Here is a 114,102-nt window from a genome sequence, read left to right as displayed (position 1 = left end):
GCTCGCGTTCATCGTTGCGCGCGCAATCGTCACCAGCAAGCTCGGGCGCGTGGTCACCGCGGTGCGCGACGGCGAGACGCGGCTGATGTTCCTCGGCTACAGCCCACTCGCGTACAAGCTGTTCGTGTGGACGCTGTCGGCCGTGCTGTGCGGGATCGCGGGCGCGTTGTACGTGCCGCAGGTCGGCATCATCAACCCCGGCGAGATGTCGCCCGGCAACTCGATCGAAATGGCGATCTGGGTCGCGGTGGGCGGGCGCGGCACGCTGATCGGGCCGATCGTCGGCGCATTCGCGGTGAACGGCGCGAAGAGCCTCTTTACCGCGTACTTCGCCGAATACTGGCTGTTCTTTCTCGGCCTGATCTTCGTGCTCGTGCCGCTCCTGCTGCCGCGCGGCATCATGGGCCTCGTCGACACGCTGCTCGCAAAGGGGAAACGCGGATGAACGGCACCGCCCTCTACCAGTTCACGCCACCGCCCGAGGACGAGCTGCTGGCCGTCAGCGGCAGCGCATCGATGGGCCGCGTGGCGCCGCCCGGCATCGACACGTCGCATGGCACGATCCTCTACCTCGAGGATATCGAGGTGAGCTTCGACGGCTTTCGCGCGCTGAACAAGCTGTCGCTCGCGATCGACGCGGGCGAGCTGCGCTGCGTGATCGGCCCGAACGGCGCGGGCAAGACCACGATGATGGACGTGATCACCGGCAAGACGCGGCCCGATGCGGGCAAGGTGTTTCTCGGCCAGACCATCGACCTCGCGCGAATGAACGAACCCGCGATCGCGCGCGCGGGGATCGGCCGCAAGTTCCAGAAGCCGACCGTGTTCGAACAGCATCCGGTGTGGGAAAACCTCGAACTGGCGATGCAGACCGACAAGGGCTGGCTCGCGTCGCTGCGCGCGCGGCTCGACCGCGCGGCGCAGGCGAAGATCGAGGAGACGCTCGCGTTGATCGGCCTCGAAAGCGACGCGTATCGCGCGGCCGGCGAGTTGTCGCACGGGCAGAAGCAACGGCTCGAGATCGGCATGCTGCTGATGCAGCGCCCCGCCCTGCTGCTGCTCGACGAGCCGGCGGCCGGGATGACCGACCACGAGACGATGGAACTCGCGAAGCTGCTGAACACGCTGCGCGGCACCTGCTCGATGATGGTCGTCGAGCACGACATGGAGTTCGTCGCGGCGCTCGCGGGCGACACGGGCCGCGTGACGGTGATGGCCGAAGGCGCGGTGCTCGCGCAAGGCACGCTCGACCAGGTCAAGCGCGACGACGCGGTGATCGAGTCTTACCTCGGACGGTGACGCAATGCTGAAGATCGATGCACTGAACCAGTACTACGGCGGCAGCCACATCCTGCGCAACGTGACGCTGGCCGCCGACGACGGCAAGCTCACCGTGCTGCTCGGCCGCAACGGCGTCGGCAAGAGCACGCTGCTGCGCTGCCTGATGGGCGTCGTCGCCGCGAAGAGCGGCAGCGTGTCGTGGCGCGGCACCGCGCTCGGCGCACTGCCGCCGTATGCGCGCGTCGCGGCCGGTCTCGCGTACGTGCCGCAGGGCCGCGACATCTTTCCGCGGCTCACCGTCGAGGAGAACCTGCTCGTCGGCGCGGCAAGCCGCAAGGCGCCATCGAAAGTGCCCGACCGCATCTACGACCTGTTCCCGGTGCTGAAGGACATGCGCGCCCGGCGCGGCGGCGACCTGTCGGGCGGCCAGCAGCAGCAGCTCGCGATCGGCCGCGCGCTGATGAGCGAGCCGCAGTTGCTGATCCTCGACGAGCCGACCGAGGGCATCCAGCCGTCGATCATCCAGGACATCGGCCGCACGCTGCGCCAGCTCGTCGACGAATCGAAGATGACCGTGCTGCTCGTCGAGCAGTATTACGACTTCGCGCGCTCGATCGCAGACCATTACTGGGTGATGAGCCGCGGCGAGGTCATCGCCGGCGGCGATGCGCGGGACATGGAAACGAACGGCGTGCGCGAGCTGATCGCGGTGTAGCGCGCCACGCAGCGCATGATTGCGCCGACGCGTGGCGCCGACGGTCGACGCATGTCACGCGATGGCCGGCGCCGTCGCCGCTCCCCTTCGCCACGTTCGGCAACCCGAACACCCAAGCGTATAGTGTTGCGGTAGCATCCTCGATCACCGCGCCCGTTCCCTGCTTCCCGCCGATGTCCGCCCTCGATTCCCACGCCCCGCTGTCCCGCCCCGCCGTCGCCAAGTCGTGGCGCGGCCGTCTCGAACTCGGCTTCGAACGGCACGGCGCGCGCACGACGCTCGTCCATCGGCTGCACGACGGCCCGCTGCGCGTGCAGCGGCCGCTGTATCCGGAAGGCGACGCGATCTGCCACGCGGTCATCGTCCACCCGCCGGGCGGCGTCGCGGGCGGCGACCGGCTCGACATCGACATCGCGCTCGGCGACGGTACGCACGCGGTGCTGACGACGCCCGGCGCGACCAAGTGGTACAAGTCGAACGGCCTCGACGCGACGCAACGCATCGGCATCACGGTCGGCGCGCACGCGAAGCTCGACTGGCTGCCGCAGAACAACCTGTTCTTCGACGCGGCCCACGCCGCGCTGGACTTCACGGTGACGCTCGGCGCGGGCGCGAGCGCGATCGGCTGGGACGCGACGCAGCTCGGCCGGCAGGCGGCCGGCGAAACGTGGTCGGCGGGCCGCATCGTGTCGGGTTCGGCACTCGTCGATGCCGACGGCCGGCCGCTGTGGACCGAGCGCGCGCTGCTCGACGCACACGATCCGCTGCGCGGCTCGCTGCAGGGCCTCGCCGGCTTTCCCGTGTACGGCACGCTGTGGGCGGCCGGCGCCGCGTGCGATGCCGCGCTCGCCGAAACGCTTGCCGCGCGGATGCCGTTCGACGACACGCTGCGCGCGGGCGCGACCTGCGTGACGCCGGGCGTCGTGCTGGTGCGCGCGGTGTCGACGTCGATGGAAGCGCTGCAGCGTCACTTCACCGACTGCTGGCTCCACCTGCGCCCGCTCGTGCACGGTGTCGACGCGCGACCGCTGCGCCTCTGGCAGACCTGAGCACGCGGCCCGGCACGCACCGTTTCGGCGCAGCAGCGACGCCCGCGTTGCCCACGATCCATGCATCGCGCACCACGATCGCGCATCGCCGCACGCCGCACCGACATGGCACGCACCTTGCTGCTTACATATCGGATACACGACGCAGGAACAACGGCGCGGTGCTACGATGAACCGCGCCCCGCCGGCATCCCGCGCACCGATAAAAATTACGTTTTCCTGAACGACTGCCTTCATGAAACTGACTCCCCGAGAAAAGGACAAGCTGCTGATCTTCACGGCAGCGCTGCTGGCCGAGCGCCGCCGCGCGCGCGGGCTGAAGCTCAACTATCCGGAAGCGGTCGCGTTCATCACCGCCGCGCTGATGGAAGCCGCGCGCGACGGCAAGACCGTCGCCGAGGTGATGCACTACGGCACGACGCTGCTCACGCGCGACGACGTGATGGACGGCGTGCCGGAGATGATCCCCGACATCCAGGTCGAGGCGACCTTCCCGGACGGCACCAAACTCGTCACCGTCCACCACCCGATTCCGTGACCGAGGTAGCACGCATGATCCCCGGCGAAATCCTCACCGACGACGGCGAGCACGAACTGAACGCGGGCCGCGCGACGATCTCGCTCGTCGTCGCGAACACCGGCGACCGCCCGGTGCAGGTCGGCTCGCACTACCACTTCTTCGAAGTCAACGACGCGCTGTCGTTCGATCGCGCGGCCGCGCGCGGCTTCCGGCTCAACATCGCGGCCGGCACGGCCGTGCGCTTCGAGCCGGGCCAGACGCGCACCGTCGAGCTCGTCGAGCTGGCCGGCGAACGCGCCGTCTATGGTTTTCAGGGCAAGGTGATGGGGCCGCTGTAAGCCGCGCCCCGCTCTTCAGGAACAGCACATGACACTACGCTTGAGCCGCCGCGCGTACGCGGAAATGTTCGGGCCGACGACGGGCGACCGCGTGCGGCTCGCCGATACCGAACTGCTGATCGAGATCGAACGCGACTTCACGACCTACGGCGAGGAGGTGAAATTCGGCGGCGGGAAGGTGATCCGCGACGGGATGGGCCAGTCGCAGCGCGTGGCCGCCGACGTGCCCGACACGATCATCACGAACGCGGTGATCCTCGATCACTGGGGCATCGTGAAGGCCGACATCGCGATCAAGCACGGCCGGATCGCCGCGATCGGCAAGGCCGGCAATCCCGACATCCAGCCCGGCGTGACGATCGCGATCGGCGCGGCGACCGAAGTGATCGCCGGCGAAGGGCTGATCGTGACGGCCGGCGGCATCGATACGCACATCCACTTCATCAGCCCGCAGCAGATCGACGAAGCGCTCGCGTCGGGCGTCACGACGATGCTCGGCGGCGGCACGGGGCCCGCCACCGGCACCAACGCAACGACCTGCACGCCGGGCCCGTGGCACATGGAGCGGATGCTGCAGGCGGCCGACGGCTGGCCGATCAACCTCGGCTTCCTCGGCAAGGGCAACGCGAGCCTGCCGCAGCCGCTCGTCGAGCAGATCGCGGCCGGCGCGATCGGCCTGAAGCTGCATGAAGACTGGGGCACGACGCCCGCCGCGATCGACAACTGCCTGTCGGTCGCCGACGATACCGACACGCAGGTCGCGATCCACACCGACACGCTGAACGAAGGCGGCTTCGTCGAATCGACCGTCGCCGCGTTCAAGGGCCGCACGATCCACACGTACCACACCGAAGGCGCGGGCGGCGGCCATGCGCCGGACATCCTGAAGGTGTGCGGCGAAGCGAACGTGCTGCCGTCGTCGACCAACCCGACGCGCCCGTACACGATCAACACGCTCGACGAGCATCTCGACATGCTGATGGTGTGTCACCACCTCGATCCGTCGATCGCCGAGGATCTCGCGTTCGCCGAATCGCGGATCCGCCGCGAGACGATCGCGGCCGAAGATATCCTGCACGATCTCGGCGCGCTGTCGATGCTGTCGTCCGACTCGCAGGCGATGGGCCGCGTCGGCGAAGTGATCATCCGCACCTGGCAGACCGCGCACAAGATGAAGGTGCAGCGCGGCGCGCTGCCCGAGGACGGCGCGCGCAACGACAACTTCCGCGCGAAACGCTACGTCGCGAAGTACACGATCAACCCGGCGATCACGCACGGCATCGCGCACGAAGTCGGTTCGATCGAACCCGGCAAGTGGGCCGACCTCGTGCTGTGGGAGCCCGCATTCTTCGGGATCAAGCCGTCGATGATCCTGAAGGGCGGGATGATCGCGATGGCGCAGATGGGCGACCCGAACGCGTCGATCCCGACGCCGCAGCCGGTCCACTACCGCGAGATGTTCGCCACGCGCGGCGGTGCGCTCGCGCGCACGTCGCTGACCTTCGTGTCGCAGATGGCGGCCGACGCGGGCATCGCCGAACGCTACGGGCTCGCGAAGCGCGTCGTGCCCGTGCGCAACTGCCGCAACGTGACGAAGGCCGACATGATCCACAACGCATGGCGCCCGTCGATCAGCGTCGATCCCGAAACCTACGACGTGATCGCCGACGGCCAGCTGCTCACCTGCGAGCCGGCGACGGTGCTGCCGATGGCGCAGCGCTATTTCCTGTTCTGATTTCCGGTTTTCCGTTCCATGCGCACCCTCGACAAACGCATTGCCCCGAACGTGAAGCTCGCCGCGTCGCTCGTCGCGCGCGCGCCGACGCTCACGCTCGCCTATGACGCCCGCTGCAAGAGCCGCCTCGCGGCCACGCTCGACACCGGCGAGGACGTCGCGGTCCTGCTGCCGCGCGGCACCGTGCTGCGCGACGGCGACGTGCTCGTCGCCGACGACGGCGCGCTCGTGCGCGTCGCCGCTGCCTCCGAGACCGTGCTGCTGGTGCGCGCGGCCGACCCGCTCACGCTGATGCGCGCCGCGTATCATCTCGGCAACCGTCACACGCCGGTCGAGATCGGCGACGGTTACCTGAAGCTCGAAGCCGATCCGGTGCTCGCTGACATGCTGCGCCGGCTCGGCACGCAGGTCGAAGAAACGAGCGCACCGTTCCAGCCGGAAGCCGGCGCATATGGTGGCGGCCACAAGCACGGGCACGATGCGACGTTCGCCGAGGACTACGCGCTCGCGCAGCAGGTCTTCGGCGAACACCACGGCCACTCGCACTCGCACTCGCACTCGCACTCGCACTCGCACTCGCACTCGCACTCGCACGATCACGATCACGATCACGATCACGATCACGATCATCAGCATGGTCCCGGCTGCTCGCACGGCCACCACGGTCATGACCACCACTGAGCTTGTCGCGCTGCTGCATCTCGCGTCGCCCGCATTGCCGATCGGCGCGTTCAGCTATTCGCAGGGACTCGAAGCCGCGCTCGACGCGAACCTGATCCGCGACGCCGACACCGCGCGCGACTGGATCGCGAGCGGGCTGACCGACGTGCTTGCACACGGCGAGCTGCCGTTCCTCGCGCACCAGCTCGCGCGCTGGCACGCGCACGACGCCGACGCGCTGGCGCGCGAGAACGCATGGTTCGTCGCGAGCCGCGAATCGGCGGAGCTGCGCCGCGAGACCGAGCAGATGGGCTGGTCGCTCGCGCAACTGTGCGCGTCGCTCGAATGGGGCGATGCCGCGCGCCGCGCGACGCTCGCATCGCTCACGCCGATCGCGCTGCCGACCGCATTCGCATACGCGGCCGCCGCACACGGTGCCGGCGCCGACGCCACGCTCGCCGCATACGCGTTCGGCTGGGTCGAGAACCAGACATCGGCCGCGCTGAAAGCGGTGCCGCTCGGCCAGCTCGCCGGCCAGCGCATCATCGTCGCGCTGCGCGGCGCGATCGACGCGGCCGTGCGCCGCGCGCTCGCGACGCCGCCCGACGCCATCAACACGTTCGCGCCGCAGCTCGGCATCCTGTCCGCGCGGCACGAAACCCAGTATTCGCGGTTGTTCCGCTCCTGAACCCGATCCACGCCATGAACGCACCCGCAACCTCCTCCGCCCGCCGCACCAAGAAACTGCCGCCGCTGCGCGTCGGCATCGGCGGCCCGGTCGGCTCCGGCAAGACCACGCTGCTCGAAATGCTGTGCAAGGCGATGCGCGAGCGCTACGACCTCGTCGCGATCACGAACGACATCTATACGAAGGAAGACCAGCGCCTGCTGACGGTCGCGGGCGCGCTGCCCGAGGAACGCATCATGGGCGTCGAGACGGGCGGCTGCCCGCACACGGCGATCCGCGAGGATGCGTCGATCAACCTCGAGGCTGTCGACCGCATGCTGTCGCGCTTCCCCGACGCCGACATCGTGTTCATCGAATCGGGCGGCGACAATCTCGCGGCGACCTTCAGCCCCGAGCTGTCGGACCTGACGATCTACGTGATCGACGTGGCCGGCGGCGAGAAGATTCCGCGCAAGGGCGGGCCCGGTATCACGAAGTCCGACCTGCTCGTGATCAACAAGACGGATCTCGCGCCGCTCGTCGGCGCGAACCTCGACGTGATGGCGTCCGACACGAAGAAGATGCGCGGCGAGCGGCCTTACGTGATGACGAACCTGAAGGCGCTCGAGGGCGTCGCCGATGTCGTCGCGTTCATCGAAAGGAAAGGCTTGCTGACGGTGTGAGCGACGCGGCGGCGACATGCCGCCGCCACGTCGGCCCGGGGGACGGCCTTGCGCCGCCCGCTCAGTCGTCGGATGCGTCGGCCGCGCCGTGCATCGCACGCCCGCCGCGCTCGACGGGCGGCAGCAGCGCCGCGAGCACGTCGACCGAGCGCGCGGTCGCGCCGCGATGGCGCGACGCGAACGCGGCGCCGGCCGCGCCCATCGCGACGCGCCGCGCGTGGTCGGCGAACAGCGCATCGAGCACGTGCGCGAGATCGAGCGGATCCGCGACCTGCATCGCCGCGCCGGCCGCGACCGCATCGGCGGTCGCCTGCGTGAAGTTGAACACGTGCGGGCCGATCAGCACCGGCACGCCGACCGCACACGCCTCGATCAGGTTCTGCCCGCCGAGCGGCAGCAGGCTGCCGCCGATGAACGCGACGTCGGCGGCCGCATAGTACGCGCCGAGTTCCCCCATTGAATCGCCGAGCAGCACCGTCACGTCGGCCGGCAAGGGTTCGGCGGCCGGTCGGCCGGCCGCGAGCGCCGCGGCGTCGGCGCTCCACACCGAACGCCGCACGCACTTGAACCCATTGCGCGCGACCAGCGCTTCCACTTCGGCGAAGCGCTGCGGATGACGCGGCACGAGAATCAGCAGCGCACCGGCCGTCTTCATCGCGGCGAACGCCTGCAGCACCAGCGCCTCCTCGTTCTCGCGCGTGCTGGCCGCGACCCACACCGGCCGCGTGCCGATCGCGTCGCGCCATGCGTGGCCGCGCGCCGCCAGTTCCGGCGGCGTCGTCATGTCGAACTTCAGGTTGCCCAGCACCGCCACGTTGCGTGCACCGAGCGACGTCAGCCGCTCCGCGTCGGCCGGGCTCTGCGCGAGCACGCGCGAGAATCCGCCGAACACGTCGCGCGTCGCCGCGCCGAACTTCGCCGCGCGCCGATGCGAGCGCGCGGACATCCGCGCGTTGGTCAGCACGAGCGGCACGTCCGCGCGGCGGCACTCGTCGACCAGCGTCGGCCACACCTCGGTTTCCATCACGAGGCCGAGCGTCGGCCGCCAGGCGCGCAGGAAGCGCCGCACCGCGCCCGGCATGTCGTACGGCAGGTAGCAGCGCAGCACGCGCTCGCCGAAGATCTGCTCGCCGGTCGCGCGGCCGCTCGGCGTCATGTGCGTGAGCAGGATGCGTGCGTCGGGCCGCGCGCGCATCAGCGCGTCGATCAGCGGCTGCGCGGCGCGCGTCTCGCCGACCGACACCGCATGCACCCAGATCAGCGGCGCGCGATCGTCCGGCGAACGGCCGGCGACGTGGCCGAAGCGCTCGCCGATGTGCTCGCGATAGCCGCGCTCCTTGCGCGAGCGCACGAGGAGCCGGATCACCGCGATCGGCGCGACGAGCCACCACAGCGCGCGATAGATCGCCCTCAGCATGCAGCAGCCCTCGTATTGCGTCGGTGAAAAGGCGCGCTCAAACCAGCGCCCTGCCCTGCAGGCGCTCGAGAATCCCGAGCGGCGCGCATTCGCGACGCACCATCGCGTCGACCGGCAGGAAGAAGGTCTGCTCGAGCATGAACTGGCCGGACATCACAGCGTGCGAAGTCTGATCGGAGAAACATATCCACACGCTGCCCGGCGGAAACGGCATCGTCTGCTGTGGACAAGTCTTCTGGTAGTCGAGATCGGCTTTCATCCCGTCGTGCAGGTTCAGCATCAGGTGGTCGTACGCGCTGCGCGGCGACTTCGTCACGTGCAGCAGGTTCAACAGCCACGCCGAGCCCGGCAACTGCGGCCGGATCTTCGGCAGGAAGCGCTTCGCGACGTCCTCGAACGGCTCGCCGACGCGCCACACGCGCGGCTGGCCGGCCGGGTTCACGTTCGTGAACACGCGCAGGATCCGCTCGCCGTAGTTCGGCCGCGACGGGAACGCGTCGACGTGCAGCCGGCTGTCGTCCTTGCGCCAGGATGTCTGGCGCGTCTCGACCTGCATCAGCCGCAGGCTCGTCGGCGCGACGCGCAGCTTGCCGCGGTATTCGGGAAACAGGCCGTCGACGAGCGTGCCGGCCTGCTGCTGGAAGCGCGCGACCAGTGCGCGCACGGCCGATTGCGTGACGCTGTCGCCGAGCACGCCGACGAGCGCGCCGCCGTTCGGCGCGAGGCTGATGTTCTTGCGTTTCGGGTCGGCGAGCGCCGGATCGAGCAACGCTTCCTCGCCGCCTTCGATCGCGAAGCGCAGGTGCGGGAAATACAGCACCTTGCCTTCCTCGACCGCGGCGAGCAGCTGCTCGCGCGGCGTCGACAGGTTGTGTCCGCTCCAGTCGGCGGACGGGACTTCGATGATCTGGGATTCGCTCATGATCGGTTCGCGTGCGTGACAGGCAAGGCAGGCAGGACAGGCATGACGGGCATCACAGCAGGCCGAAGCCCGCGAGTGCCGCCTTCACCTGCGCGATCGACGGCGGCTGCCCCGCCGTGCCGAGATTGACGACGTTCGGCGACCAGTATCCGCCGGTGCGCCAGGCCGTCGCGAAATTGTACAGTTCGACCGTCGGACGCTTCAGCGCGGCCGCGATGTGAACCAGACCTGTATCAACCCCGACCGTCGCGGCCGCGCCGTCGATCAGGCCGACGACGGCCGGCAGCGACAGCTTCGGCGGCACGATCGCCGCCGCGCCGAACGACTGAGCGAGCCGCTCGCTGGTCGCGCGCTCCGCGTCGTTGCCCCACGGCAGCACGAGCGACGCGCCGCGCCGCACGAGCGCCTGGCCGAGCTCGATCCAAGCGGCATCCGGCCACTGCTTGTCGGCGCGCGACGTCGCATGCACGAACACCACGTACGGCACCGGCAGGTTCAGGCCGAGCGTCGCGACCGCGCGCGCCGCCGCGCGCGTATCGAGGCCGAAGTCGACCGGATCGGCCGGCGTCGGCGCCGGGTCGCCCAGCGCGGCCGCGACCAGCTGGCGCGAACGCTCGACCACGTGCGTGCGCGGCGCGATCGGCACGCGCTTGCGATAGAAGAAGCGCACCGGCCATTCGTAGCCGGCGCCGTCGGTGCGATTGCCGAGGCCGGCGAGCGGGCCGCGCGCCCAGCTCGCGACCCAGGCCGTCTTGATGAGCCCCTGGCAGTCGATCACGAGGTCGTACTGCTCGGCCGCGAGGCGCTTGCGGAACGCGCGGATCTCGCGCCACGTCGCGCCCGAGAACGGCTTCTTGCGCCAGCGGCGCAACGAGAACGGCAGCACGTCGCGCACGCCGTCGACGAGCCGCACGAGGTCGACGAAGCTCTCCTCGACGAGCCAGTCGATCTGCGCGTCGGGATGGCGACGCCGGATATCGGCGATCACCGGCATGTTGTGCACGACGTCGCCCAGCGACGACACGCGCACGATCAGGATCTTTTGCACGCTGAAAAAACGCCGGCGGACAGCCGGCGACAGGCATAAAGACGCGATTTTATCGCGCCCGGGGAGGCACACAGGCAAAAAGCGGCCGCACGCCGTCAGCGTGCGCCGCTTTTCGGGAATGGCGCGACGATCCTTCTACCGTCGTCGCACCGGCGGCGGCCCGCAGGCCGCCGGGGTTCAGAACGGCAGCTCGACGTCCGGCTTCGCGGCCGTCAGCACGCGGCGGAAGTCCGCCTGGATGCGCTCGAGCCCTTCCTTGGTCTCCGCTTCAAAGCGCAGCACGATCACCGGCGTCGTGTTCGACGAACGCGCGAGGCCGAAGCCGTCCGGGTACTCGACGCGCAGGCCGTCGATCGTCACGACTTCGTCGGCGCCGTCGAACTTCGCTTCCTGCTGCAGCTTCTCGATCAGGCGGAAGTTCTCGCCCTCCTCGAGCTTGAGCTGCAGTTCCGGCGTGCTCATCGCGTCCGGCAGCGCATTGAGCAGTGCGCTCGGATCGGCCGTCTTCGCGAGGATCTCGAGCAGGCGCGCGCCCGTGTAGAGACCGTCGTCGAAGCCGTACCAGCGGTCCTTGAAGAACACGTGGCCGCTCATCTCGCCCGCGAGCGGCGCACCCGTCTCGCGCAGCTTCGCCTTGACCAGCGAATGGCCCGTCTTCCACATCAGCGGCTCGCCGCCCTTCGCCTTCACCCACTGCGCGAGATGGCGCGTGCACTTCACGTCGTAGATGATCTGCGCGCCCGGGTTGCGCGACAGCACTTCCTCCGCGAACAGCATCAGCTGGCGGTCCGGGAAGATGATCTGGCCGTCCTTCGTGACGACGCCCAGGCGGTCGCCGTCGCCGTCGAACGCGAAGCCGAGTTCGGCGTCGGTATCCTTCAGCGCCTGGATCACGTCCTGCAGGTTTTCCGGGTGCGCGGGATCGGGATGGTGGTTCGGGAACGTGCCGTCGATGTCGGTGAAGCGCTCGACGAGTTCGCAGCCGAGCGCCTTGAACAGGCGCGTCGCGAGCGGACCCGCGACGCCGTTGCCGGCGTCGACGACGAGCTTCAGCGGGCGCGCGAGCTTGATGTCGCCCACGATTCGCGCGATGTACTGATCGGCGACATCGAACTGCTCGAACGCGCCGCTGCCCGTTTCATAGCGCTCGTCGACGATGCGGCGGTACAGCGCCTGGATCTGCTCGCCGTAGATCGCCGCGCCGCGCAGCACCATCTTGAAGCCGTTGTAGTCGGGCGGGTTGTGGCTGCCGGTGACGACGATGCACGAATCGACGCGGCGCTCGCCGCCCTTCAGCGCAAGCGGCACGCTCGCCGCGAAATAGCCGACCGGCGTGGGCACCATGCCGACGTCGACGACGTCGACGCCCGCCGCACGCAGGCCATCGGCGAGCGCGCCGACGAGCTCGGGCCCCGACAGGCGGCCGTCGCGCGCGACGACGACCGCATCGCCGCCCTGGGCGCGCACTTCGCTGCCGAAGGCCCGGCCGATCGCGCGCGCCGTGTCGGCGTCGAGCGTCTTGCCGACCACACCGCGAATGTCATATGCCTTGAAGATGGATTGGGAGATCATCGATTCTCTCTGGGTTGCGTGCATGGAAAATAATCTGGCCGCCTTTCGCGCATGCCGGCCATCGTACATGCGGGCCTTGCGGAACAAGGAACGGGACGGCTGGAGCGGCCCCGATCCCACTTATAATCGCGGGTTTTGATGACGCGTATTTTGTCCATTTTAATGCCTAGCCGCTCCGCCGCCGCCAACCCGCCGCCTTCGGGCGCCCTGCCGGCCGCCTTCCGCTCGCGCGGCTGCTCCGCATGCTGAAGCGATTCGGCAACCCGGACGTCGCGAAGGCCGTCGCGAATCTCGTCTGGCTGGGGCTCGAACGGCTCACGCAGATCGGCGTCGCGATCGCGATCAGCGGTCTTCTGGCCCGTTATTTCGGGCCGGACGTGTTCGGCAAATGGCAGTATGCGAATACGCTTCTCCTCGTACTGGCGCCGCTCACCTGGGTGTGCGGCGCCGAAATCCTGGTTCCGACCATCGTCCAGCGCCCGCCCGCGCAACTCGGCGCGGTGCTCGGCAGCGCCTTCGTGCTGCGCATCGGCGTGTCCGCCGTCGCGCTCGTCGCGACCTGGATCGCGATCGGCGCCGGCGCGTTCGACCCGCTGGTCGGCGCGATGCTCGCGGGCCTCGCGGTCACGATGGTGTTCCGCGAGCCGTTCGTCGGCGTGATCAACGCGTGGCTGCAGAGCCTGACCTACAGCAAGCCGCAGCTCGTGACCAGCATGCTCACCGCGCTGGCGAAGGCGCTGCTCGTCTGGCTGCTAGTCCGCGCGGCCGCCGGCCCTGCCCGCTTCGCGTGGCTGTGGGCGCTGGAGGCCGCCGTGATCGGCTTCGCGCTGCTGCTCTACTTCCGCCATCGTAACGGCGGCGCGCTCGGCTGGACGTTCGACAAACCGCTGTTCAGGCACTTTGCCACCGCCGGCACCGTGTTCTGGCTAGGCCTGATCTGCATGTACCTGTTCCTGAAGCTCGACCGCCTGATGCTCGAGCGTCACGTGTCGTTCGCCGATCTCGGCCGCTACTCGGCGGCCCAGCAGCTCAACGAGAACTGGATCACGCTCGCGCTGATGCTCGCGCAGACCATCGCGCCCGCATTCGTGTACCGCGTGCAGGACGTCGCGCGGCTGCGCCGCAACATCGTCCGGCTGATCGCGATGACCGCCGGCCTGATGATGGCCGGCGCGCTGGTGCTGGACGCGGCCGCGCCGCTCATCGTCGGCAAGGTGTTCGGCCGCGGTTACGAGGCGTCGGTCGACATCTTCCGCTGGGCGGTCTGGCTGTCCGTGCCGGCCGGCATCGAGGCGATAGGCAATCTTATCGTTCTCAAATATCAAGCAAAATTCGTGTTGCTGGCGAAATGGGTGCTCGCGCTCGCGATCGCCGCGCTCGTCAACGTGTTCTCCATCCCCCGGCTCGGCCTGTACGGCGCGCTCGTCGGGCTGGCGGCCGGCTATCTCGCCGCCGCCGCCGTTAATTTTTATTACATTCGTTTCAAGCTGCGCCCATGACGTCTCCCGATTGCCCGCCCCCGCTCGACGACGTGGCCGTGCTGATGCCGGCCTACAACGGCCACGACGACGTCGTGCGCACCCTCGCGTCGTTTCGCGAGGACGCGCCGGTGCACGTGCTGATCGTCGATGACGGCAGCACGCCGCCGATCGTGGCGCCCGACCTGCCCGGCCTTGCGGTCGAGGTGCTGCGCATGCCGCGCAACGGCGGCATCGAGCGCGCGCTCGAGGCCGGCATCGACGCGCTCGCGGCGCGCGGCTTCCGCTTCGCGGCCCGCATCGACGCCGGCGACCTCGCCGCGCCGCGGCGCCTCGCGAAGCAGCGCGCGTATCTCGATGCGCACCCGCGCGTGGCCTGCGTCGGCATGTGGACCCAGGTCGTGTCACGTGCCGGCGAGCCGCGCTTCATGCTGACGCCGCCCGCCGACCCGCGCACGCTGCGCCGCACGCGCTTCCTGCGCTCGCCGCTCGTGCATCCGTCGGTCATGCTGCGCATCGACGCCGTGCGCGAAGTCGGCAATTACCGCGCGAAGTATCGCGCGGCCGAGGATCTCGATCTTTTTTTACGGTTAATGCAACGCTACGATTGCGCGAACCTGCCCGAGCTCGGCCTCTACTACGAGCTCAACGAGGGCGGGATCAGCGCGACCAAGCGCCGCCGCCAGCTGATATCGACGCTATCGCTGCTGCTGCGGCACTTCAACGTGCTGAACCCGTACGACTGGGCCGGCCTCGCCAAGAACCTGCTGCATTTCGTGACGCCGTACCGTACGCTGCAGCGGATCAAGCAGACGCTGTTCGCGGCGCGGCCGTCCGCGTAGCCCGCCTCCGGCATTTTCGACGCTTTATTTTTTGCTTTTTTTCATGTCCGCTACCTCCTCGCTGCGCATCGCGCTCGTCTGCAACACGGCCTGGGCGATCTACACGTACCGCCACGGGCTGATCCGTGCGCTCGTCGCCCGCGGCGCCGAGGTCATCGTGATCGCGCCGCACGACCGCACGGTGCCGCTGCTCGAGCAGATGGGCTGCCGCTACGTCGCGCTCGCCGTCGCGTCGAAAGGCACGAGCCCGCGCGAGGATCTCGGCACGCTTGCCGCGCTGGTGCGCCATTACCGCGCGCTCGAGCCCGATCTCGTGTTCCATTACACGATCAAGCCGAACATCTACGGGTCGATCGCCGCGTGGCTCGCGCGCGTGCCGTCGATCGCGGTCACGACCGGCCTCGGCTATGTGTTCATCCAGAAAAGCCGTGCGGCGAGCGTCGCGAAGCGCCTGTACCGGTTCGCGTTCCGCTTTCCGCGTGAAGTCTGGTTCCTGAACCGCGACGATCTCGCGACCTTCACCGACGAGCAGCTGCTCGCGCACCCCGAGCGCGCGCGGCTGCTGCACGGCGAAGGCGTCGATCTCGACCAGTTCGCGCCGGTGCCGCTGCCCGCCGGCCGTGGCCCCGTGTTCATCCTGATCGGCCGGCTGCTGTGGGACAAGGGCGTGCGCGAATACGTCGAGGCCGCGCGCGTCGTGCGGGATCGCTACCCGGACGCGCGCTTCCAGCTGCTCGGGCCGCTCGGCGTCGACAATCCGAGCGCGATCGGCCGCGCGGACGTCGACGCGTGGGTCGGCGAAGGCGTCGTCGAGTATCTTGGCGAGGCGCACGACGTGCGCCCGCACATCGCGGCGGCCGACTGCGTCGTGCTGCCGTCGTACCGCGAGGGCGTGCCGCGCACGCTGATGGAAGCGTCCGCGATGGGCCGCCCGATCGTCGCGACCGACGTGCCGGGTTGCCGCGACGTCGTCGCCGACGGCGAAACCGGCTTCCTGTGCCGCGTGCGCGACAGTGCGAGCCTCGCGGAGCAGCTGATCCGCATGATCGAACTCGGGACCGCCGGACGCGACGCGATGGGCGCGTGCGGCCGCCGCAAGGTGAGCGCGGAATTCGACGAGCAGCAAGTCGTCGAACGCTACCGGCAGACCATTCATACATTGACCGGCATCACACTCTGAAGGAGCGCATCAGCATGACCGCTAAAGGCACCATCCTCGTTACCGGCGGTGCGGGCTATATCGGCTCGCATACGGCCGTCGAGCTGCTCGACAACGGCTACGATGTCGTGATCGTCGACAACCTCGTCAACAGCAAGGCCGAGTCCGTCCGGCGCATCGAGCGGATCACCGGCAGGACGCCCGCGTTCCACCAGGTCGACGTGTGCGACGAAGCCGCGCTCGCGAAGGTGTTCGACGCGCATCCGATCACGGGCACGATCCATTTCGCGGCGCTCAAGGCGGTCGGCGAATCGGTCGCGAAGCCGCTCGAGTATTACCAGAACAACCTTGGCGGGTTGCTCTCGGTGCTCAAGATCATGCGCGAGCGCAACGTCCGGCAGTTCGTGTTCAGCTCGTCGGCGACCGTGTACGGCGTGCCGGAGCGCTCGCCGATCGACGAATCGTTCCCGTTGTCGGCCACCAACCCGTACGGCCAGTCGAAGCTGATCGCCGAGCAGGTCCTGCGCGATCTCGAGGTATCGGACCCGTCGTGGCGCATCGCGACGCTGCGCTACTTCAACCCGGTCGGCGCGCATGCGAGCGGGCTGATCGGCGAGGATCCGGCCGGCATCCCGAACAACCTGATGCCGTACGTCGCGCAGGTCGCGGTCGGCAAGCTCGAGAAGCTGCGCGTGTTCGGCTCCGACTACCCGACGCCGGACGGCACCGGCGTGCGCGACTACATCCACGTCGTCGATCTCGCGAAGGGGCACATCGCCGCGCTCGACGCGCTCGCGAAGCGCGATGCGAGCTTCGTCGTGAACCTCGGCACCGGCCAGGGCTACAGCGTGCTGGAAGTCGTGCGCGCGTTCGAGAAGGCGTCGGGCCGCCCGGTGCCGTACGAACTCGTCGCGCGCCGCCCGGGCGACATCGCCGAGTGCTACGCGAATCCGCAGGCCGCGGCCGACCTCATCGGCTGGCGCGCGACGCTCGGGATCGACGAGATGTGCGCCGACCACTGGAAATGGCAGGAGGGGAACCCCCGCGGTTTTGTATAATCCGCTGTCCATTTTTCGAGCGATCCCATGCTCAGCTTCGCGTCCGGCTTCATCGTCTCCCTGCTCGTCACGTTGTTCATCGTGCGCTATGCGCATCTGCACGAGAAATTCTCGGTCGACAGCGACCTGGCCGGCGTGCAGAAATTCCACGTGCGGCCGGTGCCGCGCGTCGGGGGCATCGGGATCCTCGCCGGGGTCGTCATTGCCGCGCTACTCGTGTCGCGGCGCTATCCGACGATCGCCGGCAGCATTCTCGGAATCGTCGCGTGCGGGATGCCGGCGTTCCTGTCGGGCCTCGTCGAGGACCTGACCAAGCGCGTGTCGCCGCGCGCGCGGCTGCTCTGCACGATGGGCGCGGCCGCGCTGGCGTTCTGGCTGCTGGGCATCGCGGTCAAGCGGATCAGCGTGCCGCCGCTCGACTTCCTGCTCGGCTACGTGGCCATCTCGGCGTTCATCACGGTGCTCGCGGTCGCGGCCCTGGCCAACGCGATCAACATCATCGACGGCTTCAACGGCCTCGCGTCGATGGTCAGCTTCATGATGTTCGCGTCGCTTGCGTATGTCGCATTCCACGTCAACGACCCGGTCGTGATGTCGGCGTCGATCATCATGATGGGCGCCGTGCTCGGCTTCTTCCTGTGGAATTTCCCTGCGGGGCTGATCTTCCTCGGCGACGGCGGCGCGTATTTCATCGGCTTCATGCTCGCCGAACTCGCGATCATGCTCGTGATGCGCAATCGCGAAGTGTCGGCGTGGTATCCGGTGCTGCTGTTCATGTATCCGATCTTCGAGACGTGTTTCTCGATCTACCGGAAGAAGTTCATCCGCGGGATGTCGCCGGGGATTCCCGACGGCGTGCATCTTCATATGCTCGTGTACAAGCGGCTGATGCGCTGGGCCGTCGGGACGAAGCATGCGCACGACCTCACGCGGCGCAATTCGCTGACGTCGCCTTATCTTTGGCTGCTGTGCCTCGTTGCGGTGATTCCGGCGACGCTGTTCTGGCGGCACACGGTGCACCTGTTCGTTTTTGTCGTGCTGTTCGCGCTGACGTATGTGTGGCTTTATCTCAGCATCGTCAGGTTCAAGGTGCCGCGGTGGATGGTGGTGAGAAAGGAAAGACGCGGGCAGTGAGTCCAGCACCCAAAACGAAAAAAGCGCCTCGCGGGGCGCTTTTTTCATGCTCGGGGCCAACGTGGGCGGCGTCCGCGAGCGCTCATTCGTTCGATACGGCTCGCGCCATCGGCACGCTCTGCAGCACCGGGGCGACGGTCGTCTGATATTCCGGCACCCAGCGCCGCAGATCCCGCCGCACCTCGTCGTCGCTCAGCACGCGGTGCTGCATCAGCCACGGCAACAACTCGTCGAGCAGATGGTCCGGCACTTCCCGCGCACGTGCAATCCGCAGCTTCGGATGCGGCGTGCGCGTGGTCGTCTCGTCGTCCGCGAGCAGTTCCTCGTAGAGTTTCTCGCCCGGACGCAGCCCCGTGAATTCGATCCGGATCTGCCCTTCCGAGAAGCCGTAGAGACGGATCAGATCGCGCGCGAGATCCACGATCTTGACCGGCTCGCCCATGTCGAGAATGAAGATCTCGCCGCCGTGCCCCATGCTCGACGCCTGCAGCACGAGTTGCGACGCTTCCGGAATCGTCATGAAGAAGCGCGTGATCTCGGGATGCGTGACCGTCACCGGGCCGCCCTTCGCGATCTGCTGCTGGAACTTCGGGATCACGCTGCCGGCGCTGCCGAGCACGTTGCCGAAACGCACCGTCTCGAACTGCGTGCCTTCGCTCGTCTGCTGCAACGCCTGGCACGCCATCTCCGCGAGCCGCTTGCTCGCGCCCATCACATTGGTCGGATTGACGGCCTTGTCGGTCGAAATCAGCACGAAATGGCGCACGTTGTGGCGGATCGCCGAGCGGGCGACGCGATAGGTGCCCAGCACGTTGTTGCGCAGCGCCTGCCACGCGTTGTGCTCCTCCATCAGCGGCACGTGCTTGTACGCGGCCGCGTGGAAAACGATATGCGGCGCATAGCGCGACATCACCTGGTCGAGCAGCAGCGAATCCTTCGCGTCGCCGATGATCGGTACGACAGGCTGGTCGGGGAAGCGCTCGCGCAGTTCCTCGGCGAGCCGGTACATCGCATATTCGGAGAGATCGAACGCGACCAGTTGCGCCGGCTTGAAACGTAGGATCTGCCGGCACAGCTCGGAACCGATCGAACCGCCCGCGCCGGTTACCATCACGACGCGGCCGCGCAGCAGCGCCTCGACGTGCGGCGTGTCGATCGTGACGGCATCGCGTCCGAGCAAGTCCTCGAGATCGATATTGCGCACCTGCGACAGGAACCCCTGCCCCGGCATCAGCGCGGTCAGCGACGGCAGCACCATCGCCTTCACGCCGGCGCGCACGCACAATGTCGCAACGCGGCGCTGTGTTTCAACGGATGCCGACGGAATCGCGATGATCGCGTATTCGACCTTCATCGCATCGGTCCAGTGCTTCAGGTCGTTGAACGAGCCGAGCACCTTGTAGCCGTAGATCTCGCGCCCCTGCTTGGTCGGATCGTCGTCGAGGAGGCCCACCAGACGCCATTCCCCCGACCGCGACAGTTCGCGCGCGAGGCTCGCGCCGGCCGTGCCGGCGCCGAGCACGAGCACCGGCTTGCCCTGCCCGACCAGCCCGCCGTACAGGTAGAACTCCTTCGTTGCGCGGTACAGCGCACGGGCGCCGCCCATCGCGAGGAACAGCATCAGCGGCGACACGAGCAACACCGAACGCGGGATGATCGGCGACGGCTGGAACATCACGGCGCCGATCATCACGATCACGCCGCCGCCAATCACCGCCTTCGAAATCCGAACCAGGTCCGGAAGGCTCGCGAACACCCACAGGCCGCGATACAGGCCGAACACGTGGAACATCAGCGCGTAGACCGGCAGCACCCAGACGAGCGCCGTCAGCGCGCCGCCCATGAAATCGGACGGAACGCTGCCGTTGAATCGGACGAGATAGGCGAACAACCACGCGGCGGTGACCGCCGTCAGGTCAAACAGGAAAGCGCTCAGCGAAAGCCATGATGCTTTGGATCGCAACATCGGCAGGAAACCTCAAGAGTTATTTTCGGCGGCCGACTGAAACCGGCGCCAGCGCATGTCGATTACCAGTCCGATACATGCCAGGACGCCGTACCACGCGAAGAACGACAGCCACTGCTGCAGTTCCGGGCGGCCCTTTGCCCACACGGCGACGATTATGCCCGCGAGCATGATGAGGTACCAATAAAGAGCGGTCCGACGGTGACCTACGCCCGCCCGGACCATCCTTTGATAATAATGCTCCCGGTGCGCTTGCCAGAACTTTTCGCCACGTAACAGACGTCTCAAAAGTGTTACAGATGCGTCGGCAATAAAGGGCGCGAACACCAGCGCCGGGAACCAGATCGGCCAGACGCCGGCCCGCCAGCCCCAATAGCCGAGCGCACCAGCCAGGAATCCGAGCGGAATCGAACCCGCATCGCCGAGAAACAGCCGGGCCGGATGGAAGTTCAGCAGCAGAAAGCCGAGCGCGGCGCCGGCGACAGCCGAGCCGGCCACGGCCAGATCCGGTGACGGCATCGGGCCGGTCAGCGCCGCGACCGCATATGCGCCGAAGCCGAACAGCGCCATGCCGCCCGCGAGGCCGTCGGCGCCGTCCATGAAGTTGTACAGGTTCGTCAGCCACACCATCGCGAAGCCGATGCCGACCAGCAGCCACCACGGTGCGTCGGCCGGGAACACGGCGATCAGCGCGACGACCGCCGCGAGGTGCGCCGAGAACCGCACGCGGGCGGGCAGCCCGCGCCGGTCGTCGATCTGCGACATCGCGGCGAGTCCGCCGGCGGCGACGGCGATCAGCCACAAGTGCGGCGCCAGCGCGAGCAGCGCAACGACGCAGACCGGTACGATGCCCCATCCGCCGACGCGCGGCGTCGGCAGCGTATGGAGCGAACGGTCGTTCGGAATGTCGGTGGCAAGGCGCCACGCGAGGCCGGTCGCGAGCAGCATGCGCAGGATGGCCGTGGACGCAAGTACGGCGGCGAACGTCACCGCAGCTGCGGTGATCCATGAGGGAGTTGCGAGAAGCATGTGTTTATATTTGGGTACCGCGCGAACGATACCATGTAGCGGTCGCTTCGAGTCCCTGCTGCGTCGTGAACGGAGGTTGCCAGTCCAACGTGCGTTTCACGTGGGCGGTATCGAGCCGCAAGCTACCCGTTAGACGGTCGACAGCAGCATGTCGACCAGTCAGTTTGCCAAGTGCATGCAACGCCGCAACCGGCACTGGAAACAGCCTCGTCGGCCTGCCGAGCACATCGCCGAGCGCGCGCAATAGCTCCACGATGGAAAGAGCGTCGTCATCGGCGATATGAAAGCACTCACCGGCAGCGCGTGGATCGCTTGCGCATCGAAGCAGGCTGTCGGCCAGATTTTCGACATACACGAGACTGCGGCGAGCGGTGACGCTCGCCAGCGGAAGCGGAATCGCCATGTCGACCGCTTTCATCAGCCCCAGAAAATTGGCGCCGACGCCTGGGCCATAGACGAGGGGCGGTCGCACAACGACGACTTCAAGACCTTGCGTTTGCCCGAATTCCCGGATCGCCAGTTCAGCCTCGAGTTTTGACATGCCATACGGATCTGTCGGCATCGCCTCGTCGTCCTCGCGCCACGGCCGTCCCGGCTCCCCCTCTCCCAGCGCCTTGATACTGCTTACCAATACCAAGCGGCGAGCACCAGCTCGCAATGCCGCCCTTGCGACGTTCAAGGACCCTTCGACATTTACCGCCCTGAAGGCAGCAAGCGGGTTCGCAACTCGATCCCGCATAACATGGACGCGGGCGGCTAGGTGAATAACGGCATCGCAACGGTCGAGCCCAGGGAAACCATTCGCAACACCGGCAAAGTTGTCGTCGCCAATCACACACTCATGAACGTAGGACTCGCACACACCGGGCCGACGCACCAGCCCGATCACGTGATTGCCTTGTGCGTTGGCACGTAAACTGACGGCGCGACCCACGAATCCGTTTGCACCGCTGATCGCAATTCGCATCACGCATACCTTCCAATGAACGGCACGACTGCATGTCGCGCTGTTGCAGTATTCACGCCGCCACCGAACGGTACACGTCGCACGTTTTCTCGACCGTTGCGGACCACGTAAAGTCGGCTGCCCGGCGCAAGCCTTTCGCAACCAGTTCGCCACGCAGTGACTCATTGTCCAGCGTGCGTTCAAGGCCATCCGCGATCGCGTCAACAGCATACGGATCGACCTCCCATGCCGCTCCTCCAGCCACCTCGGGTAACGAGGTGACGTTCGAGGTCAGCACGGGCACGCCGCTCGCCATCGCTTCCGCCACCGGCAGACCAAATCCCTCGTAAAGCGAAGGGTACGCAAATACCGCCGCGGATGCGAACAACTGCACGAGATCGTTGCGGGACACATATCCGGGTGCGATCAATTGACCGCGCATGGCCAACGGTTCGATTTCCCGCATCAGCTCCGAATTCATCCAACCCTCGGCGCCGATCAACACGAGGGGAAACGCCTGGCGGACCGCAACCGGCAAGCGCGAGAACGCCTCCACGAGACGGCGCAGGTTCTTCCGGGGCTGAAGTGTGCATACCGATAGTACGAAGCCCTGGTAGCGCAATCCAGAACGCGATAGCACCGACTCGCATTCTTCCTCGCCCCGAGGCCTAAAACAGGGCTCCACGCCAAGATGGATCGCGATCACCTTGTCGTCCGGCAGACCGTAGATCTCATGAATGGCCTGCTTCGTGTAGTGGCTCACTGCAATCACGGCCCGCGCCTGCTCCAGAGTCCGAGGTAGTCCATCGTCTACGTATTTAACGGCGGCTTTGGGATGAAATTCCGGATGGCGACGATGCGATAGATCATGAATCGTAACGACGGTCGGTCCGCGATAGCGGGACGCGATGAAATTTGTCTCATGATAGATATAACCGCGAGCTGCAAACTCATCGCGCGGCCGCGCCGAAGCAAACCCTCTGAGCAATGTGCGGGCCTCATAGACTCCTGGAACATTCCGCGCCGCACGAACTGCTGACGCTACCGGCCCGCGGGTCAGCCGAGCCGCCTTTTTCAGCGCGGATTGATCGCACATCAATTCGCTAAGGCTGTCGTCCTCGTATACTTTCGGACCGATCCATCCTGCTAGAGCTTCGATATCCCGTTGCGTTCGCAGTCCTTCCAGCAAATGCTGGGTGTAGTAACCGACACCGCTTCTCGGAGGTCGCAGCGAATTCAGATCAAAAACGAGCTTCATGCGGTCCACTAACGACTGATTGGAGACTGTTTGAGGTTTGCCAGAGGCGGCAGTTAAACATCGATCGCTGCGCGCTTTTGCTTCGATTGCGAGATCCTCGTCGTGCCGCACCCGCAACGAATTGTGCCGAGTGGGAACGAAACCCACGGAATACGGACGTCATGTGAAGCAATAGCAGCCACGGACGGGGGCAATAGCTTAACACTCCGCCTGTCATGAAAGCGTGCCCGACAATCACCTTGCGCACCTCACCACTGCGACGTACTGCACGACGCCGCCCCAGTTCCTCCGACACGGACAGCGCGCTTACGTGCGGCGCGCGTTCAGGCTCGAAAAGGGCGCGATTATGTCGCCAAATGTAGTCAATGATGGTGCGAGCCCGTGCATCCCGGATCGATGCCAACCCAGAAGCCGCCGAAGCAGTCCGGTGCAGCCCCGGTGGGGCTGGTACAGGACTCGCCCCCGTCGGCGAACCACAAAAAGTTTGTAACCTAATGCGTCGGATGGGGCGGGAGCTAGCGGAATCTCGGCTACAATCGTCCATTGCACCATAGATTCCTGCCGCTTAAGTTCACATGAGCATTGTTCCCATCATCATCTGCGGTGGCGCGGGCACCCGCCTTTGGCCGGTATCGCGCGAAGCGTTTCCGAAACCCCTGCTCAAGCTGGCGGACGGTCAATCATTACTGCAAAAGACTTACCTTCGCGCGTGCGGCATTCCAGGCGTCGAGGAAATCGTCTTCGTCACGAATCGCGATACATACTTCCTGACCAAGGACGAATGCACTGAAATTCGCCACGACGGTGTGAAGATGGGGTTCGTACTCGAACCGGTTTCGCGCAATACCGCGGCAGCGATCGAAGCCGCTGCGCTGGTCGTGCGTGAGCGCCATGGTCCGGAAGCGGTCATGCTCGTCATGCCGGCGGACCATTTGATCAACGATCTCGCAGCGTTCAATGCGGCAGTCCAGAAGGCATCGGACGCAGCCAATGCCGGCAAGGTGGTGGCGTTCGGCGTGAAGCCGACCCGCGCTGAAACGGGCTTCGGCTATATCCAGTACGACCGCGGCACGCGTGAAGAAACTGACGCTTGCGACATCGTCAGCTTCGTCGAGAAACCGAACGCCGAAGTGGCTGCAAAGCTTGCGACTGACGGTCAGCATGCGTGGAATGCGGGCATTTTCTGTTTCGCCGCCCAGACGATGCTCGACGAAATGGAAACGCTGGCGATCGACGTTGCCGAGCCGGTCAAGCAAGCCGTTCCCGACGGAAGCTGGACCTCGATCGGCGAGGATTACGTCGTGGAACTCACGCGCACAGCATTCGAAACGGCAAAGGACATCTCGATCGACTACGCCGTGATGGAGCGCACGAAGAAGGCGGCAGTCGTGCCGTGCGACATCGGCTGGAGCGACATCGGCTCCTGGCTCGCCATCAGCGACCTGACCCAGCCCGACGATCAAGGCAACCGGATTGAAGGTGCCGCCCTTCTGCACGATACGTCGAACTGCTATTTCCGTTCCGAAGACCGGATGATCGGTGCCGTGGGTGTCGAGGATCTCGTGGTCGTGGACACGCCCGACGCACTGTTGATCGCCCGGCGCGACCGCGCGCAGGACGTCAAGCAAATCGTCGCGCAGTTGAAGCAATCGAATCACGACGCGTATCGAATCCATCGGACAGTTCATCGTCCGTGGGGCACTTATACGGTGCTCGAAGAAGGTGATCGCTTCAAGATGAAGCGCATCGTCGTCAAGCCCGGGGCGTCGTTGTCGTTGCAGATGCACCATCATCGCAGCGAACACTGGATCGTCGTGCGCGGATGTGCAGACGTCGTCAACGGTGAACGCGTCATTTCGCTACAACCGAACGAGTCGACATACATTCCCGCCGGGCACAAACATCGGCTGATCAATCCGGGTGTCGTCGACCTCGTACTCATTGAAGTGCAGTGCGGAGAATATCTCGGGGAAGACGATATCGTCCGCTTCGAGGACGTCTACGGACGGGCGCCTGCAACCTGACGCCAAGCGGCGCAATACTCAAGGGGGCGATACGATATCGCCCCCCTGCCGTTTGCGCTCCTTTGGTGACCTGAAGCGATATGCACGTTTTACATTTCTACAAGACCTACCGCCCGGACTCGATGGGAGGGGTAGAAGAACTAATCGGCCAGGTATGCTCGGGCGCTAGCAAGCATGGAATCACCAGTGAAGTCCTGACCGTTAGCACGGACACGACTTCGGTCGACTTTGGCGACCATGTTCACCATCGAGCCAAGGTGAACGTCCAGATTGCGTCCTCTCCATTCTCGATTGCGGCATTCCAGCGCTTTGCCGAACTTGCCCGACGGGCCGATGTCATCCATTACCACTTTCCGTGGCCCTTCATGGATGTCGTCCATTTCGCCACGCGTTGTCGGAAGCCGTCTGTCGTCACGTACCATGCCGACATCACGCGGCAGAAGGTTCTGCTTCAGGCTTACAAGCCACTGCAGCGCCTCTTTCTGCGCGACGTCGATCGAATCGTGGCGACATCGCCAAACTACCTCGAGACAAGCCCCGTATTGCGTCAATTCAAGGACAAGGTTGACGTCATTCCGATCGGTCTCGATGAAACTCGCTACCCTACGGTCGACCCAGAGCGAGTCGCCTATTGGCACAATCGGGTAGGTTCAAAATTCTTCCTGTTCGTCGGCAATTTGCGCTACTACAAAGGCCTGCACATCCTGTTGGATGCGCTCGTCAGTACGTCGATGAAGGTGGTAATCGTCGGAGCCGGGCCAGTCGAGAGCGAGCTCAAGGCCCAAGCCGCACGCCTCGGGCTGGGTGACCGCGCGATATTCGTCGGCGCGGTGCCCGACGAAGACAAGGTTGCCCTTCTGAGTATGTGCCACGGGCTCACGTTTCCGTCGCACCTCCGCGCCGAGGCATTCGGCATCTCGCTAGTCGAAGGAGCAATGTTCGGCAAAGCGTTGGTTTCCACCGAGATTGGCACGGGTACCTCGTATGTGAATGTCGCGGGCAAGACGGGACTGGTTGTTCCCCCGAACGATCCCGCCGCCCTGCGCGCTGCAATGACCACCCTGTGGAACGATTCCGACCTGGCTGCAACACTTGGTAAACATGCACGCCAGCGATTCGAGCAAAATCTAACCGCCGGACAGATGATCGATCGCTACGTCGATCTTTACCATCAATTGTCCCGGTAAGGGTGCGACGGCGACGGCGGAGACACCAGCGCGGCCGAATCGCCTCAGGCCAATCAATTCCCTTGCAAGCAAACGATGTCGCAGCGCATTGATAAAACAACGCTCCTGAGCCGGCTGGAACAAGCCGGCATACACAGAACCTTTACGATCGCATTTACCCCTCGCTGCGGCAGTACCGTCTTGTCCAATGCATTGACCGGCGCCGGCATTGGACGACCGACCGAGTACTTCCAGTATCCCTACTCCGAACAGTCTCCATTTGGTGTAACACCTGGGGAACGCTTCGAAGAAAATTTTGAAACGCTGGTGCTCGATCGAAGTGCCAATGGTATTTTCGGTTCAAAGATCATGCACGATCATCGTGCGCACCTCGATGACTGGTTGGCAAGCAGCGTTGACGGCTACGCAACGCTGGACGACATCCTGCCCAACCATCGCTGGGTTTATATCCGGCGAGAAAATTCGATCAAGCAAGCCGTATCCCTCTACATTGCGGACGAAACCGGTGTATGGCACATGCCGGCAGGCAGTGATTCAGGCACATCTCCGCCGGAAGTTCGATACGACTTCTTCGCGATCCTGACGAAGCTGATGATGCTTTTATCACATGAAGCTAACTGGGACGCGTATTTCGACAAGACCGGCATCCAACCGCTGCGGATGACGTACGAATCACTAATAGCTTCGCCGCCCAAGTTCCTTACGGCGATGGCCGATCATCTCAACGCTCCCGCGCACGAGATAACCAGCGCCCATTTGAGCCGCAGCGGAGGCTTGGATAAAATATCCGACCGAATGAGCGACGTTTATCGAGATATTCGTGAGCGCTTTACTAAAGATTTTCTCAACATCGGACGGCGTGATAATCGTGCAATGCTCGGCGCCGGCCTAGAGCGCTGGGTCGATTTCTTCGGCAACCAACGATGGCGAACCGAGGATCCCAAATAAGCGAGATATCTGCCGACACGCAGGTACCCTGCAATCAACACAATAGCTACCTGAGTTCATCCTCCTGCGCCCCTGATCATCGAGCGCATTCGGTCTTCGCGCGGCTCAGCAAGAAAGAGCTGCCGCCACGAATTGACGGCCCTGAACTCCACGAAACGATACGTCATCGCGGAAAGAAATACCGTCGCCCTAATGAAGCAGGCGATGCGTATCGCCCCCCCGCCCCGCCGAGATCGATCTGCAACGCACGCAGTACGGGCAGATGCCAGAGATAGACGCTATAGCATCCCATGCCGAACACCTGCAACACACGGGAACGCAATAACCTTGCGAGCAGCGACCCGTCGCTCAGCGCAGTGACGATAAACAACGCCGACGCGATATCGAGCACGTTGTTCAGGACGGCCGTCCATTCCGCCGGAATCCGTTTGTCGAAGCACCCGGTAAAACCGCAAGTTGCCACAACCAGCAACGCCGTCGCAACAAGAGGCAGAACGCGGCGACGATTGTCCGATCACATAAGAGCGCGCAAGCCACATGCCGATAACGAACTCATCGAGTCGGCCAATGAGAAGTGCGTCGATGATCCAGTCCGGTCCGAAGAATACCGGGTAGTAAATTCTCCGGAGCAGCCTGACGCACAATGAGAAAACAATTGCAAAGCCAAGCAGTCGCGTCAAGCCGATCCCCTCTGCAATCGCGACCAGGAGTGGAAATATCAGGCTGAACAGCACTTCCGTTCCGATGGACCGGAGCGCCCAATTCGAAGATGGCGAGCACGTATCCGGAAAAAGCGGGAACGTAAAGGTCAGGCACCGGACGATCTCACGGATCGCCCGTTCATTTGCATTGACGAATTGTCCGCTCAGAGCGAACGTCGCCACCACGACCAGAATACATTGGCATCAGGCGAAGGAAGCGATGCCTGTAGAACTGAGCAACATCTTAGCGCCCGGTGAAGCTCCGTTTACCGGCTGCATACGGCAAATAGAGCACGAAACCCGAAAGGATGAAGAATAGGTTCACGCCCATCCAACCATTCCATAGTACCAGCTCAGTAGGCGTACCCCAAAGGCGCGGCGGCGTCGGCACAAGCACAAAACTCAAGCGATGCCAGACAACCGCAAGAATGGCGATTCCGCGCAGCCCATTGATCTCAGCAAGGCGGGGGATTCGAACTCCGTGCTCCGGAACAGTGGCCATGATTTCCGTCGATCGCCCTTTACCGCCACGTCACGCGTATCGCAAATATCTGCGATACGCGTGACGCACGACCCAAATTTGCCGACTCGAACCTATTACAACAACTTCAACATCAGCGATTCGAAGCCCGGTAGTACGCGCAAGTTGCCATATCCGCTAATGTGGTCTCCGTCGAAGAACAGGGGTCTTCTGCCGTCATATGCTGAACACGCCTTATCCGAACACAGCATCGGCAGCGGATCCCAAGTATATACATTCGGCACCTTCGCTTCCATCTGCTCATACGATTTCAGAATCGGAGCTCGCATTTCATCGATTTCACTACGACTGATCAACGGACCGCGCTCACAAATCGGATTGTGCCGATTGAACCAATCCGAGCAACGATATGGAACCATACGGAAAATCGGCTTTGGCGCTTCCAGCACAACTTTGCCACCACGCTTCTCTATATCCTGCAGTATCGGAATGGCCTCTTCGACTGATCGAGTTCGGCCTTTGACTGCCTCGTCACCAAACAACTGATTCCGCGCAGTCTCATCGCCAAAATAAGCCCATTGATCGATCATTCGGGGCAAACGCAATGAGGGCAGGAAAACCACGTCACCAGGCTGCAGCTTCGCCAGCATATCCTTCAACGCCGAATCGCCGTACTGATGGCAGACCGGGTTTCCGTCCTCGCGCCACGGCTGCAAACTAAGAAACGGACAACCGGCATTGTTGTAAGCGTAAACCGTTACACCTGTTTGCACCACGAATTGCTTGAACATTCCCGAATAGGCCATCGCATGAGAGTCGCCGATTACGAAGACCCGATGCGAACTCCTCGCCGGCAGATCGCAGTTTTTACGCGAATAGACCCAGAGCTGCCCGCCTTGCACGTCCTGAGGCGCGACGTCGGTATGACAACCGGGGAAAGCGGGACTCGTGTCGGTTCCATACGGATACCAATCGTCTCCGTGTCTAGTCACGGTGCTCAAGGAAAACTTGGGTTGAGCTTCAGCCATCATTGACGACAGCCCCGCGCCACCAATCATCAGGCAAAGTCCACATCCCACGATGACGAGGCGGGGAATTCGGGCTGCCGACAATCCATGTCGGAACGGTTCCTCAATGAATCGGTATGACGCCATCGCCAACGCGAACGTCAGCACAATGGCGCAAACGATCGCGAGCGGCGACTCAAGCCCCGCCGTCCAGCGCAACACCACGTAAACTGGCCAGTGCCACAAATAGAGCGAATAGGAAATTCGCCCCACAAAACGAGCCGGACCACTTTCAAGTACCGTCGAGATGAAACCCGCATGCTCGCGACGATACAAAAATCCCAGCAGGCCGACCGTGCCGATTACTGGAACGATCGCGCCTGGAAACGGATAATGATCTGACTTCGAAATCACGAGTCCGGCCATCACCGTCGCTAATGAGATCCATGCCCCTATCTTGACGCCCGCGGTAGCAGGCGCTCGAGTCGATTCATTCGTGATGAACCCGGAGAGCGCGAAACATTGGTACAGCAAAACGCCAGCGGCCAGCTCCCAGAATCGACCGAAAATGAAGTAGAACGCTTGCGTTTGATTCGCCTGCCCGAGCCAGTGCCCCCACACGAAGGACGCACCGAACGCCGCAGCAATCAGAATGACCGACAGATGTCGCCAGTTCTTTCGGGCGAGCCAAGCCCAGAACAAAAACGGAAAGGCCAGATAGAACTGCTCCTCAACGCCAAGCGACCAAGTGTGCGTGTATGGGTTGAATTCAGCGGTCGGAGAAAAATAGTCGTTGCCGACCGAGCCCAAAATGAAGTTACTCAGGCCGAAGAATGCATAGAGACCGGTCTTTTGGCTCTTATCACTCAGATACGACGACGGGATGAACAATGCGGAAACGAGTCCCGTTACCAGCAACACGACGATCAGTGCAGGCAAAATTCGCCGCATCCGCCGTGCATAGAACAACAGCAGAAATCGCCCGATCGAGATCGAACCGAGATTCGCGACCGAGGAACTGACGACGAATCCGGAGATCACGAAAAAGATATCGACCCCGGAAAATCCACCAGGAAGCCAATGGGCGTTCAGGTGGAAAAGCATGACGGACAATACCGCCAATGCACGTAGGCCGTCGATATATGGAAAATAGGCTGTCTTCGCACTCGCCATTGCTAGTTATCTTAAAAATTGGACGCCTTTATCACTGCCCGAGCGGCATCCCACACAGGCAGGCCGCCTTGAATTATTGGATCTTGCTTACGAGATTGACGAAATTCCTTGCTACCCTGCTCGGCGAAAACTGCTCAGCATACCGGGTCGCATGTCTGACAAACGTCTCATAACTCTCGCCACCCTGACCGCGCCATGCAGCCGACGTGACTTTCTCCACTGCTTGAGCAAGCTCTGCGGAAAGACTGTTAATGCAGCCCGTGTCGACGAGTCGACCGAAGCCGTTCGTCACCGACGGTACGTTGGAGTTGTCGTAGGCGATGACATAGCATCCGTTGGAGATCGCCTCGACAATCGGTACTCCGAATCCTTCGTGATAGGTCGGCAAGACGAACAAATCGGCATCCTGCAGGATCTCGTGCTTCTGCTCTTCCGAAGCGTTGCCATGAATGTTAACGTCGACGCGTCGGCCATACTGTCGCACCAGCGCGGCAATGATCGTCTCGATCTGCGCCAGAAGTTCAGGATCCGAAAACAACAGATTGCCGACCATATCGACTTTGAGTCCGCATGTCGGGTTCGATGCCAATACGTTGCTGAGCGCCATCAGCAACTCATGCGGCCCTTTCGACTTCACGAACCTGCCGATGAACGCGATGCGTACGATGTTATCCACAACGCTCGGCTTTCTCGATGGAGGGTGCGACATCGAGTGAATTGCAAGTGGCAACACCGTGGCAGGCGTGTTGATACCAGCCTTGCGGAGCACCTCGAGATTCGTATCGCTCACGCAGATGACGTGATCGGCCCACGCAATATTCGACATCTGCGAAAAGGACTGGTCGATCAGTGCACGACTTTCCGGTTTGACGAACTCCCGCGGCGTGACATTATGAAACACCACCAGACGTCGTGCGTTCGCCGGAACGATCGACAACAGATCGAACAGCGGATAGTAGATGCCGAAGTGAAAGATGACGACATCACTCGCCAGAAAATGCGGATCGAACGCAATATCCCTGACGTCAGACACCACCGTCGACGGAATGTCTTCATACTCGCATGCGTACGCGTACAAGCGAACGTCGTCGACACCGCTCTTGCGCAAAGCGCGTACTTCGTCACGGATGCTGTTGGAAATTGCGTCGTTCTTCACGCAAATTCCGTTCACGTATGAGACTTTCATTACGCAACCGAATTGAGGTGGTTGTTGATCGCAAGCGAATAAAGTGCCGAACTCTCGGATGCCATACGCGTTGCCGTAAACCGCTCCGCGAACAGGCGTTTTCCGGCAGCCCCCATACGCTCACGCAGTTCGGACGAGTTGACAAGCCGCCGAATTGCTTGCGCCAGCGACTTCGCGTCACCTGGTGTCACTAGTAATCCGTTGACATCGTGCGAAACCACCTCTGGCATCCCGCCCGCGGCGCATCCGATCACAGGCTTTCCTTCGCGCATGGCCTCGAGGAACACGAGACCAAACGATTCGAATCGACTCGGGGCGATAAAGACGTCGCATTCGGCATAAGCCGCGCGCACCACCTCATCCGGCACACGGCCCTCGAACGACAAACGATCGCCCCACTTGCGCCCGGCATCCGAATCGATAAAAACGTCCTTGAAGGGACGTCCGGTCGGACCCGGCAGCGTGTCATCACCGATCACCCGCACCTTCAGGTTCGGTGTTTCTGCGAGTACATCCGGAAGCGCCTCCAATAACACGTCAATGCCTTTGCGCGGCTCAAGTCGACCGACAAACAGCAGCGTGACAACATCGGGGTTTGACGTAGGCTTCCCCTTCGATGTGGGCGCATTTGCCGCAAGGCCGTGCGGCACGACGATCGTCTTCTGTTGATCGAATTTGAATCCGTACGCTGCCTCGATCTCGGTCACGATCGCCCGACTATTGGCGCGAACCGCGTTTACGCGAGTCATCATTTCCTGCTCCAGCGCGAGCATCGGCTTGCCGAACGACTTCATCCACGCGGCATCGGCGGCGTACTCGGGATGCGTCTGAATCCAGAAGTGCAGCGTCGTGTGCAAACTCGTCACTACCGGCCAACGACCGTCGAACAGGAATGCGCATCCCTCGCAGTCCCAGATCGGTGCTTCGACCACGCCGATCTTGCGATGCGACGCAATGCGCTCGACTTCCTCGAGCGCCGTTGCCGACCAGTTCCAGATGTGGGCGGGAATATTCCTCTCGACGGCATCGCTGGAACGCCCCATCTCTTTCGTTACGATACGGTGAATCCACGCCCCATTTTCGAAATCGACACGATTGAAATCCGGGCTCTGTGTAATCACGTGAACGGTTCGGCCTTCCGAGCCGAGCCCTTCGGCAAGATCCTTGTTGAACGTGGCAATTCCACCTGCTTGCGCCGGCGGATAATCGCGCGCGATCAACACAATTGCGTCCTGACTCGAATCACCGAATGTCTGGAATTTCTTGAATTCGCCAGCGACACGTGCCTTCTTTTCGGCGGTGATCAGTTCCGCGTGCCCGTTCAATCCATGTTCAACGCCGGTATCCCAGGCGCGGGCATTCTCTTCCTTGAATTTGTCGAGTTCCGACTTGTCAAGACGGCCGCCGTCTATATGGAAGCGAATATCGTTTTGGTGTCCTTGCGAAAACTTCCGGTTGTCGTCGAAGATCTCTTCCAGCGGCAGATATTTGCGTGCGTGCTTGAGCGAAAAATAGATCTTGTTCTTGATCACCGGATACCGGTAACGCGTGATCTTGTGATCGTCGCGAACATGGCTCGGCGCAAATTTATGGTGCACGTACGCGTTCGACAACTGACGAATGACGTATCCGGCGTCGACCAATCGGCAGCACAGCTCCGTTTCATCGAGGTAGTACTCGATCTCCTCGTCGAAGCCGCCCACCTCCATCAGGGCTGACCGACGAAATGATGCGTTTGTCCCCTGAAGGTAAGGAAATTCATAGGATCCCGGAAAGCACAGATGCTCGGCACTCTTCTTTGCGGCCCAGTTCGAATTTCCCAAGCGATTGGCGGTACTGTACTCATACTGGAATGTGTAACCCGTCTGATCGAACACGAGCCCACCCGCACCGCCGATTTCTGGAGAGTCGTAAGCTGCCGCGAGTTGTGTGAGCCATTCCGGCTCCGGGATCGCATCGTCATCGATAAAGGCAACGACGTCACCTTCGGCCATGCAGATGCCGACGTTTCGAGAAACCGACAGGTTCGCGACCGGACACGTCCCGGCGCGGATGAACGACGACCAGGACGAAATCACGTCCGCCGACCCATCAGTCGACGGCCCGTTCACTACGATGACTTCGAAGTCACCAGCGTACCGAATCCAGCGAAAACTCTCTAACGTCTTCTGCAACAATGCGGCACGATTGAGCGTATTTATGACAATCGAAAAGCTCAACATGGGTTACCTCGATATTTCGGTACAGTGTTTGATGGTGATACTCGACAAAGCGGCGTCGTTCGCACATTCGGTGGTTCGGTATGCTTGCCGTTTCGTTTCGTCACGGCCATCGAGGGCCTGACCGAACGAAGGCAGGTGACGACTGCACTCGATCGCAGACGTTGCATCAGGCCGGTATCGCACGTTTCGCCACGATTTCAAATTCGTAGCAGTTTCCGTTGCGTCGTCCAGTCTGGATCACCGAAATATCGACAAACCCCGCCTCCTTCAGAATGGCCGACATGGATTCAGGGGTGAACATGTTGAAGTGAAAATCGCCGTCGTAATCCTGACCACCGAACGTCACCTCGCGCAGGTACGCGTACGGGTAATCACCGTCGATGTAGTTCTTCATCATCGCCTGTGCATCGGGAACGACCGCGTGGAACTCGCCACCCGGCTTCAGAAGGCCGAACCAGTATGGCAACAACTCGCGGGCCATCTGCTCCTGAGGAAAATGCTCAAGCAAGTGCGCGGAGAAAATTTCAGTCAACTCACCATTCTTGAATGGCAGTTCGTCGACCTCCGAGACGATATCGACACCCGGCAATGCTCGGCGGTCGACATTCAAATAGCCATCCAGCGCGATATGGCCGCAACCCAGATTAAGCCGCAACTGACCGTTGCTGGCTGCTGCGGCCACCTTCTCCTTCGCGATGATTTCTGTCTTCGCCTTCAGCGTGTCTTCCTTCTCGCCCGGCGACGAAGCGCCATAGCGCATTTCGAACATCAATTCCCGGCGAACGAATTCGACGCGGCCAAGCAGATATCGAACAGAGTCGTCCATGCCGCCCAAGCGCTCGTCCAGGCGACGTACAAGCGCCTCGACTTCCGGCAGGCGTGCGTCCGCACTTTCGCGCTGCTTCGCCAATGCCTCATGGTCCGACGCCTTGCGCTCTTCGAGTACGGCCTTCAGTTGTTTGACGTCCGCATGAAGCCGTCGCAACGCAACGGGCACCGATCGTACGAGATTGTCTTGGTCGTTATCGATCAACCGTTGACGATCGTTCAACTCCGACAACGTGCGCAAGAGCATCGGAAGCTGATCTCGTTCATAAACGTCCTGACGATGCATGACGTCGGCGCGGAACTCAGGGAGCCGTATCGCGGCGACCACGATGCGTACGAGTCGGCCCACTACCGGCCAGTTCGCAACGGCTCGCACCACCTTTCTAATTTCAGCCTTCATATTCAATCAACTCTCAAAATACGCTCAATGATTCTCTGCCGCGACTAGGCGCGGTGCTCACGAAGTTCCGTCCCTGGCTTCCGTTCGACAGTGCGAAAGGTCTGCTGTATCGAGGTCGCCCTGAAGCTCCGTGCGTACACTCAAATCAACTTCCGGATCTTGCGCGCTGGAACGCCACCGTACAGCCAACCCGCCTCGACTTCGTCGCACGTCACGACTGCGCCCGCAGCGATCACCGCATGGTCGCCGATCGTACACGGGCCCGCGACGATCGCGTTGGATGCAATCCAAACCCCTTTCCCAATCACGATATCGCGCCCTTCCCGCGGATAGTCGTGCCGGGCGGACATCTGCTCAGTCAACGGATGCGTGCCCGTAATCAAACTGACGTTATGACCGAAGAACGTCTGATCGCCAATGACGATGCGCCCTGATGACACATTCATCAGCGTGTTCACCAATTGCACGCCCTCTCCAAGCGAGATGCGGTCCCATTCACCGCCGAACACGACCGGCGTCATGACCAGTCGCTGCGCGATTCCCGGCGTCATCCGCTCGATGAGGCGCTCGACGACAGAATCTGACTCCCATGGCACGGACTGCGACGCGTTTGACGATTGCTCCGCCGCCACGCGCCGGGTAACTTGAGCCATGAAGTCCGCCGATTCAGCAAGACGCGAGATGACACGATCGGTCACGGCTTCAATCAATCGTTCCCGGATTTTTGTCCTAAGACGCTCAAACATGTGAATATCCGACTGGCAACGACGCGATCGCTCAATCGAGCGAATGCATCGAAACATCGTAGTCCACGTGCACAACGCCCCACAAATCCCGCTTCACCATTTCGTCGGGGAATCGCACTGCGAACCGTGCGCCGCCTACGCAGTAATCAATCACGGTCGTGACGAGACTCTGCCCTCGATTTTCGGGATGCTCCGTGGTCACACCGACCCCCGCGATCAATCCATACTCGCCGGGACACAACGGGTTCGCGAAGGTGAATTCCATCATATGCTGGATATGCGGTGTCGCCTCCGACGGGAACACGTCCTGTACTGCGGAACTGAAATGCAGGATTTGTCGCCCCGATGAATCGGTGATGCCAAGCGCGAGGGAACTGCGCTCGGGAGGCGGCGATACCACGTGAAAGAAAACGCGAACGCGCATCTTCTTCTCGATGTCGATGGTGTCGCACTCATTGCCCTCCGGATCGATGACGCTGATATCGTCAATCCGGATCTCGCCGGTGCCGGTACGCAACGGCTCGACACGCGATGAAAATGCGCGCGTCCGGGCCTTGTCGGGGCGCACATGCGTACGCGTCGTCACCGGTTCGCCGGCCGTGGCTTGCGTATCCGCCGAGACGTCGTCATCATCGACTTCGGTGACGTCGATACCAGCTCGTACCATCCGGCTGAACACTTCACTCTGGTATGCGGCGCCGACCTGCTTCGAACTGCCGAGCAGTCGAACGCGCCCTTTCTCGAGCCAGAGGCCTCGATTGCAAAGTGCACGCACCGAATCCGCAGCATGCGTCACGTAGATGAACGTCGTCCCTTCATCAAGCATCGTGCGGATCTTGTGCAGGCACTTGTTCTGAAAGTATGCATCGCCGACGCTCAGCGCCTCGTCAACGATCAGAATGTCGGGTTGCACGTAGACTGCGCATGCAAACCCGAGCCGCACTGCCATCCCGCTGCTGTATGTCTTGACGGGATGATCGACTGCATCGCCCAGTTCACTGAACCTGATGATTTCCGGCTGAGCGGCAATGGCCTGCTCTTGCAGCATGCCATGCAGCATGCAGAATTGGACGATGTTTTCGCGTCCAGACAGTTCCGGATTAAACCCTGCGCCCAGTTCGAGAAGCGCCGATACGCGCCCGGAGACATTGACCAAACCGGTACTCGGATTGAGTACGCCGGCCAGGACCTTCAGGAGCGTACTCTTGCCGCTGCCGTTTTCCCCTACTACACCGAATCGGTCGCCTTTCTCAAGCGAGAATGAAACGTCGTCCAGCGCACGAGTTTCGCGAAAATATTGCCTCTTGCCCGCCGACATCAACTCGAGCAAGCGATGTCGCGGCGAAGAATACGAACGGTAGATCTTGCTGATATTGCTCAGCTCGATAACCTTGGAGCGATCTTGTGTCGACATGAACTAACTCTTGACCTTTAAAGGACGTCTGCGAAGCCAGGCTTCAGCTTGCGAAAAATATATGCACCGATCGCAACGGCACCCACCGCTACAACGATCAGAATTCCGACATATTCCCAATTGAACGGAATCCCGGGAAACACGGCTTGCCGAGATGTCTCCACCATGTAGTAGAACGGATTGAGCGTCATGACGATGTTGCGCATCCAGATCATGCGCGATGCCTCCACCATCGTCGCCGGATACAGGATCGGCGTGAGCCAAAAGATGATGTTCGTGCACAGCGGAACGATCGGCACCATGTCCGGGACATAGACCGAAATGGCCGAGATGCCATAGGCAAAGCCGATCGAAATCGCAAGCGAGAGAGCCCAGATAATGGGAAACATCCAGATCATGGCTCCCGGCACGACACCCTTAATGATCAACAGGCCGATTACGAAAACAAAAATGATGCCCTGACTGATCAGCGCCGACGTGAGTGGAATCAGCGGCAAGACCCAGACCGGAAACGCGATCTTGCTGATGAGATAGCTGTATTCCCGCAGGATGCCGGTGCTGCGCCCCGTCACTTCGGTGAATACTGTCCACAGCGAGAATGGCACGAAATAGAAAAGGGCAAACGGAATGTCACCGTATTGGGCCCCCATTCGTCCCCGCATCAGGATCGAGAACACGACCACGTTGATGAGGGAGTAAAGCAGCGGTACGCCGACGTTCCATGCCGTACCCGCGTACGAGCTGGCGTAGCGATTCTTCAGATCTCGCTTCGCAAGCATCCACGCCAACCTCAGTGAACTCCCGACGGAGTGATGTGCTTTGTCCTGCATCGGTTTTCGATACCCAATTAATTAGAGTCCCTTCGAAGGCGGACTCGAATGACACGCGCCTCGCGAACGTGTTGCGCGACGAACTCAGGCGCCTTTTAGCCCTTTTGCACGGGGCCGACGGAGATGGCGATCAACAGCGGTGACACGCGTCCCTTGCCCGGCTCCCGCTTGGCAAACTCATCATTTTATCAGCCACCTCGGCTGACAGACGACCGCTCGGCGACGAGCCCGCGGACAATCCCGCCGAGCCGCGCCGACATCTCGTCCCACGACCGGGCTTGGATCCACGCCGCCTGAGCACCGGCCTTGCTTCGCAGCAGCGAGGAATCGCCGAGCAGCGTAGCCAGATCAGCGGAAATCGCGCGCGCATCGGTGCCCGAGAACCGATGTACGAGGTCGCCGAGATCGTCAAAGATCGGTATCGGTGTGCAGGCCACCGGCCGATTGGCAGCCAGTCCGTACCGCACGGCACCGCTCGCCGATTCGGCCGTATCCTGATATGCAAACACGACGAGGTCGGCCGCATCCAGATACGCGAAGCTCTCGCGATCGGGCAGGAAGTCGGTAATCATCTGCACACGGCCTTCGAGATTGAGCGTCTTGATCAGATTGCTGCATCGTTCCGCCGTCAACTCCGAATCGCGAACCGGATACAGCGCGTTGACCATTAACAGACGCGCCTGCGGCAGCTCTTTTGACATCATCGAGAACGCTTCGATGATCTCCTCCAGGCCTTTGTGCGGAAGCAGGAATCCATACGTTGCAATTACCGGAGCATCGGCGGGAATGTTCAGCGCCGTCCGGCACGCAAGCCGGTCGGACGACTCGCGTGCATGCACGCCATGCGGAAACAGCGTCGCGTTATCAACGAGGCCCAACATCCGCAGCCGATTCAGGTCGTCGATACTATGCACGAGCAAGCGGTCGGCATCACGCAGCGCGCCAGCGATTTCCGACAGCGATGCCTGATAGTCCGGCGTATCGACATCCTTCGTCGAGTGAAAGGTAATCACGATCGGAATGTCGTGTGCGTTCGCATACTCGACGATTCGAGACGTCGAAGGCATGCTGAAGAAGCCGAAGTTGTGCTGCAACATGATCGCGTCCGGCCGGCATCGATCGAGTTCTGCCAGCAAGTCGTCGATGCGGCCACGCTGATCCGTCCAGCAGCGCGTCACTCCCGGACCGTCCTCGATGACGACGGCGGGATCGCGCGAGGCGAGAATCCTGACATCGAACCATGCCGGATCGAGACCACCGACCAGGAATGATGAATAGGTCGCGATTCCGCATTTCGTGTTCCACGACGAAATCCATGCGAGCCGCATTCGCCGAGCGGACCCAGGCTCCAGACGCCGGACCGACGCTTCCAGCGCCATCAGTCGCTCGGCACAACGGTCCCACGTGAAACGCGACTCGAGCAATGCACGACCGCGCTCCGCCTTTTCGGCACGTGTTTCAGCCGTCGCTTCACGCACCGCTTTCAGTTGAGCGACAAGACTGTCGACGTTGGGTTCCGCCCAGACGGAGTCGAACAACCCAAGGTGCGTCTTGGCGCGCTCGAACGTAAAGTCGACAAGCCACGCGGTCTCGGCCGTACAGAAGTCGGCCTGGCCACCAAACGCCGTGGTGATAACGGGTAGACCGAACCACATCGCCTCGCCCATGGGCAACCCAAAACCCTCCCCGCGAGACGGCGCCACGAATGCGTGGCACCGTTGGTAAAGGTCCACGATCTCGCCAGCGTTCAGGTCTTCCTCGACGAGGACAATCTCCGGACAGTCGGGGTAGCGCCGGCGCAAAGCCTGGATCTGGGCAGAAACCTTATTGTGAGGATTGGGAAACGTCTTGATAGTCAGCGATACATCGTCGCGCGTGGTGAAGGCCTTCGCGAACGCGTCGAGCAACACGTCGACACTCTTGCGCGGAAAGCAGGATGATATGTGCAGAAAACGAAAGCCCTTTCCGAGCGGGCCGCGATATTCGAGCCGCTCGGCTCGGGCGACATGATCGACGCCATTGCCGACAGAAGCAATCAGCCCTGCATAGCCATTGTCTCGCATGACCTTTGCGACGAACGTCGATATCGCGGCCACTCCATCGAGATGCTCGTTGAATGCACCGACCCAGGCAGCAGGCAGTTCCGACTCTTCCCATGCGAAATGCAGGAAATTGTACAGTCCGTCCATGTCGTGAACGCGCGGCGGATAGAGGTCGCGGACCACAACGTCCGCACCACTGCGCTTGCTGCCACGCGCCGCGAGCTCGGGAAGCCCGCGGATCGCGCTGATTTTTCGAACGTCTGGCGCATAGTCGCCCGGCCCCTCAGTCGCAAACAAGCCGACTTCACCCGGATTTGCACGGTCCAGTGCGAAAGCCAGTTCTCGATTGGTCAGTGCGAGACTGTATGACGTCTCGAACGGCCCCTCGACTTGATAGCGTGGTGGACGCTCCCCATCGGTACGAGGGTACGTGTCGATCGGCTGCGGAATCTCGATACCGTGCTGGCGCAGGAACTGCTGCAACTGCTCCAGCAGCGCGGGACGCTCAAATTGTCGAACTCGCTTGCGCTGCTCGACAACTATCGCGCGACGCAGCGCGCGGTCTTCGGATACGGCGCGCAAAAGCGCGGCGACGGCTTGCGGGTGCTTGTCGTGAATGAGCAGCCCGGCGCCGCCAAGCGTCGACTCGATATTGCTACTCGCATACGCGATCACCGGTACGTCGAAAGTCATCGCCTCGATTAGCGGAACACCAAACCCCTCATGATCGCTGAGACACAGAAACGCACTTGCCGCCCGGTACCAGCCATAAAGATCCGCATCAGGAACCTTCCCCGCAAACCGAACGATCTCGCCCAATTCGAGCTCGTCGATCAGTTGCCGCAGTTCGAGATAGTAAGGCTCCTCTTCTCCGTACCCCCCGACAAACACGAACTGGAACGGCCGGGGCATCATTGCCCGCAGTTGGGCCGCTGCTTCGACGAGATCCCGATGCGCCTTGTTCGGCGAGATGCGGCCGACGAACAAGACCGTCATCACCTGTGACTGCTCCTGAACGAGCACATCGTTCCATTCTGCCGAGCGAATCTTTGCCGCATCGATCAGGAGCGGAATCGTCGTAACCTTTTCGTAGCCGCGTTCGGTCAGCTCTCGCGCATTGAGATCGGACACCGCGATTGCTGCCGCGAAGTGCTCACGAAACGCATCGAGTTGGGCACGGCCCTTGGCCGAATAATGTCTGAAAGGAGAACGCTCGTCGAAAAACGATTCGGGCGTAATGTTGTGATAGATCAGAATCGTCGTGCACGACAGATTCATGACCCACTCGTCCTGATCATGTCCCATCGAATGATGCAACAACATTACGTCTTCTTTGGACTCGGCGTACTCCCTGAAATAGCGGATACTGCCCGTCAGTTCCGGCGCGACGTGTTCGGCAAAGATATCGGATTCGAAACCCAGCTCGCGCAGCAGCGCCTGGATCATGAACATACTATTGGTCACGGCATCCGCAACGGCACTTCCGGAATGAAACTGATGGATGGCGCCCGTTCGCCGTGACTGCGCAGGGAATGACTTACCCTCGATGTCGGCCATGATTCCCGATACGGTGTTTGATGAACCCACTGCGCGTGTTACTCCGTTGTGCATGATGTAAGAACTGCTACCTGATTTCGTCGCAGTCAAGGCGCAGCCGTTCCGCTATCGCGGCCCGGCATGGTAGCGGCACAGATTTCGGCAAGGCGTCCGGCAAGCTTTCGGGAGTCGACGCCTCTCATGCTTGCGTCGAGAAAACCATCGATGGTGGCTCGATCACATTGCGGCGCCCGTGCGGCAACCAGTTCAGCGTAGTTCCGGCGAGACACGCTCCCTTCCTTCCAGCGTGTAACCGAGATGGACTGCGCCCCGGCAAAGCGAGGAGCCGCCAGCGGCGCAAGTCGCGCCCAAAGTCGCGGATGGCGATCGCGCACCCAAAACACCACCGCCCGCGCCAATGCGCTCCGGCGCGCTGCTTCGCGAAGCAGCGAGATGCTGCGCCGCTTCAATACCGACCACGATGGATCACGCGCGAACCGGATTGCAGATTTCGCGACATGCGCCACAACGCGAACCGGAGCGGTGATGCGCCAGGACGAACTGGACAGAACCGAACTCAGTTGGCGCTCTGCCGCATCTGCATGCGCCTGCGCTGCGGATGCCTGATAACTGTTCCGCCGCGCACGCATCGTTGCCTCACGAGCCAGCGCCCGCGCCTGGACAAGCTCGGCCTCGAGCTCCTCTATGCGAGTCTGCAGCACCGCGAGAGCATCGGCCGACTGAGCAGGCTCGCCGGAAGCAAAATTTTGTGACGTTGAGTCCATCGCTACAGCACCATTCATTGAATCGATTCGCCGGGCATTGTCTCCCATCGACAATGCCGACGCATCCGACCTCGAGACATCCGCACGCAATTGCGGCGCACTCGCCGGCGGACCGACAGGGCAACGCACACGGAGCCGATTAGTTTATCGCAACGGTCGCTTTGCCCAACCGCAACCAGATCGCCATCCATTCAGGAATCCAGACATAGTCGGAGCGCCTCATTCCATGCCGGCATCCGTATGCCGAACGTACCGGCCAGTTTCGCCCCGGACATGCGCGAGTTTGCGGGGCGCCGCGCCGGCGTCGGGTATTCGCTCGCGGCGATCGGCAACACTCGCGGCGCCTTGTCGCCCAGCGCCAGTCGGAAAATTTCCTGCGCAAAGCCATGCCATGATGTCTCCCCGCCGGCAGCAAGATGATAGACACCCGATTGTGGCGCTCGAACGTTACCGGCATTCGGTGCCAGGCACTGCGCCAGAATATGTGCGGTTGCAGCGGCAATCGAATTCGACCAGGTCGGCGCCCCGAGTTGATCGACCACAACCCGCAGTTCGGATCGCTCGGCAGCAAGCTTGAGCATCGTGAGCAGGAAGTTCTTGCCTCGACGCCCGTAGACCCAACTCGTACGCAATATCAAGTGATCGCAACCCGTCGCTGCAATGGCCCGCTCGCCGTCAAGCTTGGTCAGGCCGTACACATTCTGCGGATTGGTCTCGTCCGTTTCGACATAGACCCCTTCCTTCGTGCCGTCGAACACATAGTCGGTCGAGTAATGAACGAGCAACGCGTTGAGCCGCAACGCTTCCTGCGCAAGCACGCGCGGCACATCGGTATTCAGGCGCCGTGCGGCATCGATGGCCGTTTCGGCCTGGTCCACGGCGGTATAAGCCGCAGGATTCACGATGACCGCCGGCTTCAGGTCACGCACCACGGCCCGCACCTGATCCAGATCCGACAAATCGAGCATCGTCCGGTCGCACGCCACCACATGGCCGAGCCCCTGCAGCGTACGCAATAGTTCGAATCCCACTTGCCCGTTGACACCCGTCACGAGAATGGTCGGGGCAGGACGCATGTGGCCCTCACGCATAGACTTCGGCCTCGCTCAGACATTTGCCCGCCGCATCTTTCGCTGCCAGTAGCGGCTCGCCATCGATGGGCCACTCGATGCCGATCTCCGCATCGTTCCATACAATGCAGCGCTCGTGCTCGGCGAACCAGTAATCAGTCGTCTTGTAAAGGAACTGCGCTGCCGCCGATAGCACAACGAAGCCGTGCGCGAAGCCGGGCGGCACCCAAAGCTGGCGATGGTTGTCCGCCGACAGCATCACGCCAACCCACTTGCCGAAGTTCGACGAACTGCGCCGGATATCGACCGCGACATCGAATACCTTACCTTCCACCACACGCACAAGCTTCCCTTGCGCGTGCTCGATCTGATAGTGGAGCCCGCGCAACACGCCCTTCGTCGAACGCGAATGATTGTCTTGAACGAACTCGATGCGTGGCCCGATCTGCTCCGCGAATTCGCGCTCGTTGAAGCTCTCGTAGAAATACCCTCGCGCGTCGCCGAACACCTTCGGTTCGATGATCTTGACTTCGGGCAGCGCCGTTGCCGTTACCTGGATAGCCATGCGACCTGATTCGTGAGAAGGTTCCTGAGGTACTGCCCGTAAGCGTTCTTCGACAGCGGTTGCGCCAGCTTCAGCACCTGCTCCGCGTCGATCCAGTGCCTGCGGTACGCAATCTCTTCAGGGCATGCAACGACCAGTCCCTGCCGCTTCTGCAATGTCGCGATGAAGCTTGCCGCTTCGATCAGCGAATCGTGGGTACCCGTGTCGAGCCATGCGTAACCGCGCCCCATGATTTCGACGTTCAGCGCACCATCCGCGAGATATCGCGAGTTGATGTCGGTAATTTCCAGCTCGCCGCGCGCCGACGGCTTGATGTCGGCGGCGATGTCGCACACGCGGTTGTCGTAGAAATACAGCCCCGTGACCGCGTAGTTCGAACGCGGTTTCGCGGGCTTCTCCTCGATCGACAATGCACGGAACGACGCATCGAATTCGACGACGCCATAACGCTCGGGATCGTGCACGTGGTAGGCAAACACCGTAGCCCCGGCCTCGGCCGCATATGCGCGCTCGAGTTGCTTCGCGAGATCGTGCCCGTAAAAGATGTTGTCGCCGAGGATGAGCGCCGAAGGATCGTTACCGACGAAATCCCGGCCGATGATGAAAGCCTGCGCAAGGCCGTCCGGTGACGGCTGCACCGCATACTGGATGTTCATCCCCCACTGGCTGCCGTCGCCGAGCATGGCTTCGAAGCGCGGCGTATCCTGCGGGGTCGAGATGATCAGCACATCGCGGATGCCCGCGACCATCAGTGTCGAAAGCGGGTAGTAAATCATCGGCTTGTCGTACACCGGCAGGAGCTGCTTCGATACGACGTGCGTGACCGGATACAGTCGCGTGCCGGAACCGCCGGCGAGAATGATGCCCTTGCGCGCCATGTCCGTTCCCCTTACGCGCGTTCCGCGTAGTTGGTTTCAACCCACTTGAGGTATTCGCCCGAGGCCACCTCGTCGACCCATACCTGGTTGTCGAGATACCAGCGCACCGTCTTCGCGAGACCGGTCTCGAACGTCTCGGCGGGCTTCCAGCCGAGATCGCGCTCGAGCTTGCGCGCATCGATCGCATAACGACGATCATGGCCGGGACGGTCCGTCACGTAGGTGATCTGATCACGGTACGAACCGGTTGCCTTCGGACGCGCCTGATCGAGCAAATCGCACAGCGTATGCACGACCTCGAGGTTCTTCTTCTCGTTCCAGCCGCCGACGTTGTACGTCTCGCCGGGCTCGCCGCGCGCGAGCACTTCACGAATCGCGCTGCAGTGGTCGCCGACATACAGCCAGTCGCGCACGTTCTGCCCGTCGCCGTAGACGGGCAGCGGCTTGCCGGCGAGCGCATTGGCAATCATCAGCGGAATGAGTTTCTCGGGGAACTGGTACGGGCCGTAATTGTTCGAGCAGTTCGTGGTGAGCGTGGGCAGGCCGTACGTATGATGATAGGCGCGCACAAGATGATCGGAGCCGGCCTTGGTCGCCGAATAAGGACTGTTCGGCGCATACGGCGTGGTTTCCGAGAACTGCGGATCAGTCGCCGACAACGAGCCGAACACTTCATCCGTCGATACGTGCAGAAAACGAAAGGCCAATTTGTCCGCTTCGCCGAGGCCGTTCCAGTATGTCCGTGCGGCTTCGAGCAGCGTGAACGTGCCCACCACATTGGCCTGAACAAAATCCGCCGGCCCGTGAATCGAGCGATCGACGTGGCTTTCCGCAGCGAAATGCAGGACTGCGCGAGGCTTGTGGTGCGCGAACAGCGCATCGAGTGCTGCCCGGTCGCAAATATCGGCCCGTACGAACACGTGTTCCGGGTTCCCGTCCAGCGACTGCAGCGTGCGACGATTGCCGGCGTAGGTCAACTTGTCGACATTGAGCACGGCCTCGTCGGATTGACGCAGCCAGTCGAGTACAAAATTGGCGCCGATAAAACCCGCGCCCCCCGTCACCAGGATCATGAGGCTCCCTCTAGTCATACACGGCAGGCCTCAAGTACGAGCCGCCATCATTTCGAACAGCGACGGCATCGATGTACGCGTCGCTCAAGGCGGGAATTCTAACTTCTCACCGTGACCGTCAAAGTCATGAAATGCTAATTCTGTCGAGGAAGCCGCAATTATAGGAAGCAAGCCTCCGCAAAAGCCACGCTGCTAACAACTTGAAACAGTGGTCCGCATCGGCAGAACGCATGAAATTATGTTTTAAATCAATACGTTAAACTGGCACAATATTGTGCATGGGCGCGCTTCCGCAGTGCGCCTTTTCCCATCCAGTGTCAAGACCTGTAACAACTGCCTCTCATGACCCGCCCCCCCATCGCCATCGGCGACATCCAAGGCTGTCATTCAGCTTTCCAGTCGCTGTCCGAAAAGCTTTCAGCCCCCGCCGACACCCCGCTATGGATCGCCGGCGACATCGTCAACCGCGGCCCCGACTCCCTTGCCGCGCTGCGCGCGCTGGTCGACCTCGGCCCGCGCGCGACCGTCGTGCTCGGCAACCACGACCTCCATCTGCTCGCGGTGTCAGCCGGCATCCGCACCGAACGCCCGGGCGACACGATCGGCGAAATCCTCGACGCACCCGACGCCGACGCGCTGCTGGACTGGGTCCGCCACCGCCCGTTCGCGCACTTCGAAAACGACATGCTGCTCGTGCACGCGGGCGTACTGCCGCAATGGGACACATCGCTCGCGCTCGAACTCGCTGACGAACTCCAGCGCGCACTGCGCGCCCCCGACTGGCGCGACACGCTTCAAGGCCTGTACGGCAACGAACCGAATCAATGGAGTCCGAACCTGAAAAAACGCGACCGGATGCGCGTCGCGTTCAACGCGTTCACGCGCTTGCGGTTCTGCACGCCCGATGGCGCGATGGAGTTCAAGGCGAACGGCGGCCCCGACAGCGCGCCACCGGGCTACCTGCCGTGGTTCGACGTACCGGCGCGCCGCACCGAAAACGTAACGGTCGTGTTCGGGCACTGGGCCGCGCTCGGCCTGATGCTGCGCGACAACGTCGTCGCGCTCGATTCGGGGTGCGTATGGGGAAATCAGCTGTCGGCCGTGCGACTGACGGCCGACCCGGCACAGCGTACGGTCACGCAGGTGCAGTGCGACGCGTGCCGCACGCCGGGCGGCGAATGACCCGCACGCGCGGCGTGCGGGCGGAATGAAGCATCACCCCTCCCGCCCCGGCACCGGCTCCTCGGCCGCCGCCTCACCCGCCGCACCGCCACCGAGCTCGGTCGCCGGATATGCATGCTTCTGCAGCTCCGCGAGCGACTCGGCCGACGGCTTGCCGACCTTCTCCTGCAACGTCGCCAGCGCGGCGGCGATCGCATCGCGGGCCGCCGCCGACGTCGTGCGCCGATCACCGCCCGGCGCGATTGGCTCGCACACGTAGAGATGCGCGACGAGCGGGCCGCCGCGCAGCACCATGTCGAGCGACGTCCCGAGCGACAGTTCGCCCGTATAGGCCGGCGCGACCGACTGCCGCCGCTGCGCGTCCTCGTACATGAGGCAGATCGGCTGCACCGCGCAGCCGGCCGACACCGCGGCCTGAAACAGGTTCGCGTGGAACGGCAGCAGCGCCTGCCCGTCCGACGTCGTGCCCTCCGGAAACACACACATCACACCGCCGTTGCGCAACCGGTCGGCCATCTCGTGCATGACCCGCATCGCCTCGGTGCGCTTCTCGCGCTGCAGGAACACGGTGTCGAGCTTCTCCGCCAGCCAGCCGACCACCGGCCATTGCCGCACCTCGGCCTTCGACACGAACGGCGTCGGCCGCCACGCGTTGACGGTGTAGATGTCCAGCCACGACACGTGGTTGCCGACGACGAGCGCCCCCGCGTCGAGACGCGCCCCGTCGTTGTGGACGACGAGGCGCATCCCGCAGATCCGCAGCAGCTTGAGCGACCAGCGGCGCGTGAGTTCGAGGCGCCGCGCGGGGCCGACATGCGAAAAGCGCAGCGCGACGATCGCCATGCCGCGCAGCAGGTGAAAGACGAGACGCAGCTTGCGAAGAGCGGTCATGGCGAAGATCCGGCTGGGTTCAGTGACGCTCGAACGCGACCTGCCCCGCCACGAGCGTCGCACGCACGCAGGCCGGCAGTTCGTAGCCGAGGAACGGCGAGTTGTGGCCCTGGCTCTTCAGCACGCGCGGCTCGACGCGCCAGTGCGCGCGCGGGTCGAACACGCACAGGTCGGCCGCGCCGCCTTCGGCCAGGCGGCCCGCCGGCAACTGCAGCACGTCGGCCGGCGCGGCCGTGATGCGGCGCAGCGCCTGCGCGAGCGGCGTGTTCGTTTCATCGGCCCACTTCACCGTGAGCGACAGCAGCAGTTCGAGCCCCGTCGCGCCCGGCGTCGCTTCGGCGAACGGCAGCAGCTTCTCGTCGTCGTCGACCGGCGTGTGATCGGAGCAGATCGCATCGATCGTGCCGTCGGCGAGCGCCGCGCGGATCGCTTCGCGATCGCGCTCGCCGCGCAGCGGCGGATCGAGCCGGAACTGCGAATCGAAGTAGCCGATGTCGACGTCGATCAGATGCAGGTGGTTCACGCCGACGTCGCACGTCACGGGCAGCCCCTCGGCCTTCGCCGCGCGCACGAGCGCCAGGCCGGCCGCCGACGACAGGCGGGCGAGGTGCACGCGCGCGCCCGTCACGCGCATCAGTTCGAAGATCGTGTGCAGCGCGATTGTCTCGGCCGCGACCGGCACGCCGGACAGCCCGAGCCGCGACGCGAGCGCGCCGCTCGCGGCGACGCCGCCGCGGCCGATGAACGCGTCGAGCGGTCGCAGCCACGTCGTGTAACCGTAGGTGCTCGCGTATTGCAGCGCGCGCAGCAGCACCTGCGTGTCGCGCACCGGCACGTTCGCATGCGTGAAGCCGACGCAGCCCGATTCGGTCAGCGCGACCATCTCGGTGATCACTTCGCCCTTGAGGCCGACGGTGAGCGCGCCGAGCGGATGGACGTTCGCCTGGTGCAGGTTGCGGGCACGGAACTTGAGCATCTCGACGAGGCCCGGCTCGTCGAGCACGGGGTCGGTGTCCGGCGGGCACACGAGGGTCGTCACGCCGCCCGCGACGGCCGCGGCCATCTCGGACGCGAGCGTCGCCTTGTGCTCGTAGCCGGGCTCGCGCAGCCGCGCGCACAGGTCGACGAGACCGGGCGCGACGATCAGGCCCGACGCGTCGATCGTCTTGTCCGCGTCGAAACCGGCCGGCGCCGTACCTGCTGCCGCGAGCGCGGCGATCTTGCCGTCCGCGACGAATACGTCGGCCTGCCGCTCGGTGCCGGCGACCGGGTCGATCAGCGTGCCGCCTTTGATATGAATCTTCATGCGCTGTCTGTAAATGCGTTGATTGCGTGAATAAGGATGCGCGAAAGCGGGCTCAGTCGCTGTTGCCGGCGACGATGCCCATCACCGCCATCCGCACGGCGATGCCGAACGTGACCTGGTTGAGGATCACCGACTGCGGGCCGTCGGCGACCTGCGAGTCGATCTCGACGCCGCGGTTCATCGGGCCCGGGTGCATCACGATCGCGTCGGGTGCGGCGAGCGCGAGGCGCTCGGGCGTCAGGCCCCACGTCTTGAAGTATTCCTGCGCGGACGGCAGCAGCGCGCCGCTCATCCGCTCGTTCTGCAGGCGCAGCATGATGATCACGTCGACGCCCTTCAGGCCTTCGTCGAGGTTGTGGAACACCTTCACGCCCATCTGCTCGAGGCCGCCCGGCAGCAGCGTGCGCGGGCCGATCGCGCGCACTTCCGGCACGCCGAGCGTGGTGAGTGCGTGGATGTCCGAGCGCGCGACGCGCGAATGCAGGATGTCGCCGACGATCGCCACGCGCAGCTTCGTGAAGTCGCGCTTGTAGTGACGGATCGTGTACATGTCGAGCAGGCCCTGCGTCGGGTGCGCGTGCCGGCCGTCGCCCGCGTTGATCACGTGCACGTGCGGCGCGCAGTGCTCGGCGATCAGGTACGGCGCGCCGCTCGACGCATGGCGCACGACGAACAGGTCGGCATGCATCGCCGACAGGTTGTTGATCGTGTCGAGCAGCGACTCGCCCTTGCTCGTCGACGACGCGTTGATGTTCAGGTTCAGCACGTCGGCCGACAGGCGCGTCGCGGCGATCTCGAAGGTCGTGCGCGTGCGCGTCGAGTTCTCGAAGAACAGGTTGAACACCGACTTGCCGCGCAGGAGCGGCACCTTCTTCACCTCGCGGTCCGTCACGCTGACGAACTGCTCGGCCGTGTCGAGGATGTGGTTGACGATCGAGCGCGGCAGGCCCTCGATCGACAGCAGGTGTTTCAACTCGCCGTTTTTCGTGAGCTGCGGGTTGCCCTTCAGGAAACCGTAGCGGAACCGCTCGGGGCTCGCGGCCGCGGCGGGATTGCCGGTGCGGCCAGTGGTGTCGGTGGTCATGGTGTGCGTGATTCCAACTATGCAAACGGGCCGCGGTACGAACCGGCGGCCCGGGATACGGTTGCGCGGTTCGCTCAGGCGCCGTGGGCCTCGATACGCAGCGTGAGCTGCGCGGCTTCGTCGCGCGCGAGCACGAGCGTCGCATCGGCCGGCACGTCGAGGGTGCCGCCCGCGAAACGCGCGGCGACCGGCAGTTCGCGGCCGCCGCGATCGGCGAGCACCGCAAGCTCGACCGCGGCCGGACGGCCGTAGTCGAACAGTTCGTTGAGCGCGGCGCGCACGGTGCGGCCGGTGTACAGCACGTCGTCGACGAGCACGATGCGCGCGCCGTCGACCTCGAACGGCAGCGACGTGGGGCTCGCCTGGCTGTGCAGCCCCTTCTTCGCGTAGTCGTCGCGATGCAGCGCGACGTTCACGACGCCGAATCCCGGCGCGCCGAGATCGCGCGCGAGGCGCTCGGCGAGCCAGGCGCCGCCGCTGTGAATGCCGGCGAGCCGCGGGCCGCCCGGCTCGGCGAAGGCCGTGCCGTATGCGTCGCGGATCTGGTCGAGCAGGACGCGGTAGAGCGCGTCGGCATCAATGGTGCTCATGGTCGGACAATTGATCGAGATACTGTTGAAGGATCACGCGCGCGGCCTCGGCATCGAGTATCTCGGCGCGTGCGCGCCCGCGCACGTTGCGCTCGCGCAGCCCGGCCTCGGCCTCGACCGACGAGTAGCGTTCGTCGACCCACGTGACGGGCAGCCCGAAGCGGCCGTTCAGCTGGTTGCCGAAGCGCTTCGCCTGCTGCGTCATGTCGTGCGGCGTGCCGTCCGGATGCATCGGCAGGCCGACGACGAGCGCGTCCGGCCGCCATTCGGCCAGCAGTTCGCCGACCGCCTTGAAGCGGTGCTCGCGGTTCAGGTTGGGAATCACGACGAGGGCGCGGGCCGAGCGCGTCAGCGCATTGCCGATCGCGACGCCGATCCGCTTCTCGCCGTAATCGAACGCCAGGAGCGTCGCATCGCGCGCGCTCGCGCCGCTCATGCGTGCCCTGCTTCGCCGGACAGCATCGACGAGCTGACGCCGAGCAGGCCAAGTGCGGCTTCGAAACGCTCCTCGGCCGGCGTGTCGAACACGATGCGCGGATCGGCGGCGACCGTCAGCCAGCCGTTGCGGGAAATTTCTTCCTCGAGCTGCCCGGCGCCCCAGCCGGCATGGCCGAGCGTCAGCAGGAAGCGCTTCGGGCCGGTGCCCGTCGCGACCGCCTCGAGCACGTCCTTCGACGTCGTCATCTCGAGCCCGCCCTCGACCGACATGGACGAGTTGTAGTTCGCGCCCTCGACCGGCTCGTGCAGCACGAAGCCGCGCTCGGTCTGGACCGGGCCGCCGAAGTACACGGGAATGTGCAGCAGCGGCTCGATGTCGAGCTTCAGGTCGATGCGGCTGAACAGCGATTCGAGGTCGATGTCGGTGGGCCGATTGATGACGAGGCCGAGCGCACCGCGCTCGCTGTGATCGCAAAGATAGACCACCGTTCCTGAAAACGTCGGATCCGCCATGTTCGGCATGGCGATCAGGAACTGGTTGGTGAGATTGATGCGATCGGAAGGCTTTGACATGGTTTGAATTTTAGCAAAGACGCCGCGGCCTGACCGGGCCGCGATCAACAAGCAACGCCGCACGACGCTGGCAACGACGCGCGCGGATCACACGGCACTCTAACACGCGCGCGGGCGCTGTCGGCAGCGTGTTGCCGGCCCGCGTGGCAAGGGCTGCCGCCGCGGTCGCGCCCCGTTGCGCGTCAGCTCCGGGCAAGCGCCGCGCCGAGCGCCTCGGACGCCGCGGTCAGGTCCGGCGGCGCCACCCCCGCTGCGATCTTCAGCAGCGCGCCGCGCAGCAGGTCGGATGCCCGGCCGTGCGCGTCGAGCCCGCCGTCGGCGAGCGGCAGGCCGTGTGCGGCACGGCGCCACGCGAGCCCGAGCGTGTCGGCCAGCAGCGCCGCGTGACCGAGCCCGAGCGCGCATGCGGCCGTACCGACCCGGTAGGCGGCCGCGGACGCGCGCCATGCGGCCCCCGCATCGGCGGTGGCCGCATCGACGGCCAGATCGGTCATCGACGCGTCGGCCGTCTGCAGGAAATCCTCATACGCATGCGCATTGACGGTCACGACGCCGAGCATGCGGGTGGGCGCCGCCGCGACCGCCTCATGCTCGGCCTGCGCCGCGCCGGCTTCCCACAGCGCCTCGGACGCGGGCGTGCCGGCGACGTGCCAGTCCACGGTCAGCCCATAGTCGTGCAGCACGTCGACGAGCGCGACGTCTTCCGCGGCCGCGCCGAACAGCGCGAAATCGCGCCACAGCAACGCAACCGTCTCGCGCACGAGCGCCGGCGGCGCGCGGCGCCTGCCCTGCGCGTGCTCGCCGAGCAGCAGGTTGGTCCGTGCGAGGAAACGCTTCAGTTCGGGCGCGGCGCTCGCGCGCAGCGCGCGCAGGCACGCGGCGGCGAGCCGCCAGAAGTCGTACGGCGCGTCGTCGGCCAGCGCGGTCAGGGTCGTGTCGAGCTCGTCGAGCGCCGCGTCCGGCGTGCCGTGCGGCGCGCGCAGCACGCCGAGCAGCGCCTGCTCGTAACGGGCCCGCGCGCGGCTCGCGAATGCGTCGGGCAACGCGCGCAGCGTCGCCGGCGGCGTCGCGCGCCCGACGAGTGCCAGCGTGTCGAGCGGCACGCTCGCGTGCAGGTCGGCCGAGCTTTGCGCACGCAGCGCACGGAAATGGTCGAACAGGACGGGCGAGCAGGCCAGCTCGCGCAGATTGTGGCGCCCGACCGCCGCGCTGAAATCGCGCAACGCGAGGCGCCAGGCGGCGCAAGCCGGTTCGGCGGCGACCAGCGGCGCCGCGGCGGCGAGTTGCCCCGCGAATCGGGCGGCCGGCAGCCAGCCGGCCTCCGCCAGCACGGCGGCAGCGGCCGACAGCGGCGCGGCCGCGTCGTCGCGACGCTCGAATGCGTCGGCGGCCGCCGCGAGCCACGCGTCGGCCGCGCGCACGGCCCCGCCGCGCGGGTTGGGTAATGCGTCAGGGTGGGGAACGTTCGCCGGATCGGCCGTCATGGACACGCGCGCCTGTCATCGTCAAGTCGCTCGCGCCGGCCTCGGCGCGCAAGCACCGGGCAACCGCGAGGCCGCAGCCGGGTGTCCGTTGGCCAAGGGTCCGGTCAGATCTGGACCATCTCGAAGTCTTCCTTGCGAGCGCCGCATTCGGGGCACGTCCAGTTGATCGGGACGTCTTCCCAGCGCGTGCCCGGGGCGATGCCCTCTTCGGGCAGCCCGGCTTCTTCGTCATAAATCCAGCCACAAATCAGGCACATCCAGCTCTTGTATTCCATCTTAAGCCGCGTCGGGAAAAGTCGGTAAATTCGGGAGCCATGATGGTACCGTGTCGGGGCCGGACTGCCTAGCAATCGCGCTGGAGTACGGCGACTACGTTGCGCTGCGCTAAAAAATCCGTCGTGCGGGCCGGATTCCGCCGCATAATGGCTGGAAAGTGCGGCCTGCCGGGCAACACAGGGCCCAAAACGCCCACTTCGCCTCGCCGTCCGCAGTTCCGTCGCTTCCCCGTTTTTTTCTTGCCCCATTTTTACATGTCCAGCAACGCCCCTCCGATCGTCCTCACCTTCGGCCTGTCCGATCCCACCGGCGGCTCCGGCCTCCAAGCCGATCTGATGACACTGGCGAGCATGGGCTGCCACGGCGTGTCCGTCCTGACGGGCTATACCGTGCGCGACTCGGCCGCCTGCGACGAAGTGACCGGTCTCGATCCCGATGTCGTCGCCGCCCAGGCGCGCATGCTGCTCGAGGACATGCCGGTCGCCGCGTTCAAGATCGGCGCGGCGACGCGCGCGGAAGTCGTGAGCGCGATCGCCGAAGTGGTCGCCGACTACGACGGCGTGCCGCTCGTGCTCGCGCCGGACTTCACGCTCGACGACGAGCACGTGCTCGCCGCCGACGACCTGCGCGAATCGATCGCCGACCTGCTCGCGCCGCAGACGACGCTGCTGGTCGCCGACCACGCGACGCTGATCGCGCTCGCGCAGCCGGACGGCGATGCCGAGGCGCCGAATCTCGACGCGGCCGTGTCGCACCTGCTGTCGCAGGGCTGCGAGTACATCCTGTCGTCGGAAACGGGCTCGCACCGGCTCGTCAACACGCTGTACGGCGAGGAAGGCCAGCTTCGCGAAGACATGTGGGATCGCTCGCCGCACCGGTTGATGGGCATCACCGATACGCTCGGCGCGGCGATCGCGGCCCTGCTCGCGAATGGCCAGGAGCCGCCCGAAGCGGTGCGCGAGGCGCAGGAATACCTGTACCAGGCCGTGCGCGACGCGTTCCGGCCCGGCATGGGCGCGTACCTGCCCGACCGGTTCTTCTGGGCCCGCAGCAACGATGAGGAAGGCGGACGCCCGGTGACGGAAAGCAGCAAAACCTCCCCGCGGATCGCCCGGCATTGAACCCGCACGGCGGCCCTGCGCCGCCGTTGCACGCGGCTCACCCTCGCGCGGGGGCGGCAGGTCCGCCCCCGAATGTCCGCCTCTTTTTGCGCGCACATAAAAAAAGACCCGCATCGCTGCGGGTCTTTTTCTTTGGCTGGAACGCGCATCGCTGCGCGCCCCGGACACCATCGACCGAAGTCGATTACATGTCCATGCCCATGCCGCCCATGCCGCCCGGCATGCCGCCCGGCATCGGTGCGTCTTCCTTCGGCAGTTCTGCGACAGCTGCGTCCGTCGTCAGCAGCAGGCCTGCAACCGAAGCTGCGTTCTGCAGCGCGGTGCGCGTGACCTTGGTCGGGTCGACGACGCCGGCTTCAACCATGTCGACGTACTCGCCCGTTGCTGCGTTGTAGCCGTAGTTGCCCGTGCCTGCAGCCACTGCCGCCACCACGACGCTCGCTTCTTCGCCGCCGTTCGTGACGATCTGGCGCAGCGGCTCTTCCATTGCGCGCAGCACGATCTTGATGCCGGCGTTCTGGTCGGCGTTCGCGCCGGTCAGGCCTGCGATCGCGGTGCGAGCGCGGATCAGCGCAACGCCGCCGCCTGCCACGATGCCTTCTTCCACAGCTGCGCGCGTTGCGTGCAGTGCGTCTTCGACACGTGCCTTCTTTTCCTTCATTTCGACTTCGGTCGCAGCACCGACCTTGATCACTGCCACGCCGCCGGCCAGCTTGGCCACGCGCTCTTGCAGCTTTTCACGGTCGTAGTCCGACGTCGCTTCTTCGATTTGCGTGCGAACTTGCTTGACGCGCGCTTCGATGTTCACGGCTTCGCCTGCGCCGTCGATGATCGTCGTGTTTTCCTTGCCCACTTCGATGCGCTTCGCCTGGCCCAGTTCTGCCAGCGTTGCCTTCTCGAGCGTCAGGCCGGTTTCTTCCGCGACGACTTGACCGCCGGTCAGGATCGCGATGTCTTCCAGCATCGCCTTGCGACGATCGCCGAAGCCCGGCGCCTTGACCGCAACGGTCTTCAGGATGCCGCGGATGTTGTTGACGACCAGCGTTGCGAGCGCTTCGCCTTCGACGTCTTCAGCGATGATCAGCAGCGGACGGCCAGCCTTCGCGACTTGCTCGAGCACCGGCAGCAGATCACGGATGTTCGACACCTTCTTGTCGTGCAGCAGCACGAACGGGTTGTCGAGGACGGCGACTTGCTTGTCCGGGTTGTTGATGAAGTACGGCGACAGGTAGCCGCGGTCGAACTGCATGCCTTCGACGACGTCGAGTTCGTCAGCCAGCGACTTGCCGTCTTCGACGGTGATCACGCCTTCCTTGCCGACCTTGTCCATCGCTTCAGCGATGCGATCGCCGATCGACGTGTCGCTGTTCGCCGAGATCGAGCCGACCTGTGCGATTTCCTTGTTCGTCGTGCACGGCTTGCTGATCTTCTTCAGCTCTTCGACAGCCGCTGCGACTGCCTTGTCGATGCCGCGCTTCAGGTCCATCGGGTTCATGCCCGATGCGACGTACTTCATGCCTTCGCGAACGATCGATTGCGCGAGGACGGTTGCCGTCGTCGTGCCGTCGCCTGCGTTGTCGCTGGTCTTGGAAGCGACTTCCTTGACCATTTGCGCGCCCATGTTCTGGAGCTTGTCCTTCAGCTCGATTTCCTTCGCGACCGACACACCGTCCTTGGTGACCGTCGGGCCGCCGAAGCTGCGCTCGAGCACGACGTTGCGGCCCTTCGGACCCAGCGTGACCTTGACTGCGTTGGCGAGAATGTTCACGCCTTCGACCATCTTCGAACGGGCGGAATCGCCGAATACGACGTCTTTAGCTGCCATCTTCTAACTCCTTGAATTCTTGGGAATATGTACCGTCGGTGGACGCTTACTGCGCGTTGACCACGGCCATGATGTCTTCTTCGCGCATGACCAGCAGTTCCTGGCCGTCGACCTTGACGGTCTGACCAGCGTACTTGCCGAACAGCACGCGATCGCCGACCTTCACGTCGAGCGCGATCGCCGCGCCCTTGTCGTCGCGCTTGCCCGGGCCGACCGCGAGGATCTCGCCTTGATCCGGCTTCTCAGCAGCAGCTTCGGGGATCACGATGCCCGAGGCGGTCTTGGTTTCCTGATCCAGGCGCTTGACGATCACGCGATCGTGCAAAGGACGAAGGTTCATATTCACTCCTCTCTTGACTGAGATTGAAGAACGCTTAGGGAATCTGCCCGGCGGGTCGCCCGGCAGAGAATTGTTAGCACTCTCGTGCAGCGAGTGCTAATTATATGGACGGGTTTTGACAAATTCAAGAAGGGGAGCGGGAGGTTTTTTCGTGCGGGGCGGAACGGCGAGAAAACGGGGATTAATCAAAAAAGATCATTCAAAACAATCACATACACATCAACCCCGCACACCGGGAGCGGACGGGGATACGGGATATCCCGACCATCGCCCCAATTTGACACGGGGCAGGCACCGAGTTCCCGCGGTCGTCCGGTATCGCATGAAAAGGGCCGCTCGGACGCCAACGAGGCCGGGACAGACCGCGAGATCGTCACATGTCAGGACAGCCGGCGACCGGCTGGAACGTCCGGCCGTCGGTCTCGACCGTCGCGCCCAGCCGGCGCGCGAGCCCTTTTGCGCCTTCGCGCATCACGACATCGTGATTCCAGGCGAACAGCGGGCGCGCGACCGGCTCCAGCCAGTTCATCCAGCGCTCGCGCGTGCGGATGTGCCAGTCGTAGCGCACGACGGTGCGCGTGCCGTCGCCGGCGAACGACCAGCAGCCGTCGCCTTCGATCGCGCCGCTCGCGCGGCCTTCGAGCGCATGCAGCCGCTCGACGCGCAGCACGCGCATGTCGAAGGTCAGCCGGTACGGCAACGCGCCTTTCCACGTGTAGCGCTGCAGCGCGCCGACGCCGCGCGCATCGCCGGGTTCGATCTCGACGGTCCGCACGGCGCTCTTCCACCAGTCGGGCCAGCGATCGACCTGGTAGATCGCGTCCCAGACCGCCGCGAGCGGCGCGTCCACGCGCCACGTCGTCGAAAACCGGTATTCCGCCATGCTGCCTCCGGCATGAGTCGTCGGGATCAGGAATCAGGGGGAGAAAAAGCGGGCGGGAAACGCGACGTCGATCTCGACGTCGTCGAGCGTGACCGTCTCGAGCGGCGCGCCGTCGTCGTCCGCGAAGCTGACCACCTTCAGCGGAAAGCCGTCCTCGGTGTCCAGCCACAGACGATAGCGATGCACGCCGTCGACCACGTGCGCGGGCGCGCCCGTCACCGACACGCGCAGCGTGGTGCGGCCGCCGACGGTTTCCTGGCCCTCCGTCACCGTCGCACCGCCCTGCTGCAGCGCATGCACGTTGCGCAGCAGCACGCCGACGTCCGACCGGTCGACGCGATGGCCGCTGCGATTGCGCAGGAGCGGATTGGACGGCGACAGCGTCAACGCGGGCAGCGCATGCTCGCCGAACGGGCGCAGCCGGACCTTGCCGTCGCCGGGATCGTACGCGAGCACCGCGCCGTGATGCGGCGACACGAAGTCCATCCGGACGAAACCGGGTTTCAGGTACGCATAGTGGAATTCGGCGTGCTCGCCGCTTCGCGCCGACGAGCGGATCGTCGCGCGGTACGAGTGGACCTGGTCGAAATGCGTCTGCGCGACGGTCACGGGATCGGCTGTCATGCTCGCTCCTATCAGGCTCGCGGCCAGCAACGCGGCGATCACGGCGCCGCCTCGACGTCGAGCACGCCTTCCATTCCGCGCTCGCGATGACTGCGCAAGAACAGCAGCCGATGCGTGCAATAGTAGGCGAAGCGGCCGGGCGTCGTCGGCGTGAAGCGCAACGTGCGCGGCGTCGTGCCGAGTTCGGTGCGCACCGCGATGCCGGCCTGCGGCGCGTCGATCGCGAAACTGTGCGGCACGACGCCCGGTTCGGCCGATACGGTCAGCTCCACCGGCACGTGCGCGCGGACGATCACGTGGTTCGGGCGAAAGAAATAGCTGCCGCCGACGATCGCCACCCGCTGCACGCCGTCGGCGTCGACCGGCACGCGCACCGGGGCATCGCCGTCCGCCCGCGCGAGCCCGGCGCATGCCGCGAGCGCCACCGTCACCATCGCCACCTTCGCGTTCATCATTGGCTCCCTGCCGATACCGCGTGCATCATCCCTTCCACGCGTCGGTCGGCCCGCCGAGCGCGCCGCATGCCTCGATCGCGAGTTCGCGCAGGCGTCGTTCGTCGGCGCGCCCGGAGAGCGCAAAACCCATGCCGCGATCCGACCAGAAATACGTATGGCGGCCGTCGGCCGACATCGCCTGGGGCGCGAAACGCCGCGCGTCGTAGGCCGTCATGTAGAGCGTCACGCGCTTGCCGTCCGCGCGCTGGTACATGAGTTGCGCCGCCGGCCCCGCGTCGCCCGGCAGCAGCCGGCCGCCCAGCAATGCATAGCCGTATTCGTCGAGCGACGGCGCGCGCACGGGCCGCCCGAGACGCGCGGACAACCACGCGGCAAGACGCGCCGGATCGCGTGCGTCGACCTCGACCGGATGCTCCCGCTCGGCCGCGTACACGGCGTAAGCGACGTCCGCGCGTGCGGCGAATGCCGGCTCCGCGCCGAACGTCGTCCAGCCCGCGTGCAGCGCGATGCCGATCACCAGCCCGGCCGCCAGCCCCGCGAACGCATAGGCAAGGCCACGCCAGCGCGGCGCGCGCCGCTGCACGAACAGCGCGGGTGCGGCAGCCGGCAGCGGGAACAGCGCGTGCAACGCATCGCGCTGCGCGCCGTAATGCGCGAACCGGTCGGCCTCCCGCGAATCGGACCGCAGCCGCTCGAGCACCTCGCGGCGCTCCTGCCCGGACAGCTCGCCGTCGAGCAGCGCCGACAGCAGCTGGGCCGACACGGCATCGTCCCGATCGTTCGAAGGTTTGCGCGGATCGTCGTCGTCCATCATGTCTTCCCGATCACCCGTAACGCGGCCGCGCCGTGCGCCGGCGGCTCGCCGGACAACAGCGCACGCATCTGTTCACGCGCCCGTGACAGCCGCGACATCACAGTCCCCACCGGCACGCCGAGCACCTGTGCGGCGTCGCGGTAACTCAGCTCCTCGAGCGCCACCAGCAGCAGCACCTCGCGCTGCTCGACCGGCAGCCGGTACAGCGCGCGCTGCACGTCGCGCAGCAGCAGGCCGCCGATCTCGTCGTTCGGCGCGGCCATCGTCTGCCACGGCGCGGTCGCATCGTCGACCGCGATCTCGCGCCGCGCGCGCAACTGGTCGATGAAGCGGTGGCGCAGCAGCGTCAGCAGCCACGCGCGCAGGTTGCCGCCGTCACGCGGCGGCCGGTTCAGCGCGCGTTCCAGCGTGTCCTGCACGAGATCGTCCGCCCAGGCCCGATCGCCCGTCAGCGCGCGCGCATAACGGGTGAGATGCGGCAGCCACACCAGCAGGTCCGATTCGTAGCTCATCCGGATGCCTTGCGCGTCGCCGCGCCGTCAGCCCGTCAGTCCGTTCTCATGGGCGCGCGACGTGCCACATGCCGCCGACGCCGTCACCGCCCGCGTCACCGGCCTTGTGGTCCATCTTCCAGCGGTACAGCGGACGGCCGCGGTACGCCCATTGCTTCTTGCCGTCGTCGCGCGTGACGAGGCTCAGTGCGCCCGACGCCTTGTCGTATCCGTCGGCGAGCGCAGGCGGCCAGTTGGCCGCGCAGGTGCCGGTGCACGTGCTCTTGCCCGGCGCGTCGTGATCGAACACGTACAGCGTCATGTGATCTTCGTCGACCAGTTTCCCGTCACCGGCCTGCGGCGGCTCGGCGGCCGCGGGCCGCACGATCGCGGCCATCAGCGCGATGGCGAACAGCATCGTCTTCATTCCCGTTCTCCTTGGCATGGCATCGCGGCACGGCGGCGCCGGACGGGACGTCGACTACGTCATGACCATTATCCCGCTGTCCGGCTGCGCCGCGACTCGGTAAGTAAACGGACGAATCCGGCCGGTTATTCCATTCCGCCCCGCAATTCAGTGCCATTCCTCCCATGAGACAGACCGGGAGCCCCCAAAAAAAACGCGGCATGACATTGCTGTCATGCCGCGTTGTGCGACCCGTTGCGCGCGGCAGGCGATGAACCGTCGCCGCGCGCGCCGGCCGGTTACCTCGGCAATGCGCCCGTCACCGCCTGCAGCAGCGTCGACACCGGTGCGAGCGGATTGTTCGCCGAGTTGTTGCCCGAGTGCGGCGTGACCGACAGGCTCGGCGTGGAACCCAGCGCCGTGCCCAGCGTCGTGCCGGCCGCATTGACGACCGTCGCCGTCGCGTTGCCGCCCGTCGACAGCAGCGAACCGGCTGCCCCCGCCGTGCTGCCCGCCGCGCTCGCGCCCGAGCCGAGCAGGCTGCCGCCCGCTGCAGCCGTCGAACCGGCCGCGCCCGACAACGCGCCGGCCGCCTGCCCGAGGGCCGCCGGACCGTTCGCCAGGGCACCCGTCACCGAACCGAGCGCACCGGTCAGCGCGGCGGCCGGGTTGCTGCCGCCGGTCAGGCCGCTGACGAGGTTCGTGATCGGCGCGATCGGGCTGCTGCCGCCTGCGCCCGACAGGGTGCCGACGACCTGGTTCACGACGCCCTGCACCGGCGCCAGCGGGTTCGTGCCGCCGAGGCTGCCGAGTGCGCCCGTCACCGAACTGACCGCGTTGCTCAGTGCGCCGGCCGGGTTGCTGCCGCCGAGCGTACCGACCACCTGGTTCACGACGCCCTGTACCGGGGCCAGCGGGTTCGTGCCGCCGAGGTTGCCGAGTGCGCCCGTCACCGAGCTGACCGCGTTGCCCAGTGCGCCGGCCGGGTTGCTGCCGCCGAGCGTGCCGACGACCTGGTTCACGACGCCCTGTAGCGGCGCCAGCGGGTTCGTGCCGCCGAGGTTGCCGAGTGCGCCCGTGACCGAGTTGACCGCGTTGCCCAGTGCGCCGGCCGGGTTGCCGCCCGTCGGCAGCGCGTTTTGCAGGCCGCTGACGAGGTTCGTGATCGGCGCGATCGGGCTGCCGCCGCCGGCGCCCGATAGCGTGCCGACGACCTGGTTCACGACGCCTTGTACCGGCGCCAGCGGGTTCGTGCCGCCGAGGCTGCCGAGCGCGCCCGTCACCGAGTTCACAGCGTCCGTCAGTGCGCTGGCCGGGTTGCCATTGCCGAGCGTGCCGGCGAGTTGCGTGACGGCGCCTTGCACCGGGGCCAACGGGCTCGACGCGCCACCGATGTTGCCGAGCGTACCCGTGATCGTATTGACCGCGTTGCTCAGCGCACCAGCCGGATTGCCGCTGCCCAGCGTGCCCGTGACCTGGTCGACGACGTTCTGGATCGGCGCCAGCGGGTTCGTGCCGCCAACGTTGCCGAGTGCACCCGTCACCGTGCCGAGGGCGCCGGTCAGTGCGCCGGCCGGGTTGCCACCGCCGACGTTGCCGAGCGCACCCGTCACCGTGCCGAGGGCGCCGGTCAGCGCGCCGGCCGGGTTGCCGCCGCCGACGTTGCCGAGTGCACCCGTCACCGTGCCGAGAGCACCGGTCAGTGCGCCGGCCGGGTTGCCGCCGCCGACGTTGCCGAGCGCACCCGTCACCGTGCCGAGGGCGCCGGTCAGTGCGCCGGCCGGGTTGCCGCCGCCGACGCTGCCGAGCGCACCCGTCACCGTGCCGAGGGCGCCGGTCAGCGCGCCGGCCGGGTTGCCACCACCGAGCGCCCCCGTCACTTGATTGACGACACCTTGAACCGGCGCCAGCGGATTCGCACCGCCGCCGACGTTACCCAGCCCGCCCGTCACCGTGCCGACCGCATTGCTCAACGTCCCCGTCGCCGTATTCAGCGCGCCGCTCAACGCACCGGCCGGGTTGCCGCCACCGAGCGCTCCCGTCACCTGGTTCACCACGCCTTGTACCGGCGCGAGGGGCGTCACCGCGCCGCCACCGCCGCCGAGCGCGCCCTGCAGCGCGTTCACCGCGCCCGACAACGCCTGCGCCGGATTGCCCAGCGACGTCTGAATCGCGCCGGCCCCACCCGTCGCAACGGTGACCGAACCCAGCGGCGACGTGCCGGTCGCGGCCAGCCCGATCGATACGCTGTTGGTCGGCGGATTCACGACGACTTGCGGAATCGGCAGCGCATCGAGCGGCCCGGCGACAGCCGAACCGGAAACCAGTACCCCGAACACCGTCGTGACCGACAGCGCCACACCCGTCAATTTAAAGTTTTGTCTCATCCTTACCCCATCTCGTTGGCACTACGTTGATAAAGCATGGGGATCGATTGCACGAAGTGTGCCATCCGGATAAAACGGATTGATTCGTTGGCCTATTGCAAGCCAATAACGGTTTTATATGGATTTCCGGGTAAATAAACGGGTCGCGCAGCCGCAATCATCTGACGATAAATGTGTCGGGAGCGCGGATGTAACGTAACGTTTGCGAGGCCGGAAGTAACGTGTTCCGGTACATCCCGGGTCACATCGGAACGTCCGTTGCGAAACGTCGCCGGATGGCCCGGACGGACCGCCTGCTTCGCATTTCATCTTCATGAAATTTCATTAATAAATCGCGTGTTTTCTGTTTTGCTTATTTCGCGATTTCTTTCCGGTCAATTGCGCAGATCATTTCCGGCTGCAAGACTTCACTCAATACGGACAGCCGAATGAAAAACTGTGACGGCCGCACACGCGGCGGCCGTCGTATCGCAACGGGTTCAGTCGAAGCGCGCGGGCCGGTACGGATGGGGATCGATGAAGGTCGGCGCGCCCGTCATCATCTCAGCGAGCAGACGCCCGGTCGCGGGGCCGAGCGTGAGCCCGTGGTGACAGTGGCCGAACGCGAACCACAGATGACGATGGCGCGGCGCAGGCCCGATCACGGGCCGCATGTCGGGCGTGCACGGCCGCATCCCGAGCCACGGCGCCGGATCGAGCCGCTCGCCGATGCCGAACGCGTCGCGCGCCAGCGGCTCTGCACGTGCGAGCTGCACGCCGGTCGGCGGCGCGCCGCGCAACGCGATCTCGACGCCGGTCGTGAGCCGCAGGCGGCCGCCTTCCATCGGCGCGACGACGAAACCCTCCTCGGTATCGCACACGGGCACGTTCAGCGGCGCGCGGGTCGGCCGGTAATGCATGTGATAGCCGCGCTTCGCGCGCAGCGGAATCCGGTAGCCGAGCGGCGCGAACACGTGATCGGACCACGGCCCGAGCGCAACCACGGCCGAACGGGCCGCAATCGGCCCGTGCTCGGTATCGACCTGCCAGCCGTCGCGCACCTGCGCGAGCGTCGTCGCGTCGCCGCGTACGAACGTGCCGCCGTCGAGCTCGAACAGCCGCGCGTACGCCTTCGTGAGGCCGCCGGGGCTCGACACCGTCTTCGGGTCCTGCCAGTGGAATGCGCCGCAGAACGCGTCGCCGATGCCGGGCTCGCGTTCGCGCAACGCGCGCGCGTCGAGCACACTCATCCGCAACCCGTGCGCGTCGGCCACCCGCTGCTGCGCGCGCGTTTCCGCGTCGAACAGCGCGGGCGAACGGAACGCCTCGATCCACCCGCCGTCATGCACGAGCGGCTGCGCGTCGGTGCGCGCGAGCAGCGCGTCGTGCTCGACGACGCTCGCCGCGACGAGCGGCAGCATGTCGCGTGCGGCGGCCGCGAGCCGCTGCGGCGACGATTCGCGCCAGAAACGCGCAAGCCAGCCCGCATACGCGGGCAATGCTTTGTAGTCCCAATAGAGATCGACCGAGCGGTTGCGTGCGTAGCGCAGCAGCGTGCCGAGCCGGCGCGGGAACGCGTACGGCACGACCGACGAGCGCTCGATCAGCCCCGCATTGCCGTGGCTCGTTTCCTCGCCGGGCGCGCGCCGGTCGACGAGCGCGACACGCAGCCCGCGATCCTGCAGATGCAGCGCCGACGACACGCCGACGATGCCGGCCCCCAGAACGATGACGTCGAAATCCATGCTTCCCCGTACTGCGTCGAGATTCGGTGCGACGCGCGCCGGCACCGCGGCCGGCGCGCGGCCTGGCTTACTTCGCGACGATGTCGCGCTTGAAATACTTCTGCGACAGCGCGCTCAGCGTGCCGTCCTTCTTCAGCGCGTCGAGCGCGCCGACGATCTTCGCCTGCAGCGCCTTGTCGCCCTTGCGCAACCCGAAGCCGGTGCCTTCGCCGAGCGTCGCGGGATCCTTCAGCGGCTCGCCGACGATCTGGTAGTCGCGGCCGGCCGGCTTGTCGAGGAAACCGTCCTGCGCGGTCTGCGCTTCCTGCACGGCCGCGTCGAGACGACCGGCGACGAGATCGGCATAGATCTGGTCCTGGTCCTGATACGACACGACGTCCACGCCCGCATTGGCCCAGTGCGCCTTCAGGAAATCCTCCTGCGACGAGCCCTGCAGCACGCCGACGTGCTTGCCGCGCAGGCTCGCGGCATCGGGCCGCAGCGGCGAGCCGCGGTGCGCGACCATCACGATCGGCACCACGTAGATCGCCGGCGTGAAATCGATGCTCTGCTTGCGCTTCGCGGTGATGTTCATCGCCGAATTGATCGCGTCGAACTTGCGCGCCTGCAGCGCCGGGATCAGCCCGTCGAACGCATTCTCGACCCACACGCACTTCATGTTCAGCTTCGCGCAGACGGCATTGCCGACGTCGACGTCGAAACCCTGCAACTGGCCGGCCGGCGTCTTGCTCTCGAACGGCGGATAGGCGGCTTCGATCCCGAAGCGCAGCGTGGTCTGTTCCGCGTGGGCGGTGACGGCCGCGCACGCAAGCGCCGCGACGGCGCAGAGGGAAAGCTTCCAGTTCATGACGATGTCCTTCGATTCCGAATTGAGGCGATGAAGACCGTTCGCGCGACGCCGTCGCCGGGCGCCGGATCGGCATGCGATGCATGCCGGCCGCCGGGCGGCAACATGCCGGTCCGCATGTGAAATATAGACTCTTAGTCTACTATAGACTATAGGGGATACGATAATCGCGGCCTCGCTGCTGCCCATCGAGATTCCGTCGATTACGCAAAATGCCTTTGATTCATCGATGTTTTTTCGACTGACAGCGGCTCGGGCCTGTCCTGAAAAGAAAAATTCACCCGACTTCTTTTGTCTATATTAGACTTTTAATCCATCACGAACACCGCCGGACGCCCGCTTTCGAGACTGTCCTGTCCGGCCCCGACCGGAGAAGTTCCATGACGCAACCCGCCCCGACCCTGCCGCTGACCGTCGACGAAGCCGCGGTGCGCGCGGCGCTGCCGTCGCTCGACGTGCTCGGCACGCTGCGCCGCATGTTCGCGTCGCTCGCATCGGCCCGCGCGGTGCAGCCGCCGCAAACCCTCACGCTGTTCCCCGAGCAGGCCGGCGATTTCATCACGTATCTCGGCGCGCTCGCCGACGAGCAAGTGTTCGGCGCGAAACTGTCGCCGTACGTCGTGACGGGCGGCAAACCGATCGTCACGGCGTGGACCGCGCTGATGTCGATGCGTACCGGCCAGCCGCTGATGTGGTGCGACGCGGGGCTGCTGACGGTCGAGCGCACGGCCGGCACGACGGCGCTCGCGGTCGACTGCCTCGCGCCGCGCGATGCGCGCCGGCTCGCCGTGATCGGCGCGGGCGCGGTGGGCCTCGCACATCTGCGCCATACGGCGGCATTGCGCGACTGGGCATCGATCAGCGTCCATTCGCCCGCGCTCGCCGGCGACCCGGCGCTGCAGGCGACGCTCGCGCGGATCGATCCGCGCGCCCGTGCGGCCGCCAGCGTCGAGGCGTGCGTGCGCGACGCGGACGTCGTGATGCTGTGCACGTCGTCGGGCACGCCGGTGCTCGCCGACGGCATGCTCACGCGCCCCGCGCTCGTCACCTCGATCAGCACCAACGTCGCGCGCGCGCACGAGATCCCGCCCGCATGGTTGCCCGACATGGACGTGTACTGCGACTACCGGCACACGACGCCCGCGAGCGCGGGCGAGATGCAGATCGCGGCGGCCGGGCACGGCTGGACGCCGGAGCGGATCGTCGGCGACCTGCCCGCGCTCGTCGCAGGCACCTGCGCGGCGCCGTCGCGCACGCGTCACGCGTTCTTCCGCTCGATCGGCCTCGGGCTCGAGGACATCGCGATCGCACACGCGCTGTACATGCATCTGACGCGCGCATGAGCGGCACGCGCACGCGGGGCCGATACAATGGCGCAACCGCCGCGGCGGCAGCGCGGGGGCGCACGGGCGAGCCGGTCGACGGCACGCCGGCGCGCCGTGCCGACGCACCGCCCGGCCCCCGCTCACCCGAGATGGCGATTCCGATGCGCAAGAAGCAATCCCCCGTCAAAGACCTGCTGCTCACCCGCTACGCACCGATCGCCGACGGCATCGCGGCGCTGTTCTTCCCGTACGCGGAAGTCGTGATCCACGACCTGCACGACCAGACCGTGCTGTACCTCGCGAACAACCTGTCGAAGCGCGAGGTCGGCGACGATTCGGCGCTCGAGGAAATCGATCATTCGGCGCGCGAGCGCGTGATCGGCCCGTACGAGAAACTGAACTGGGACGGCCGGCGGATGCGTTGCGTGAGCAACGTGCTGTTCGACGACGAAGGCCGGCCGGCCGGGATGATGTGCATCAACTTCAACATCGCGGTGTTCGACGACGTCCGCGCGACGCTCGACGTGTTCATCAAGGGCGCGGGCATCGTCGCGCAACCGGACGAGCTGTTCCGCGACGACTGGCAGGAGCGCATCAACACGTTCCTGCACGGCTGGCTGCGCGAGCGGCAGGTCGGCCTGAACGGCCTCACGCGCGAGCACCGGCGCGAACTCGTCGAGGCGCTTTATGCGGAAGGCGCGTTCCGCGGCAAGAGCGCCGCGAACTACGTCGCGAACGTGCTCGGGATGGGGCGCGCGACCGTCTACAAGCACCTGAAGCATCTGAAGGAAACGCAGGGCGACGTGTGAGCGACATGTGCTGCGGGCGTGGTCGCTTGGTCGCTTGGTCGCTTGGTCGCCAAGCTTGCCGCCTTCACCGTTCACAATCACTGACATCGGCCCCGCTACCGGTTCGCGCGGTCCGTGACTATGCTTCGTGATACGTCAGGGGCCGGCCCGTTCCACGCGGGCCAGCCCACGGCGAAGCATCGAAGCGTCGAAGCGTCGAAGCGTCGAAGCACAAAATGCTATAGTCCCGGTTACATTTATTTGCCGCCCCGGACCGCCCATGACGACCACCCCCGCCCCGACTGCCCGCCCGATCCTGACCGTCGAAATCTGGTCCGACCTGATCTGCCCGTGGTGCTGGATCGGCAAGCGCCGCTTCGACGAGGCGCTCGCCGCATTCGCGCACGCGGAGCACGTCGACGTCGCGTTGCGTGCGTACCGGCTGATGCCGGGCCAGCCGGTCGAACCGGTGGAGGCGATGCTCGCGGGCAAGTACCGGATGTCGCCCGCGCAGGTCGACCAGATGTTGCGCCAGGTGACCGACGCGGCAGCGAGCGTCGGGCTGAGCTACGACCTGCCCGGCACGTTCGTCGGCGACACGCTCGACGGCCATCGGCTCGTGAAGCTCGCGGAAGCCACCGGCCGCGCCCATGCGCTGACCGAGCGCCTGTACCGCGCCTATTTCTGCGAGCACGGCTCGCTGTTCGACCATGCGGCGCTGATCGACTTCGCGGTCGAAGCGGGGCTCGAGCGCTCGGCCGTCGAAGCCGTGCTGCGCAGCGATGCATACCGTGACGAAGTCGAGGCCGACATCGCGCGCGCCGCGCAGATCGGCGGACGCGGCGTGCCGCTGTTCGTGTTCGGCGGCCGCTACGCGGTATCGGGTGCGCAGCCGGCCGACGTGTTCGCGCAGGCGCTCGAGCAGGCATGGCGCGACGGCGCCATCGTCGAATTCGCCGGCGACGCCGCCGCCGCTTGCGGCCCCGACGGCTGCGAACTCCCGCCGCGCGGATAACGTCCGGCGCCGCGCGACACGCGCTGCCGCTACGCGTCGCTCCTGCCACAAACCGGCAGGAAGCGCACGCGAACGACGTCTACAATTCAGCCTTTCAAATAACTATCAGAGAGAAGGCTGCCAGCCATGACCCACGGGATCCACGGCGAGAAGCGCTGGTACGCGCTGATCGTCCTCTGCCTCGGCGTGCTGATGATCGTGCTCGACAGCACGATCGTAAACGTTGCACTGCCGTCGATCAGCACCGACCTCCATTTCACCGAGACGGCCCTCGTGTGGGTCGTCAACGCCTACCTGCTGACGTTCGGCGGCTGCCTGCTGCTCGGCGGCCGGCTCGGCGACCTGTACGGGCAGCGGCGCATGTTCCTCGCCGGCCTCGTCGTGTTCACGCTCGCGTCGCTCGCCTGCGGCCTCGCGCAATCGCAGACGATGCTGATCGCCGCGCGCGCGGTGCAGGGCTTCGGCGGCGCGATCGTGTCGGCCGTGTCGCTGTCGCTGATCATGAACCTGTTCACCGAGCCGGGCGAACGGGCGCGCGCGATGGGCGTCTACGGTTTCGTCTGCGCGGGCGGCGGCAGCATCGGCGTGCTGCTCGGCGGGCTCTTGACGAGCACGCTGTCGTGGCACTGGATCTTCCTCGTCAACCTGCCGATCGGCATCGCCGTCTATGCGATGTGCGTCGCGCTGCTGCCGCGCCTGCGCGCGCCGGCCGGCGCCGCGCGGCTCGACGTCGCGGGCGCGATCACCGTGACCGCGTCGCTGATGCTCGCGGTCTACGGGATCGTCGGCGGCAACGAGGCCGGCTGGCTGTCTACGCAAACAGTCGTGCTGATCGGCGCGGCCGTCGTGCTGCTCGCGCTGTTCGTCGCGATCGAGGCGCGCGTCGCGCATCCGCTGATGCCGCTCACGCTGTTCGCCGCGCGCAACGTCGCGCTCGCGAACGTGATCGGCGTGCTGTGGGCGGCCGCGATGTTCGCGTGGTTCTTCCTGTCCGCGCTCTACATGCAGCGCGTGCTCGGCTACGGACCGCTGCAGGTCGGGCTCGCGTTCCTGCCGGCGAACCTGATCATGGCCGCGTTCTCGCTCGGGCTGTCGGCGCGGATCGTGATGCGTTTCGGCATCCGCGGCCCGATCGCCGCCGGCCTGCTGATCGCGGCGTGCGGCCTCGCGCTGTTCGCGCGCGCGCCGGCCGACGGCAGCTTCGTCTGGCACGTGCTGCCGGGCATGACGCTGCTCGGCATCGGCGCGGGCGTCGCGTTCAATCCGGTGCTGCTCGCCGCGATGAGCGACGTCGATCCGGCCGATTCGGGGCTCGCGTCGGGCATCGTCAACACCGCGTTCATGATGGGCGGGGCGCTCGGCCTCGCCGTGCTCGCGAGCCTCGCGGCCGCGCGCACCGATGCGCTCGCGGCGGCACACGCCTCGCCGCTCGACGCGCTGAACGGCGGCTACCACGCCGCGTTCGCCGTCGGCGCCGCATTTGCGGCCGCGGCCGGGCTGCTCGGTCTCGCGCTGCGCATCCGCCGCCAGGACGCCGTTGCGGGCGCCGGCCCCGCGATGCATTGACGGCCGTCCGGCCTGAATCGGGGAGAGTTCCGCCCCGCCGCACCCGATGGCCCGCCATCGGCGTCGCAACCCGGCAACGCCGGCACGCCACCCCGCCCGGCCCGGCGCCTGTTCAAACGTTCGTTTGACCCGCCGGGAACGGCCCGTCCGGCGGGCCTTCCCGGCCGATTTTTAACGTAGTCGTACACCGAAGCGCCACTTTTGCGACAATGGCGGACTTTGATGCGCGCGCCGCGGCCGCGCGCCGCCGCCGAACGCCGCATAACCGCCTGCTTCCGATGTCGCTTCCCCATATCGATCTGCTGTACTCCCTGTCCGGCCTGTTCGTCGGCGTTCTCGTCGGCCTGACGGGCGTCGGCGGCGGTTCGCTGATGACGCCGATCCTCGTGCTGCTGTTCGGCGTCCACCCCGCGACGGCGGTCGGCACCGATCTGCTGTATGCGGCCGCGACCAAGGCCACCGGCACCCTCGTCCACGGACTGAAGGGGTCGATCGACTGGCGCATCACCGGCCGGCTCGCGGCCGGCAGCGTCCCGGCCGCGGCCGTCACGCTGTGGGTGCTGCACACGCACGGGATGAACTCGCCCGGCACCGCGCGAATGATCCAGCTGGTGCTCGGCATCGCGCTGCTGCTCACGTCGCTCGCACTGATCTTCCGGCCGCAGCTGACCGCGCTCGCCGCGCGCAATCCGCTCCCGCCGAATCCCGCGCGCACGTTCTGGTCGACCGTGCTGACGGGCGCCGTGCTCGGCGCGCTCGTGTCGATGACGTCGGTCGGCGCCGGCGCGATCGGCGTCACCGTGCTGTTGCTGCTGTACCCGCTGCTCGCGACCGCGCGCATCGTCGGCTCCGACATCGCGCACGCAGTGCCGCTCACGCTCGTCGCCGGCATGGGCCACTGGCTGCTCGGCTCGGTCGACTGGTCGATGCTGCTGTCGCTGCTGCTCGGCTCGCTGCCCGGCATCGTGCTCGGCAGCCTGCTGTCGGCGCGCGCGCCCGAGCGGCTGCTGCGCAACCTGCTCGCCTCGACGCTCGTCGCGGTCGGCGTGCGGCTCGTGCTCGCGTAAGCGGCGCGGCTGCCGCCCGCCACGGCAGACACCGCCATCTTCCCGCCCCTGACGGAAGAGATCGGCACGATTTGTCGGTGGAGAATTTCCCTCGATACAGGGACATGCATTCCCCTTTCGAGGATCAAGCCGCTGCGAATCTCACGCGGACCCGACAACGCCCCGTCGGTCGACGACTCACGGGCACCGTGGAAGATCACAGCATCGCGAGCCGCATGCGCGATGTGATGCATGACCGGCCAGCACGCGACGCCGGCACCCCGCCGCAAAAAACAGCCCGACCGGCCTGCGCCGATCGGGCTGTCGTCCATCCGGGGCCTCGCGAACTCGGGCCGCCCGGCCCACGGCCGGGCAGCGCAAGTCGCTCGCGATCCTTACTGCCCCTGCTGCTTCAACTGTTGCTGCTTCATCTGTTGCGTGCGCGCCTGCAGCTTCAGCACGCGCTGCAGCGCGGTACGGTTCGCGAGGATCCCGTCGTAGAAGTTGCCGAGGTCGCCCTTCAGCGCGGTCCGCGACGCGTCGTTCAGGTAGATCATGTGGCCCGACGGATAGTTCTTGATCGTCAGGTTCAGCGCCTTGAGCGTCGGATCGAGCGGCATCTGCGCGAGCGTCAGCTCGGTCTGGTGGAACGGCGTGACCGCATCGAAATAGCCGTTCGCCGACAGCACCTTCAGGTCCGGGTTCACGCTCATCGTCGCCGCGAGGTCACCGGCCGTGTACAGCGTATTGCCGCCGCCCCGGTTCGCGCCGGTCGGGTCGGTGTGGCTGAAGTCCCAGTTGTTGAAGACCTGGTCGTTCAGGTCCACGAACGACGACGTCGACGTGTACTTGAGGTCGGTGTTGATGTAGCTGTTCCACAGCACCGTGTACGCGCCGCCGACGTTCGTGATCGACGGATCGTTGCTGCCCGAGTTCGGCAGGATGTACGGCGCGATGCCCTTGCCCGTGAAGTTCGCGCGACCGTCGTACTGGCCGATCTGCGTGCCCGGCACGAGCGTCAGGAAGAACGTGTACGGCGGGTTGTCGTCCGACGACGGCACGTTGCCGAGCGCGGCCGGGTTGCCGAACGTCTGGATCAGCGACGTCGGATCCGTGCCGATGTACGAACCCATCTGCCGCGCGGTCTGCAGGTTCAGGTTCAGCCGCACGTTCACGAAGCCGCCGTCCTGCGGGTTCGGCTTCTGCGCGAGCGGCGCGAGCGTGTTGTCCGCGTAGTTGCGGGCCTGCACCATGTATGCGTCGAGATCGGTCGGCGTCGGGTTGAGCGTCGTCTTCTTCCAGTAGAACGCGTCGGCCGCGAGCGTCGGGAAGGTACCCGGCGCGGACAGCGCATTCGCATAGTCGAGGATCGACGACTGCAGCGTGATCCCGTTCAGGTCGATGCCGTCCTCATGCAGCACCCATGACACGACCGCGCTGCGCGCGGTGCCGTACGACTCGCCGTACAGGAACTTCGGCGAGTTCCAGCGCGAGTACTTGGTCAGGTAGCGCTGGATGAAGCGGTCGATCGAGCGTGCGTCCTGGTCGGTGCCCCAGAAATCCTTGTTCTTCGCCGGGGCGATCGCCGCCGAGTAGCCGGTGCCGACCGGGTTGATGAACACCAGGTCGGTGCGGTCGAGCAGGCTGTCCGGATTGTCGAGCAGCTTGTACGGGGCCGGCGGCGTGAAGTTCGGGAACGACGACTGCAGGCGCTTCGGCCCGTACGAGCCGAGCAGCAGGTAGACCGACGACGAGCCGGGGCCGCCGTTGTAGAAGAACGTGACCGGGCGCGGCTTCGACGGGTCCGGGTTGTCCTGCGTGTACGCGACGTAGAACATCTTCGCGTTCGGCGCCGACGTGATCGGGTCGATCGTGGTCAGGTGGCCGGTGGTGGCCGTGTACTGGACGGTCTTGCCGCCGATCGTGACCTGGCGGTGCACGACCGCGGCCCCTTCGGTCGAATCCGTGACCGCGTCGTTCGGCCCGGTGCCGTACACGTCGTTGTCGACGTACGGCTGGTCGGCCGGGACGGCGGCCGTTGCATTGGTGCTGGCCGACGTGCTGCCGTTCGACGTCGTCGCGGCTGCCGTGGTGGCGGCGGTCGGGCCCGCCCCGTCGTCGCCGCCGCATCCCGTGACGAGCAGCGCCGCGGCCGCGGCTGCGGCGAGCGGCACGCTCAGCGTCGTTCCAAATAGCGCGAAACCGTCTTTCAAGGACTTCAGTGTCGTCATTATTGCCTCTCGAACAGAACGATAAATACCGCCGGTCGCAAAGGATCATTTGCGCCGGCGCTCCGCACCGGGAGCGCATTCGTTTTGCGATGCACCCCGAGTTTTTTACCGCATCGGCGAATACCGACCGGCATGATTTACCCCACCCATATTCCGCGATCGCACAATGGAATCAATTCCATTGCAAACGACGATTCAATAATGTGCGGCACTGCGAATTCGCCCTCGCCATCCGCACGCGCGAGAAACCGCAAGCAAAAGCATCCCATGCAAAGGCCGCCAGACAAGGCGCCTTCGCTTCGAACAGACGAACGACTCCCTCGACGAAATGCCGGTCAATCGCGAAAGGGCGACCAACCGCAACTCGAGCCGATTTAATAAAATCGAAAGGATCGATTAACTATACGGAAAGGAATATTGTCTTTACGGGAATTTATTAAATTAAGTTAAAATATCGGCGCATAATAGATTCCGGATTTTCCGCCGTAAAGCGATAATTTGTTACAGCGCGTGCCATTCGGACCAAGGGCAATGCGGGACCGATTCCAGACGCTGAAAATAAAAAAGCCGGACGAGCGTCCGGCTTCCGTATCGCGGTGGGGCGGGTGCCGTCAGAGCGGCACATCGATCGCGCCCGCGCCGGCCGTGATCGCGTTCGCGCCGGGGGACGCCGAGATCGGCGGCAGGTTCGCGCTCGTCAGCGCCGGCGCGGCGCCCGGCGTGCCGCCGCGCGGCAGCGTGCGGACCACCTGTGACGGCGGCAGCGCGGCACCGTTCTTCAGGTGCCGCCACATCAGGTTCAGCGCCTGCAGGTTGTAGTAGTGGACCGGCACGAAGCGCGTGTCGAAGCCCGCGACGGGCAGGAACGCATCGAAGTGCTGCCCGTTCGTCACCTCGTAGAACACGAGCTGGCTGCGGCCGCCTTCACTGATGCCGTTCTGCGCGACGTACGCGCGCGACGCGTGATTCACGGGCACGAGCGCGTCGCTGCGGCCCTGCACGATGATCGCCGGCTTGCCCTGCAGGTTCGCGTTCACGCGCACCGCATCGACGTTCGCCGGCATGTCGAGCATCCCGTTGGTCCACAGCTGGCGCAGGCACAGCGCGCCCGCGAAACTCGCGTCGGGCGTCGCGAGCCGGTGGTCGACACCCGCACCGGTGTTGAACACGAGATTGACGCCTGCCGTCGGCGGCACGCCGTTGCCGAGGCCGAACACGGCCGGCATCGGCGAGGCGGCGGGCGGCGCCACCGCGCCCGTCGCCGCATTGGTGGTCGCGAAGCTGAAATTGCACAGGTTGTCGGTCACGCGCGAGCGCGTGTACGCGTTCGCATAGGTGACCGCGATCGCCGGAATCGCCTGCGAATCCCACATCGGCGCCTGCAGCAGGTCGGAATCCGCGAGATAGCCGGCCGCGTGCAGTTGCGCGAGCGCGTCGGCGGCCTGGCTCTGCGTATCGGCCCCCGACACGAACCCGGCCGCGGCGAGCGTCGCGCAGCGCTGCGTGCGGATCGACTGCGTGGTGGCGGCCGGCAGCGCGCTCAGGTACGGCGCGCCCGCGAGCGACGACGACGCGGCCGCACACGGCTCCAGCAGGTTCGCGAGCGTCGCGTAGTCGGCCAGCGGCCGGCCGAACGACGGCACCGGCTGGCCGCCCTCGCGCACGACCGCGTTCGGCGCCATCCGCACGTTGACTTGCGGCTCGCCGACCACGACCGCGGTGATCCAGCGGCGCGTGTCCTGCTCGGCCGCCGCGAGCGCCGCGCCGCCGCCGTTGCTGACGGACGCGGCGATCGTCGTGATGTCGCCCGGGCGGTAGCGCACGCCGTGATGCGAGCCGTCGACGAACGGCCCGAACTGTTCGTTGAGCGCCCAGTACGCGAATTCGACCGCCTGCAGCGTCGCGTGCCCCCAGTCCTGCTCGGGATTCTGTTGCGAATGCGCGTGCTTGAACGCGTAGCGGTTCGGGAAGCGGCTGTTGAACGCGGCCAGGTCGCTGCTCGTCACATTGGCGGTAAAGAGACTCGCATTGCCGGCGAGCACCGCGTCGGCGAGCGTGCCGTCGATCAGCGTGATCGTGTCGGTGCCGAGCTCGTGCGCGCCGTTGCCGCCGCCCTTGTCGTTGTACGCGACCGCGCAGCCGCGCTTGAGGCCCCACTCGCCGGCCGCCGAAATCGCGCCGTACACACCGCGCGAACCGGACGACGTCGCGGTGACGATGCACGGCTGCGCGGGGTCGAAGCTCGCGGGCACCTGCACGAGCAGCGTCACGTTCTTGCGGCCGCTGCCGTCGTCGGAATACGCGAGATATTCGGTGCCGGGAATCTTGCCTTCGCCGAGCGTGTCGTTGCCGTCGAGGTCGACGTTCGGTCCCCAGAAACGGCCGTAGCCGCCGTTGGCGCTCATGTCGACGAGCGCGCGGTAGTTCGACCAGATCGCGAGCCGGCGCAGCTCGGCGCTCGTCGGCCGCGACGGATTCGCGAACGCCGGCGCGGTGGCGGCGGCGAGGCCCGTCTTGCCGAGACCGGCAGTCAGCAGGTCGTCGCTCGTACCGTCGTAGGCGGTGGTGCGCACGCTGCCGGACACGAACCCGGGCAGCCGATTGCGTTCGGACGACTCGTCGCCGTTGCAGGCGCCGAGCAACGTGATCGCGACCAGCGCCGCGCCCCAAAGAATCCGACTGCCCCACCCGTGCGTTGTCATTGCCGCCCTCTCGATATCGTTATCGGTGCGCCGCTGCGTCGTGCGCGGCTCGCGGCCTGTCGGGAAAACGCCGGGCCGCCCAAGGTTTTCCGCCCCGAAGGAAGTTTCCTTGGGGGACGCCCGCTCCGGGGCCTGGCGCGAAGCGGCGGGCCCGGGGGGCATTCAAAAGTGCAAACGGGCCCCGGCACGCCGGGGCCCGCGTGAAAGCGGGCGCGCGGCGCTGGCGCGCCGCCGCCCGGCATCATTGCTGCTGAACCGTCAGCTTGTTCGTGACCGACGTCACGCCCTTCACGCCCTTCGCCGCCTCTTCCGCCTTGTCGATCTGTGCCTGGTCGGGCACCGTGCCCTCCAGCGAGATCGCGCCGCCCTTCGAGCGCACGACGATGTTCGCCACGTCGATGCCGCCTGCCTTCGTAATGGCCTTGCGCACCGCATAGCCGAGCTGGCGGTTGGCCTTCTTCGCGGTCTTGGCCGCCGCCTTCGGCGAGCTCGCTGCCGCGGCCGGCGCTTCGGTGGCCGCCGCATCGCTCGACTGCGCGTACACGCTGCCCGTCAGACAGGCCGCCACGGCCGCAACACCCAACGCTCTCAACACGATCGACTTCATGCTATCTCCTTGTAACTCCGGAACGGCCGTGCACAGTACGGCCGGATACCCCCAAAGGCAGCCGGCCCGCGCGCGAACGGGCGGGACGGCCGATGATTTCCACGGCGATGCGAGAGAGGCGACACGGGCCGGCGGCCGGCGCGCGCGAATGCGGGCCGGCCGGGCCGGACAGCCGCCGGCCGGGCGCGCCCGGTCTCATAACGTGCCGGGTCGTGCGCGAATCGGGCGCGGCTGCGTCGCACAATGTAATCCAGCGCCAGCCGAAGCGCAAAGCTTTTGACGCGTGGCCGCCCGCCATCCGCCCGCGCGCGCCCGTGTCCGCCGCCGCGCGACGGCGCCGGACTCGCGCACGCCGGGCGAAACCGGGTACCATCGCCGCCAGAACGCGCATCGCGTGCCTTGTCCGCGACGGCCGTCATCGCTGCGTCACGCCCGTGTCATCCGCCGACTCCATGAAGCCAGCCCGCCCCCGCCCGCCCCGCCGCATCCTCGCCCGCTTCGTCGCGGTGTCGTGGCGCGACCTCGCGCTGTCGATCGGCCCCACCGTGCTGCTCGCGGTCGCGGCGGTCTGGTTCGCGGTCAAGCTGATCCAGCCGGCGCCGCCGTCCACGCTCGTGATTTCGTCCGGCCCGCCCGGCAGCACCTACTGGAACGCCGCGCAGAAATACAAGGCGATCCTCGCGAAGAACGGCGTCACGCTCGACGTCCAGTCATCCGAAGGATCCGCGCAGAACCTCGCGCGGCTGTCGAATCCGGACGCGCCGGTCGACGTCGGCTTCGTGCAGAGCGGCATCGGCCCGAAGGAGCGCGATGAACACCTGGTCTCGCTCGGCAGCATCGGCTACGTGCCGCTCGCGATCATGTACCGCGGGCCGGTGGTCGCACGCCTGTCCGACTTCAAGGGCAAGCGGCTCGCGCTCGGCGCGGAAGGCAGCGGCGCGCGCGAATTGAGCCTGGCGCTGCTGAAGATGAACGGCATCGTGCCGGGCGGCTCGACCGAACTGCTGCCGACCGCCGGCGAGGACGCCGCGGCCGCGCTGCTCGACGGCAAGATCGACGCCGCGTTCCTGTCCGGCGACTCGACGCAGATCCCGGTGATGGCGAAGCTGTTCCGCGCGCCCGGCGTGCACGTGTACTCGTTCACGCAAGCCGAGGCCTACGCGCGGCGCTTTCCGTACCTGACCGCGATCACGCTGCCGATGGGCGTCTACGATCTCGGCCTCAACCTGCCGCCCGCCGACATCCACACGGTCGCGCCGACGATCGAGCTGGTCGCGCGCGATACGCTGCACCCCGCGCTGTCCGACCTGCTGATCGAGGCCGCGCGCGAAGTGCACGGCCACGCGACGATCCTGCAGCACGCGGGAGAATTCCCGTCGGCCGTCACACGCGGCTTCCCGCTGTCCGACGACGCGGGGCGCTATTACAAGTCGGGCAAGTCGTTCCTGTACCGGCGGCTGCCGTTCTGGGTCGCGAGTCTCGTCGACCGGCTGCTCGTCGTCGTGGTGCCGCTGATCGTCGTGCTGATCCCCGGGTTGCGGCTGGTGCCGTCGCTGTACGGCTGGCGCGTGCGTTCGCGCATCTACCGCTGGTACGGCGCGCTGATCGCGCTCGAGCGCCGCGCGCTCGGCGAGCATACGGCCGAAGAGCGCGTCCAGCTGCTCGACGAACTCGACGACATCGAGGAAGCCGTGAACCGGATGAAGATGCCGCTTGCGTACGCGGGGCAGTTCTACGTGCTGCGCGAGCACATCGGCTTCGTGCGCGAGCGGCTCACCGCGCACGATCACGACGTCGCATCGGGCACGCCGGGCACACCCGGCGCCGGCGGCCGTGCAGCGGCGCGCGGCGGCGCGGCGGCGCCGGCCGGCGAGCCCCCCCGGGCGACTCCCGGTTCCGCATGAGCGGCCGATCCGCGATCATTGCTGCATCCGCGCGCCGCAACGTAACATGAAGGCCGCCGCCAGGCGCGCACGCCCCACCCTCTGGAGATCGCCATGACAACCGGCCTCGACACTGCCCAGCCTGCCTGGTTCTTCGACTTCGTGTCGCCGTTCTCCTACCTGCTGCTCGAACAGCACGACAAGTGGCCCGACGTGCCGTTCGACCCCGTCGCCGTGTCGCTGCCCGACCTGCAGCGCCACTGGGGGCAGCGCCCGAGCGCCGACGTGCCGGCCAAGCGCGTGTTCACGTACCGCCACGCGCTGTTTCGCGCCGAACAGCTCGGCATCCGCTTCAAGATGCCGCCCGCGCATCCGTTCGACTCCGACAAGGTGCTGCGCCTCGCGATCGCGCTGCGCGCCGACATCGCGACCGTGCTGGAAATGTTCCGCTTCATCTGGCACGACGGCAACGATCCGTCGACGCCGGACGGGTTCGCGGCGCTGTGCGAGCGCGTCGGCGTCGGGCATGGCGACGAGCTGATCGAATTCGAGGAGACGAGCGCGCAGTTGCGCCGCAACACCGACGACGCGATCGCGCTCGGCGTGTTCGGCGTACCGACCTTCTGGATGAATCAGCAGCTGTTCTGGGGCGAGGACGCGCTGCCGATGGTGCTGTACTGCGCGCGCACGCCGAACTGGCTCGAGTCGCGCGAGGTCAAGCGGATCAGCGTGCTGCCGAAGGGGCGCACGTGATGGCCGGTATCACGCACGGCAACGTGCGGCTGCGGTAAGGTTACGCTTCTCCCGAACACCGCTCGCCGATGGAAGACGACGATCGTACCGCCTCGCTCGATATCTGGCTCGTGCGCGTATTGCGCACGCTGCTGCTCGAGCGCAGCGTCACGCAGGCCGCGCTGCGCCTGAACCAGACCCAGCCCGCGATCAGCACCGCGCTGCGCAAGCTGCGCGAGACGCTGAACGACCCGATTCTCGTGCGCGGCAAATCCGGGATGGTGCCGACCGAGTACGGCGCATCGCTGCTCGGTGCCGCGTCGCGCGCGCTGCGCGAGGTCGACTTCATCGCGACGCCGCACGGCGACTTCGATCCATCGTCCGCGCGGCGCACGTTCCGCGTCGCCGCGCCCGACTACCTCAACGATTTCTTCATGCCGACGCTGATCGAGCGCTTTCGCGACGCGGCGCCGCATGCGCATCTGGAAATCGACTCATTGAATCCCGCGCTCGATCACGCGGAGGCGCTCGAATCGGGCGCGCTCGATCTCGTGATCGGCAACTGGCCGAAGCCCGACCCGCGGTTCGCGCGCCAGGACCTGTTCTCCGACACGATCGTGTGCCTGATGCGCGACGCGCATCCGCTCGCCCGCGAACCGCTCACGCGCGAAGCGTACGCGTCGGCCGCGCACGTCGCGCCGACGCCGTACACCGGCGACAAGCGCAACGCGATCGAGATCGGCCTCGCCCGCGCCCGCCTCACGCGACGGATCGTGACGACGCTGCCGTACTTCGGCATCGTGCCGCAGGTGCTGCTGCAGTCGGACCTGATCTTCACGACGACGCGCCGCTTCGCGACGCACTACGCGCAGCTGCTGCCGCTCGTCGTCGTCGCGCCGCCCGTGCCGTTCCCGCGCATCAAGAGCTACCTGCTCACGCACCCGCACCCCGATCGCCCGACCGACATCGCGTGGCTGTGTGCGCTGATGCAAAGCGTGTCCGACGAGCTGACCGCCGCACGCGGCCGCAAGCGCTGAAGCGGCGCTCAACCCGCGCGGAATCGCCCGCGCACGATCACGCGGCGCGGCCGCTCAGGCCGTGCAGAAGGTTTCCTGCAGATGAGTCCAGCGCACGACGCCTGCCGCGTCGCGCGCGAACACGGCGGTCGCGCGACGCGCGGGCAGTTCGCCCGACGCCGCCTGCTGCGCTTCAAGATAGGTGAGCACCGCATGCGACGCGTCTGCCGCGAGCACGCGGATGTCCGACAGTTTGATGCGCAGCCCCGGCTTCGCGCCGCCGAGCTTCGCGAACAGCGCGCGCGTGTCGTCGCGGTCGAACGCGCGACCGTCGGTCATGATCATCGTGAATTCGGCGGAGAAAGGCGCGAGCAGCGCATCGAGCGCCGCGGGGGAAGTATCGGCGCCGGACAGCCAGCGCTCGATGACGACGAGGCTCGCATCGAGCGCATCGAGATAGACCTGATGATCGGACATGGTACCTGCACGAAAGAACGCGCGGCCCGCTGCCGCGCGATCCGTGCAGTGTAGGCAAAAACGCGCGGACGTGGGTCGGGCGTGCCGCCCCTGATCGTTACCGTGCGCAGCGCGCGTCGTCGCGCAAGCGCCCCGCCGCGGCCGCCTTCGCATCGGCCACCGGCATGCCCGAGCGGGCCTGCAGCAGTTCCGCGCAGACGGCCACCGCGATCGCACCGGGCGCCTTGTCGACGATGCCCGCGACGCCGATCGGACACACCATCTCGGTGAGCCGCGCCGGATCGACGCCGCGCGCGGCGAGCCGGCGCTCGAACTTCACGCGCTTGGTACGCGAACCGATCATCCCGAAGTACGCGAAGTCGCGCCGCCGCATGATCTGCACGGCGAGCGAGAAGTCGAGCGCGTGGTTGTGCGTCATCACGAGGAAGTACGCGCCGGGCGGCGCCGCGTCGACGACGGCCTCGGGTATGTCGGTCGGCTCCGGCTGCACGTTCGGCGGACATTCGTCCGGGAACAGCTCGTCGCGCGTATCGACCCACTGCACGACGCACGGCAATGCGCCGAGCAGCGTGACGAGCGCATGGCCGACGTGCCCCGCGCCGAACAGCACGATGTGCATCGGCGCGGACGTACCGGTCGCGCGGTTGCGCTGGCCGGTACCCTGCGCGAATGCCGGGGTCGTCGCGGTGCGAAACGAACGTGCAGGCCCGTTCATCTCAACCTGCCTGACCGGCGCGCGCAGCACGCACCGCAGTGATCGCGCGCAGGATCGACTCGCCGGTGGCCGGCGCGTCGAGCGGCGGATTCACCCGGTAGTCGCCGACCGCGGCAATCGCGTCACGCACCGCGAAGAACACCGAGAACGGCAGCAGCAGCGGCGGTTCGCCGACGGCCTTCGAACGATGGATGCTGTCCTCCACGTTGCGGTTCTGGAACAACCGCACGTTGAATTCGGGCGGCGTGTCGTTGACGGTCGGAATCTTGTACGTGGACGGCGCATGCGTCATCAGCTTGCCGCCCTTGTTCCACCACAGCTCCTCGGTCGTGAGCCAGCCCATTCCCTGGATGAACGCGCCTTCGACCTGGCCGATGTCGAGCGCCGGGTTCAGCGATGCGCCCACGTCGTGCAGCGCGTCGACGCGCAGCGTGCGCATCTCGCCCGTCAGCGTGTCGATCACGACCTCCGACACGGCCGCGCCGTACGAGTAGTAGTAGAACGGCCGGCCCTGCAGCTTCGACTGATCCCAGTACAGCTTCGGCGTCGCGTAGAAGCCGTCGGACCACAGCTGCACGCGCGCGAGATACGCCTTCGCGATCACCTCGCCGAACGGCACGCTCGCGCCGCCGATCCACACGAAGTCGTTGCCGAACTTCACGTCGGCCGCATCGACCTTGCCGTCGCCGAACTGCTTCGCCGCGAACGCCGCGAGGCGCTCGCGCAGCTGGCGCGCCGCATCCTGCGCGGCCTTGCCGTTCAGGTCGGAGCCCGTCGACGCAGCCGTCGCGGACGTGTTCGCGACCTTGCTCGTGTCGGTCGCCGTCACGCGGATCCGGCCGAAGCGGATGCCGAGCTCGTGCGCGACGACCTGCGCGACCTTCGTGTTGAGCCCCTGCCCCATCTCCGTGCCGCCGTGGTTCACGAGCACCGAGCCGTCGGTGTAGATGTGCACCAGCGCGCCCGCCTGGTTGAAGTGCGTGACGTTGAACGCGATGCCGAACTTCACCGGCGTGAGCGCGATGCCCTTCTTCAGCACCGTGTTGCGTGCGTTGAATTCGCGCACGCCCGCGCGCCGCGCGCGGTAGTCGCTCGTCGACTCGAGTTCGCCGAGCAGTTCGTGCAGCACGTTGTCCTCGACCGTCTGCCCGTAAGGCGTCACGTTGCGCTCGGTCTTGCCGTACAGGTTCGCGTAGCGCACGTCGAGCGGATCGCGGCCGAGCGCGCGCGCGACGTCGTCGAGGATGTACTCGATTGCGAACGCGCCCTGCGGGCCGCCGAAGCCGCGGAACGCGGTGTTCGACTGCGTGTTGGTCTTGCCGCAGTAGCCGGCGATGTCGACGTCGCCGAGCCAGTACGCGTTGTCGAAGTGGCACACCGCGCGCGTCATCACCGGGCCCGACAGGTCCGCCGAGAAGCCGCAGCGCGACGTCATGTCGAGCGCGACGCCGTCGAGGCGGCCGTCGTCGTCGTAGCCGACGTCGAAGCGGTAATGGAAATCGTGTCGCTTGCCGGTGATCATCATGTCGTCGTCGCGGTCCGGACGCAGCTTCACCGGGCACAGCAGCTTCCACGCGGCGAGCGCCGCGCAGCATGCGAACAGGCCCGACTGCGATTCCTTGCCGCCGAACCCGCCGCCCATCCGGCGGCATTCGACCAGCACGTTGTGCGACGCGACGCCGAGCACGTGCGCGACGAGGTGCTGCATCTCGCTCGGGTGCTGCGTCGAGCAGTACACGTGCATCCCGTCGTCGTCCTTCGGCACCGCGTACGCGATCTGCCCTTCCAGGTAGAACTGCTCCTGGCCGCCGAGCAGCATCTCGCCCGACTCGCGATGCGGCGCGGCGGCGAGCCGCGCGGCCGCGTCGCCGCGCGCGAGTTTCAGCGGCGGGATCACATAGGTTTCGGCCTGCCGCGCTTCCTGCGCGGTCAGGATCGCGGGCAGCTCCTCGTAGTCGACCTGCGCGCGGCGCGCGGCGAGCCGCGCGGTTTCGTGCGACGTCGCGACGACGATGAACATCGGCTGGCCGACGAACTGCACGATGCCTTTGGCGAGTACCGGATCGTCGTGGATGATCGGGCCGCAATCGTTGACGCCGGGGATGTCGTCGGCCGTGAACACGGCGACCACGCCGGGCGTCGCGCGCACCGCGTCGAAATTCATCGACACGATCTTCGCGTGCGGCTTCGCGGACAACCCGAGCGCAGCGTGCAGCGTGCCCGCGACGAGCGGGATGTCGTCGGTGTAGGTCGCGCGCCCGCTCACGTGCAGGTGCGCGGATTCGTGCGCGCGCGAGACGTGCACCTGCGCCGCGTCGGCCTGCGGGTCGAGGGTGTTCAGGAACGGTTCTGCTTGCTGGTTCATGTTCGGTGTTCTCCCTCGTCAGACGCGCGCCGCGTCGTCGGCAACTTCGGCGGCCACTTCACGCACGTTCAGCGCCTGCGGCGGCAGCGGGTCGTGCGGGCGCGTCTCCAGCCAGAATCGGTACATCAGGTTCTTCGCGGTATCGAGGCGATACGCGCTCGTCGCACGCATGTCGGTGAGCGGCTGGTAGTCGCGCTCGAGCGCCTGCATCGCGGCCTGCGCGGTGGCTTCGTGCCACTGCGCGCCGTCGAGCAGGCTCTCCGTATGCGTCGCGCGCTTCGGCGTCGCGGCCATCCCGCCGAACGCGATGCGCGGCTCGCGGATCAGCTCGCCGTCCGCGATGAACGCGAACGCCGCGCACACCGCCGAAATGTCGGAGTCGAAGCGCTTCGACAGCTTGTAGGTGCGGAACTGCAGCTTCGCGCGCGCACCGGTGCGGGTCGGCACCTTCAGGCCGACGACGAATTCGTGCGGCGCCATGTCCTTTTGCTGATAGCCGGTGTAGAGCGCCTCGAGCGGCAGCTCGCGCACCGTGTCGCCGCCGCGCAGCACGACCCGCGCGCCGAGCGCGATCAGGCCCGGCATCGAGTCGCCGATCGGCGAGCCGTTCGCGACGTTGCCGCCGATCGTCCCCGCGTTGCGGATCGGCAGCGACGCGAAGCGCTTCCACATTTCGGTCAGTTCCGGATACGTGCCGGCGAGTGCCGCATAGCCGTCCTCGACCGTCACGCCCGCGCCGATCTCGATCCAGTCGTCGCCGTGCACGACGGTCCGCAGTTCGGCGATCTGGCCGACGTAGATCAGGTCGTCGAGGCGACGCATCTGCTTGGTGACCCACAGGCCGATGTCGGTGCTGCCGGCGAGCAGCCGTGCATCCGGGCGCTCGACCTTCAGCGCGGCCAGCGCGTCGAGCGTGCGCGGCGCGGCGAAGCGCGCGCCGTCGCGCGTCGTGTAGTCGAACGTGTCGTCACGCTTGAGCGACGCGAGCGTGCGAGCCAGCGCGGCCGTATCGACCGGTGCCGTCGGCGCCGGCGCACCGAACATCTGCACGGCCGCATCGACGATCGGGCGATAGCCGGTGCAGCGGCACAGGTTGCCGGTGAGCGCATCGGCGATCTCGGTGCGCGTCGGCACGTCCTTCGCCTTCGCGCACGTGCCGGCGCAGCCTTCATGGCCGTGCTTCTCGTACAGCGCCCACATCGACATCACGAAACCGGGCGTGCAGAACCCGCATTGCGAGCCGTGGCAATCGACCATCGCCTGCTGCACCGGATGCAGCGAACCGTCCGGCTGGCGCAGGTCTTCCACCGTCAACAGCGCCTTGCCGTCGAGCGTGGGCAGGAACTGGATGCAGGCATTGACGGCCTTGAACGCGACCGTACCCGTGTCGGTCAGCTCGCCGACGACGACCGTGCACGCGCCGCAGTCGCCTTCCGCGCAGCCTTCCTTGGTGCCGGTGCAGTGCGCATCCTCGCGCAGGTACTGCAGCACGGTGCGGGTGACGTCCGCGCCGCTGACTTCGCGGACCGCGTGACGATGGTAGAAGCGGATCGGCTCACTCATGTCTCTATCGTTCTTCCGGTGGGGGCAAGGCGGCCTGCGCGGGGCGCTCGACCGACGTTTCTCTGACAGTTTGCACGCTATCACCGTCAAATTCCGCAACCCATAGCCCATCACGCATGGGGCCCATATAACTGCCGCGATATGCGCGCCGCGGCCGCCCGGCAGGCGTCGGGCGCCTTGCCCGGCCTGGGTTCCGGCCTGCCCGCAGCGGTCCGTCAGCCATTCTTCGACGATGAAAATGGGTCGCGATTAACTAAATGGTACCTGCGTGAAAACCGGTTCCATGGGAAAATCCCGATTCCGTTTTTCGCCGCTTTCCGCTCCGTTTCGCCCATTCGATCCGACCCCATGTCAACCGATTCCGCCACACCGCCGCGCACCGGGTTTGCCGTCACGCTGCAAATCGTGTCCGTCGTCTGTTTCACGTTCATCTGCTATCTGACCATCGGCCTGCCGCTCGCGGTGCTGCCGGGCTTCGTCCATGACGACCTCGGTTTTTCCGCGATCGTCGCGGGCGGCGCGATCAGCGTCCAGTATTTCGCGACGCTCGCGTCGCGCCCGCTCGCCGGGCGCTTCGCCGATACGCTCGGGCCGAAGCAGACGGTGCTGCGCGGGCTGATCGGCTGCGGCGTGTCGGGCGTGCTGCTGCTCGTCGCGCTGCTGCTGGCTCACTGGCCGGTCGCGAGCCTCGTGCTGCTGGTCGCGAGCCGGCTCGTGCTCGGCGTCGGCGAGAGCCTGTGCGGCACCGGTGCGATCCTGTGGGGCATCGGGCGGGTCGGCGTCGCGCACAACGCGAAGGTGATCTCGTGGAACGGCATCGCGACCTACGGGGCGCTCGCGCTCGGCGCGCCGGTCGGCGTCGCGATCGCGCACACGCTGAATCCGGCGCTGATCGGCGTGATCGTGATCGCGCTCGCCGCGATCGGCTTCTATCTCGCGCGCCTGATCGCTTCCGTGCCGCTCGTGCACGGCGAACGGATGTCGTATGCGAGCGTGTTTACGCGCGTGCTGCCGCACGGCCTCGGCCTCGCGCTCGGCTCGGCCGGCTTCGGCTCGATCGCGACCTTCGTCACGCTGTACTACGCGGCGCGCCACTGGCCGAACGCCGCGCTGTCGCTGACCGTGTTCGGCACGCTGTTCATCGGCGCGCGGCTGCTGTTCGCGAATACGATCAAGACCCACGGCGGCTTCCGCGTCGCGATCGTGTCGTTCGCGTTCGAATGCTCGGGCCTCTTGCTGCTGTGGCTCGCACCCGTGCCGCACGTCGCGCTCGTCGGCGCCGCGCTGACCGGCTTCGGCTTCGCGCTGATCTTCCCGGCGCTCGGCGTCGAGGCCGTGGCGCTCGTCCCGCCGGCGAGCCGCGGCGCGGCGCTGTCCGCGTATTCGGTGTTTCTCGACCTGTCGCTCGGCATCACGGGCCCGCTCGCCGGCTATGTGGCCGGTGCGTTCGGTTATCCGCAGGTGTTCCTGTTCGCGGCGGTGGCCGCGGCGGCCGGCGTCGCGCTGTCGATGGTGCTGTACCAGCGGCAGGCGCGGCTCGCCGGGAGCGGCGCGGCGGCGTGAGTCGTGCTGCCGCGCGCGCAACGCCGTTCAACGCAGCAACACGTTGAAGTCGCGCAGCACGCGGACGGCTTGAGGATGACGCCGGAACGGAACGGCGTCCCGGAGCGAGAGCTTGGGTTCGGCACGATCGAAGAGCACGAGGGCTTCCGACGTGTTCAGATGGCGGGACATGTACAGGAACCCGTCGACCCGCCGCTGATGCCGGTGGACGGCCAGCGACCACTGCTGCGGAACGTCGTACGGCACGATCGTCGACAACGCACCGTCGCCGCCAAGGTTCTTCAGCGGCAAGCCATGCAGGACGGCCACGGCCAACGGCGCACCGTCGAATGAAAGCACGTAGCGATCGAGCTCGGTCGTGACGAGCGGGAAACCGCCCAGCACCAGATCGGCGACTTCGTCGTGCAGCACCGTCTCCGCGAATGCGCAAGAGTGCCTGATGCCCCGGTCAAGCCACGCGCAGGAACAACCGGCGCGTCAGGTCGAACGCAACAAGATTGCCGGCCAGCACGAGCAGCAGCCCGATCACCGCGAGCGGCGACCACTGGTAGCCCTCGAAGACCGTCGACACGGCCAGCGCGACGATCGGGAACAGCACCGTGCAGTACGCCGCGCGCTCCGGCCCGATCCGCCCGACGAGCGTCAGGTACGCGGTGAACCCGATCACCGAGCCCGGCACGGCCAGATAGACGAGCGCGCCGAGATAACGCGGGCTCGGGTCGATCATGAACGGCAGCCCGGCCACCGCACTGCCGACCGTCAGGATCGCCGCGCCGATCAGCATCGCCCAGCCGTTGGTCGCGAGCGGATGCAGCCCCATCGATTGCATCCGGCTCGACAGCAGGTTGCCGGCCGAGAAGCACATCGTGCCCGCGAACGCGATCGCGAGGCCCGTCCAGGTCGCGTGATCGTCGAGGTGGCCGGCCATCTGCTGCCAGAACAGGCAGGCGATGCCGGTCAGCCCGAGCAGCGCGCCGGCAATCGCGGACGGCCGCAGCGGGCGGCCCATGAACAGCCGGCCGTTGATCGAATTCAAGAGCGGCGCGGTCGAGAAGATCACCGCGACGAGGCCGCTCGGCACGACCTGCTCCGAGTAGTAGAAGCACAGGAAATTCAGGCAGAACAACGCGAAGCCCTGCGCGACGAGGTAGCGCCACGCCTCGCGCGGCGGACGCACCGGCCGGCGCATCACGCGCAGCAGCGCGAACAGCACGGCGGCCGCGAGCCAGAAGCGCCACGCGATCGACACGGGCGGCGGCACGGCGCCGAGCTGCCATTTGATCGCGATCCAGGTGGTGCCCCAGATCAGCACGGTGACGAAATAAAGCGACAGGTTCATGGCGGCAACGAAGCGAAACGAGTGAAACGGACTCAGACTGTGCCGCCGCCCCGCCCGCGCGGATTGTCCGGAATTGCGGTCTTTTTCGGGCGGCCGCACGGCGCGTCGCGCGCGCGCTTATACTCGTCGCACCATGAGTCCGCCCCTGTACGCCCCGCCCGCCGATCACGCCGCCGCCCTTGCCGGCGGTGCGATGCCGTTCGGCCTGCAGTCGGTGTGCCGCACGCTCGCCGAGGCGAACGCGACGCTCGAGCGCTTCACGTGGCTCGGCGATCATCTCGCGATCGCCGAATGGACGCGCATCACCGACGAAAGCGAGACGATCTACGAACAACCGGGCCACCACACGCTGTCGTGCTATCTCGACGGCGGCTACCGGACGGAGCGCGAACGCGTGCCGCGCTACGGCGCGCCGAGCCTGCTGTGCACGCTGCCGGGGGACCATGAATCGCGCTGGTGGGTGCGCGGCGAGATGCACTTCATCCACCTGTACTTCCTGCCCGAGCACTTCACGCAGCGCGCGATCCGCGAACTCGATCGCGAGCCGCGCGAGCTGAAGCTCGCCGACCGCACCTATTTCGAGGATGCGCGCGTCGCGGCGCAGTTCCGTTCGCTCGCGCTGGAGCGCTGGGACGATGCCGACGGGCGGCTGCGCGTGAACGAGGCCGCGCACGACGTACTGAGCCTGCTACTGCGCGGCCAGAGCACGACGCGCACCGACGTGCCGTTCCGCGGCGGACTCGCGCCGGCCGTGCGCCGCCGCGTGCGCGACTACATCGACAGCTACCTGTCGCAACCGCTGACGCTCGGCGAACTGGCGGAGGTCGCCGCGCTGTCCGAATATCACTTCTCGCGGATGTTCCGGCTGTCGTTCGGCCGCGCGCCGCACGCGTGGGTGGCCGAGCAGCGGCTCGCGCGGGCGCGCCTGCTGCTGCGCACGACGGCGCTGCCGCTCGCGCAGGTCGCGGCCGAATGCGGCTACGCGAACGCCGGCCACTTCAGCCATCGCTTTCGCGACGCGCACGGCACGACGCCGAACGCGTACCGGCGCGCGATGCAGGGCGGCTGAGCCCCGCGCGCACCTTCAACGTGCCGGCTGGCGCAGCGCGCACCCGGCACGCATCACCGTCTCCCTGCTTACGCGCCCCGCTGCGACAATTCCTGCTCGAGCGCGGCCACGCCGGCCGGCAGGTCCACCGGCACCTTCAGGTCGATCATCGTGCGGCCGAACGCATGCAGCGTGCGGAACAGGTTGTGTTCGCGGCACTGTTCGCCCATCTGCCCGATCCGCACGATCGGCAGCCCGAACGAGCCCGAGATCTCGACCTGGTACTGCTTCGAGATATGGCCGCACACCATCCCGGGCGTGAGCCCTTCGGGCGTCTCGATCCCGACCACCGAATTGAGCCGGCAGTCCTTCGGCGCATAGAGCGCGAGCCCCATCGCCTCGACGCCCGCCTGCAACGCGAGCGAGCAGCGCAGGTGGCGCGCGAAGCGGCTTTCGAGCGTCTCCGCGCAGACGAGCCGCAGCGCCTCGTGCAGCGCGAGCACGCCCGACACCGGCGCCGTGTAGTGGTAGCCCGCGTTGTGCCAGAAGTTCTCCGCGAGCGCCATGTCGAGGCACCAGTGCGCATTCGGTTCCGGACGCTGCTTCATCCGGTCCCACGCGGCGTCCGAGAACGCGATCAGCGATACGCCGGGAATCGACGACAGCCCCTTCTGGCCGCCCGTGATCACCGCATCGATGCCCCACGCGTCCATCTCGAGCGGCATCGTCGACAGCGTGCACACCGCGTCGACGACGACCAGCGCGCCGGCCGCCTTCGCGAGCGCCGCGATGTCGCGCAGCTCGCGGTTCCACACGGTGTTCGACGTCTCGCCCTGCACGATCGTGACGATCTCGGGCCGCTCGCGCGCGATCGCGTCCGCGATCTCGTCGAGGCTCGCGACCGAGCGGTCGGCCACTTCGAGCGTGGCGACGTCGGCGCCGACGCGCGTGGCCATCTCGGCCATCCGCGCACTGAAGAAGCCGTTGCGGATCGACAGCACGCGCGTGCCGCGCCACGCGAGGTTCGAGATCGCCATTTCCATCGCGGCGGAACCGGGGCCGGCGACGCCGAGCACCCACTTCGTGCGGGTCTGGAATACGTAGCGCGCCATCTCCTTCACCTGCTCGATGATCTTCGCCATCGTCGCGCCGAGGTGGTTGATCACGATCGTGTTCGCCTTCGCGACGGCGGCCGGGATCGGGACCGGGCCGGCCCCCATCATCAGCAGCGGTTCTTCAGGCAGGATCGCGTCGAGCGGCACGACGACGGGACAGGGAATCGGCGAGTAATCGATGGACATGGCTGGTAAAAGAGGAACGGAGAAAACGCTCGGACGTCGTTCGCCGCACGGCACGGCGAACTGATCGATCATTCCGCGTTCCGCGCCCGTGCGCAAGAGGCACGCGCGCCCGGACAGCGTGACGCTGGCCCGGTCGACGGACCGGGCCAGCCGGCCGCGCCCGCGTCGCACGACCGGGTTTCGTATTGCCGCGGCATTGCCGGCCGCATGCGAAACGGTTCCAACGGACGGTCGATGCCCGCGATTTTCTCCGGCAATATTGAGATGCGCATCCTGACGCCCGTGTTCAGCATGCCGCATGCATCTACCGGAATACCGGTCACCACGATAAAAATCGCGCGACTGGCATCGGCACACGAAAACCAGACCGGCACAAAAACATCCACTATCGCAGCATCTATTGGTGAGCGATTTCACCCATTACCGCACGACGTCGCATCCAGACCGCATCAACACATTGATTTATATGAGCAATATTAAAATACAAGGCGGACCTTCCGAATACACGCCGGACTAACCCAGGCGCATGCCAGCGCCGCCGATCCGTTAAATCGATACCCGCGATTTCGATTTTACGCAAGCCGCCCCTTTTCTCAGGTTGACGATATCGCTTCCGTAATGAACAATCGTCTGCAGAATCGAAAACCGATTTTTCGAGACGAACGAGACCCGGGGGTTGCGCGACGGTTTTCCAGGTCGTTTGACGAAAAATCCCAACCAAAATCAATCAACCGGGCCAGAAATTCGCGAGCCATGAACCAGATTCAGACCATGCGTGTGTTCGTCTGCGTCGCCGAGCAGCAGAGCTTCCGGCGCGCGGCGCACCATCTAGGCGTGTCCAACGCGCTCGTCACGCGCTCGATCGCGATGCTCGAGTCTCACCTGAACACGCGGTTGATCCACCGCACCACGCGCAACCTGTCGCTGACCGAGGCCGGCCTGCGCTACCTCGACGGCTGCCGTGCGCTGCTCGAGGAATTCGACCATCTCGAGGCATCCGTCGCGCACGCGGTGCGCGAGCCGGCCGGCACGCTGCGCGTCGTCGCATCGGGCCTGCTGTCGCCGCTCGCGCTGACGCCGCTCGTCAGCAGTTTCCGGCACCGCTACCCCGAATTGCGCGTGCAGCTCACCGTCGCCGAGGGGCCGCTCGACGTGCTCGATTCGGGCTACGACGTCGGCATCGTGACCGGCAACCGGCTCGACGGCAACCCGACGCTGATCGGCCACGCGCTCACGCCGAACCCGTTCGTCGCCTGCGCGGCGCCCGCCTATCTCGAACGGCGCGGCGAGCCGCGCGCACCCGACGACCTGCCGGGCCACGACTGGGTCGCGCTCGCGCCGCACCAGCATGCGCCCGCGTGGCGGCTGGTCGGCCACGACGGCGTCACGCATTCGGTCACGGTGCGCCCGACCTGCACGGTCAACCAGCTGGCGCTCGTGCACGCTGCAACCGTCGCCGGGTCCGGCATCGCGGTACTGCCCGAGCCGAGCGTCGCCGACGCACTCGCCACCGGCACGCTGGTGCGGCTGTTGCCCGCTTACCGGATCGACGACCCGGACGCGCAGCTGTCGCTCGTCTACCCGAACCGCCAGTACGTGCCGGCCCGCACGCGCAGCTTCGTCGAGCATGCGCTCGAGCATTTCGGCGCGCAGACGGCCCGCGAGCGGACCGGCTACGGCTTCCTGCACACGCCCGATCGCGCCGAGATCGTCGCGGGCCGGCAGACGGGCCTGCAGTAAACTGCACGCGACAGCCATCGGAGGTGCAGCGTGCGCGTGATCCTGTTCAGCAGCCGGCAGTACGACGACGAATCGTTCACCGCCGCCAATCGGTCATTCGGTTATCGGCTGCACTTCCAGCCGTCGCACCTCGACGCGGAAACCGCGATCCTCGCGCACGGCTATGAGGTCGTCTGCCCGTTCGTCAACGACACCGTCGACGCGGCCGTGCTCGAACGGCTCGCCGACGGCGGCACGCGCCTGATCGCGCTGCGCTCGGCCGGCTTCAACCATGTCGACCTGGCGGCCGCCGAGCGGCTCGGCATCGCGGTCGTGCGGGTGCCCGCATATTCGCCGCATGCGGTCGCCGAACACGCGGTCGCGCTGATCCTCGCGCTCAACCGCCGGCTGCCGCGCGCGGTCGCACGCACGCGCGAAGGCGACTTCTCGCTGAACGGCCTGCTCGGCTTCGACCTGCACGGCAAGACCGTCGGCGTGATCGGCACGGGCCTGATCGGCCGCGTGTTCGCGAAGATCATGATGGGCTTCGGGATGCATGTGCTCGCACACTCGATGCCGCCGTACGACGAGGAGCTGATCGCGTACGGCGCGCGCTACGTCGAGCTGGACGAACTGCTGCACCATGCCGACATCATCAGCCTGCACTGCCCGCTGCTGCCGTCGACGCACCATCTGATCAACGCGCAGACGCTCGCGCGGATGAAGCACGGTGCGATGCTGATCAATACCGGCCGCGGCGGCCTGGTCGATGCGCCGGCGCTGATCGACGCGCTCAAGAGCGGCCAGCTCGGCCATCTCGGGCTCGATGTCTACGAGGAGGAAAGCGGCCTCTTCTTCGAAGATCACTCCGACCTGCCGCTGCAGGACGACGTGCTCGCGCGCCTGCTGACGTTCCCGAACGTGATCGTCACGTCGCACCAGGCGTTCTTCACGCGCGAGGCGCTCGCCGAGATCGCGCACACGACGCTGCTGAACATCGAGGCGTGGCACGCCGGCACGCCGACCAACGTCGTCACGACGGGGCGCTGAGCCACGTCGTTCCGCACGGCGTTGGCGCAGCGCCTGAGCGCACGCGATCCATCAAACGATTCGTCAATTTATTTCGACTGATGTAACGCTGCGCGCGCGGCGTCTGCTATCGTTGCGCCGACCTCCCCCTGCTTCTGCCGCTCATGCGTTTCGACGACTCCGCCATTGCCGCGGTCTACCGCGCCATCTTCGAACGGCGCGACATGCGCCACTTCACGCCGGCACCCGTCGATCCGGCCACGCTCGCGCGGCTGCTGCGCGCCGCGCACCACGCGCCGAGCGTCGGCTTCATGCAGCCGTGGCGCTTCATCCGCATCACCGATCCCGCGCTGCGCACCGCGATCCATGCGCTGGTCGAGGCCGAGCGCCGCGCAACCGCCGACGCGCTCGGCGAGCGGCAGGACGAATTCATGCGGCTGAAGGTCGAAGGCGTGCGCGAATGCGGCGAACTGCTGGTCGTCGCGCTGGCCGACGACCGCGAGCGCCACGTGTTCGGCCGCCGCACGCTGCCGGAGATGGACCTCGCGTCGGCCGCCTGCGCGATCCAGAACATGTGGCTCGCCGCGCGCGCCGAAGGGCTCGGGATGGGCTGGGTGTCGCTGTTCGATGTCGACGCGCTGCGCACGTTGCTCGGCATGCCTGCAGGTGCGAAGCCGATCGCCGTGCTGTGCGTCGGGCACGTCGACGCGTTCTATGCAAAACCGATGCTCGAGGAAGAGCGGTGGGCCGCGCGGATGCCGATCGAGGCGTGCCTGTTCGAAAACGGCTGGGATGCGTCGGCGGCCGGGGTCGCCGATGGCAACGCAGCATCCGGCGCGACCGGCGGATCATCGCCGTCGCCGTCGCCGTCGCCGTCGCCGTCGCCGTCGCCCGAGCTTGCCGCACCTGACGACCGCTCCGGCTCGACACCCACCGGCGCCCTGTCCGACCGCTGACGGGATGCACGAGGCGCGGAACGGCCGCTTCGCCGGTCTTGCTCCGACCCGATATTACGCCTCCCCTCGCCCTCGCCCTCGCCCTCGCCCTCGCCCTCGCTCTCGCCCTCGCTCTCGCCCTCGCTCTCGCCCTTGCCTTGCCACCGAGCGCCGAGCGCCGAGCGCCGAGCACTGAGCACTGAGCACTGAGCACTGAGCACAGCCAAATCCCACACTTTGGGCGCATCTTGGCCGTCACCCGTCGCACGCCGGCAACAACCATTTTGACCCCGAGCATAGGGGTTTTCACTGAAGTAGAATCGCGGCTGATATCTCCTCGCCCCGCCCCTTCCGCGCATGCCGCGCCGATCTCGGGCCGCGGCCTTTTCCGTAGCCCACCGCGATGCCATTACCTCTTTTCGCCCTTGCCGTCGCCGCATTTGGAATCGGTACCACCGAGTTCGTGATCATGGGGCTGCTGCCCAACGTCGCCCGCGACCTCGGCGTATCGATCCCGGCCGCCGGGATGCTCGTGTCGGGCTACGCGCTCGGCGTGACGATCGGCGCGCCAATCCTCGCGATCGTCACCGCGAAGATGCCGCGCAAGCGCGCGCTGATGGGCCTGATCGGGCTGTTCATCGCGGGCAACCTGTTCTGCGCGATCGCGCCCGGCTATGCGGTGCTGATGGCCGCGCGGGTCGTCACGGCGTTCTGCCACGGCGCGTTCTTCGGGATCGGCTCGGTGGTCGCGAGCAACCTCGTCGCGCCGAACCGCCGCGCGCAGGCGATCGCGCTGATGTTCACCGGCCTCACGCTCGCGAACGTGCTCGGCGTGCCGCTCGGCACCGCGCTCGGCCAGGCGTACGGCTGGCGCGCGACGTTCTGGGCCGTCACCGGCATCGGCATCGCCGCGGCCGCCGCGCTCGCGGTATGCCTGCCGAAGCACCTCGCGATGCCCGACAGCAGCATCACGCGCGAATTCAGCGTGCTGAAGCACCCGCAAGTGCTGATGGTGCTCGGCATCAGCGTGCTCGCGTCGGCGAGCCTGTTCAGCGTGTTCACGTACATCACGCCGATCCTCGAGGACGTGACGGGCTTCTCGCCGCGCCAGGTCACCTACGTGCTGCTGCTGTTCGGTCTCGGCCTGACCGTCGGCGGCACGCTCGGCGGCAAGCTCGCCGACTGGCGCCGGATGCCGTCGCTGATCGCGACGCTCGCGCTGATCGGCATCGTCCTCGCGCTGTTCGCGGGCACGATGCACCTGCCGTTCGCGGCACTCGCGACGATCTTCGTCTGGGGCATCCTCGCGTTCGCGATCGTGCCGCCGCTGCAGATCCTGATCGTCGATCGCGCGAGCGACGCGCCGAACCTCGCGTCGACGCTGAACCAGGGCGCGTTCAACCTCGGCAACGCGACGGGCGCGTGGCTCGGCGGGATGGCGATCGGCTCCGGCGTGTCGCTCGTGAACCTGCCGTGGGTCGGTGCGGCGATGGCGGTCGCCGCGCTCGCGCTCACGTTGTGGTCGGCGTCGCTCGAACGCCGCCCGGTGAGCGGGCCGACCGGATACGTATGACGCGTGCGCGGCGGCACGGCGCGCGTCCGCGCCCGCGCGCCGCCGCGATCGTTGCGCACGCAACCCCATTCGATCCTGACGGCCTTCATGGACCTTTCAGGGGCCACGGTGTAGCATCGCGGCCGATGAAAGCCATTCTCAATCGTGATTTCCTCGCGCTGATCCTCAGCGTCGCGGTGGTCGGTCTCGGCACCGGCGCCACGATGCCGCTCACCGCGCTCGCCTTGACCGAAGCCGGACACGGCACCAACGTCGTCGGCATGCTGACGGCCGCGCAGGCCCTGGGCGGCCTCGCGATCGTCCCGTTCGTCACCGCGCTCGCACGGCGCATCGGCGCGCGCCGCGCGATCGTCGTGTCGGTCGTGCTGCTCGCCGCGGCCACCGCGCTGATGCAGTTCACGTCGAACCTGATCGTGTGGGGCGCGCTGCGCGTGCTGTGCGGCGCGGCGCTGATGCTGCTGTTCACGATCGGCGAGGCATGGGTCAACCAGCTCGCCGACGACTCGACACGCGGCCGCGTGGTCGCGATCTACGCGACCAATTTCACGCTGTTCCAGATGGCGGGCCCGGTGCTCGTCAGCCAGATCGCCGGCGCGACGCGCATCCGCTTCGCGCTGTGCGGCGCGCTGTTCCTGCTCGCGCTGCCGGCGCTCGCGACGATCCGGCGCGCGCCGCTCGCCGGCGACGACGCACATCACGCAGCGCACGACAGCTGGTTCGCCGTGCTGCCGCGCATGCCCGCGCTGATCATCGGCACGGGCTTCTTCGCTCTGTTCGATACGCTCGCGCTGTCGCTGCTGCCGCTCTATGCGATGGATCACGGCGTCGCGAGCGCGACCGCCGTGCTGCTCGCGTCGATCATGCTGTTCGGCGACACCGCGATGCAGTTCCCGATCGGCTGGCTCGCGGACAAGCTCGGCCGCGAACGCGTGCACCTCGGCGCCGGCTGGATCGTGCTCGCAGGCCTGCCGCTGCTGCCGTTCGTGATCGCGAACCCGTGGCTATGCTGGCCGCTGCTGTTCGTGCTGGGCGCGGCGGCCGGCAGCATCTACACGCTGTCGCTCGTCGCGTGCGGCGAACGCTTTCGCGGCGCGGCGCTCGTCACCGCGAGCTCGCTCGTGTCGGCGTCGTGGAGCGCCGCAAGCTTCGGCGGTCCGCTGGTCGCCGGCGCATTGATGGAGCAACTCGGCAGCAACGCGCTGATCGGCGTGCTGGTCGTCTGCGTCGCCGCGTTCGTCGCGGCAGCGCTGTGGGAACGACGCGCCGCGTTGCAGCGCGCGGTCTGACGTTGGCGTTGGCGTTGATGCTGACGCCGATGCCGATGCCGATGCCGATGCCGATGCCGATGCCGACGCTAACGCTGGCGCCGACTCAGACACCCTGACACTGAAACGCGTGCGCAGCATCACCCACCAGCACGCATCGACGCACACGCGCGCCCCGCCGACAAAACGAAAACGGCCCACTTAATGCGGGCCGCCCTGTCCTTCCGGACTACGCGCTACATGTCGCGCCGCGATCCGTCACGCGCCCCGCGCGGGAAGGATCTTGCCGGCACAGGTGCCGAAGCCGACGCGATAACCATCGCCCTGGCACCACCCGGCGAGCGTGAGCTCGTCGCCGTCCTCGATGAACGCGCGGCTGCCGCCGCCGTTCAGCGCGAGCGGCTCCTTGCCGTTCCACGTCAGTTCGAGCAGGCTGCCGAACGAATCCTTCGTCGGCCCGCTGATCGTGCCCGAACCCATCAGGTCGCCCACGCGCGTGTTGCAGCCTGCGACCGTGTGATGCGCGAGCTGCTGCGCCATCGTCCAGTACATGTGCCTGAAGTTGGTGCGGCAGATCGACGTCGCTTCGGGCGCACCTTCGGCGCGCAGCGTCACTTCGAGCGCGATGTCGAATGCATGCTTGCCCGCGTGCCGCAGATACGCGAGCGGCTGCGGCGACTGTTCGGGCTGCGCGACGCGAAACGGTTCGAGCGCGTCGAGCGTGACGATCCAGGGCGAGATCGTCGTCGCGAAGCCCTTCGAGTTGAACGGGCCGAGCGGCACGTATTCCCACTGCTGGATGTCGCGCGCGCTCCAGTCGTTCAGCAGCACCATCCCGAAGATGTGCGCTTCGGCATCCTCGCACGCGATCGGCTCGCCGAGCGCATTGCCGCGGCCGACGATGAAGCCCGTCTCCAGTTCGATGTCGAGCTTGCGGCACGCGCCGAACACCGGACGCTCCTGGTCGGGCAGCTTCAGCTGCCCATTCGGGCGCCGCACCGGCGTGCCGCTCACGACCACCGACGACGCACGGCCGTTGTAGCCGATCGGCATCTCCGACCAGTTCGGCAGCAGCGCATTCTTCGGATCGCGAAACATCGAGCCGACGTTGGTCGCATGCTCCTTCGACGAATAGAAATCGGTGTAGCCGGGAATGTCGACCGGCAGGTGCAGCGTCGCATCGCGCTGTGCGACGAGCGCTTGCGCGCGCAACGCGGCGTCATCGCGCAGTCGCGCGTCGTCGCGCGAAAACAGCGTCGACAGTTGCACACGCACGCTGCGCCACGCATCGCGGCCGAGCGCGATGAACGCATTGAGCGTCGGCGCGGCGAACACGTCGGCGCCGGCCGGCAGCGTCACGAGGCCCGCACGCGCGAGCGCGGCGAGGTCGACGATCTGGTCGCCGAGCGCGACGCCCGCGCGGCGCGCCGGTTGCTTCGCATCGCTGAAGATCCCGAACGGCAGGTTCTGGATCGGGAAATCGCAGGCGGGATCGTTCGCCGTCTCGACCCAGCTCTTGCGAGCCGGGTCGAGCGTCGCGCGCCAGTCTTGGGTATCGCTCATCGTTGCTCCGGATTGAAGTGTTTCCTGATGCCTTGCCAGCATTCGAAGTAGTCGGCCTGCAGCTGCGCGGTGTCGAGCGCATAGCGCGTCGGCCGGATCAGCGTGCGGGTTTCGAACATGAACGCCATCGTCGCGTCGACCTTGTGCGGCTTCGTCGTGTCGCTCGCCGACGCCTTCTCGAACGTGTCCGCGTCCGGCCCGTGGCCCGACATGCAGTTGTGCAGGCTCGCGCCACCCGGCACGAAGCCTTCGGCCTTCGCGTCGTACGCGCCGTGCACGAGCCCCATGAACTCGCTCGCGACGTTGCGGTGGAACCAAGGCGGGCGGAACGTATCCTCGGCCGCGAGCCAGCGCGGCGGGAAGATCACGAAGTCGATCGTGTCGACGCCCGGCGTGTCGCTGGGCGACTGCAGCACGAGAAAGATCGACGGATCGGGATGGTCGAAGCTGATCGAGCCGATCGTGTTGAACAGGCGCAGGTCGTATTTGTACGGCGCGTAGTTGCCGTGCCACGCGACGACGTCGAACGGCGAATGGCCGATGTCCGCGCGCCACAGGCGCCCGTTCAGCTTCGCGACCAGCTCGAACGCGCCCTCGCGATCCTCGTACGCGGCCTGCGGCGTGAGGAAATCGCGCGGGTTCGCGAGGCCGTTCGAACCGATGGGGCCGAGGTCCGGCAGGCGCAGCAGCGCGCCGAAGTTCTCGCAGATGTAGCCGCGCGCATCGCCGTCCGGCAGCGCGACGGAAAAACGCACGCCGCGCGGAATCACCGCGATCTCGAACGGCTCGACGTCGAGCCGGCCGAATTCGGTCGCGATGAAGAGCCGCCCCTGCTGCGGCACGATCAGCAGCTCGCCGTCGGCGCTGTAGAAAAAGCGGTCCTGCATCGAGCGGTTCGCCGCGTACAGGTGGATCGCACAGCCGTTCATCGCGGCCGCCGAGCCGTTGCCGGCCATCGTCACGAGCCCTTCGACGAAATCGGTCGGCTCGACCGGCATCGGCAGCGGATCCCAGCGCAGCTGGTTCGGCGGCGTCGGCGGCACGTCGGCCGAATCGCCGAATTCCGACACGAGCCGCTGCGGGCCCGTGAACGGCTCGAACGGCCGGTGCACGGCCGCCGGCCGGATCCGGTACAGCCACGAGCGGCGGTTGTGGCTGCGCGGTGCGGTAAACGCGGTGCCCGACAGCTGCTCCGCATAGAGCCCGTACGGCGCGCGCTGCGGCGAGTTGCGGCCGTGCGGCAGCGCGCCGGGCAGCGCCTCGGTCGCGAATTCGTTCGCGAATCCGCTCAGGTAGCCGGCGGTCGCCGGTTTCGACAGGTCAAGCGTCATCGTTTCCTTTCTCCATCAATTCAAGGCGGCGTTCGGCGCCTGCGCACCATTGCGCCGCGTGACGCCGGCCAGGCCCAGCACGAACAGCGCCGAGCACAGCACGGGCACCGCGGCTGCATGGAACAGCGCGCCGTTGGTCCAGTTGAGCGCAATCAGTTGTCCGCCGACGAGCGGCCCGAGCACCGAGCCGATCCGGCCGATGCCGAGGCTCCAGCCAATGCCGGTCGAGCGCAGCGACGTCGGGTAATACTGGCCCGCGAGCGCGTTCACGGCCGGCTGCCCGCCGACCACGCAGAACCCGCCGGCGAACACGACGAGCAGCAGCCACGGCAGCGCATGCGCGACCGAGCCGATCAGCCCCACCGACACGGCCGCGCATGCGAAGCACGCGAACAGCACGCGCACGAAGCCGTAGCGTTCGATGAACCAGCCGAGCGACAGCGTGCCGATCACGCCGCCCGTCTGCAGCACAGTGCCGACGATCACCGCCGTTCCCGGCGAATAGCCCGCGTCGCGCATCACCGTCGGCAGCCAGTTCGACAGGAAGTACAGGTCGATCAGGTTCATGAAGCTGATTGCCCACAGCAGCAGCGTGACCGGCAGGCGGCCATGACGGAACAGCTCGGCGACCGGCGCGCCGCTCGCCGCGCGCTCGCGCACGACGAGGCGCGTGTTCGCGTCGATGCCGGCCTGCGGCGCGAAGCGCGCGAGCCAGGCGCGTGCCTGCGCGTCGCGCCCTTTCAGCACCAGGAACTGCAGCGATTCGGGCAGCCGCGCGAACATCGCGAGCGTCAGCACCAGCGGCACCGCGCCGCCGACGAAGAACACCGAGCGCCAGCCGAGCGCCGGAATCAGCGCGGCGCTGATGAAGCCGCCGAGCGCGGCGCCGAGCGTGAAGCCGCACGACACGATCATCATCCGCTTCACGCGATGGGCGGCCGGGCTGAACTCGCCGACCAGCGCCATCGCGTTCGGCATGATGCAGCCGAGGCCGAGGCCCGTGACGAAGCGCAGCGCCATCAGCACCGGGATCGAACCCGCGAACGGCGTCGCGAGCATCGTCACCGCGAAGAACAGCGTCGAGCCGATCAGCACCGGGCGCCGCCCGATCCGGTCGGCCAGCACCGACAACCCGAGCGCGCCGAGCAGCATCCCGAACAGGCTCGCGCTGAACACGGGCCCGAGCGCCTGCTTCGGCACGCCCCATTCGGCGATCACGCTCGGCGCGACATACCCCATCGCCTGCGCATCGAAGCCGTCGATCACGAGACACAGCCCGCACAACACGAGCAGCATCCAGTGAAAGCCCGGGCGATGCGTGTCGTCGATCACGCGCTCGACTTCGAGCACGCGCGCGTCGGCCGGCGCCGCGCTCATTGCGCCGCCTCGGCGGCCGGATGCACGGGCGGCGTCACGCCCTGGCGCGCGAGCGCCATCGCTTCGCGCAGCACGTCGGCGTCGCCGATCTGGTTCGCGAGCAGCAGGATCAGCTTCGCGTTGACGAGCTGGCTGTCGGCGTCCGACAGGTCGCGATGCATGTCGATCAGCGCTTCGTAGAACGCGTCCGGATCGGCCAGGCGCGGGCGGGTGTCGAGTCGGGGCATGACGGGTGTCTCCGGTATCGTTGTCGTGGTCAATGCGCGGTTGCGCGTGCGCAGGTCGCGCGCGCCAGTGCGTCGGCGATCGCCTGGCGCTCGAGCGTGCGCATCCGTGCGCAGACGTGCTGGTCGGGACGCAGCAGGTAGAACGTGCCGGGCTTCGCGTCGTAGCGTTGCGCGACGAAACCGTCGACGTCCTCCACGACGTCGACGCCGGCCACCGGTTGCGCGTGCCCGGCCGGCACGACCAGCACCGGCCGCACCGGCAGCGCGAGGCCGTCGAGCGCCTGCGCGAGCGCGGCGGCGTCGCCCGGCAGCCCGAACAGCATGCCCGCGAAGCCGTCGCCCAGATGCCGCAGCAGCCAGCCGGACGCACCCTGCGCGCGCACCGGCGCATCGGCCGCCGCCGCGCCCGGCCGCATCGCGCACGCGAACGCGTCGCCGTTGCGGTCCGGCGTGTTCAGCGGCGAATCGGTCAGCACGGCAGGCACCGACAGGCGGCCGCTGTTCACGAGCTTGCGCGCGAATTCGCAGTCGCGCGCAAGCTTCAGTGTCGCGTCGCGGAACACGCGCGACACCGCGCTCTTCGGCGTGATGAAATCGGTCGAGCGCGTCGAATTGCGGATGTTCTCGTCGGCCGCGAACTCGCGCTCGCTCGCGTAGGTGTCGAGCAGGCGGTCGTCAGCGCAGCCGTCGAGCACGAGCTTCAGCTTCCACGCGAGGTTGTCCGCGTCCTGCACGCCGCTGTTCGCGCCGCGCGCACCGAACGGCGACACGCCGTGCGCGGAATCGCCCGCGAACAGCACGCGGCCGTGACGGAACGTGTCCATCCGCTGGCAGCGGAACGTATAGACGCTCACCCATTCGAGCTCGAACTCGACGTCCGGCCCGAGCAGCGCGCGCACGCGCGGGATCACGCGTTCCGGCTGCTTCTCGGCGACCGGATCGGCGTCCCAGCCGAGCTGGAAGTCGATGCGCCACACGTTGTCGGGCTGACGGTGCAGCAGCACCGACTGGTTGCGATGGAACGGCGGATCGAACCAGAACCAGCGTTCGGTCGGGAATTCCGCCTTCATCTTCACGTCGGCGATCAGGAAGCGGTCCTTGAACGTGCGGCCGCGGCTCTCGAGGCCCATCGCCGCGCGCATCGGGCTGCGCGAGCCGTCGGCCGCGATCACGTATTGCGCACGCAGCGTCTCGATCCCTTCCGGCGTCTCGACGGTGAGCGTGGCGTGTTCCGCCGATTGCGCGACGCCCGTCACCTTGTGCTTCCAGCGAATGTCGAGGTTGGGCAGCGCGAACGCGCGCTCGGCCAGATAGCCTTCGACGTAGTACTGCTGCAGGTTGATGAACGCGGGACGCGCGTGGCCTTCCTCCGGCAGCAGGTCGAACGCATACAGCTGTTCGTCCTGCAGGAACACCTTGCCGACATGCCAGCTCACGCCCTTGTCGACGAAGCGCTCGCCGCAGCCGAGCCGGTCGAAGATCTCGAGCGTGCGCTTCGCGAAGCAGATCGCGCGCGAGCCCGTCGACAGCGTGTCGTCGTCGTCGAGCAGCACGACCGGCACGCCCTGCTGCGCCAGGTCGATCGCGGCCGACAGGCCCACCGGGCCCGCGCCGACGACGATCACCGGGTGGAGGGTCGCGTCATCGCCGGCGGCGCGCGTCGCGCGCGGCCGGTAGTCGAACTTCAGCGTCTGGTAATCGATGCTCATGGTCGCCATCCGCTCCTCAACCCTGCCGTGCGCATGCCGGCGCGCGCAGCGTCGTTCCGCTCATGCCCGTTGCCCGCCGCCGCCGCGGCCCGCCCTGTTCCGTCCACTTCCTGTCAACCGCCACGTCTCGCTCCTTGCTTCCTGTTGATCCGATTCGGGAAACGGCACCGCTGCGGGCGCCCGAACGCCGCTTTTCTTGATCGGCGACATATTCTTGGATTTACGAATAGTAAAACCAATTACGAATAGTGAAATCAACGTAAACCCTAGCCGCCGGTTCCGGAACGGGATAACCATATGAGCGAAACGCCAAGCCGAGCCGGGCTCGCGCTGCTAATATCGAGAGATGAGGCGGCCCTTTCGGCCGCCATTTTTTCCTTCCCACGCCGATGATTCCGCCCAACATTCCCGAGCTGGTCGTCCGTGCCGGGCAACTGCCGTATCTGCGTGAACACCTTGCGCTCGCCGAGGGCGGCACCGCGTGCGCCAATCTGCCGGAGCGCACGCTCGCGAGCGCCTATGAACCGATCTACGACGTGACGATGCCCGGCGCGCCGCAGTCGACGTCGTTCGCGGACGCGATCGAGCGCTACGGCGACGAACTCGGCTTCCAGGCCGTCACGCTGGTCACGGGCACGCCGCACGACCCGGTCGATTCGGCCGTCGACGACCAGACACTCGTCGCGATCGACCGGCTGTCGCGCGCGCTGCACGCGATCAACTTCTTCGGCGCGCAACGTCACGGGCTGCTGTTCCTGCGCGTGCACGAGCGGCTGCTCAAGAGCGTGAAGTACGACCACGGCAAGCATTTCTCGTCGGTGCTGCAGCGCTTCGGGCTGCCGACCGAGCGGATCGTGATCGAGCTGCCGGCCGTCGCGGTCGCGCACAAGACCTTCCTCGGCTACCTGACGCGCAGCTACCAGCATCACGGCTTCAAGGTCGCCGACAAGCTGCCCGACCCGGGCCGGATCCTCGCGGTCGAATCGGAGATGGCGCGACCCGACTACATCAAGATGGATGCGGGCATCGCGCTGCGCGACGGGATGGTGAAGGCGCTGGTCGCGTATGCGCAGCGCGTGCGGATTCCGCTGATTTTCGACGGCGTCGTCGACGAGACGCAGTGCGAGCTGCTGCGCCAGCACGACGTGCGGTTCATGCAGGGGCCGGTGTTCGCGAAGGTCGTCACGGCCTGATTGGCGGTGTGGCTGCCGGCGCGCGGGGAGCGCCGCGCAGGATCGTGGATTCGATTCAGCGAGCGGGTAGCGGTGAGGATCGGGATGTCGGCGCGCCCGCTCGCGTGCCCGGGCGCCCCGGCGACACGCCGCGCAGGGCCTGTTTCAGCCCGTCTGCCCGAGCCGCTGCGCGAGCGCCTTCAGCTTCGGCCCGACCTGCGTGCGGAACACGTCCTCGTCCATCGACGACGCAGGCCCGCTGCAGCTCAGGATCAGCCAGCGCCCCTCGCGCGGCTCGCGAAACGGCACGGCCGCCGCGTTCACGTCCATGTGCCACGCGCGGAACGAATAACAGCATCCGCCCGCGGAGAATTCGGCCACCGCGTCCTGGGCTGCCGCGACGAGTGCATCCGCATCGGCCGCGCCGCCCGCCGCCCGGTGCAGATCCGCGTAGAGCGCGCGGCGCACGTCCTCCGGCTGCACGGCCAGGTACGCGCGCCCCATCGAGCTCGTCAGCATCGACAGCCGCGAGCCGGGCGCCAGCCCGAGCGTCAGCGCCGTTTCGCTGCGGATCGTCTCCAGATAGATCATGTCGAGCCCGTCCCGGCAGCCGAGCGACACGGCCGCGCCGATCTCGCGCGCGAGCGCCTGCATGTGCGGCCGCGCGAGATCGAGGGTGCCCGAGCCGGACAGCAGCGCGTAGCCGAGCGACAGCACGCCGGCGTCGAGCGCATACTTTCCGAGCGTCTCGTCGTAGCGCAGGTAGCCGAGCACGGTCAGCGTGTAGGCGAGCCGGTTCACCGTCGCCTTCGGCAGCCCGGTGCGCTCCGCGAAGTCGCGATTGCCGAGCATCGTCTCGCCGGGCCGGAAGGCGCGCAGCAGGTCGAGCCCGCGCGCGAGCGCAACGACGAACTTGCGTTCGTCGATCGTGGTTTCGTCGATGGTTGAAAGCGTCATCTGATGCTACACTGGGTTCGTTTTGCAAAACATTGTTCCGCACAGCGGAACCTGAGTCAAGCGAACTTTAGACATCGGGCCAGGCGGCGAAGCGCCAACCCGGGGCCGACAGGAGATGAAACGATGGTTGCTGCAACTTTTCATTGGGACGATCCGCTGCTGCTCGACCAGCAACTGACCGAAGAAGAGCGGATGGTGCGCGATGCCGCGCACGCGTACGCGCGGGACAAGCTCGCGCCGCGCGTGACCGAAGCGTTCCGCCACGAGCGCACCGACGCCGAGATCTTCCGCGAGATGGGCGAGATCGGCCTGCTCGGCCCGACGATTCCTGAAGAATACGGCGGCCCCGGTCTCAATTACGTGAGCTACGGGCTGATCGCGCGCGAAGTCGAGCGCGTCGACTCCGGCTACCGCTCGATGATGTCCGTGCAGTCGTCGCTCGTGATGGTGCCGATTCACGAATTCGGCTCGGACGCGCAGAAGCAGAAATACCTGCCGAAGCTCGCGAGCGGCGAATGGATCGGCTGCTTCGGGCTGACCGAGCCGAACCACGGCTCCGACCCGGGCAGCATGGTCACGCGCGCGAAGAAGGTGCCCGGCGGCTATTCGCTGTCCGGCGCGAAGATGTGGATCACCAACTCGCCGATCGCCGACGTGTTCGTCGTGTGGGCGAAACTGGAAGAAAACGGCAAGGACGCGATCCGCGGCTTCATTCTCGAGAAGGGCTGGAAGGGACTGTCGGCGCCGGCGATCCACGGCAAGGTCGGGCTGCGTGCGTCGATCACCGGCGAGATCGTCCTCGACGAGGTGTTCGTGCCCGAAGAGAACCTGATGCCGGACGTGAGCGGCCTGCGCGGCCCGTTCACGTGCCTGAACTCGGCGCGCTACGGGATCGCCTGGGGCGCGCTCGGCGCAGCCGAGTCCTGCTGGCACACCGCGCGCCAGTACGTGCTCGACCGCAAGCAGTTCGGCCGCCCGCTCGCCGCGAACCAGTTGATCCAGAAGAAGCTCGCCGACATGCAGACCGAAATCACGCTCGGCCTGCAAGGCGTGCTGCGTCTCGGCCGGATGAAGGACGAAGGCACGGCGGCCGTCGAGATCACGTCGATCATGAAGCGCAACTCGTGCGGCAAGGCACTCGACATCGCGCGGCTCGCGCGCGACATGCTCGGCGGCAACGGCATCTCGGACGAATTCGGCGTCGCGCGCCACCTCGTGAACCTCGAAGTGGTGAATACGTACGAAGGCACGCACGATATCCATGCGCTGATCCTCGGCCGCGCCCAGACGGGCATCCAGGCATTCTTCTGATCATTCGCCTGCCCGGCGCGGCGCCCTTCGCGTCGCATCGTCGCCGCTGAAACGACACGGCCCGCCCGGCATCGCTGCCGGGCGGGCCGTTTTCATCGACGCGCGTTCGTCACGCGCCGCCGAGGCGGCAGCCGCTCCTTACTTGTTCGGCTGCGGCGTGAGGCGCAGGTACGGCCGCACGGCGTTGAAACCCTTCGGGAAGCGTTTCTTCAGCTCTTCCGGATCCTGCAGCGACGGCACGATCACGACGTCGTCGCCGTCCTTCCAGTTGCCGGGCGTCGCGACCTTGTAATTGTCGGTCAGCTGCAGCGAGTCGATCACGCGCAACACTTCGTCGAAGTTACGGCCGGTGCTGGCCGGATAGGTGATGGTGAGCCGCACCTTCTTGTTCGGATCGATCACGAACAGCGAGCGCACCGTCAGCGTTTCGTTCGCGTTCGGGTGGATCATGTCGTACAGCTGCGAAACCTTGCGGTCCGCGTCGGCGATGATCGGGAAACCGACCACGGTCGACTGCGTTTCGTTGATGTCGTTGATCCAGCCCTTGTGCGATTCGACGCCGTCGACCGACAGCGCGATCACCTTCACGTTGCGTTTCTCGAATTCGCCCTTCAGCTTCGAGGTCAGCCCGAGTTCAGTCGTGCACACCGGCGTGTAATCGGCCGGGTGCGAGAACAGGACACCCCAGCTGTCGCCCAGCCACTCGTGAAACTTGATGGGGCCCAGGCTCGATTCCTGCTCGAAATCCGGTGCGATGTCGCCAAGACGCAGACTCATGATGTTCCCTCCTCGAACGATGCTGGTTGAAACCGCGCGCTGGATGGCGCGGGACAGTCCATCAGCTTACGGGAAGCAATGAGACATGCGAACGATTATTACGTTTGATATTCATACTTTTTTGTCATTTTTGCCGGGTGGCGGCGCGGCACGAATGGCGTCCAGGGAAACTTTTCGTATCGTCTGAAGCTCTGTTGACGATTACGAGTCGTTTACCATGCAGTCTTGCACTGCCGCCGTTTATTTGTCCCGGCTCGCCAGCGGGCAGGCGTTTCGCTAGGATGTGAACCTGCAGCATGACAGCATGAAGGGAGTTGCAATGTCGGAAATCAACAAGGAGAAACTGATGTCGGATATCAAAACCGTTCTCGCGGACGCCGAGGATCTGCTCAAGCAAGCGGCGAGCAGCACGGGCGACCGTGCGGCGGAACTGCGCGAAAAAGCCCTGTCGCGCCTGAAGCAGGCCAAGGAAAAGGCAACCGACGTCCAGGTCGTGGTGGTCGAGAAAGGCAAGAAGGCCGCGCGCGCGACCGACGACTACGTGCACGAGCATCCGTGGACGTCGATCGGCGTCGCCGCCGGCGTCGGTGTGCTGATCGGCCTGCTGATCAACCGCAAGTAACGCGCTCGGCGCCGTTCCGCCCCATGCGCCGCCCGGTGCGGCACATGGGCGCCGAAGCCGGCCGGCGGTTCGCCGCCGGCCAGCTTTGACCTAGACGCTCACTGCGCGCGCAAGCGCCTTATTCATGACGACAGACACCCACTCGCAGCCGTCCGGCCAGGGACCGTTGCGCCGCTTCGTCGGCTCCGCGATCGGCCTGCTGCAGACGCGCCTCGAACTGGTCGGCATCGAACTCGCCGAGGAGAAGGAACGCCTGATGGGCGTGCTGTTCCTCGGGCTCGCGGCCATGATGCTCGCGACGATGGCGCTCATCAGCCTGACCGTGCTCGTCACGATCGCGTTCTGGGACACCTACCGGTGGCAATCGCTCGCGGTCATCACCGCGCTGTACGCGATCGCCGGTATCGCATGTGCGCTGAAGGCGCGCACGGGCCTGCGCGAGGCGCCGACCGTGTTCGAAGCAACGCTCGCCGAGCTCGAGAAAGACCGCGAGGCTTTCCGCGGCAAGCCGTGAACGCAGTCGCGTTCACCCCTCTCACCTACTTCGCCGACGCGCCATGAGCCAGAACGTCACGGGCCACTCGCCCCGCCCCCATTCGTCGCGATCGAAGTGGAGCGCGTCGCAGCATCGCGCGCTCCGCAAGGAATTGCTGATCCTGCGATCCGAGGTCGAGCGGCTCGAGCTTGCCGAAGCCGCCGCCGAAATGCGCCACGCCGTCACGCGCTTCAGCTGGCTCAAGGTGTTCATCCCCGGCCTGTCGAGCGGCAAGTTGAGCCAGTCCGCCAAGAACCTGAACGCGAACCTCGGCCAGCTCGTCAACCAGTATCCGATGCTGAGTTCGCTCGCGTCGCTCGTGCTGGCGAAACCCATTCGATCGCTGCTGCGCGCGAGCGCGGGCCCCGCGCTGAAGTGGGGCACCGTCGGCTTCGCCGCGTGGGAGTTCTACCGGATCTGGAAACAGTCGCGCGATGAACGCGCAATGGCCGCGAACGACGACTGATACGCAACGACGGGCGTGCACGGCCATCCGGCGGTGCGCGTTTTCCGTGCGTGATCGGACGATCGGGTAATCGGGCGATCAGCGCACGCCCCAGCATGTCCGCCCCAGTGTCTCGGACGCTGCGTCGCTCGATCCCGTATTGCCTTTCGTGCCGTCCGAACGCAGTGTGAATGCGCCGCATGCATCGGCACGCATCGGGCCTGCCTCGAGCGGGTTCGCAACGAGTTCGTAGACGACCTGCGCATCGTCGCCGACCGATCGTTTCAGCCCCACGCGGTAAATCGCCTGCCCGTCCGGCGGTGCCTGTGCGTATGCATCCGGCAACGTCTGCGGCGCCGGGCCGTCGAGCGTTTCGAGATATTGAGCGGCGCGATACAGCGCGGCAACCGCGGACGCGCGATGCATGCGCGCGACATGTTCGCGATACGACGGGACGCCCCACGCGGCCAGCACAGCGACGATCGCAAGCACGATCATCAGTTCGAGCAACGTGAACGCCGCCGACCGGCGCAGCAATCCAGGCGCTTTCATCGATGCACCGCCGCGACGCGACGCCAGCGCTGCGCCACAATGCGTCCGTCGCGCAGCGCGACCTGGCTCTGCAGCCAGACCACGCTCGACGCATGGCCGCCGACACCACGCGCGGTGACGAGGTAAGCGCGACTCCCTTGCGGACCGACGCCTCGCCAGGCCTCGATCAGGCAACGCGGCGGCTGGGCCGCCATCGGCCAGGAGGCGAACGGTGCGAATGCATCGTCGACGCCCAGCGCGGGCGTACGCCGCCATGCATCCGGCTCGCCGGGTGATAGCGGTTCGTCCATGTACGGCGCCCCGCCGCGGAGCAATCGCGCGGTACAGGCTGCCAGTGCTGCGTCGGCCGCGTGAAATGCAATCAACCGGTCCGACAATGCACGCGTGCGGCGCGATTCCGTCAGCGCGGATTCGAACCATGTGCCGGTCAGCGCGGCGACCGCCGCGCCGACAGCGATCACGGCAGGCAATGCAAGGCCCGCGTCGCGACGCCAGCCGCGGCTGGCGGATGGAAAGCGTGCGCGCGTCGTTCTTCCGCTCAGCATGAGGCCCTCACCGCTTGCTGTGAGTCGAAGAAAGCAACGATGCGCCCCCTTGCGCGGACGGCCGCGATTCGCATCGCAAGCTCGCCGACGAATTCGGTTGCATGGATCATCGCGCTACCTCGTGGTCCTGCGCCGCGTCACGGACGGGATCCGCGAATGCGACCGCGGCATTGCGCAACGCGACGATTCGATGCAGCACCAGATGCGCGCGATCGTCCCGCGAAACGGCCGTGCGGCCGTCGCAATCGACATGACGCGCGGGCCCGTCAATCGGTTCGCCACGCGCCCGCACGCATACATGCACGGCGACGACATCGTGCCAGTCGCCGGCACCCATCGCCTCCGCGTTGACGAACCGCGCGCCTGCGCGACGCAGGTAACGGACCCGCAGCTGATCGATGCCGGACACGACGGGCTGCGGCGTACCCGGGCGCCCGCTTCCCTCGCAGTACAACTCGGGCTCGCCCGTCGACGGGCTGACATGCGCGTCGAAACGGTTTTCCACGAGCGACCGCTCACCGGGAGCGCCGACACCCTGCCCGAGACAATCCGACACCTGTGCACCGACCGTCGGCCACGTCGACACGGCATCGCCGACATACCGAACCAGCACCGCATCCGACGCTGCGCGCACGGCTTCGCAGCGCACCTGCGCGCCATCGCCTCGCACGCGCCCCGCGGAACAACCGAACACCGGCGGCAGCGATGACGCCCCTTCGACATCGAGCGGACGAAACCCGGCCATCTGGATCTGCTGGCCGATCAGCATCAGCGCGGTCGCGGCCGCATCGCGCATCCGGAACCCGTCTTCCGCGCGCCGCTGCGCGATGCGCTGGGCGTGGTACAGCGCACCGGCCGCGGCAAGCACGAGCAGGCCGACGGTCATCGCGATCAGCACTTCGAGCAGTGTATGCGCGCGGCTGCGGCGATCAGCGTTCGTCCGCATCGGCATGGGCCTCCCGAAACGGTATCCGCACGCACGACGCCGGCTTGACCGTAGCGCCCGCACCTTCACATCGCGTGGAAGTCGCCGCGTAGGCGTTGGTGTCGCGCCAGCCGACCACCACGTAGCGGACACCGGCCGGTCCATCGTCGAGTGTCATCGTGCCGCCGGGCAGCGATGCAGCCGCGAGCGCCGCGATGCCGTCGTCGGCGCCCGTCGCCGCGCGCCGGCGCTCGATGCGAGCGTCGGCCAGCCACAGCGCGCGTTCACGCCAGATCGTCGCCCGCTGCGTGCGCGTCATCGCGAGCTGACTGCCGGCCACGGCCAGCATCACGGTTGCGAGCAACGCGATGGCCAGCACCGCTTCGAGCAGCGACGTGCCGCGCATCGACTTGCGTGCGCACGTCATGCCGCGTCGCAACGACCGGCGACGACGCGTGCCCGACCGCCCGCCGCGATCCGGATGCAGCGCGATACGCGTGCGTCATCGCCGGGCAGCGCACGCTGCGGACGCAATTCGAAACGCCGGATCCCGCCGATCACCTGGCCTGCCGACGGCGCAAATGCCAGATCGTGCGCCGCGCCCGCGATAGCGACGTCGGCATCGCGCGGATAGCGCCGCAGCACGCGCGACTGCCCGTCGAACTGCCCGCTGACGATCCAGCCGCACGACCATTCCGCCGGATCGCACCGCTCGCCGGGCCGCACGCAGTCGCCATCGCGCCCGGCCCTGCACAGCGTGACACGCACGCCGAGACGCGTCGCCTCGGTGCGCGCGAACGACAGCGCACCAAGCAGCGCGAGCGCGCGGGCCTCCACGCGTTCGCGCATGCGCCACTGATCGAATGCGGGTGCGGCGTAAAGTCCGATCGCGGCTGCCAGCGCGATCGCGACCATCAACTCGACGAGCGTGAAGCCGCCGCATCGCATGCGTTTTTCAACACCCTGCCGGTGCAGTCCCATCGCGATCGCCCTCCGTCAACGTGATGCGTCGACTGTAGCGACGCGAGCGAACGCGCGCCATTGGCCGAACGGCCGACTGGCGACGTGCGATCGCAGCCGACACAATCGGCGCGAACTGAACCACGGAGAAGACGATGAACGGACGCAGCGCGTCAGCGCTTACGCGGAGGCTTGGAGGGGGACGCGCGACGGAACTCTTCGATCACGTCGGCAAATTCGGAAACGTCCTCGAACCGGCGGTAAACCGACGCGAAACGGACATAGGCGATCGTATCGAGGCCGCGCAGCTCGTTCATCACGAGCTCGCCGAGCTTCTCGCTACGCACTTCACGCTCGCCGGTTGCGAGCAGCTGATATTCGATGCGGGCGACCGCCGCGTCGATCGCGTCAGCCGCAACCGGCCGCTTGCGCAGCGCGAGTTGCATGCTGGCGACGATCTTGCGACGGTCGAATTCCGTGCGGCTGCCGTCCTTCTTCACGACGGCCGGCAGGTTCAGCTCGACCCGCTCGTACGTCGTGAAGCGCTTGTCGCAAGCCGAGCAACGACGGCGCCGACGAATCGCGGCGCCATCTTCGGACACGCGCGAGTCGACGACCTGCGTGTCCTCATGCCGGCAGAACGGGCAGCGCATGCCGGATCAGCGATAGACCGGGAAACGCTTCGTCAGCTCGGCCACTTGCGCGCGCACGCGCTCGATCGTCGCTGCATCTTCCGGGTTCTCGAGCACGTCGGCGATCAGGTTGCCGACCTGCTCGGCTTCCGCCGTGCCGAAGCCGCGCGTCGTCATCGCCGGCGAACCGAGGCGGATGCCGCTCGTCACGAACGGCTTCTCCGGATCGTTCGGGATCGCGTTCTTGTTCACCGTGATGTGCGCCGCGCCGAGCGCCGCTTCCGCTGCCTTGCCCGTGATGTTCTTCGCGCGCAGGTCCACCAGCATCACGTGGCTTTCGGTGCG

106 protein-coding genes and 1 pseudogene (1 of these 107 only partly in view) are annotated in these 114,102 nt (G+C 66.2%); 41 read left to right on the top strand and 66 right to left on the bottom strand.

Annotated elements, in window-relative coordinates; all coding sequences use genetic code 11:
• The 10 genes from urtC to ureG all read left to right on the top strand — a co-directional run.
• On the top strand, positions 1-445 hold the 3' portion of the coding sequence (gene urtC / locus DIE02_RS11580) for an urea ABC transporter permease subunit UrtC (RefSeq protein ID WP_044846260.1). It extends 743 nt beyond the left edge of the window; the window shows 445 of its 1,188 coding nt (coding positions 744-1,188); its start codon lies beyond the left edge, outside the window; the stop codon is at positions 443-445.
• A complete protein-coding gene (gene urtD / locus DIE02_RS11575) occupies positions 442-1,299 on the top strand; it encodes an urea ABC transporter ATP-binding protein UrtD (protein ID WP_044846261.1) in 858 nt (285 codons plus the stop codon). Before urtC ends, urtD begins: the two co-directional genes overlap by 4 nt.
• Positions 1,300-1,303: 4 nt before the next feature.
• Positions 1,304-1,996: an urea ABC transporter ATP-binding subunit UrtE gene (urtE, locus tag DIE02_RS11570; RefSeq protein WP_124521600.1), complete on the top strand. Its 693-nt coding sequence runs from the start codon at positions 1,304-1,306 to the stop codon at positions 1,994-1,996.
• Positions 1,997-2,169: 173 nt separating this feature from the next.
• Positions 2,170-3,045 (top strand): urease accessory protein UreD, encoded by an 876-nt coding sequence (locus DIE02_RS11565; RefSeq protein ID WP_124521598.1) that lies wholly within the window; start codon positions 2,170-2,172, stop codon positions 3,043-3,045.
• 235 nt (positions 3,046-3,280) lie between these two features.
• Entirely contained in the window at positions 3,281-3,583 is a 303-nt protein-coding gene (ureA, locus tag DIE02_RS11560) for an urease subunit gamma (RefSeq protein ID WP_006406310.1), read from the top strand.
• Positions 3,584-3,597: 14 nt separating this feature from the next.
• Positions 3,598-3,903: an urease subunit beta gene (locus DIE02_RS11555; protein WP_044846264.1), complete on the top strand. Its 306-nt coding sequence runs from the start codon at positions 3,598-3,600 to the stop codon at positions 3,901-3,903.
• A gap of 28 nt (positions 3,904-3,931) precedes the next feature.
• A complete protein-coding gene (ureC, locus tag DIE02_RS11550; RefSeq protein WP_044846265.1) occupies positions 3,932-5,638 on the top strand; it encodes an urease subunit alpha in 1,707 nt (568 codons plus the stop codon).
• A gap of 18 nt (positions 5,639-5,656) precedes the next feature.
• Positions 5,657-6,319: an urease accessory protein UreE gene (gene ureE / locus DIE02_RS11545; protein WP_124529057.1), complete on the top strand. Its 663-nt coding sequence runs from the start codon at positions 5,657-5,659 to the stop codon at positions 6,317-6,319.
• Positions 6,306-6,986: an urease accessory protein UreF gene (locus DIE02_RS11540; RefSeq protein ID WP_124521590.1), complete on the top strand. Its 681-nt coding sequence runs from the start codon at positions 6,306-6,308 to the stop codon at positions 6,984-6,986. The genes ureE and DIE02_RS11540 overlap by 14 nt, the downstream gene beginning before the upstream one ends.
• A 14-nt stretch (positions 6,987-7,000) precedes the next feature.
• Positions 7,001-7,648 (top strand): urease accessory protein UreG, encoded by a 648-nt coding sequence (gene ureG, locus DIE02_RS11535; protein WP_044846268.1) that lies wholly within the window; start codon positions 7,001-7,003, stop codon positions 7,646-7,648.
• A gap of 61 nt (positions 7,649-7,709) precedes the next feature.
• Here the strand turns inward: ureG and waaA are convergent, their stop codons facing one another.
• The 4 genes from waaA to DIE02_RS11515 form a co-directional block, all read right to left on the bottom strand.
• On the bottom strand, positions 7,710-9,065 hold the full coding sequence (gene waaA, locus DIE02_RS11530; protein ID WP_124521588.1) for a lipid IV(A) 3-deoxy-D-manno-octulosonic acid transferase: 1,356 nt from the start codon (positions 9,063-9,065) through the stop codon (positions 7,710-7,712).
• 37 nt (positions 9,066-9,102) lie between these two features.
• A complete protein-coding gene (locus DIE02_RS11525) occupies positions 9,103-9,987 on the bottom strand; it encodes a Kdo hydroxylase family protein (protein ID WP_044846270.1) in 885 nt (294 codons plus the stop codon).
• A 52-nt stretch (positions 9,988-10,039) separates the two neighbouring features.
• Positions 10,040-11,035 carry a lipopolysaccharide heptosyltransferase I gene (gene waaC / locus DIE02_RS11520; protein ID WP_124487740.1) on the bottom strand — a complete coding sequence of 332 codons (996 nt, stop codon included), beginning with the start codon at positions 11,033-11,035 and terminating at the stop codon, positions 10,040-10,042.
• Positions 11,036-11,212: 177 nt separating this feature from the next.
• The gene (locus tag DIE02_RS11515) at positions 11,213-12,607 is read right to left on the bottom strand and encodes a phosphomannomutase/phosphoglucomutase (protein WP_124529055.1); all 1,395 of its coding nucleotides are present in this window, start codon (positions 12,605-12,607) and stop codon (positions 11,213-11,215) included.
• A 242-nt stretch (positions 12,608-12,849) separates the two neighbouring features.
• On the opposite strand from DIE02_RS11515, the gene DIE02_RS11510 reads away from it, so the two are divergent.
• The 5 genes from DIE02_RS11510 to DIE02_RS11490 are packed head-to-tail and all read left to right on the top strand — an operon-like array spanning position 12,850 to position 18,278.
• Positions 12,850-14,106 (top strand): oligosaccharide flippase family protein, encoded by a 1,257-nt coding sequence (locus DIE02_RS11510; RefSeq protein ID WP_124529053.1) that lies wholly within the window; start codon positions 12,850-12,852, stop codon positions 14,104-14,106.
• A complete protein-coding gene (locus DIE02_RS11505; protein WP_044846274.1) occupies positions 14,103-14,927 on the top strand; it encodes a glycosyltransferase in 825 nt (274 codons plus the stop codon). The genes DIE02_RS11510 and DIE02_RS11505 overlap by 4 nt, the downstream gene beginning before the upstream one ends.
• A 43-nt stretch (positions 14,928-14,970) precedes the next feature.
• A complete protein-coding gene (locus DIE02_RS11500) occupies positions 14,971-16,107 on the top strand; it encodes a glycosyltransferase family 4 protein (RefSeq protein ID WP_124488763.1) in 1,137 nt (378 codons plus the stop codon).
• Positions 16,108-16,121: 14 nt separating this feature from the next.
• Positions 16,122-17,144 carry a UDP-glucose 4-epimerase GalE gene (gene galE / locus DIE02_RS11495; protein ID WP_044846276.1) on the top strand — a complete coding sequence of 341 codons (1,023 nt, stop codon included), beginning with the start codon at positions 16,122-16,124 and terminating at the stop codon, positions 17,142-17,144.
• Positions 17,145-17,171: 27 nt separating this feature from the next.
• On the top strand, positions 17,172-18,278 hold the full coding sequence (locus DIE02_RS11490) for a glycosyltransferase (RefSeq protein ID WP_044846277.1): 1,107 nt from the start codon (positions 17,172-17,174) through the stop codon (positions 18,276-18,278).
• An 82-nt stretch (positions 18,279-18,360) separates the two neighbouring features.
• Here the strand turns inward: DIE02_RS11490 and DIE02_RS11485 are convergent, their stop codons facing one another.
• Genes DIE02_RS11485 through DIE02_RS11470 form a run of 4 tightly spaced genes read right to left on the bottom strand, consistent with a single transcriptional unit; the run spans position 18,361 to position 23,477 of the window.
• Positions 18,361-20,244 carry a nucleoside-diphosphate sugar epimerase/dehydratase gene (locus DIE02_RS11485; protein WP_044846278.1) on the bottom strand — a complete coding sequence of 628 codons (1,884 nt, stop codon included), beginning with the start codon at positions 20,242-20,244 and terminating at the stop codon, positions 18,361-18,363.
• Positions 20,245-20,256: 12 nt separating this feature from the next.
• A complete protein-coding gene (locus DIE02_RS11480; protein ID WP_124529051.1) occupies positions 20,257-21,273 on the bottom strand; it encodes a glycosyltransferase family 4 protein in 1,017 nt (338 codons plus the stop codon).
• Positions 21,274-21,277: 4 nt separating this feature from the next.
• Entirely contained in the window at positions 21,278-22,243 is a 966-nt protein-coding gene (locus DIE02_RS11475; protein ID WP_124529049.1) for an NAD-dependent epimerase/dehydratase family protein, read from the bottom strand.
• 49 nt (positions 22,244-22,292) lie between these two features.
• Positions 22,293-23,477, bottom strand: coding sequence for a glycosyltransferase family 1 protein (locus DIE02_RS11470; RefSeq protein WP_124529047.1), 1,185 nt, complete (start codon positions 23,475-23,477; stop codon positions 22,293-22,295).
• Between the two features lie 575 nt (positions 23,478-24,052).
• Here DIE02_RS11470 and DIE02_RS11465 point away from each other — a divergent pair.
• From DIE02_RS11465 to DIE02_RS11455, 3 genes are all read left to right on the top strand, one after another.
• Positions 24,053-25,501: a mannose-1-phosphate guanylyltransferase/mannose-6-phosphate isomerase gene (locus DIE02_RS11465; protein ID WP_124529045.1), complete on the top strand. Its 1,449-nt coding sequence runs from the start codon at positions 24,053-24,055 to the stop codon at positions 25,499-25,501.
• Positions 25,502-25,581: 80 nt separating this feature from the next.
• Positions 25,582-26,688: a glycosyltransferase family 4 protein gene (locus DIE02_RS11460; protein WP_124529043.1), complete on the top strand. Its 1,107-nt coding sequence runs from the start codon at positions 25,582-25,584 to the stop codon at positions 26,686-26,688.
• A gap of 75 nt (positions 26,689-26,763) precedes the next feature.
• Entirely contained in the window at positions 26,764-27,636 is an 873-nt protein-coding gene (locus tag DIE02_RS11455; protein WP_124529041.1) for a Stf0 family sulfotransferase, read from the top strand.
• 163 nt (positions 27,637-27,799) lie between these two features.
• Here DIE02_RS11455 and DIE02_RS11450 read toward each other — a convergent pair whose 3' ends face one another.
• The 15 genes from DIE02_RS11450 to rfbB all read right to left on the bottom strand — a co-directional run bounded on the left by DIE02_RS11450 (position 27,800) and on the right by rfbB (position 46,573).
• Positions 27,800-28,108 (bottom strand): hypothetical protein, encoded by a 309-nt coding sequence (locus DIE02_RS11450; protein WP_124529039.1) that lies wholly within the window; start codon positions 28,106-28,108, stop codon positions 27,800-27,802.
• A gap of 473 nt (positions 28,109-28,581) precedes the next feature.
• Positions 28,582-28,839: an acyltransferase family protein gene (locus DIE02_RS11445; protein ID WP_124529037.1), complete on the bottom strand. Its 258-nt coding sequence runs from the start codon at positions 28,837-28,839 to the stop codon at positions 28,582-28,584.
• Between the two features lie 95 nt (positions 28,840-28,934).
• Positions 28,935-30,998, bottom strand: a complete 2,064-nt coding sequence (locus DIE02_RS11440) for an acyltransferase family protein (RefSeq protein ID WP_124529035.1) — start codon at positions 30,996-30,998, stop codon at positions 28,935-28,937.
• 73 nt (positions 30,999-31,071) lie between these two features.
• Positions 31,072-32,154, bottom strand: coding sequence for a glycosyltransferase family 4 protein (locus DIE02_RS11435; protein ID WP_185500340.1), 1,083 nt, complete (start codon positions 32,152-32,154; stop codon positions 31,072-31,074).
• Between the two features lie 29 nt (positions 32,155-32,183).
• Positions 32,184-34,406 carry a glycosyltransferase gene (locus tag DIE02_RS11430; RefSeq protein WP_124529031.1) on the bottom strand — a complete coding sequence of 741 codons (2,223 nt, stop codon included), beginning with the start codon at positions 34,404-34,406 and terminating at the stop codon, positions 32,184-32,186.
• A 166-nt stretch (positions 34,407-34,572) separates the two neighbouring features.
• Positions 34,573-35,640, bottom strand: coding sequence for a hypothetical protein (locus DIE02_RS11425; protein WP_124529029.1), 1,068 nt, complete (start codon positions 35,638-35,640; stop codon positions 34,573-34,575).
• Between the two features lie 134 nt (positions 35,641-35,774).
• Positions 35,775-36,380: an acyltransferase gene (locus tag DIE02_RS11420; RefSeq protein WP_185500341.1), complete on the bottom strand. Its 606-nt coding sequence runs from the start codon at positions 36,378-36,380 to the stop codon at positions 35,775-35,777.
• 31 nt (positions 36,381-36,411) lie between these two features.
• Entirely contained in the window at positions 36,412-37,794 is a 1,383-nt protein-coding gene (locus tag DIE02_RS11415) for an ABC transporter ATP-binding protein (RefSeq protein ID WP_124529025.1), read from the bottom strand.
• Positions 37,795-37,811: 17 nt separating this feature from the next.
• A complete protein-coding gene (locus DIE02_RS11410; protein ID WP_124529023.1) occupies positions 37,812-38,624 on the bottom strand; it encodes an ABC transporter permease in 813 nt (270 codons plus the stop codon).
• Positions 38,625-38,812: 188 nt separating this feature from the next.
• Complete coding sequence (locus tag DIE02_RS11405; RefSeq protein WP_185702621.1) at positions 38,813-42,223, bottom strand: glycosyltransferase; 3,411 nt, start codon at positions 42,221-42,223, stop codon at positions 38,813-38,815.
• An 86-nt stretch (positions 42,224-42,309) separates the two neighbouring features.
• The gene (locus tag DIE02_RS11400) at positions 42,310-42,987 is read right to left on the bottom strand and encodes a hypothetical protein (RefSeq protein ID WP_124529019.1); all 678 of its coding nucleotides are present in this window, start codon (positions 42,985-42,987) and stop codon (positions 42,310-42,312) included.
• Between the two features lie 191 nt (positions 42,988-43,178).
• On the bottom strand, positions 43,179-44,078 hold the full coding sequence (gene rfbD / locus DIE02_RS11395) for a dTDP-4-dehydrorhamnose reductase (protein ID WP_124529017.1): 900 nt from the start codon (positions 44,076-44,078) through the stop codon (positions 43,179-43,181).
• On the bottom strand, positions 44,071-44,622 hold the full coding sequence (rfbC, locus tag DIE02_RS11390) for a dTDP-4-dehydrorhamnose 3,5-epimerase (protein WP_124529015.1): 552 nt from the start codon (positions 44,620-44,622) through the stop codon (positions 44,071-44,073). The genes rfbD and rfbC overlap by 8 nt, the downstream gene beginning before the upstream one ends.
• Complete coding sequence (gene rfbA / locus DIE02_RS11385; protein WP_124529013.1) at positions 44,607-45,500, bottom strand: glucose-1-phosphate thymidylyltransferase RfbA; 894 nt, start codon at positions 45,498-45,500, stop codon at positions 44,607-44,609. Before rfbA ends, rfbC begins: the two co-directional genes overlap by 16 nt.
• An 11-nt stretch (positions 45,501-45,511) precedes the next feature.
• The gene (gene rfbB / locus DIE02_RS11380) at positions 45,512-46,573 is read right to left on the bottom strand and encodes a dTDP-glucose 4,6-dehydratase (protein ID WP_124529011.1); all 1,062 of its coding nucleotides are present in this window, start codon (positions 46,571-46,573) and stop codon (positions 45,512-45,514) included.
• A gap of 342 nt (positions 46,574-46,915) precedes the next feature.
• On the opposite strand from rfbB, the gene DIE02_RS11375 reads away from it, so the two are divergent.
• A complete protein-coding gene (locus tag DIE02_RS11375) occupies positions 46,916-47,755 on the top strand; it encodes a symmetrical bis(5'-nucleosyl)-tetraphosphatase (RefSeq protein WP_124529009.1) in 840 nt (279 codons plus the stop codon).
• 33 nt (positions 47,756-47,788) lie between these two features.
• Here the strand turns inward: DIE02_RS11375 and DIE02_RS11370 are convergent, their stop codons facing one another.
• From DIE02_RS11370 to DIE02_RS11335, 8 genes are all read right to left on the bottom strand, one after another.
• Positions 47,789-48,646 carry a 1-acyl-sn-glycerol-3-phosphate acyltransferase gene (locus tag DIE02_RS11370; RefSeq protein ID WP_124488744.1) on the bottom strand — a complete coding sequence of 286 codons (858 nt, stop codon included), beginning with the start codon at positions 48,644-48,646 and terminating at the stop codon, positions 47,789-47,791.
• Positions 48,647-48,665: 19 nt separating this feature from the next.
• Positions 48,666-49,952 carry a dihydroorotase gene (locus tag DIE02_RS11365; RefSeq protein ID WP_124523356.1) on the bottom strand — a complete coding sequence of 429 codons (1,287 nt, stop codon included), beginning with the start codon at positions 49,950-49,952 and terminating at the stop codon, positions 48,666-48,668.
• 52 nt (positions 49,953-50,004) lie between these two features.
• A complete protein-coding gene (locus DIE02_RS11360) occupies positions 50,005-51,036 on the bottom strand; it encodes an aspartate carbamoyltransferase catalytic subunit (RefSeq protein WP_044846292.1) in 1,032 nt (343 codons plus the stop codon).
• A 74-nt stretch (positions 51,037-51,110) separates the two neighbouring features.
• Positions 51,111-51,626: a bifunctional pyr operon transcriptional regulator/uracil phosphoribosyltransferase PyrR gene (gene pyrR, locus DIE02_RS11355; protein WP_059538920.1), complete on the bottom strand. Its 516-nt coding sequence runs from the start codon at positions 51,624-51,626 to the stop codon at positions 51,111-51,113.
• The gene (gene ruvX / locus DIE02_RS11350) at positions 51,613-52,062 is read right to left on the bottom strand and encodes a Holliday junction resolvase RuvX (RefSeq protein ID WP_124488742.1); all 450 of its coding nucleotides are present in this window, start codon (positions 52,060-52,062) and stop codon (positions 51,613-51,615) included. Before ruvX ends, pyrR begins: the two co-directional genes overlap by 14 nt.
• Complete coding sequence (locus tag DIE02_RS11345; protein WP_044846295.1) at positions 52,059-52,637, bottom strand: YqgE/AlgH family protein; 579 nt, start codon at positions 52,635-52,637, stop codon at positions 52,059-52,061. Before DIE02_RS11345 ends, ruvX begins: the two co-directional genes overlap by 4 nt.
• Before the next feature lie 182 nt (positions 52,638-52,819).
• Complete coding sequence (locus tag DIE02_RS11340) at positions 52,820-54,121, bottom strand: hypothetical protein (RefSeq protein WP_124529007.1); 1,302 nt, start codon at positions 54,119-54,121, stop codon at positions 52,820-52,822.
• Positions 54,122-54,225: 104 nt separating this feature from the next.
• Positions 54,226-54,396, bottom strand: coding sequence for a rubredoxin (locus DIE02_RS11335; RefSeq protein WP_004186709.1), 171 nt, complete (start codon positions 54,394-54,396; stop codon positions 54,226-54,228).
• Positions 54,397-54,651: 255 nt separating this feature from the next.
• Between DIE02_RS11335 and DIE02_RS11330 the strand changes: the two genes are divergently transcribed.
• Positions 54,652-55,518, top strand: coding sequence for a hydroxymethylpyrimidine/phosphomethylpyrimidine kinase (locus DIE02_RS11330; protein WP_044846297.1), 867 nt, complete (start codon positions 54,652-54,654; stop codon positions 55,516-55,518).
• 184 nt (positions 55,519-55,702) lie between these two features.
• Here DIE02_RS11330 and groL read toward each other — a convergent pair whose 3' ends face one another.
• The 11 genes from groL to DIE02_RS11270 all read right to left on the bottom strand — a co-directional run bounded on the left by groL (position 55,703) and on the right by DIE02_RS11270 (position 66,314).
• A complete protein-coding gene (gene groL, locus DIE02_RS11325; protein ID WP_044846298.1) occupies positions 55,703-57,343 on the bottom strand; it encodes a chaperonin GroEL in 1,641 nt (546 codons plus the stop codon).
• Between the two features lie 46 nt (positions 57,344-57,389).
• Positions 57,390-57,683, bottom strand: a complete 294-nt coding sequence (gene groES / locus DIE02_RS11320) for a co-chaperone GroES (protein WP_014897904.1) — start codon at positions 57,681-57,683, stop codon at positions 57,390-57,392.
• A 373-nt stretch (positions 57,684-58,056) separates the two neighbouring features.
• The gene (locus tag DIE02_RS11315; protein WP_124488740.1) at positions 58,057-58,566 is read right to left on the bottom strand and encodes an SRPBCC family protein; all 510 of its coding nucleotides are present in this window, start codon (positions 58,564-58,566) and stop codon (positions 58,057-58,059) included.
• A 33-nt stretch (positions 58,567-58,599) separates the two neighbouring features.
• A complete protein-coding gene (locus tag DIE02_RS11310) occupies positions 58,600-59,232 on the bottom strand; it encodes a DUF1571 domain-containing protein (protein WP_124522837.1) in 633 nt (210 codons plus the stop codon).
• The gene (locus DIE02_RS11305) at positions 59,229-59,642 is read right to left on the bottom strand and encodes a quinol oxidase (RefSeq protein WP_124488738.1); all 414 of its coding nucleotides are present in this window, start codon (positions 59,640-59,642) and stop codon (positions 59,229-59,231) included. The genes DIE02_RS11310 and DIE02_RS11305 overlap by 4 nt, the downstream gene beginning before the upstream one ends.
• A gap of 28 nt (positions 59,643-59,670) precedes the next feature.
• On the bottom strand, positions 59,671-60,456 hold the full coding sequence (locus tag DIE02_RS11300) for an anti-sigma factor family protein (RefSeq protein ID WP_409364363.1): 786 nt from the start codon (positions 60,454-60,456) through the stop codon (positions 59,671-59,673).
• A complete protein-coding gene (locus DIE02_RS11295) occupies positions 60,456-60,971 on the bottom strand; it encodes a sigma-70 family RNA polymerase sigma factor (RefSeq protein ID WP_044846302.1) in 516 nt (171 codons plus the stop codon). Before DIE02_RS11295 ends, DIE02_RS11300 begins: the two co-directional genes overlap by 1 nt.
• 46 nt (positions 60,972-61,017) lie before the next feature.
• On the bottom strand, positions 61,018-61,377 hold the full coding sequence (locus tag DIE02_RS11290) for a hypothetical protein (RefSeq protein ID WP_124488735.1): 360 nt from the start codon (positions 61,375-61,377) through the stop codon (positions 61,018-61,020).
• Positions 61,378-61,655: 278 nt separating this feature from the next.
• Positions 61,656-63,743, bottom strand: a complete 2,088-nt coding sequence (locus DIE02_RS11285; protein ID WP_124529003.1) for a hypothetical protein — start codon at positions 63,741-63,743, stop codon at positions 61,656-61,658.
• 479 nt (positions 63,744-64,222) lie between these two features.
• Positions 64,223-65,467: an FAD-binding oxidoreductase gene (locus tag DIE02_RS11275; protein WP_124529001.1), complete on the bottom strand. Its 1,245-nt coding sequence runs from the start codon at positions 65,465-65,467 to the stop codon at positions 64,223-64,225.
• Between the two features lie 67 nt (positions 65,468-65,534).
• Positions 65,535-66,314, bottom strand: coding sequence for an ABC transporter substrate-binding protein (locus DIE02_RS11270; protein WP_124522832.1), 780 nt, complete (start codon positions 66,312-66,314; stop codon positions 65,535-65,537).
• 380 nt (positions 66,315-66,694) lie between these two features.
• On the opposite strand from DIE02_RS11270, the gene DIE02_RS11265 reads away from it, so the two are divergent.
• The 5 genes from DIE02_RS11265 (at position 66,695) to DIE02_RS11245 (ending at position 72,075) form a co-directional block, all read left to right on the top strand.
• Positions 66,695-67,657, top strand: coding sequence for an ornithine cyclodeaminase family protein (locus tag DIE02_RS11265; protein WP_044844133.1), 963 nt, complete (start codon positions 66,695-66,697; stop codon positions 67,655-67,657).
• On the top strand, positions 67,654-68,448 hold the full coding sequence (locus DIE02_RS11260; RefSeq protein ID WP_124529000.1) for a transcriptional regulator: 795 nt from the start codon (positions 67,654-67,656) through the stop codon (positions 68,446-68,448). The genes DIE02_RS11265 and DIE02_RS11260 overlap by 4 nt, the downstream gene beginning before the upstream one ends.
• 259 nt (positions 68,449-68,707) lie before the next feature.
• Positions 68,708-69,442 (top strand): DsbA family oxidoreductase, encoded by a 735-nt coding sequence (locus DIE02_RS11255; protein ID WP_124522828.1) that lies wholly within the window; start codon positions 68,708-68,710, stop codon positions 69,440-69,442.
• A gap of 126 nt (positions 69,443-69,568) precedes the next feature.
• Entirely contained in the window at positions 69,569-71,008 is a 1,440-nt protein-coding gene (locus DIE02_RS11250; RefSeq protein WP_124488729.1) for a DHA2 family efflux MFS transporter permease subunit, read from the top strand.
• Between the two features lie 278 nt (positions 71,009-71,286).
• Positions 71,287-72,075 carry a sulfite exporter TauE/SafE family protein gene (locus DIE02_RS11245; RefSeq protein ID WP_124522827.1) on the top strand — a complete coding sequence of 263 codons (789 nt, stop codon included), beginning with the start codon at positions 71,287-71,289 and terminating at the stop codon, positions 72,073-72,075.
• Positions 72,076-72,449: 374 nt separating this feature from the next.
• Here DIE02_RS11245 and DIE02_RS11240 read toward each other — a convergent pair whose 3' ends face one another.
• The 3 genes from DIE02_RS11240 to DIE02_RS11225 all read right to left on the bottom strand — a co-directional run bounded on the left by DIE02_RS11240 (position 72,450) and on the right by DIE02_RS11225 (position 77,594).
• Entirely contained in the window at positions 72,450-74,285 is a 1,836-nt protein-coding gene (locus DIE02_RS11240; RefSeq protein ID WP_124522826.1) for a S10 family peptidase, read from the bottom strand.
• A gap of 611 nt (positions 74,286-74,896) precedes the next feature.
• On the bottom strand, positions 74,897-76,987 hold the full coding sequence (locus DIE02_RS11230; RefSeq protein ID WP_124522825.1) for a D-(-)-3-hydroxybutyrate oligomer hydrolase: 2,091 nt from the start codon (positions 76,985-76,987) through the stop codon (positions 74,897-74,899).
• Between the two features lie 241 nt (positions 76,988-77,228).
• A complete protein-coding gene (locus DIE02_RS11225) occupies positions 77,229-77,594 on the bottom strand; it encodes a BON domain-containing protein (protein WP_044844127.1) in 366 nt (121 codons plus the stop codon).
• Positions 77,595-78,046: 452 nt separating this feature from the next.
• Between DIE02_RS11225 and DIE02_RS11220 the strand changes: the two genes are divergently transcribed.
• The 3 genes from DIE02_RS11220 (at position 78,047) to DIE02_RS11210 (ending at position 81,246) form a co-directional block, all read left to right on the top strand.
• Positions 78,047-79,498, top strand: coding sequence for a TAXI family TRAP transporter solute-binding subunit (locus DIE02_RS11220; RefSeq protein ID WP_124488726.1), 1,452 nt, complete (start codon positions 78,047-78,049; stop codon positions 79,496-79,498).
• 93 nt (positions 79,499-79,591) lie between these two features.
• On the top strand, positions 79,592-80,230 hold the full coding sequence (locus DIE02_RS11215) for a 2-hydroxychromene-2-carboxylate isomerase (protein ID WP_044844125.1): 639 nt from the start codon (positions 79,592-79,594) through the stop codon (positions 80,228-80,230).
• A gap of 68 nt (positions 80,231-80,298) precedes the next feature.
• The gene (locus tag DIE02_RS11210) at positions 80,299-81,246 is read left to right on the top strand and encodes a LysR family transcriptional regulator (protein ID WP_044844124.1); all 948 of its coding nucleotides are present in this window, start codon (positions 80,299-80,301) and stop codon (positions 81,244-81,246) included.
• 54 nt (positions 81,247-81,300) lie between these two features.
• On the opposite strand, the gene DIE02_RS11205 is transcribed toward DIE02_RS11210, so the two are convergent.
• From DIE02_RS11205 to xdhA, 4 genes are all read right to left on the bottom strand, one after another.
• Positions 81,301-81,702, bottom strand: a complete 402-nt coding sequence (locus DIE02_RS11205) for a nuclear transport factor 2 family protein (protein WP_124522824.1) — start codon at positions 81,700-81,702, stop codon at positions 81,301-81,303.
• A gap of 97 nt (positions 81,703-81,799) precedes the next feature.
• Positions 81,800-82,417 carry a xanthine dehydrogenase accessory protein XdhC gene (gene xdhC / locus DIE02_RS11200; RefSeq protein ID WP_124488725.1) on the bottom strand — a complete coding sequence of 206 codons (618 nt, stop codon included), beginning with the start codon at positions 82,415-82,417 and terminating at the stop codon, positions 81,800-81,802.
• A 1-nt stretch (position 82,418) separates the two neighbouring features.
• Complete coding sequence (gene xdhB, locus DIE02_RS11195) at positions 82,419-84,782, bottom strand: xanthine dehydrogenase molybdopterin binding subunit (RefSeq protein WP_044844121.1); 2,364 nt, start codon at positions 84,780-84,782, stop codon at positions 82,419-82,421.
• An 18-nt stretch (positions 84,783-84,800) separates the two neighbouring features.
• Positions 84,801-86,345, bottom strand: coding sequence for a xanthine dehydrogenase small subunit (gene xdhA, locus DIE02_RS11190; protein WP_124488724.1), 1,545 nt, complete (start codon positions 86,343-86,345; stop codon positions 84,801-84,803).
• 348 nt (positions 86,346-86,693) lie between these two features.
• Here xdhA and DIE02_RS11185 point away from each other — a divergent pair, with 348 nt between their 5' ends.
• A complete protein-coding gene (locus tag DIE02_RS11185; RefSeq protein ID WP_124528998.1) occupies positions 86,694-87,908 on the top strand; it encodes an MFS transporter in 1,215 nt (404 codons plus the stop codon).
• 27 nt (positions 87,909-87,935) lie between these two features.
• On the opposite strand, the gene DIE02_RS11180 is transcribed toward DIE02_RS11185, so the two are convergent.
• Together DIE02_RS11180 and DIE02_RS11175 are read right to left on the bottom strand one after the other, a co-directional pair.
• Positions 87,936-88,349: an RES family NAD+ phosphorylase gene (locus DIE02_RS11180; protein WP_260434441.1), complete on the bottom strand. Its 414-nt coding sequence runs from the start codon at positions 88,347-88,349 to the stop codon at positions 87,936-87,938.
• A 7-nt stretch (positions 88,350-88,356) separates the two neighbouring features.
• A complete protein-coding gene (locus DIE02_RS11175) occupies positions 88,357-89,247 on the bottom strand; it encodes a DMT family transporter (protein ID WP_124488722.1) in 891 nt (296 codons plus the stop codon).
• Between the two features lie 133 nt (positions 89,248-89,380).
• Between DIE02_RS11175 and DIE02_RS11170 the strand changes: the two genes are divergently transcribed.
• Positions 89,381-90,316 (top strand): AraC family transcriptional regulator, encoded by a 936-nt coding sequence (locus DIE02_RS11170; RefSeq protein ID WP_044844116.1) that lies wholly within the window; start codon positions 89,381-89,383, stop codon positions 90,314-90,316.
• Positions 90,317-90,384: 68 nt separating this feature from the next.
• Here the strand turns inward: DIE02_RS11170 and DIE02_RS11165 are convergent, their stop codons facing one another.
• Complete coding sequence (locus DIE02_RS11165; RefSeq protein ID WP_124488721.1) at positions 90,385-91,596, bottom strand: alanine--glyoxylate aminotransferase family protein; 1,212 nt, start codon at positions 91,594-91,596, stop codon at positions 90,385-90,387.
• A 234-nt stretch (positions 91,597-91,830) separates the two neighbouring features.
• On the opposite strand from DIE02_RS11165, the gene DIE02_RS11160 reads away from it, so the two are divergent.
• The 6 genes from DIE02_RS11160 (at position 91,831) to DIE02_RS11130 (ending at position 98,138) form a co-directional block, all read left to right on the top strand.
• The gene (locus DIE02_RS11160; protein WP_124522822.1) at positions 91,831-92,076 is read left to right on the top strand and encodes a hypothetical protein; all 246 of its coding nucleotides are present in this window, start codon (positions 91,831-91,833) and stop codon (positions 92,074-92,076) included.
• A 273-nt stretch (positions 92,077-92,349) separates the two neighbouring features.
• A complete protein-coding gene (locus DIE02_RS11155; RefSeq protein ID WP_044844114.1) occupies positions 92,350-93,336 on the top strand; it encodes a LysR family transcriptional regulator in 987 nt (328 codons plus the stop codon).
• 30 nt (positions 93,337-93,366) lie between these two features.
• Entirely contained in the window at positions 93,367-94,365 is a 999-nt protein-coding gene (locus DIE02_RS11150; protein ID WP_124522820.1) for a 2-hydroxyacid dehydrogenase, read from the top strand.
• Between the two features lie 143 nt (positions 94,366-94,508).
• Positions 94,509-95,300, top strand: a complete 792-nt coding sequence (bluB, locus tag DIE02_RS11145; RefSeq protein WP_124528996.1) for a 5,6-dimethylbenzimidazole synthase — start codon at positions 94,509-94,511, stop codon at positions 95,298-95,300.
• Positions 95,301-95,682: 382 nt separating this feature from the next.
• Positions 95,683-96,852: an MFS transporter gene (locus DIE02_RS11135; RefSeq protein ID WP_124488716.1), complete on the top strand. Its 1,170-nt coding sequence runs from the start codon at positions 95,683-95,685 to the stop codon at positions 96,850-96,852.
• A 125-nt stretch (positions 96,853-96,977) separates the two neighbouring features.
• Positions 96,978-98,138, top strand: a complete 1,161-nt coding sequence (locus tag DIE02_RS11130; RefSeq protein ID WP_124488715.1) for an MFS transporter — start codon at positions 96,978-96,980, stop codon at positions 98,136-98,138.
• 237 nt (positions 98,139-98,375) lie between these two features.
• Here DIE02_RS11130 and fahA read toward each other — a convergent pair whose 3' ends face one another.
• Genes fahA through DIE02_RS11105 form a run of 5 tightly spaced genes read right to left on the bottom strand, consistent with a single transcriptional unit; the run spans position 98,376 to position 104,333 of the window.
• The gene (gene fahA, locus DIE02_RS11125; protein WP_124488714.1) at positions 98,376-99,680 is read right to left on the bottom strand and encodes a fumarylacetoacetase; all 1,305 of its coding nucleotides are present in this window, start codon (positions 99,678-99,680) and stop codon (positions 98,376-98,378) included.
• A complete protein-coding gene (gene hmgA, locus DIE02_RS11120; RefSeq protein ID WP_044844108.1) occupies positions 99,677-101,011 on the bottom strand; it encodes a homogentisate 1,2-dioxygenase in 1,335 nt (444 codons plus the stop codon). The genes fahA and hmgA overlap by 4 nt, the downstream gene beginning before the upstream one ends.
• Positions 101,012-101,026: 15 nt before the next feature.
• Positions 101,027-102,388, bottom strand: coding sequence for an MFS transporter (locus tag DIE02_RS11115; RefSeq protein WP_124528994.1), 1,362 nt, complete (start codon positions 102,386-102,388; stop codon positions 101,027-101,029).
• Positions 102,385-102,615, bottom strand: coding sequence for a DUF2783 domain-containing protein (locus tag DIE02_RS11110; protein WP_044844106.1), 231 nt, complete (start codon positions 102,613-102,615; stop codon positions 102,385-102,387). Before DIE02_RS11110 ends, DIE02_RS11115 begins: the two co-directional genes overlap by 4 nt.
• A gap of 29 nt (positions 102,616-102,644) precedes the next feature.
• Positions 102,645-104,333 carry an FAD-dependent oxidoreductase gene (locus DIE02_RS11105; protein WP_124528992.1) on the bottom strand — a complete coding sequence of 563 codons (1,689 nt, stop codon included), beginning with the start codon at positions 104,331-104,333 and terminating at the stop codon, positions 102,645-102,647.
• A 380-nt stretch (positions 104,334-104,713) separates the two neighbouring features.
• Here DIE02_RS11105 and DIE02_RS11095 point away from each other — a divergent pair, with 380 nt between their 5' ends.
• Positions 104,714-105,517, top strand: coding sequence for an EAL domain-containing protein (locus DIE02_RS11095; protein WP_044844104.1), 804 nt, complete (start codon positions 104,714-104,716; stop codon positions 105,515-105,517).
• A gap of 144 nt (positions 105,518-105,661) precedes the next feature.
• Here the strand turns inward: DIE02_RS11095 and DIE02_RS11090 are convergent, their stop codons facing one another.
• Complete coding sequence (locus DIE02_RS11090) at positions 105,662-106,453, bottom strand: IclR family transcriptional regulator (protein ID WP_124488710.1); 792 nt, start codon at positions 106,451-106,453, stop codon at positions 105,662-105,664.
• Positions 106,454-106,576: 123 nt separating this feature from the next.
• Here DIE02_RS11090 and DIE02_RS11085 point away from each other — a divergent pair, with 123 nt between their 5' ends.
• The gene (locus tag DIE02_RS11085; RefSeq protein ID WP_124488709.1) at positions 106,577-107,764 is read left to right on the top strand and encodes an acyl-CoA dehydrogenase; all 1,188 of its coding nucleotides are present in this window, start codon (positions 106,577-106,579) and stop codon (positions 107,762-107,764) included.
• Positions 107,765-107,902: 138 nt separating this feature from the next.
• On the opposite strand, the gene DIE02_RS11080 is transcribed toward DIE02_RS11085, so the two are convergent.
• Positions 107,903-108,541, bottom strand: a complete 639-nt coding sequence (locus DIE02_RS11080) for a peroxiredoxin (RefSeq protein WP_034182833.1) — start codon at positions 108,539-108,541, stop codon at positions 107,903-107,905.
• Between the two features lie 319 nt (positions 108,542-108,860).
• On the opposite strand from DIE02_RS11080, the gene DIE02_RS11075 reads away from it, so the two are divergent.
• From DIE02_RS11075 to DIE02_RS11065, 3 genes are all read left to right on the top strand, one after another.
• A complete protein-coding gene (locus DIE02_RS11075; protein WP_044844101.1) occupies positions 108,861-109,163 on the top strand; it encodes a YqjD family protein in 303 nt (100 codons plus the stop codon).
• A gap of 124 nt (positions 109,164-109,287) precedes the next feature.
• Entirely contained in the window at positions 109,288-109,677 is a 390-nt protein-coding gene (locus tag DIE02_RS11070; protein WP_044844100.1) for a phage holin family protein, read from the top strand.
• A 43-nt stretch (positions 109,678-109,720) separates the two neighbouring features.
• Positions 109,721-110,164, top strand: coding sequence for a DUF3318 domain-containing protein (locus tag DIE02_RS11065; RefSeq protein WP_124488708.1), 444 nt, complete (start codon positions 109,721-109,723; stop codon positions 110,162-110,164).
• Positions 110,165-110,242: 78 nt separating this feature from the next.
• On the opposite strand, the gene DIE02_RS11060 is transcribed toward DIE02_RS11065, so the two are convergent.
• The 7 genes and pseudogenes from DIE02_RS11060 to glyA form a co-directional block, all read right to left on the bottom strand.
• Entirely contained in the window at positions 110,243-110,695 is a 453-nt protein-coding gene (locus DIE02_RS11060) for a type IV pilin protein (protein WP_124488707.1), read from the bottom strand.
• Entirely contained in the window at positions 110,692-111,240 is a 549-nt protein-coding gene (locus DIE02_RS11055) for a pilus assembly protein (RefSeq protein WP_124488706.1), read from the bottom strand. Before DIE02_RS11055 ends, DIE02_RS11060 begins: the two co-directional genes overlap by 4 nt.
• 106 nt (positions 111,241-111,346) lie before the next feature.
• Positions 111,347-112,186 carry a PilW family protein gene (locus DIE02_RS11050; protein ID WP_124528990.1) on the bottom strand — a complete coding sequence of 280 codons (840 nt, stop codon included), beginning with the start codon at positions 112,184-112,186 and terminating at the stop codon, positions 111,347-111,349.
• Positions 112,170-112,592, bottom strand: coding sequence for a hypothetical protein (locus tag DIE02_RS11045; RefSeq protein WP_044844097.1), 423 nt, complete (start codon positions 112,590-112,592; stop codon positions 112,170-112,172). Before DIE02_RS11045 ends, DIE02_RS11050 begins: the two co-directional genes overlap by 17 nt.
• Positions 112,589-113,146, bottom strand: coding sequence for a GspH/FimT family pseudopilin (locus DIE02_RS11040; RefSeq protein WP_124528988.1), 558 nt, complete (start codon positions 113,144-113,146; stop codon positions 112,589-112,591). Before DIE02_RS11040 ends, DIE02_RS11045 begins: the two co-directional genes overlap by 4 nt.
• Positions 113,147-113,298: 152 nt before the next feature.
• Entirely contained in the window at positions 113,299-113,778 is a 480-nt protein-coding gene (gene nrdR / locus DIE02_RS11035) for a transcriptional regulator NrdR (RefSeq protein WP_006760615.1), read from the bottom strand.
• Between the two features lie 6 nt (positions 113,779-113,784).
• Positions 113,785-114,102: pseudogene (glyA, locus tag DIE02_RS11030) on the bottom strand (serine hydroxymethyltransferase); the annotation flags it as partial.

The sequence above is a fragment of the Burkholderia sp. Bp8991 genome, from assembly GCF_003853795.1.
GTDB lineage: Bacteria > Pseudomonadota > Gammaproteobacteria > Burkholderiales > Burkholderiaceae > Burkholderia.
This window is presented reverse-complemented; position numbering and strand designations above follow the sequence as displayed.

What these genes read in the sequence shown, in the direction of transcription:
- urtD (WP_044846261.1), top strand. Translation starts at nt 442, where the DNA reads ATGAACGGCACCGCCCTCTACCAGTTCACGCCACCGCCCGAGGACGAG.
- urtE (WP_124521600.1), top strand. Translation starts at nt 1,304, where the DNA reads ATGCTGAAGATCGATGCACTGAACCAGTACTACGGCGGCAGCCACATC.
- DIE02_RS11565 (WP_124521598.1), top strand. Translation starts at nt 2,170, where the DNA reads ATGTCCGCCCTCGATTCCCACGCCCCGCTGTCCCGCCCCGCCGTCGCC.
- ureA (WP_006406310.1), top strand. Translation starts at nt 3,281, where the DNA reads ATGAAACTGACTCCCCGAGAAAAGGACAAGCTGCTGATCTTCACGGCA.
- DIE02_RS11555 (WP_044846264.1), top strand. Translation starts at nt 3,598, where the DNA reads ATGATCCCCGGCGAAATCCTCACCGACGACGGCGAGCACGAACTGAAC.
- ureC (WP_044846265.1), top strand. Translation starts at nt 3,932, where the DNA reads ATGACACTACGCTTGAGCCGCCGCGCGTACGCGGAAATGTTCGGGCCG.
- ureE (WP_124529057.1), top strand. Translation starts at nt 5,657, where the DNA reads ATGCGCACCCTCGACAAACGCATTGCCCCGAACGTGAAGCTCGCCGCG.
- DIE02_RS11540 (WP_124521590.1), top strand. Translation starts at nt 6,306, where the DNA reads ATGACCACCACTGAGCTTGTCGCGCTGCTGCATCTCGCGTCGCCCGCA.
- ureG (WP_044846268.1), top strand. Translation starts at nt 7,001, where the DNA reads ATGAACGCACCCGCAACCTCCTCCGCCCGCCGCACCAAGAAACTGCCG.
- waaA (WP_124521588.1), bottom strand. Translation starts at nt 9,065, where the DNA reads ATGCTGAGGGCGATCTATCGCGCGCTGTGGTGGCTCGTCGCGCCGATC.
- DIE02_RS11525 (WP_044846270.1), bottom strand. Translation starts at nt 9,987, where the DNA reads ATGAGCGAATCCCAGATCATCGAAGTCCCGTCCGCCGACTGGAGCGGA.
- DIE02_RS11515 (WP_124529055.1), bottom strand. Translation starts at nt 12,607, where the DNA reads ATGATCTCCCAATCCATCTTCAAGGCATATGACATTCGCGGTGTGGTC.
- DIE02_RS11510 (WP_124529053.1), top strand. Translation starts at nt 12,850, where the DNA reads ATGCTGAAGCGATTCGGCAACCCGGACGTCGCGAAGGCCGTCGCGAAT.
- DIE02_RS11505 (WP_044846274.1), top strand. Translation starts at nt 14,103, where the DNA reads ATGACGTCTCCCGATTGCCCGCCCCCGCTCGACGACGTGGCCGTGCTG.
- DIE02_RS11500 (WP_124488763.1), top strand. Translation starts at nt 14,971, where the DNA reads ATGTCCGCTACCTCCTCGCTGCGCATCGCGCTCGTCTGCAACACGGCC.
- galE (WP_044846276.1), top strand. Translation starts at nt 16,122, where the DNA reads ATGACCGCTAAAGGCACCATCCTCGTTACCGGCGGTGCGGGCTATATC.
- DIE02_RS11490 (WP_044846277.1), top strand. Translation starts at nt 17,172, where the DNA reads ATGCTCAGCTTCGCGTCCGGCTTCATCGTCTCCCTGCTCGTCACGTTG.
- DIE02_RS11485 (WP_044846278.1), bottom strand. Translation starts at nt 20,244, where the DNA reads ATGTTGCGATCCAAAGCATCATGGCTTTCGCTGAGCGCTTTCCTGTTT.
- DIE02_RS11480 (WP_124529051.1), bottom strand. Translation starts at nt 21,273, where the DNA reads ATGCTTCTCGCAACTCCCTCATGGATCACCGCAGCTGCGGTGACGTTC.
- DIE02_RS11470 (WP_124529047.1), bottom strand. Translation starts at nt 23,477, where the DNA reads ATGAAGCTCGTTTTTGATCTGAATTCGCTGCGACCTCCGAGAAGCGGT.
- DIE02_RS11465 (WP_124529045.1), top strand. Translation starts at nt 24,053, where the DNA reads ATGAGCATTGTTCCCATCATCATCTGCGGTGGCGCGGGCACCCGCCTT.
- DIE02_RS11460 (WP_124529043.1), top strand. Translation starts at nt 25,582, where the DNA reads ATGCACGTTTTACATTTCTACAAGACCTACCGCCCGGACTCGATGGGA.
- DIE02_RS11455 (WP_124529041.1), top strand. Translation starts at nt 26,764, where the DNA reads ATGTCGCAGCGCATTGATAAAACAACGCTCCTGAGCCGGCTGGAACAA.
- DIE02_RS11445 (WP_124529037.1), bottom strand. Translation starts at nt 28,839, where the DNA reads ATGGCCACTGTTCCGGAGCACGGAGTTCGAATCCCCCGCCTTGCTGAG.
- DIE02_RS11440 (WP_124529035.1), bottom strand. Translation starts at nt 30,998, where the DNA reads ATGGCGAGTGCGAAGACAGCCTATTTTCCATATATCGACGGCCTACGT.
- DIE02_RS11430 (WP_124529031.1), bottom strand. Translation starts at nt 34,406, where the DNA reads ATGTTGAGCTTTTCGATTGTCATAAATACGCTCAATCGTGCCGCATTG.
- DIE02_RS11420 (WP_185500341.1), bottom strand. Translation starts at nt 36,380, where the DNA reads ATGTTTGAGCGTCTTAGGACAAAAATCCGGGAACGATTGATTGAAGCC.
- DIE02_RS11415 (WP_124529025.1), bottom strand. Translation starts at nt 37,794, where the DNA reads ATGTCGACACAAGATCGCTCCAAGGTTATCGAGCTGAGCAATATCAGC.
- DIE02_RS11410 (WP_124529023.1), bottom strand. Translation starts at nt 38,624, where the DNA reads ATGCAGGACAAAGCACATCACTCCGTCGGGAGTTCACTGAGGTTGGCG.
- DIE02_RS11405 (WP_185702621.1), bottom strand. Translation starts at nt 42,223, where the DNA reads ATGGCCGACATCGAGGGTAAGTCATTCCCTGCGCAGTCACGGCGAACG.
- DIE02_RS11400 (WP_124529019.1), bottom strand. Translation starts at nt 42,987, where the DNA reads ATGGACTCAACGTCACAAAATTTTGCTTCCGGCGAGCCTGCTCAGTCG.
- rfbD (WP_124529017.1), bottom strand. Translation starts at nt 44,078, where the DNA reads ATGCGTGAGGGCCACATGCGTCCTGCCCCGACCATTCTCGTGACGGGT.
- rfbC (WP_124529015.1), bottom strand. Translation starts at nt 44,622, where the DNA reads ATGGCTATCCAGGTAACGGCAACGGCGCTGCCCGAAGTCAAGATCATC.
- rfbA (WP_124529013.1), bottom strand. Translation starts at nt 45,500, where the DNA reads ATGGCGCGCAAGGGCATCATTCTCGCCGGCGGTTCCGGCACGCGACTG.
- rfbB (WP_124529011.1), bottom strand. Translation starts at nt 46,573, where the DNA reads ATGATCCTGGTGACGGGGGGCGCGGGTTTTATCGGCGCCAATTTTGTA.
- DIE02_RS11375 (WP_124529009.1), top strand. Translation starts at nt 46,916, where the DNA reads ATGACCCGCCCCCCCATCGCCATCGGCGACATCCAAGGCTGTCATTCA.
- DIE02_RS11370 (WP_124488744.1), bottom strand. Translation starts at nt 48,646, where the DNA reads ATGACCGCTCTTCGCAAGCTGCGTCTCGTCTTTCACCTGCTGCGCGGC.
- DIE02_RS11365 (WP_124523356.1), bottom strand. Translation starts at nt 49,952, where the DNA reads ATGAAGATTCATATCAAAGGCGGCACGCTGATCGACCCGGTCGCCGGC.
- DIE02_RS11360 (WP_044846292.1), bottom strand. Translation starts at nt 51,036, where the DNA reads ATGACCACCGACACCACTGGCCGCACCGGCAATCCCGCCGCGGCCGCG.
- pyrR (WP_059538920.1), bottom strand. Translation starts at nt 51,626, where the DNA reads ATGAGCACCATTGATGCCGACGCGCTCTACCGCGTCCTGCTCGACCAG.
- ruvX (WP_124488742.1), bottom strand. Translation starts at nt 52,062, where the DNA reads ATGAGCGGCGCGAGCGCGCGCGATGCGACGCTCCTGGCGTTCGATTAC.
- DIE02_RS11345 (WP_044846295.1), bottom strand. Translation starts at nt 52,637, where the DNA reads ATGTCAAAGCCTTCCGATCGCATCAATCTCACCAACCAGTTCCTGATC.
- DIE02_RS11340 (WP_124529007.1), bottom strand. Translation starts at nt 54,121, where the DNA reads ATGACGGCCGATCCGGCGAACGTTCCCCACCCTGACGCATTACCCAAC.
- DIE02_RS11335 (WP_004186709.1), bottom strand. Translation starts at nt 54,396, where the DNA reads ATGGAATACAAGAGCTGGATGTGCCTGATTTGTGGCTGGATTTATGAC.
- DIE02_RS11330 (WP_044846297.1), top strand. Translation starts at nt 54,652, where the DNA reads ATGTCCAGCAACGCCCCTCCGATCGTCCTCACCTTCGGCCTGTCCGAT.
- groL (WP_044846298.1), bottom strand. Translation starts at nt 57,343, where the DNA reads ATGGCAGCTAAAGACGTCGTATTCGGCGATTCCGCCCGTTCGAAGATG.
- groES (WP_014897904.1), bottom strand. Translation starts at nt 57,683, where the DNA reads ATGAACCTTCGTCCTTTGCACGATCGCGTGATCGTCAAGCGCCTGGAT.
- DIE02_RS11315 (WP_124488740.1), bottom strand. Translation starts at nt 58,566, where the DNA reads ATGGCGGAATACCGGTTTTCGACGACGTGGCGCGTGGACGCGCCGCTC.
- DIE02_RS11305 (WP_124488738.1), bottom strand. Translation starts at nt 59,642, where the DNA reads ATGAACGCGAAGGTGGCGATGGTGACGGTGGCGCTCGCGGCATGCGCC.
- DIE02_RS11300 (WP_409364363.1), bottom strand. Translation starts at nt 60,456, where the DNA reads ATGGACGACGACGATCCGCGCAAACCTTCGAACGATCGGGACGATGCC.
- DIE02_RS11295 (WP_044846302.1), bottom strand. Translation starts at nt 60,971, where the DNA reads ATGAGCTACGAATCGGACCTGCTGGTGTGGCTGCCGCATCTCACCCGT.
- DIE02_RS11290 (WP_124488735.1), bottom strand. Translation starts at nt 61,377, where the DNA reads ATGAAGACGATGCTGTTCGCCATCGCGCTGATGGCCGCGATCGTGCGG.
- DIE02_RS11285 (WP_124529003.1), bottom strand. Translation starts at nt 63,743, where the DNA reads ATGAGACAAAACTTTAAATTGACGGGTGTGGCGCTGTCGGTCACGACG.
- DIE02_RS11275 (WP_124529001.1), bottom strand. Translation starts at nt 65,467, where the DNA reads ATGGATTTCGACGTCATCGTTCTGGGGGCCGGCATCGTCGGCGTGTCG.
- DIE02_RS11270 (WP_124522832.1), bottom strand. Translation starts at nt 66,314, where the DNA reads ATGAACTGGAAGCTTTCCCTCTGCGCCGTCGCGGCGCTTGCGTGCGCG.
- DIE02_RS11265 (WP_044844133.1), top strand. Translation starts at nt 66,695, where the DNA reads ATGACGCAACCCGCCCCGACCCTGCCGCTGACCGTCGACGAAGCCGCG.
- DIE02_RS11260 (WP_124529000.1), top strand. Translation starts at nt 67,654, where the DNA reads ATGAGCGGCACGCGCACGCGGGGCCGATACAATGGCGCAACCGCCGCG.
- DIE02_RS11255 (WP_124522828.1), top strand. Translation starts at nt 68,708, where the DNA reads ATGACGACCACCCCCGCCCCGACTGCCCGCCCGATCCTGACCGTCGAA.
- DIE02_RS11250 (WP_124488729.1), top strand. Translation starts at nt 69,569, where the DNA reads ATGACCCACGGGATCCACGGCGAGAAGCGCTGGTACGCGCTGATCGTC.
- DIE02_RS11245 (WP_124522827.1), top strand. Translation starts at nt 71,287, where the DNA reads ATGTCGCTTCCCCATATCGATCTGCTGTACTCCCTGTCCGGCCTGTTC.
- DIE02_RS11240 (WP_124522826.1), bottom strand. Translation starts at nt 74,285, where the DNA reads ATGACGACACTGAAGTCCTTGAAAGACGGTTTCGCGCTATTTGGAACG.
- DIE02_RS11230 (WP_124522825.1), bottom strand. Translation starts at nt 76,987, where the DNA reads ATGACAACGCACGGGTGGGGCAGTCGGATTCTTTGGGGCGCGGCGCTG.
- DIE02_RS11225 (WP_044844127.1), bottom strand. Translation starts at nt 77,594, where the DNA reads ATGAAGTCGATCGTGTTGAGAGCGTTGGGTGTTGCGGCCGTGGCGGCC.
- DIE02_RS11220 (WP_124488726.1), top strand. Translation starts at nt 78,047, where the DNA reads ATGAAGCCAGCCCGCCCCCGCCCGCCCCGCCGCATCCTCGCCCGCTTC.
- DIE02_RS11215 (WP_044844125.1), top strand. Translation starts at nt 79,592, where the DNA reads ATGACAACCGGCCTCGACACTGCCCAGCCTGCCTGGTTCTTCGACTTC.
- DIE02_RS11210 (WP_044844124.1), top strand. Translation starts at nt 80,299, where the DNA reads ATGGAAGACGACGATCGTACCGCCTCGCTCGATATCTGGCTCGTGCGC.
- DIE02_RS11205 (WP_124522824.1), bottom strand. Translation starts at nt 81,702, where the DNA reads ATGTCCGATCATCAGGTCTATCTCGATGCGCTCGATGCGAGCCTCGTC.
- xdhC (WP_124488725.1), bottom strand. Translation starts at nt 82,417, where the DNA reads ATGAACGGGCCTGCACGTTCGTTTCGCACCGCGACGACCCCGGCATTC.
- xdhB (WP_044844121.1), bottom strand. Translation starts at nt 84,782, where the DNA reads ATGAACCAGCAAGCAGAACCGTTCCTGAACACCCTCGACCCGCAGGCC.
- xdhA (WP_124488724.1), bottom strand. Translation starts at nt 86,345, where the DNA reads ATGAGTGAGCCGATCCGCTTCTACCATCGTCACGCGGTCCGCGAAGTC.
- DIE02_RS11185 (WP_124528998.1), top strand. Translation starts at nt 86,694, where the DNA reads ATGTCAACCGATTCCGCCACACCGCCGCGCACCGGGTTTGCCGTCACG.
- DIE02_RS11175 (WP_124488722.1), bottom strand. Translation starts at nt 89,247, where the DNA reads ATGAACCTGTCGCTTTATTTCGTCACCGTGCTGATCTGGGGCACCACC.
- DIE02_RS11170 (WP_044844116.1), top strand. Translation starts at nt 89,381, where the DNA reads ATGAGTCCGCCCCTGTACGCCCCGCCCGCCGATCACGCCGCCGCCCTT.
- DIE02_RS11165 (WP_124488721.1), bottom strand. Translation starts at nt 91,596, where the DNA reads ATGTCCATCGATTACTCGCCGATTCCCTGTCCCGTCGTCGTGCCGCTC.
- DIE02_RS11160 (WP_124522822.1), top strand. Translation starts at nt 91,831, where the DNA reads ATGCCCGCGATTTTCTCCGGCAATATTGAGATGCGCATCCTGACGCCC.
- DIE02_RS11155 (WP_044844114.1), top strand. Translation starts at nt 92,350, where the DNA reads ATGAACCAGATTCAGACCATGCGTGTGTTCGTCTGCGTCGCCGAGCAG.
- bluB (WP_124528996.1), top strand. Translation starts at nt 94,509, where the DNA reads ATGCGTTTCGACGACTCCGCCATTGCCGCGGTCTACCGCGCCATCTTC.
- DIE02_RS11135 (WP_124488716.1), top strand. Translation starts at nt 95,683, where the DNA reads ATGCCATTACCTCTTTTCGCCCTTGCCGTCGCCGCATTTGGAATCGGT.
- DIE02_RS11130 (WP_124488715.1), top strand. Translation starts at nt 96,978, where the DNA reads ATGAAAGCCATTCTCAATCGTGATTTCCTCGCGCTGATCCTCAGCGTC.
- fahA (WP_124488714.1), bottom strand. Translation starts at nt 99,680, where the DNA reads ATGAGCGATACCCAAGACTGGCGCGCGACGCTCGACCCGGCTCGCAAG.
- hmgA (WP_044844108.1), bottom strand. Translation starts at nt 101,011, where the DNA reads ATGACGCTTGACCTGTCGAAACCGGCGACCGCCGGCTACCTGAGCGGA.
- DIE02_RS11115 (WP_124528994.1), bottom strand. Translation starts at nt 102,388, where the DNA reads ATGAGCGCGGCGCCGGCCGACGCGCGCGTGCTCGAAGTCGAGCGCGTG.
- DIE02_RS11110 (WP_044844106.1), bottom strand. Translation starts at nt 102,615, where the DNA reads ATGCCCCGACTCGACACCCGCCCGCGCCTGGCCGATCCGGACGCGTTC.
- DIE02_RS11105 (WP_124528992.1), bottom strand. Translation starts at nt 104,333, where the DNA reads ATGGCGACCATGAGCATCGATTACCAGACGCTGAAGTTCGACTACCGG.
- DIE02_RS11095 (WP_044844104.1), top strand. Translation starts at nt 104,714, where the DNA reads ATGATTCCGCCCAACATTCCCGAGCTGGTCGTCCGTGCCGGGCAACTG.
- DIE02_RS11090 (WP_124488710.1), bottom strand. Translation starts at nt 106,453, where the DNA reads ATGACGCTTTCAACCATCGACGAAACCACGATCGACGAACGCAAGTTC.
- DIE02_RS11085 (WP_124488709.1), top strand. Translation starts at nt 106,577, where the DNA reads ATGGTTGCTGCAACTTTTCATTGGGACGATCCGCTGCTGCTCGACCAG.
- DIE02_RS11080 (WP_034182833.1), bottom strand. Translation starts at nt 108,541, where the DNA reads ATGAGTCTGCGTCTTGGCGACATCGCACCGGATTTCGAGCAGGAATCG.
- DIE02_RS11075 (WP_044844101.1), top strand. Translation starts at nt 108,861, where the DNA reads ATGTCGGAAATCAACAAGGAGAAACTGATGTCGGATATCAAAACCGTT.
- DIE02_RS11070 (WP_044844100.1), top strand. Translation starts at nt 109,288, where the DNA reads ATGACGACAGACACCCACTCGCAGCCGTCCGGCCAGGGACCGTTGCGC.
- DIE02_RS11065 (WP_124488708.1), top strand. Translation starts at nt 109,721, where the DNA reads ATGAGCCAGAACGTCACGGGCCACTCGCCCCGCCCCCATTCGTCGCGA.
- DIE02_RS11060 (WP_124488707.1), bottom strand. Translation starts at nt 110,695, where the DNA reads ATGAAAGCGCCTGGATTGCTGCGCCGGTCGGCGGCGTTCACGTTGCTC.
- DIE02_RS11055 (WP_124488706.1), bottom strand. Translation starts at nt 111,240, where the DNA reads ATGCTGAGCGGAAGAACGACGCGCGCACGCTTTCCATCCGCCAGCCGC.
- DIE02_RS11050 (WP_124528990.1), bottom strand. Translation starts at nt 112,186, where the DNA reads ATGCGGACGAACGCTGATCGCCGCAGCCGCGCGCATACACTGCTCGAA.
- DIE02_RS11045 (WP_044844097.1), bottom strand. Translation starts at nt 112,592, where the DNA reads ATGACGTGCGCACGCAAGTCGATGCGCGGCACGTCGCTGCTCGAAGCG.
- DIE02_RS11040 (WP_124528988.1), bottom strand. Translation starts at nt 113,146, where the DNA reads ATGGGACTGCACCGGCAGGGTGTTGAAAAACGCATGCGATGCGGCGGC.
- nrdR (WP_006760615.1), bottom strand. Translation starts at nt 113,778, where the DNA reads ATGCGCTGCCCGTTCTGCCGGCATGAGGACACGCAGGTCGTCGACTCG.